Origin of the sequence: Novosphingobium profundi, from assembly GCF_020524485.1 — a bacterium.
Lineage (GTDB): Bacteria > Pseudomonadota > Alphaproteobacteria > Sphingomonadales > Sphingomonadaceae > Novosphingobium > Novosphingobium profundi_A.
Genome location: NZ_JAIVLF010000001.1, coordinates 1 through 115343, shown reverse-complemented (window position 1 = coordinate 115343; position 115343 = coordinate 1). Strand labels below are relative to the sequence as shown.

The following is a 115343-nucleotide window of genomic DNA, read 5'->3' as shown; positions in this document are numbered from 1 at the left end:
GCTGGCGATATCCTGTTCGAGGCGCGAGCCGACGTAGATCAGGCTTTGCCCGGCAAAGCTGGCCTGCCCCTGCCAGTTGAAGATTTCATACTTTTCCGTGCTGTGGCGCGAGTCCTCGGCCACGGCGTTGCGATCCCCCGGGGTCACGAGGACCGGACTGTCGCCCAGCACGTCGCTGACCAGACTGAAGGATTCGGCCTGATCGTAATTGCGGCGCTTGCGGTCGACACGCTGGTAGCCGCCCTCGAAGCGCAGCCAGTCGGTCGGCTGGACGACGGCGGTGATGCGCCCCCCCTTGGTGCGCGCAAAGGGATCGCGGCCATCGAAGGTCGGGTTGATGGTGGTGACGCGGTCGACCTCGTCCTCGGCAAAGATGCCTGCAACACGGATGCCCGCCACCCCTTCGATCACCGGGATTCCCAGCGCCCCGTTGACGTTGATGGTGCCGATGTCGTTGGCCGTGCTCGCAACGTAGCCGCCGATCTCGTAAAGGTCGGGCTTGTGGGTGGTCACGATCATCGAGCCCGAGGGCGAGGCGCGGCCACGCAGCGCGCCCTGGGGCCCGCGCAGGACTTCGACCTGGGCAATGTCGAAAGTCTGCTGCAGCACGACCTGCGGCAGGATCGGCGCGTCGTTCTGGTAGAACTCGATGGTGTTGTTGAAGCCGCTGGCGTTGACGTCCATATTGACGCCGCGGATCTGGGCATTGGCACCGAACGAATTGGCGTTGGTGCCCAACTGCAGGCCCGGGACAAGCTGCTGCACATCGGTGAAGTCACGGATGTTGAGTTCGGCGAATTCCTCGGCGGTGACGGTGTTCACCACGAGAGGCACGTCCTGCACGTCCTCGGCGCGGCGGCGCGCGGTCACGACAATGGCATCGAGCACGAGGTCATCGCGCATGCGGATCCCTGAGTCCTGCGCGTCCCCCGAACCCGTCTCCTGCGCCTGCACCGCGGCCGGCTGCACCAGGGCGCAGACTGCAGAAGCGGCAAGAAGCTTCGCCAGATAACCCATCTCCATCTCCCGTTTTCGCCAGACGGGGACACTTCGCTCCACGTCTGTTGCTGTTATCGTTGTATCTCGGGCCGATCTTCCCCCGTGGGCAGGTGCGCCCCGCGCATCCGGACGGACGCATCGGAGTATCGTCGCCGGCATTACTGGTACGAGAGGCACTGGATCGTTGGAATGGCGATGCGGACTTTATCGCAGCGGCGTTATGCCTGAGAAAACCGCCGATTTCCGCCCCAGTCAACTGTCCCGTACCGCAGAATCAATTCTCCAGAACAAGGGCTTGCATGAAGGGAGCGTGCGGGCGATCAGCCACGATAACCGCGCAGGCGATTTCCCGCATCAACCGGCAGCACGAGGTTATTGAGGAAGCTACCCTCGCGCGAGGCAAGATAGAGGCAGGCCTGAGCGATATCGGACGGGCTGCCGGGCCGCGAAGGTGCGAGCTGCATGCCGGTGAGGCGCGCCATCGCCTCGTCGCCAAGGGCATCGGTGCTGGCCTCGGTCTCCATCATGCCCGGCGCAATCGCGACGCAGCGCACCCCCTCGCCCGCAAGCTGGCTCGCCAGAGCGAACGTCACCGCGTTGAGCGCCGCTTTGGTCACCCCGTACGCGGTTCCCGGCACGTTGCTCGCCATTGAGGACTGGTTGATGATGAGCCCGCCCGCACGCGCCAGCGGGGTGCGCAGGTGTTCGGCCAGGAGCAGCGGGGCCAGCGTGTTCACGGCCAGATAGTGCTGCCACTTGACCAGCCCCAGCCCGAAAAAGCCACTGGCAATCTCGCCATAGGCAAGCCCGGCGTTGTTGACGAGGACATCGAGGCTCGCGTGCGCGGTACAGACCTCGTCGGCCAGGGCCCGAATCGAATCTTCGTCGGACAGATCGGCAACCAACGAAGAGCAGGATGCACCTGCCGCGCACAGTTCCTCGAGGCTTTGGGCCAGACGCTGCGCGTCGCGATCAACCAGCACGGCATGTGCGCCCTCATCTGCGAACGCACGTGCAATGGCAAAGCCCAGCCCGCCTGCAGCGCCTGTCACAAGGACGGTCTTTCCCTCCATCCGGGCCATCAGTGCGCCCCTCGCGCGGCCGGAGGATCAAGCGTGATCGCAACGTGGGGGATCTCGCCCGCGAACGCGTCCTTGCCGCCCGGATAGGCGGTGACATCGACGCCGGTGTCGCGGCCCAGATCCAGCGTCTCACCCAGTCCGGCGGGCATCAGGAAGGTCGAACGCACCGAACCGCTGGCCAGCGTGTCCTCGCCCGACCGCAGGGATATGGTCGCGCCCTGGCGCGGGCCCGGCGTCTCAAGGCGCAGGACCAGTGGCTTGCCCGGATCCACGCGGCCCTTGGCGCGGATCGTCACCGTATCGTCCGGGTGGGTCGACGCGGCGTAGGTGAACACCGGGCGGCCCTTGTCGAGATAGAGGCTCCAGCCCGCAAAGCGGCTGCCATAGGCCACGACAACGCCCGAGGCATCGTCCGATGCCGGGGCGATCTCGGCGCTGAGGGTAAACGAGCGCCCGGCGAACATCGGCCCGCTCTGGGCCGGAACACTGACGCCCTTGGCCCAGTAATCGAACTGGTTACGCCCCGACGGACGGTGCCCCGCCGCGCGCAGGAAGCCGAAGCGGTGGTCGAGCGGATAGACATGGTTCGCCTCGGCCTCGCGCTCCCACAAGGCGACCATCTCGGCTACCTTTGCCGGGTTCGCCGCGGCGACATCGCGGCTCTGCGAATAGTCCTCGCGCAAGTTGTAGAGTTGCCAGTCGCGCGGAGCATCGGCGGGCGGCGCCAGCATCCAGGGTGTGCGGCCATCGTCCTGGGCAAGGAACCAGCCATCGTGCCACAGCCCGATCTTGCCCCCCATTTCGAAATACTGGGTGCGGGTATGGTCCGGCGTGCAGGCATCAAGCGTGGAGAGCAGGCTTCTCCCGTCCATGGGGCGCTGCGCCACCCCGTTCACGCGCGCGGGCACGGGCAATTGGGCGGCCTCCAGGATCGTGGGCGCGATATCGACAAGATGCCCGAAGCGCGCGCAGACCGAACCGGGCGCCGCGGCGCGCTCGTTCCAGCGCAGGATCAGGCCGTTGCGAATGCCCCCCAGCATCGAGGCGTACTGCTTGGTCCAGCGCAGCGGCGTATTCATCGCCCAGGCCCAGCCCGCAGGGTAGGCCTGATAGGTCATCGGACCACCCATGCGATCGAGGTTCGCCGTCAGCCAGGCTTCATCCTCGGTCAGCCCGTTGATCTTGCCCAGTTCGTTGAGCGTTCCTTCGTTGCCGCTTTCCGCGCTGGCGCCATTGTCGCCAATGACGAGGATGGTGAGAAGGTTACGTCCCTCGCCGCTACGCTCCAGTTCGTCGAGCACGCGGCCCAGCTGCGCGTCCTGATAGGCCAGCATCGCGGCGGCCACTTCCATGCTGCGCGCAGCAAAGCGCTGGCGTGCGGGCGACAGACTGTCCCAGGCCACGATTTCCGCGGGACGCGCGGTCAGCTGAGCACTTTCGGGAATGACGCCTTGCGCCTTCATGCGCGCAAAGCTCTCGTCGCGCATGGCGTCCCAGCCGCCATCGAAACGACCCGAGAAACGCGCGATCCAGTCCGCCGGGGCCTGGTGCGGGGCATGGGTGGAGCCCGGCGCGTAATAGAGGAAGAAGGGTTTGTCAGGCGCGGCCGCCTGCTGGTTGTGCACCCAGTCGATGGCCTCGCTCGCCATGCGCGCCTCCATCATCGGTGCGTCCTCGGCCACATCGGGCAGGCGCGTGGTACCGCGGTAGATGGCGGGCTGGTACTGGTCGCTGTCGCCCCCGACGATGCCCCAGAAGTATTCAAAGCCCTGCCCCGTCGGCCACTGGTCGAAAGGCCCGGCTACGCTTGCATCGGCGTGGCGCACATTGTGGGTCTTGCCGAACATCGCGGTGTTGTAGCCGTTCAGTTTCAGGATCTCGGCGAGCGGCGCGGTCTCGCGCGGGATCTGCGCGGTATAGCCCGGATATCCTGCGGGCAGGTCGGCCAGATGGCCAAACCCCACGTTGTGGTGGTTGCGCCCGGTCAGGAGCGCGGCACGGCTGGGCGAACAGATGCCGGTCGTATGGAACTGGTTGAAGCGCACACCGGCCTGCGCGATGCGATCAAGGTTGGGCGTGGGCACCGGCCCGCCGAAGGTGCTTGCCATGGCAAGCCCGACATCGTCGCTCATGAACAGGAAGACATTGGGCGCATTCGCGGGGGCCGTCACCCGAAAGGGCGATGCAGGCCGCGCGTCGCTCACGTCCTGCGCAATGGAGCCATCGAAGGCCGGCGCCGGGATCGGCAACACGCTGCGCGAAGGCGCCGAGCCCGTCTGCGCGCAAACCTGCGCGCTTGCGGCCAGAGCCAGCGCCGCCGCGCCCACACGCGCGATCCTCTTCCCGTACATCGTATCCCTCTCCCCTTCGTTCGCCTCTTATTCGGTGCGGTCGAACACAACCCGGCGTATTCTCCAGACGCCATCTGTGCGCCGGAATTCATCGTGGTAACGGCCAAAGACGAAGTCGACCTGGCCGCTGCCCCGCCGTTTCATCCGCACGTTCACGGTCCAGTCCGCGCTGGCCGTGTCGCCCTCTACCGCGATGCATGGCGAATGCAGGTTGTGGACCATCCATTCGCTGCCTCCGCCGATCTTGTCGGTGAGCAGCGTGCAGATGCCAAGCGCCTCGTCCATTTCGCCAAAGCCGTAGTCGGCGGTGACGTCCGGGGTAAACAGCGCCATCAGCCGCGCGATGGCGGCCTCGCGATCCTGCGTCGAGGAATCGGCGGCCTGGCAGTAGCGGGCCTTGAGATTCTGGATCTCCTCGAAGTCGGTCATGCCAGCTCTCCCTCCAGCCGCCGCGCGGCCATTTCGCGCAGGTCCGCCGTCTTGATCTTGGCAGAGCCCGTGGTCTTGAGATCCTCTTCGGCAAAGAACAGCACGCGGCGCGGCACCTTGTAGCTGGCGAGCGTACGCTTCGCGAAGGCGCGCACGTCGTCCTCGTCCAGCGCCGCGCCGTCCTGCGGGACGACGGCGGTGACGACAATCTCACCCAGCAGATCATGCGGCACGCCCACTGTCTGGTTGAGCCGGACGCCGGGGCACTGGCGGATCACCGCGTCGATCTCCAGCGGCGAGACATTGGCCCCGCCGGTCTTGATGATGTCGTTGAGCCGCCCTTCCCAGAACAGCCGCCCGGCCGCATCGACACGCCCGCCATCGCCGGTGCAGAAAAAGCCTTCATCATCGAGCGTCTCGTCAAGCGGGATGCCCAGATACCCCATCATCAGCGTCGGCCCCTTGACCGCGATCTCGCCGCGTTCGCCCACGGGCACGGTCTTGCCGCTCAGCGGATCGACGATCTTGAAGGTCATGCCCGGCTGGGGGACGCCGCTTGAACCCGCCTTTTCGGCCTCGGGCGTGCCCGAAGGGTAGATCGCGCTGATCGTGAAGGTCTCGGTATTGCCATAGGCCGCCATCGGCTCGTCCCAGTTGGCCGTGATCGTGGGATGCTGGCCAAAGGCGTGGCGGGCCGAGACGTATTTCATCGCCGAAAGATCGACCTCGGCGAAATTGGGCGCGGCGGCAAGCTGCGCCCACTGGTGAGGCCAGGCAATCGCCATGCTCGCGCCTTCGCGCGCCATCAGATCGAGCGCCTCTTCAGCCTGGAAGGTCGCTTGCAGGACCAGCGCGCCGCCCGCCGACAGCGTGCCGCCAATGGCCATCCCGAAATTGCCCGAGAAGAAGAAGCCGTTGGCCGACCAGGTGCGCGCGTCGGCCTTCGTCTGGTAGAAGCGTCGCCAGCGCCACAGCTGCAGCGCAACCGCACGGTGCGAGGAGAGAATGCCCTTGGGCATCGCGGTCGAGCCCGAGGAAAAGAACAGGACGCCCGGATCGGCCGGTGTGACCGTGACCGCGCTTGCCTCGACCAGCGCGGGGGAAATGGCCTCTCCACGCGCAAGGAAGGTCTCCCAATCCTCGATACCGTCGGGTCGGTCGGGCGCAGCGCCCACCGCCGCGACATGGCGCAGGAAGGGCAGGCCTGGCGCATGGATCGCCGCGCCGCGCGCCTCGGCCACGGCCGGTTCGATTCCCCCCAGCATCGCGGCAAAGTCCTTCTTCAGGACCTGTCGCTCCATCAGCAGCACCGAGACGCCCGAGACCTTGAGGAGATGCGCCAGTTCAGCCTGCGTCGAGAAGGTGTTGAGCGTGGTTGCAACACCGCCGGCCAGCGCGGTGCCCCAGACGGCCGCGAGAAACTCGGGCCGGTTGGTCATCAGGACACCGACCCGCGTGCCCTTGCCGGTCCCACAGGCGAGCAGCGCGCGCGCTACCTTGTGTGCCTGTTCCAAAAGATCGGCGTAAGTCCAGGCGACGCGCACGCCGCCTTCATGGAAGACCAGCGCCTCGTTCGTCCCGCCCGCCTCGCAGACTTCGCGGAGCCAGCCCGGCAGGGTCAGGGCGCCCAGCCCCTCCTCCTCGGCGAGAGGGGGGCCGTGGATGACAGAGAGCGGCGTTGCCATGGCGCGCCCCCGCTCAGGCGTTGACGTCGACGATGTAGCGGCCCTTCACCTCGCCCGACATGAACCGCGCCGCCGCATCGATGGCCTCGTCAAGGCCGATCTCCTGCCCGATGGCCTCCAGCTTGGCCGGGTCGAGATCGTGCGCGAGCCGCTGCCAGGCCTTGAGGCGCTTGGCCTTGGGCGCCATCACGCTGTCCACGCCGAGCAGGCGCACACCGCGCAGGATGAAGGGCATGACGGTTGCGGGCAGATCGAACCCTTGCGCCAGACCGCAAGCCGCGACCGCGCCGCCGTACTTGGTCTGCGCGCAGGCGTTGGCGAGCGTGAAGCTGCCCGCCGTATCGACGACGCCCGCCCACAGCTCCTTCTGGAGCGGCTTGCCCTTCTCGCTCATCGTCGCGCGCTCAATCACCTCGTCGGCGCCCAGGCCCTTGAGGTAGTCGGCCTCGGCCATCTTGCCGGTGAGCGCGTGGACGGTGAAGCCCGCGGCCTTGAGGAGAGCGATGGCAACCGACCCCACCCCGCCGGTCGCGCCGGTGACGAGCACCGGACCCTGCTCAGGGGTGACGCCCGCCTCGACAAGCGCCTCGACGCACAGCGCTGCGGTATAGCCCGCCGTGCCGATGGCCATGGCCTGCTTCTCGCTGAAGGCCTCGGGCAGTGGCACCAGCCAGTCGCCCTTGAGCTTGGCCACCTGGGAAAGGCCGCCCCAATGCGTTTCGCCCACACCCCAGCCGTTGAGGACGACCTTGTCGCCTGCCGCATAGTCGGGGTGCGAACTTTCGCGCACGGTTCCGGCCAGATCGATCCCCGGCACGATCGGCCAGATGCGCACCACCGGGCTCGAGCCGGTGATCGCGAGGCCGTCCTTGAAGTTGAGAGTCGAATAGGCAACGTCGATGGTGACATCGCCATCGGGCAGCGCGCTTTCCTCCAGCTGGGTCAGCGAGACCTTCTGTCCCTCGTCGGTCTTCTCGATCTGGATGGCCTTGAACATGGACGCTCTTCCTCAATCCGCTGTGCGTGAACCGGCCCGCCCGGGCCGCTATGTGTGGGAAGCACTCTTGCAAAGGCGCGCGGCAATTTCAGCAGCGAAACCCGCGTGCAGGCGATTCATCGCCCGCCCGCTATATCGATCTCGTCGTCGGGGCTGATCGGGGTGCGCAGGCGCGCGACGACCTCGGGAAACATCTCGGGCTTCATCGAGCCGAACATCGAGAGGCGCAGGATTTCCCGGCTCATGCGCAAGGCGAGCTTGGCGCGGTCGCCCTCGTCGGCGGCGTGCGCGCGCACCCAGACCGGCCACAGGAAAATGCCCGAAAGGACCAGCACCGACATCGCCTCGGCGTCGACATGCTCCTGCGCCAGTTCGGTCTGCGTGAAGCGTTCGAGCGAGCCCTGGAATTCGCGCCAGAAGGGGTCGGCAGTCGGGTTGGGCGAGGCCAGGATCTGGAGCAGCCAGCTGCGGCAGATGTCCGCGTTCTCGGTCGCAAAGCGCACGAGGCGGTACATCGTGTCGGGAATGTCGACATCTTCGACCTGGCGTTCGACCACCTCCTCGGGCGCGCCGAAGACCGCGCGCATCAGCCGGTCCGACACCCATTCCATGGCTGCGGCCACCAGTTCGTCGCGCGACTGGAAGTGCTGGTAGGCGGTCCCGCGGTTGACCTTGGCCAGATGCGCCACCGCCGACACGCTGACCGCATCGCCGCCCTGCTGGGCAATCAGCCGGGTCGCGGCCTCGAGGATCGTGCGCCGCGTCTCGGCAGGGTTGCGCACGCGCTTGGTGCGCGCGGGGGCCGGCGGGGGGACAGGCTCGCTCATCCCTCGCGCGCTACGTCATAGCGCGCCAGATAGCGACCGAATTCTGGCCTGAGGCTGGCTTCGTCGAGGCCAAACTGCGCCAGCTTGTATTCGTGGCGGCCAAACTTGTCCTGCGGGTTTGCGGCCAGCCAGCGGGTCATGCCGTCTTCCGCCTCAGGGGTCCATTCATCGCCCAAGGCAGCGTAGAGCGTCTTCATCTGGCCCAGCGGATCGTCCTTCAGCGCGGCGTAGTGCACATCGACAATGCTCTCCTCGCCGTGGCGTTCGCGGTAGTCCATGATACGCCTTGCATGTTCCACCGCCTGGAAGGTGCAGTTCTGCGCGATCCATTCGCTGTCGACCCGCCCGGCATAGCCCTTGTGCGCCAGGCTGATGATCGAGCAGAAACTGCCCATCGCGGTCAGCGGATCACGGTGCGTCCAGACCAGCCGTGCGTCGGGATAGACCGTCTTCAAGGTGTCGAGCCAGAGCGCGTGGCTGGGCATCTTGAGGTTCCAGATCCCGCCCTGGTGGTGCTGGAGGGCCTGCAGGAACTGCTTGTGGTAGGTGTAGGCGCTGGTCATGTCGCACTGGAAATACCAGTCCCGGTAATTGGGCAGCTTGCCGCGCGATTCCAGGCTGAGGGCCTTGAAATCGTGCGCCATGAAGAAGATGCACTCGTTAGGGTAGGTCGCCGAGTTGCGGTAGTACTTGCCCATCTCGGGCATGGCTTCCAGCAGCATCTTCTCCTGCTCGAGCTTCTTCACCGCGCGCATGTCGCGGGTGAGCGCCCCTTCGGCCACCGGCGGGAACGGGTCCTCGATCTCCCAGGTCAGCGCCGAGCGGCGCGCCGGATCGGCGTTGAGGAGATTGGAGAGGAGCGTGGTGCCCGTGCGCGGTATGCCGAAGACGAAGACCGGCTTCTCGATGGCCCGCTCCCGGATTTCGGGATGAGCCTTGTGGTAGTCGATCGTCTTGAGACGCAGCGCCAGATTCTGGACAAGATCGCCCCGGAAACGCTCGACCAGGGGCGCTGGCCGGTCATCGGCGTTGATGTCGGCGACCAGGATCTCCAGTCCTTCGCGAAAGCTGTCGCTGCCGAAGTCCTCGCGCCCGGTGCGAAAGCAGGCCGTCTCGATCAGCTGGTCGACGTTGAGCCCTGACATGGAATCCCTCTCCCTCGTGTTTGCCGCAGGATTGACCCTGCAGGCAGGGCGCGGACAAGGACGGCGCGGGCCATATCGCTTGCACGATTGTCACCCTGCGTCGCTGGACCGCCCCTTCGCCGCGTGATGATCTGCGCCCAACGCGCCGGAGCACGGCGGCAACACGAGGGAGAGCGTGGATGGGTTCCGGCCTGTTTGACTGCAAGGGCAAGGTAACGCTGGTGACCGGCGGCAACAGCGGCATTGGCCTCGGCTTTGCGCGGGGCGTGGCGCAAATGGGCGGCGATCTCGTGCTGTGGGGGCGCAATCGCGAGCGCAACGAAGCCGCGCAACGCGAACTTCTGGATCTGGGCGCCGGGCGCGTCTCGTGCCAGCAGGTCGACGTGACCGACGAGGCCGCGATCATCGCGGGCTACGGCGAACTCCTGGAGCACATGGGCCGGGTCGACTGCGTCTTTGCCAATTCGGGCATGTCGGCTGCCTCGCGCAGCCTGCTCGACATGAGCACCGAGGAATACCGCGCGATCATGAACCTCAACCTCGACGGGGCCTTCTTCACCCTGCGCGAGGGCGCGCGCGCGATGGTGCGCCGGGCCGAGAACGGCGAGCCGGGCGGCAGCCTGGTGGCCTGCGGCAGCCTTTCTATGTTCATGGGGCTGGCCGGAAAGCAGAGCTACGCAGGCTCGAAGGCGGCGCTGGGCGCCATGATCCGCGGCATGGCCGTGGAATTCGGCAAGTACGGCATTCGCGCCAACGCGATTGCGCCCGGCTACGTCGTCACCGGCATGATGGACAACCCGCAAGCCAAGATGGTGACCAAGATGTTCGCCGAGCGCACGCCCATCCCGCGTGAGGGCTACCCGGCCGACTTTGAGGGCATCGGCGCCTACCTCGCCTCCGATGCCTCGCGCTGGCACAGCGGCGACACCATCGTCATCGACGGCGCCTACCTCGTACGGCCGATGTGAGGAGAGAGACCATGGGAAAACTCCTGCGAATCCATAACGTCGACGATGTCCGCCTCGACGAGTACCAGCGCCCCAGTGCCGGGGCCTCGGACGTCGTTATCCGCATGAAGGCGGTCGGCATCTGCGGCAGCGACCTCTCCTACATCAAGCACGGCGGCATCCCCGCTCCCGGCACGCTCACTGCGCTCGGCCACGAGGGCGCGGGCGAGGTGATCGAAGTGGGCGACGATGTCGCGGGCGTGGAGCCCGGCCAACGCGTCATCGTCAACCCGATGATGACGCCCAGCTACATCGGCAGCGGCGGGCCCGAAGGCGCTTTCACCGAGGAACTGCTGGTGCGCGACGGGGTCGCGGGCGTGAACATCCTGCCGATCCCCGAAGGCGTCTCCTACGAAGTCGCGGCGATGTGCGAGCCACTTGCCGTTGCCCTCCACGGCGTCAACCGGGCACAGGCGAAGGCGGGCGAGAGGATCGCGATCTTCGGCTGCGGCCCCATCGGTCTTGGCATGGTGCTCTGGGCCATCGATCGGGGCTGCCGCGACGTGATCGCGCTCGACCTCTCCGACGACCGGCTCGAACGCGCAAAGGCGCTGGGCGCCCACACCATCAACCCCGCGCGCGAGGACGTGCAGGCGCGCATCAAGGAAATCCACGGGACCGAGAGCGTGTTCGGAAAGGAGAAGGCGGGCACCGACGCCTTCATCGACGCGGCGGGCGGCCCCACCATCCTTTCGGACGTCGTCGCGCTCGCCAAGAGCCATGCGCGCCACGTCATCACCGCCGCGTACCTCAAGCCCATCGAGCTTCCAGCGGGCCCCATGCTGACCACCGAAATGACCATCACCACGGCGGTCGGCTATCCCACCGAAATGCCCGAAGTGGTGGCTGCGCTGCCCCGCCTCCAGGATGCCATCGCGCCGATGATCAGCCACACGCTGCCCTTCGCGCACGTGCTCGAGGGCCTCAAGATCGCCGCCAGCCCGCAATCAGGGAAGGTGATGATCGCCTTCGAGGACGCCTGATGGCCGACGCCCAGGAAAAGGCGCCCGCCCTCGCCGCGCTTGTCCGGCAGGGCGATGCACAGAAGGAGGCCGATGGAATCGCTCCCGGTATCTACGGCGTACGCGACATCTCGAACGCCTACCTCGTCACCACGGGCGACGGCGACGTGATGATCAACACCGGCTTCATGGACAACGCCGCGCGCAACCGGGACCTTCTTGCCCCACACCGCGCCGGGCCCTTGCGCGCCGTGGTCCTGACGCAAAGCCACGCCGACCATTTCGGGGGGATTGATACCTTTCGGGAGGGCGAAACCGAGATCCTCGCAGGGCCCGGTTTTGCGCGCAACTGGCAGGACATGAAGCGCCTCCAGCCCTTCTTCGCCCCGCGCTCGCGCAAGCTCTGGGGCGCCACGCTCAAGCGCGGCACACGGCCCGCCCCGCCGCCCGAAGTCACCCCGCAGGAGATCGCGGACGGACACACTTTTACCTTGGGCGAACGCCGTTTCGAACTGCTCCACACGCCCGAGGGTGAGACCACCGATGCGCTGAGTGTCTGGCTGCCCGAAGAGCGCATCGCCTTCACCGGCAACCTGTTCGGACCGGTCTGGCTCTCGATGCCCAACTTCAACACGCTTCGGGGCGACCGGCCGCGCTCGGTGCGCACCTTCCTCGCCTCGCTGGAACGGGTGCGGGCCCTGGGGGCGGACATTCTCGTGACCGGGCACGGCGATCCCATTTTCGGCGCCCAGCGCATCCGCGCCGATCTCGACCGCGTCGAGGCCGCCGTCTCCCATGTCCTCCACGCCACGCTGGAGGGCATGAACGCCGGAAAATCGCTGCACGAGCTGATGCGCACGGTCGAGGTTCCTGAAGACATCGCCATCGCACAGATGCACGGCAAGACCAGCTGGACCGTCAAGGCCATCTGGCACGAGCACGCCGGGTGGTTCCGCTACGAGAGCACAACCGAGCTTTACGGCGTGCCGCAGACTTCCATCCACGCCGATCTCGTCGAGCTGGCGGGAGCCGATGCCCTCGCTTCGCGCGCCCAGGACCATGCCGCGAAGGGCGAGCCGCTCGAGGCGATCCATCTGTGCGACATTGTCCTGCACGTTTACCCGGATAATACCGAAGCGCTTGGTGCCAAGCACGCAGCACTCGGCCTTCTGCTCACCGCATCCGGCAACGCGAATCTGTCCGAGACGATGTGGTTGAAGTCGGAAATGGCCGCGTGCGAGGAGAAGCTGGCAGGCGCGTAGAAGAACAAGGAGGATTTCCGAGGGCCATCGCCCTCGGGCTCCCCATACTGTCGAGCTCACTTGGCGCGCGCCATGTCGGGTATGGAAGGTGAGGTTCCCTGACCTCGCGTTACGCGGCCGACATGGCTGGACAACCCTGAGGTAGAAAATTCCGGGAGCCCGAGGGCGATGGCCCTCGGATTTATCCATTTATATGGCTGTTTTTATTAGTAAATTTTATCATTCCTAAACACAGAGGCCCTCGTAATCCCCTTGGGATCACGAGGGCCCATGAACCATGTCCTCAGCCCTTGCTCGGCAGCTGCGCGATGGCGGTCCCGATCGCGCTCATCTCGCCGCGGTGGGTTTCGGCGCGTTGCTGCACTTCGACGAACTTCTTGCCGTCCTGCTCGAATTTGCGGACGACTTCGCCGGTGATGAAGAGCACGTCGCCGTCGGGATTATGGCGGCGGATCTGGCAGGTGTGGCGGGTCAGGAAGCCGTCGTCGCCAATCCAGTTGGTCATGTGGTGGGTCAGCCAGCTGCAGCGCTCCGGCCCGTAGTCGTAGGCACCGGGCGTTCCGACCTCGCGCGCGAAGTCATCGTCCCAGTGGACGCGTTCGGGCACGTCCTTGATCCCGAACTTGTTGGGAATGCCCAGCCCCGGATGCGCGTCGATCAGCTGGAAGTGCAACTTGTTGGTGCGGATATAGAGCCCGCCCCAGCCTTGCGCGTACCCGATGAAGCCGGTCACCGTCATCGGGCCCTTCATCATCTTGGGGAGCGTGTCGCCCACGGCGACGTCCTCCCAATAGCGCGGTGCGGCCCCGCGCACTTCCTCGTTGCGGTAGAGGTCGAACCATTCCTCCAGCTGGGCTGGGTCGATGGTCTCCACCTTACCTTTCACGCTGTCGTACTTGCTGCCGCGCTCGCGCGCTTCGTCGCGGTCGGTGCGGAAGACATAGCTGTCGCACTCGGCCACGTGATCGCCGTGCTGGTTGTAGAAATCGACGTGGTAGATCTGCTGATAGGCGCGCCCGGCGAAGCGGGTCTGGTGCTCGATCAGGTCCTTGAGGTGCGCCTCGGTACGGATCGTGTCGCCGCGCAGGACAGGCTTGTGCCAGGTCCAGTCCGCGCCCGCCCACATCGCATGGATACCGGGCAGGCCACCGCAATAGCCCGAGACGATGCGGCTGGTGGTGAAGAGGAAGCTGGGCAGCGCGACAATGCTGCCATAGCTGGATTTCTCCGCGTAGGCCGGATCGCACCACAGCGGGTTATCATCGCCGATGCCGTGGGCGTAGTGGCGAATGCTGTCGCGCGTTGCCTCGTAGTTCCACGGCTCGACCGTGTTCTCGATTGCTACGCCGATGCGCGCGCGCAGATCCTCGAGGCCTTCCTCGGTGATCTTGGGAAACTTCTTTTCCTGGGCCTGGGTTGCCATGGGTCCTCTCCTTGAAATTGCTGTTGTCGGGTGTCAGGCGTGGGTAGCCGCCGCCGCTTCACGGTCGCGCAGGACCTTGCGGTTGACCTTGCCCGCCGGGGTCTTGGGCAGTTCGTCGACGAACTCGACGATGCGCGGGAATTCATGTTGGGCGAGCCGCGTGCGGGTGAAATCCTGGAGCTCCTTCACGAAGCTCTCGCCAGGTAGGCGCGGCGAGATCACGAAGGCTTTCACCACCTGCCCGCGCTTCTCGTCGGGCGCGCCGATGACCGCGCATTCGCGCACGTCCTCGTGCTTGAGCAGGGTGTTCTCGATCTCCACCGCACTCATCGTCCAGCCCGCCGAGATGATGACGTCGTCGGCACGGCCGCAGTGGTAGAAGTACCCGTCCGCATCGATCTTCGCGCGGTCCTTGGTCGAGAGCCAGCCCGACTTGCGGCGCAGCATGAGCTCCCCCACTTCGCCCGGCTCCACCGGGGTTCCATCGGGTCTTTGCACCTGCAGCTCGAGCCCCGGCACCGGCTTGCCCAGCGATCCCGGCTTGACCGTGAAGTCCTTGGCGCCCGGGTAGTTCACCAGGACCACCCCGATCTCTGTCGTGCCGTACATTGAGCAGGCATCGACGCCGAACGTCGCGTCGATCCAGTCCAGCGTCGCCGGATCGATCGGTTCGCCGGTGTAGGACAGCTTGCGGATCGCAAACCTGAAATCGCCCGAGCGGCCGGTGTTCTTCATCATCCGGTAGTGGGTCGCGGCGGCCGACATGTTGGTGATCCCGAACTCCTGCAGCGCCTCCATCAGGCGCACCGCATCGAACTTGCCACGCCCCATCGTCCCTGTGGTGATGCCCAGCCCGAGCGGGGCCAGCGTACCGTGCCACAAGCCGTGTCCCCAAGCGGGCGAGGAGGGGCAGAAGAACTCATCGCCGGGGCGAATGCCGGTGCCGTAGAGCGCGGCGAACATCAGCGTGACGAGCGAGCGGTGCGTGTGGCGCACGGCTTCGGGCAGCTCGCGCGTGGTCCCGCTGGTGTACTGGAAGCAGGCGAGGTCCTCGCCCGAGGTCTGCGGCGTGTAGACATCGGGATACCCCGCAAGTGTTTCCAGCAGCGCCTCGTCCGCCACAACCACGCGCGGCCCCGCGATGGTGCGGGCCATCGGCGCCTTCTCGGCGTTGGTGAGGAGAATGGCCGGAGTACAGTCTTCCACCCGCAGGCGCAGCGCGTCGGGCCCGAACAGTGTGAACAGCGGCACCGAGATCGCGCCGTGCAGCATCGCGCCGAACAGGCAGACGTAGAAGGGCAGCGAAGGTTCGAGCATGAAGGCGATGCGCTCCCCCTTCGTGACGCCGTTGGCATCGAGCCAGTGCGCAAAACGCGCCGCGCCGCTGGCCAGTGCATCGAAGCTCAGGATCTCGTTCGTGCCATCGGCGTGGGCGACGCGCACCGCCGCCCGGCTCGAGCCATCGGCGTGGCGCAGGATCGCCTCGTTCGCGATGTTGAAATGTTCGCGCGTTCCCTCGAACAGGTCCCACAACCGCGCGGATGTGGCGTGCTGCTGCGCGTCGGCAAAGCTGGTGAAGTCGCTCAACAAGGCCATGGCCATTCCTCTTCCGGGCGAGTCCCGCCCTGTCGTCTGCCCCCCCCTTCTACGCAAGAACAGGCTTGCTGTTTCAAATATTGAATGCCATTCACTATATCGAATGAAAGATCGCTCTCTCGATACCGCTGTGAAGGACAGCAAGGCCCCGGCCATCGCCCGGGCAGCCGCAATCCTTCGCCTGCTCGGACACAGCGAAGTGCCGATGGGCCTGCAACCCATCGCGCGCGAGCTCGGCCTCGTCCCCAGCACCTGCCTCTACGTGTTGCGCGCGCTGGTGGAGGAGGAACTGGTCAGCCTTGATCCGGCGACGAAGCGTTATTCGTTGGGGTCTGGTGTCCTCTCGCTCGCGCGCCACCGGCTGCAACGCGATCCCTTTGCCAGCCTTGCCCAGCCGGTCTTGGCTGACCTTGCCTCACGCTTCGCGGTAACCTGCATCGGGGTCGAAATTTCCGGACTGGAGCGCATCACCGCCGTGGCCGTGGCCGAGGGCCCCGGCAACTTCCGCCTCTCGACCGAAGTCGGCAGCCGCTTTCCTGCACTGCTGAGCGCCACGGGCCGCTGCATCGCGGCCTTCGGCGACCACGCTCTGGAACGTCTGCGCCCCCGCTTCGAGAAGCTGCGCTGGGACAATCCGCCTGACTTTGCGCTGTGGAGCGAGCAGGTCCTAGAGACCCGCGCGCAAGGCTACGCAGCCGATGTGGGGCACTACATCGCCGGGGTCACGGTGATGGCTGCGCCCGTCTACCGCACGTCTGAAAGTCCCTCGCACGCGCTCGTCGCACTGGCGCTGTCGCGCACCCTTGATGAGGAAGCTCGACTTCGGCTCGGCAAGGCTCTCGTCGAAGGCGCGCAGACAGTGACGCGGCAGTTGGGAAACATGTGAAGACGATATCCGAGGGCCATCGCCCTCGGGCTCCCCGAACGAGCAACCTCACGTCCCGCGCGCCACGCTGGCTCAGAAAGGTGAGGTCGCCCGTTTGGGGGTCAAGGGGCGATGGCCCCTTGAATCATCTTCTTCCTTCTGAAGTCAGCCTCAGCACGCTGCCCTCCGCGTCGCCCGACACGTACACCGTGTTCGCATCGCCCGCAGCCAGTCCGCAGAAAGGGACCATCGGGCCGGACATGTCCCCCACGCCGCCCAGGAGCTTGGGGACCACGCCCGGAGGCGCCTTCACCGGAAGGCCGCTCGCAAGCGTTTCGCGCCGGCCCGTGGCAAGGTCGCACGCGACCACTTCCTTGCGGTCCACATCGACCACGAACAACGTCTCATCGACAACCGCGATGCCCTGAGGCTCGCCAAGTCCATCGAGCACGGTTTCCTTGCGACCGCCCTCACAGCGCACCACCCGGCCACCGGCGCTTTCGCTGGCCAGGACATCGCCCCGTGCGGTGATGGCAACGCCCATGGGCCGCGCCAGATCGCGCGCCAGTTCCTCGAGGCCTCCTGGCCCCGCAAGCAGCACGCGCCCTGCCCCGCCATCGGCGAAGACGACTGTTTCGCTATCGCGCATGGCGAGGCCGTAGAGGATCTCATGGCCCTTGCTGAGCGGGGTACTCGTGCCCTCGGCCATGTTCCAGCGCATGACCGCACCCATCGAATTGGTCGTTACCCAGGAGCCCTCTCCGGCCGGAGCCACGCCGCGCACAAAGCCGGGGAAGCCGAGCGAAAACAGGCAGCCGGCAAGTTGCGGCTTTCCGCCCGGTGCAAGGGTGTAGGTAAAACCGCCGTCGGCGACAAACAGGCTGCCGTCCTCGGCAAGCGCCAGTCCCATCGGCCATTGCAGCCCGCGCTCCACCAATGGACGAACGGAGCCATCGGCGCGGATTTCGGTCACCTCGCCGGGGATCGAGGAGACGAACAGGCGCTCGCCCACGAACGTGCAGTTGTCGAGCCCGGGCAGGAGTTGGGCCAGCACCTCGCGCGCGCCTGTCTGCGGGTCGATGCGCAGCACCTGCCCGCTCGCCACCTGGGTCGAGATGATCCGGCCCTTGCTGTCGAACTTGACCGAGTCCGGCACGCCAAGGCCCCCCACGACAACTTCAGGCGCGCCGCCGGCGGGATCGACCCGCCAGATTTCGTTGGTCGCCATGATCGGCATGTAGAGAAGACCGTCCGGCCCGATGGAAAAGGCGTTGGGCATAGGCACATCAGCCAGGATCTGGCGATGTGATCCGCCCACAGGATCGAGTTCGAACACGCGCCCGCCCATGCGGCATTCGCCTGCAAAGAGGCGGTCCTGGTGAACCGTGATCGGGTTCGCCACGGGCATGTCGCCGTGGATCACGCGGTAGCTTCCGTCCGGCGCCAGCATCGAGACGCGCCCCAGCGTGATTTCGGTGGCATAGAGATTGCCCGCGCTGTCAAAGGCGATGTCGTCGGGCGCGGTGATCGGCCCGTCAATCGCGCTGACAGGGCTGGCCTCTCCGGTATCGGGATCGAGCGCGGTCACCGCACTGCCTGCGACCTGGGCTACATAGATCCGCCCGTCCGCTCCGGTACGCAAACCATTGGCGCCGAACAGGCGGCTGGGCCGCGTGATCCGCTCCAGCGTCCAGTCTGGTGCGGCGCACGCCCCGTCCGGCCCAGCGTAGCGACTGGACAGGGGCATCAGCCGTGCCCCAGGATCGACTTGGTCTCCAGGTACTCGGCAAAGCCGTGCGCGCCCCATTCGCGGCCATTTCCGCTGCGCTTGTAGCCGCCAAAGGGCGCGGCGAAGTCGAACCCGCCATTGAGATAGATCGCGCCGGCTCGAATGCGCCGCGCGATGGCCCTGCAGGCCGCGATGTCCTCGCCATCGACATAGGCGGCGAGGCCGAAATCCGTGTCGTTGGCAATGGCGATGGCGTCCTCGATCCCCTCGTAAGGGATCATCACCAGGACCGGCCCGAAGATCTCCTCGCGCGCAATTGCCGTGGAATTGTCGCTGACGAACACGGTCGGCTTCACGTAAAAGCCCACCTCCAGTCCCTCGGGGCGCCCCGGTCCTCCGGCGATCAGTTCGGCCCCTTCCGCGATGCCTTGGGCAATATAGCTCTGAACGGTGTCGAACTGTTCCTTCGAGACCACTGGCCCCATCGCGACATTGCCCGAAGGATCCCCCACCGCGACCGCCTCGGCGGTCTTGGCGGCAAGCGCCTTCGCTTCCTCGAAACGGGCGGCGGGAACAAGGAGACGCGAGCCTGCGCTGCAGGTCTGGCCCGAGTTCATCATCATCGAGGAGACCGCGCTCGCCACGCGCTCCATCGTCGAGGCATCGTCGAGCACGATGTACGGGCTCTTGCCGCCCAGTTCGAGGCACACGCGCTTGACCGTATCGGCCGCGTCCTTCTGGATCTGGACGCCCACGCTCTCGGACCCTGTAAAGCTGATCATGTCGACGTCGGGATGGGTCGAAAGCGCGGTGCCGATGACCGAGCCCTTGCCCTGCACCATGTTGAAGACACCCGCCGGAACGCCAGCCGCATCGAGGATCTCGGCCAGGATCTGCGCGGAATAAGCGGCGAGCTGCGGCGGTTTCAGAACAACGGTGCAGCCCGTGGCAAGGGCAGGAAAGACCTTCACCGTGACCTGGTTGATCGGCCAGTTCCACGGCGTGATGAGGCCGCACACGCCGATGGGCTCCTGCACCACCAGCGTATCGCCCAGCTTCTCCTCGAATGTGTAGGATTCCAGAGCCGTAATCGCGGCATCAAGATGCCCAAGGCCCAGGAACGTGTGGAAGCCGCCGGCCAAACTTGCAGGTGCGCCCATCTCCTCGGTGATCGCGGCGGCAAGATCGCCCTGCCGCGCTTCGAACTCGGCCTTGATCCGGCGCAGCAGCGCAAGGCGCTCCTCGCGCGTCGAACGCGACCAGGCCGGAAAGGCGCGCCGCGCGGCGGCCACGGCCTTGTCGACATCGCCCGCACTGCCCAGCGCAATCCGGCCCGAGATCTTCTCATTGGCCGGATTGACGAGATCCTGCGTCTCGGTGCCTTCGGGTTCGACCCAGGCACCATCGATATAGAACATGCGGTAGTCGCGCATCTGCCTCTCCCCGGCCTTGCCTTTTCGCGATCCTTACTGCGACCCTTCGGCGTACCAGGTCCGGAACTTCTCGTACTTGGGCATCTCTTCGGAATTCGCCTTGGGATCGATGCGGACGTGGATCACCGCGCACTTGCCGCTGGCGTAGGCGCGTTCGATGGCAGGCTTGAGATCGGCGATGTCCTCCACGAACTCGCCATGGCAGCCAAACCCTTGCGCCATCTTGTCGAGCCGAACCTCGGTGCTCCAGTGCGTGCCGATCTCGCTCGTGCCCTGGCCGAAGGTGCGTTTGTAGACGCCAACCTCAAGGCCCCACTGGAAATCGACCCCGACCACGCAGACGAGCGGAAGCTTGCAGCGCACCGCGGTTTCCAGTTCGGCGACGTGGAACAGGAACGAGCTGTCCGAGGTGAGCAGCATGCCCGGGCGGCTCTTGCCGGTCGCGGCGCGGTCGGCGAGCATCGCGCCGGTCGCATAGGGCAGCCCGGTGCCGATGTGGCCGTAGTTCTGGTTCCAGATCACGTCGTGGGGTTTGCACTGCGAATAGGTCCACTGGTAGATCACCGTGGCGCCGCCATCGCGGATCAGGATACCGTCCTTGGGGAAGGCCTTGGTCGCTTCCACCACCATGCGCGAGGTGTGAATGCCGACCTCGCCGCCGCCAGATTTGCTTTCGGTTTCCCTGGCCAGCGCGTCGAGCTCGGCCTTGCCGTCCTTCATGAACGCCGCAAGCCCCGGGGCGGGATCACGCGGCGCGGCCTCAAGTTCGCGCACGAGCTGGGGCACGACACCGCGCAGGTCACCCACAAGCGGCACGTCGATCGGACGGTTGACACCGATCGCGGTCGGGTCCTGTTCAACGTAGATCCATTTGCGCGTGGCGTTGTTCTTGGCCCACCAGCGCGTGGTGCCATAGTGCAGCGGTTCGCCAATTTCGGTGCCGAGCGCCAGGACGAGATCGCTCGCCTCGACCGCTTCGAGCGAGGCATCGGAGAAGACGTACTGGAAGGTGCGGTCTTCGAGCCCCTCGATGTAGGACGTGCCGCCCGAGGTCTGGACGACCGGACAGTTCATCAGCATGGCCAGATCCTTCACCGCCGCGCCCATGCGGGTGGTGTGGACGGCGTGGCCCAGAAGCAGGATCGGGTTCTTCGCCTCGCCGATGAGCTTTGCGGCCTCGCGCACCTTGTCGATGTCCGCGCCCTGGTTGACGAGACGGTAGCTGGCGGGCGGCGCGACCTCGGGCAGGTCGAGCTCTTCCAGGATGACGTGGGCCGGGTACTCGATGTAGGACGGACCCGGACGGCCCGAGAGCGCCTGGCGGATCGCCTCGCGCACGATTTCGTCGGTCTGGTCGGCGTACTCGATCGATCCGGAATACTTCACCGAATCCTCGATCATCGGCTCCTGCCGGACGAACTGGATGCGCCCGCGCCGCACGCGCCGCTCGGTCACGCGCGCGCGCTGACCGCCCAGGAAGATGACGGGCGAGTTTTCGACCCGCGCACACTGGACCGCGGGCATCATGTTCGCCATGCCCGGCCCCAGCGTGCCGATGCACAGGCCGGGCTTCCCGGTCATCCGGCTCGCCGCCTCGGCCATGAACCCGGCGGCGGCCTCATGGTGCGGGGCCACGACCGTCCAGCCGCGCTTTTCCGCTTCGAGGAAGAGATGCACGAAATTGGGGTCGGGGATGCCAAAGAGCGTGTTGACGCCCTCGGCCTCGAACAGGTCCAGAATGCGCTTGTAGACCGGCGTTCCCATTGTCGATTCCCTCTTTCCCGAATGTCTTTGCTCTTGCCCGAGTGGGCGAGAGCCCTTGCCTCGACAAGCAGCGGCGGGGCAAAACCGCAGCGACGATGATGCCCTCCGCGCGGGCGAATTGCGGCCCGCCACGGCGATCCCCCGTGCCTCAGTCCTCGAGGAGTCGCGGCGCCCCGCGCCCTATGAAGCTGGCCAGATTGCGGTGCAGGTTGATGACCTTCTGCTCCTGGTGCGGGTTGGGCAAAGGCCCGCGAAAGCCGCTGGACTTCATGCCCTTGTGAACGAACTCCATGTTGGCGAAATCCTGCGCCAGCACCGCGCCCCAGTTCTCCCCGGTAGGCTCGGCATAGACCCACTCGGTCTCGGGCTCCTCGCCCTCCGGGAAGCGTTCGAGCGCGTAACTCTCGAAGATGCACTTGTCCGGATCATCGCCATAGGGGCGCACCCGGTAGCACAGCGCGAAGGTCACCCCGTGGAGGATGTTCTGATTGGGAAAGAGCCCCCAGGCGAGCCCGGCCTCGGCCATGATCTCGCTGGGAATTTCGGGCCAGGTGACGCCGCGCGCGGCATCGTCGGCTTTGGCCGATTTCATCCAGTGCGCGATCACCTCCTGAGGCGTCGCAGTCTCGGGCAGTTCGTCCTTGAGACGGCTTGCCGCCTTGACCAGTGTCTCGGTCGAGGCCGAGTAGTTCACCGTTTCGTAGTTCTCGCGGATGAGCTCGTAGGTCGAGACACGCGGGTCCAGCCCCGCCTTGCCCGAACGCGTCGTGCCCGAGCTCTCGCTCATCCGGTAATCGGCCTCGCGCGTGTCGTAGCCCGAGACCGAGTGCAGCCCGAACTGCTTCGAATAGGCGTAATAGTCGCCATAGCGCAGCAGCTGCGTATGGGTCCCCGCCACATGGTAGGGTTCGAGGAAGGCCTCGATCGCAACCTTCCAGTTGCAGTCGTAGATCGCCCACTGGCGCCACTTGTAGCGCATCTTCGCAAGTTCGAAGTGGTCGAGGATCTCGCCCGCGCGGCCCATCCACTCCTTCAGGGGCACGCAGTCGGGGTCCATGTTGATGTAGATGTAGCCGCCCCAGGTGTCGACGCGGACCTCGGAAAGGCAGGTCATCTCGGGCGTCAGTTCATTGTGCCAGTCCTGGGGATCGAGAATGAAGGTGTTGGCGCCATCGGTATCGAAGCTCCAGCCGTGAAAGCCGCAGGTGAAGCTGCGCCGGTCCGATCCGCGCACGTCATGAACCTTGCCCGGCAGCATGTCGGACACCGAGACAAGCTGGCGCCCCCGGTGGGGACAGACGTTGTGGAAGGCCTTGAGTGACCCGTCGCCCTTGCGCAGCACGATCACGGATTCGTCGGCGACGTTGTAGGTCAGCCAGTCACCGGGGTTGGGAAGGTCGCTTTCGCGCTCGACCATCTGCCAGACTTTGGGCCAGAGGTGCTTCTTCTCGTCCTCGAGATAGCTGCGCGAGAAGAACGCCTCGGTCGGGTAGGTTACCCGGCGCTCCGCATCCATGTCCTCTGCCGTGATGTTGCCGGTCGCAAAGCGCTCGGCTGCGCTGTCCTGGCTCATGTCCCTGCCCTTCCTGCGTTCCTATTGCGCCTCTTGTGAAATGCGCAGGTCCAGCCCCTCCATGTCGCCCGCCTCGCGCCAATCGCCAAGGAAGCGCAGGAAGTCGTCCCAGCCCGCGCCCCACGGGCGGAACAGGCCCCACTTGTGCTCCTTGGCGCCTTCGTTGTTGAAGTAGCTGGGCGGGCAGGAATTGAGGAAATCGGACTGGTCGATGGTGGTCGCCTCGAAGTGGGCGACATAGTCCTCCATGGCCTCTTTCGTCGGCTCGACCCGCTCGGCACCGCGCCGCAGCGCCTCGCCGATGATCCAGGCGATGTGTTCGCCCTGGCGCCCGAACTGCTCGGTAACCGAGGCGTTGAGACCGCCCTGAATGTAGCCGATGTAGAACTGGTTGGGGAAGCCGTGGGTCATCGTACCGTGGAGGGTCAGCGGTCCCTCGCGCCAGTGATCGTAGAGCGAGCGCCCTTCGGTGCCCTCGATCCTGTCGATGCCCCAGCGCCGCTCCAGATCGCTGGTCACCTCGAAGCCGCTGGCAAAGATCACGCAGTCGCAGGGGTACTCCGTGCCGTTGGCGACGAAGCCGTTCTCGGTCAGCTTCTGGATGCCGCGTGTTTCCGAGACATCGACCAGCTCCACGTTGGATCGGTTGAAGGCGGGGTAGTAGGTATCGCTTGATAGCGGCCGCTTGCACATGAAGTAGTAGTAGGGTTTGAGCGCCTCGCCGATGGTGCCGTCCTCGACCAGGGCATCGACGCGGCGGCGGAAGCGCTCCATGACACGGTGGTCCATCTCGGCGCGGCGGGCGAGATACTCTTCACTGCCGATTTCGGGCCAGCCCTCCTCGGCGAGTTCGGCGGCGATATTGCGGCTGATCTCGGTCCAGAAGTCGCTGACGAGGTCCTCGTCCCCGGGGCCGAAGCTTTCCATCGCGCCGCGCTGGAAATTGGCCTGGCGCGCGGCTTGCCAGCCGGGAGGCTGGCTCTCGAACCAGGTGCGGTCGGTGGGGGGATTGGGGCGTGCATCCACCGTCGCAGGCGTGCGTTGGATAACGTAGAGCTTCTTTGCGTACTGGGCGAGGATCGGCACGGCCTGAATCGCGGTGGCCCCGGTGCCGACGATGGCGACGGTCTTGTCGGCCAGGCGGTCCAGCTCGGGCCGTCCCGGCTCTCCGCCGGTATAGCCGTAATCCCAGCGCGCGGTGTGGAAGAGCTTGCCCTTGAAGGCATCGATCCCCTCGAGCGCGGGCAGTTTGGGCATGTTGAGCACCCCGTTTGCCATGATCACGAAGCGGGCCTCGATCCGGTCACCCCGGTTGGTGCCCACCTGCCAGCGCGCGGCGCCCTCATCCCAGACCAGCGAGGTCACCTGGGTCTGGAATACGGCCTTGTCGGCAAAGCCGAACTGCTCGGCGATCTGGCGAATATAGCCCTGAATCTCCCAGCCATCGGCGAACTTCTTGGACGGGACGAAGCCGGTCTCCTCCAGCAGAGGGAGGTAGCAATAAGCGTCGTTATCGCACTGGATGCCGGGGTAACGGTTCCAGTACCACACGCCGCCGAAGTCTCCGGCGGTGTCGAGCATCAGGAAGTCGGACACGCCCTGCCGGGCCAGCTGCACACCGGCCAGTGTGCCCCCGAACCCGCAGCCCAGCACCACGACATCGGTGCGCCCGGTGATCGGCGGGCGCGGGACGATCTCGACATCGGGATCCTTCGCCACGTCGGGAAACGCGCCTTTGGGCGGGACATAGTCCGCCTGACCGCCCTTGCGTAGCCGCCTCTCGCGCTCCTTCGCGTAGCGCGCGTTCATCGCGGCGACATCGATGTCCGCAATCGGCGGTACGTTGCTCTTGGTCAGTGCCATACGGATTTCCCTTGGCGGCCCCAGGCGGCATGCCGTGAGTGCTTCGCGTCCTGTTGCCTTCTACCGCTCCTGCAGGCCCAAGTGCGCGATGCCTTGCCCACGAAGGGCTTTATCGCATGGGCGATAGGCGACCTGTCCGCTCAGGCCTTGCGCACATAGGTTTCCTCATCCGGTCCCGGCGCGCCCGGAAAGGCGCCATAATCGGGCGTGTCGATGAGTGGAGCGGACAGGTCGATGGGACCGCGGTACTTGAAGCTCCAGAACCGCTCGGCAAAGCGCCAGGCGCCGTCTTCCTCGACGTAGCGGTCATGATATTGCCCGAAGGTGATGAACTGCGTGCCATCGGGCATCCAGGCAAACTCGGTCATCCCCAGACGCCCGCGCACACCCGCGCCCTCCTCGATCAGGATCGGCTGCCCGGTGACAAGGTGGATGCGCGTGCAGCGCCCCAGCAGCTGGCCGCAGCCGGTCTGGATGGCCTCGCGCCCCTGCATGTCGAGCCCTGCGATCTTCCAGGTACCTGCGCGGCTCCAGCAGGCCGCGAAGACATCAGCGTCCTGGCGCCAGACCGCATCGGCAAAGCGGGCGTGCAGCTGGCGAATGCCGAAATCGGCGGCGATCATGTCGAGAGCCATGGTGTCCCTTCCTCGCGCTCAGGCCGCAGGTTCGACCACGGCGCCCTGCGGCGCGCGAGCGGCGGTCATGGTGTCCAGCCCCGCAGCATGGCGCGCGGCGATGAAGCCGAACGTGAGCGAGGGGCCAATGCTCGCGCCCGCCCCTGCATAGACGTTGCCCATGACCGACGCGGTGGAGGTCCCCGTTGCATAGAGCCCCTCGATCACCGAGCCATCGGCCCGCAGCACGCGGGCGTATTCGTCGGTAACCGCGCCCCCGTAGGTGCTGACATCGCCCGGGACGACCGGCACCGCATAGAACGGTGCCTTGGCAATCGTCCCGCGCGAAGGCTCCTCGGAATAGGGATCGCCCACGAAGTGGCAGCCATCGTAGGCCCTCTCGCCGCGTGCGAAGTCCTCGTCCCGGCCCTGCCGCACAAAGCCGTTCCAGCGGTCGACCGTGGCCGAAAGCGCCCCGGCATAAACGCCGATGCTGGTGGCGAGCTCGGCAATGGTGTCGGCCTTGTGAAGGTAGCCCGTCTCCAGCCAGCCGGGCGGGATCTTGCGATCAATGAACGTGTCGGCGACCTTGTACTTCGCCGTGAACTGGGCATCGAAGATGGCCCAGCTGGGCACCGCAGGAACGTCGCGGTTCCGGCGCAGCATGGTCTCGCAGTAAAGCTCGTAGGAGCCCCCCTCGTTCATGTAGCGCTGGCCGGTCTGGTCGACGAGGATGGCGTGGGGCTTGCCGGTCAGGCTCTGCGCACCGGGCAGGACATAGGCGTTCTCGGTGCCTGGCGGGATCGTCGCCTGGAAGCCGACCATCTGGTCCATCTGCGCCAGCTGCGCGCCCACCGCCTCCATCGCGCGGTGCATGTCCCCGGTGTCGCCCTCGGGCACGAGGCTCCATTCCGCGCGCGTGCCGGGCATGTAGCGCTCGCGCATCTCCTGGTTCTTGCCAAAGCCACCGGCGTTCACCAGCACGCCCAGGCGCGCGCCGATGCGGCGGGGCGCGGGATCACCGGCCACCTCGACACCGCACACGCGGCCCTCTTCGCAGACGAGCCCCGTCACCGCGCTGTCGAAACGGATTTCCACCCCCGCCTCCAGCCCGGCCTTGAACAGGCGCCCCTGCAAGGCCGCGCCTGCGGTGGTGTAAGCGCGCCCGAGCAGCTTGTCGCGCACGGTACGCAGCGCAATGCGCGCCAGCATCTTCTTCGCATCGGGGTTGGTGCGCGCGTGGCCGACCTTGGCCGCATCGGCCAGGAGCACGTTGAATTCGGCAAAGCCCTTGCGCAGACGCCGCCGCATGGGCCCCAGCTGCTTGGTGTCGAAGGGTTCGGCGACCACGGTGCGGCTCGTCTTGCAGCCGCCGGGAAGCTCGTCGTAATAGTCGGGCCAGAACTGCGCCCCGCGCCGCAGCCGCACGCCCTTGCTTAGCAGGAAGTCGATGGCCCGCGGGCCATTTTCCAGATAGGCCCGGCGCTTCCCCCGCGAGGTTCCGGGCGCCACCCCGCCATCAAGGTTCTGCAGCGCGTCGAGATAGGTCTCGGCCTGCTCGATCGTGTCTGTCTCACCCTCGGCCAGCATGAAGGGGTTGGCCGGGATCCACATGACCCCGCCCGACTTGGCCGTGGTCCCCCCGGCATAGGCGGTCTTTTCCAGGACCAGGACCGAGTGCCCTGCCGCGCACATCACCAGCCCCGAGACGAAAGCCCCCGCCCCGCTACCCACCACAACCCAGTCGTAGGTCTCGTCGAAATCGGGCGCGCTCATTGCGCAGGGCCGCCCGGCCTTGCCGGCAGCGCGATCTCGGCACTGCCGGTCGCCATGACCGTGCCGAGCTGATTTTCCATGCGGTGCTTCACATGAACAAGGTGCATGCCGTCCCCCGTGACCGATGTCTCGGTCACTTCGGCGGTCTGGATCGTGATGTCGCCGGTCAGCGCGGGGCCACGGTAGTTGGCGATGGAATGGACGACGCGGCCATGCTCGCCCGCCCAGCCCGCAAGGTAGTCGGTGATCCACGAGCCCATCGAGGCGCCATAGCCATAGCCGCGCGGCATGCCGATCTTGCGCGCCCACTCGGGATTGAGGTGGCCGCGCGAGGGGCCGATATAGGCCCCGTCGGTCAGCTCGGGATTGACGAGGACCATGTCGGGATCGTTCTCGTAGCCCGCCATCTCGCGGGTGAAGCCCATGGCTTCCAGGTCCTGCTTGCGGAACTTGAAAGCGCCCCAGATCGACATGTAGAAGGCGCGCCATTCGGTGGCGAAGCTTGCCAGCGAATGCGGGCCGAAGACGCGCTCGGGCAGGACATCGCCCACTTTCACCTCGTCCCAGTACCTCGGCTTGTGGCCCAGATCGTGGAGGCCCTGGATCCAGGTGAACTTGCGTTCTTCCAGCGCCTCCAGCTCGGCCGGGGTCCATAGCGGGTCCTGCGCATTGCCCGTATCCGTGCTCGCCCCGCCGGCGGCCGCGCTGTAGCGGATTGCAGTCGAGCGCTGCTTGGCAATCTCCTCGCCGTGCTGGTTGGTGTAGATGTTGTCGCCGCGCTGAAAGCAGGTCGGCCCGGCAAAGCCGGTGTCCTTGACGGTGTAGTCGTAAGGCACGCGCAGCACCGAGATGCGATCGCCCGGGCGGATCTGCACGTCATGGAAGAACCATTCATCGCCCCCGAACAGGAGGTGCGACTCCGGGATACGCCCAACGCAGGCCGGGGCCGCGCCGTGACCATCGTCGCAGGCAATGGCAAAGCTCTGCGGCGCGATCAGCCCGCCCCAGCGCCCCTCCCCTGCAAAGTCGGGATCGTAGTGCAGGCGGTTGGGGTAGTGCATCGCATGTACCCAGCGGCGGATGTCGTTCGCCGCGATCGGCTCGCGCAGCTGCGAACTCTCGATCGGTTGCCCGAGGTACTGGTCGATATCGCTGGTGTCGAACGTCTGCGTAGCCAAGCGCCTGCTCCCATCTCTTTGGCCGGGATGGTCGCGATCGGAGGCGCAAGGGCAAGGGCGCCTTCCCCCTTATCGGTCCGGCGATACCGCGCCGCCCTCCAGAATCGCGCGCACCGCGCCCCGGTCGGTCTTGAACGAGACCGTGCGCGGAAGTGCGTCTGCGAAACGCCAGCGCGCGGGCACATGCGTTGCCGGAAGATGCCCGCGCACGTGGGCTTCCAGCGCCCGGACTTCGGGAGGACAGCCCGGATCGCGCGGCACGACAAGCGCACCGGGCACTTCATGGAGGCGCGGCTCGGGCACGCCGACCACGGCAACCACGGCAACCTCGGGATGGGCAAGAAGCACCTGCTCAACCCGCTCGGGCACGATCTTGAAGCCGCCACGCTGGATCGCCCCATCGGCGCGCCCGAAAAGGGTGAGGAAGCCGTCCGCGTCCAGCGAACCCAGATCCGAGGTCACGATCCACTCCGCTCCCATGCGCGGGGAAATGACTTCGACCCGGCCCACTTCGCCCGCAGCGGCCAGAGCGCCATCCTCCTCGCGCCGGATACGGATTTCGGCCCCGCCGAAGGGCCGCCCCACGCTGGCCGCCTTGTCTGTGCCATAAGTGCGCAGGAGGTCGAGCGAGAGCGCCGTCACCGGGCCGCCGAACTCGGTCGCGCCATACGTCTGCAGCACCGGGATGCCGTAAGTCGCCTCGAAGCGTGCGCGCACATCGGGATCGACAGGTGCGGCGCCGGTCGAAAAGCTGGTGAGCGAGGCCAGATCCTCGCGCGGGATCTGCGCCTCCAGGATCATCGCCAGCGCGGCCGGAGGTCCTCCGCCTGCCGGGGGCCGGAACTCGACCACGTAGTCGCGCCAGGCCGCGACCGAAAAGCGTTCGAGCAGGATCACACGCTCGCCGCGCAGGAACGACATGGCGAGCGAATAGAGCCCCGAGATGTTGCTGAGCGGAAAGCACAGGAGCGGGGGCGCAGGCGGCCCGGTACGTGCGCGGGCCAGCGCCTCGGCCTGGCGGACGTAGCCCAGCACGACATCGTAGCCAATGGCGAAGGGCTTGGGCGGTCCAGTCGTGCCGCTGGTCAGGATTTCGAGCGCAGGCAGGCCGGGCGCGCGCGGCACAGGGGCCCGTGCCTCAGTCCTCGTTCCCACAGCCGCCGCCCCGCCCGGATCGAGCGCAATTCCCACGATACCCGCCGCCGCGAGCGCGCGCAGCACGGCGGGTGCAAAGTCGCCCCGCTCCATCACCAGCGCGGCCACCTCGCACGCGGCAATCTGCGCCGCCAAGGCCTCGGGCGACTGGAACGGATAGAGCATGCGCACGCGCCGTTGCTGCGCGAGAAGCGGGAGGAACGCGGCCAGCGAGCTTAGCGAATTGCGCGGCGCGAAGGCGACCGGAGCCTCGGGCGGCACACCTGCCGCATCCAGCGCGGCCTCCACCCCCGAGGCGACGGAACGGATCTGCGCCCAACCGGTCCAGTGCCCCTCGAAGCGCACGGCCGGGCCGTCCTGTGCAAGCGTCTGGCGGCACAGCGCGGCGAGGTCTTCGGCGTAGGTGGCGGTGCGGGCCAGAGTCATGGTACAAGGATGGGCCCGGAACCCTGCTCTTGGAAAGTCGCAGGCCCCTTCCCAGCCCAAGCATCGCCACGGCGTTTCGTCTCCCGCCCCGTCGCCGTCAGGATCGCCCACACGACACGCGGGGAGTCCACATGCGCCCGCGGCGAACCGGGAGACGATCACGATGGCCCCCCTCAAGGTGGTGCAATGGACCACCGGCAAAGTCGGCACCTGCGCCCTGCGCGCAATCCTCGACGATCCACGCCTTCAACTCGTCGGGCTCTACGCCCATTCGCCCGGCAAGGTCGGCGAGGATGCAGGCACGCTGTGCCAGCGCCCGCCTTGCGGGATCGCGGCGACAGACGATGTCGCAGCGCTCATCGCACTTGCCCCCGATGCGGTCGTCTACACGCCCTTCCTGGCCGATCTCGATCACCTGGAGCGCCTGCTGCGCGCCGGGATCGATGTCGTGAGCACCAACCTGCTCCTCAACTGCGGCGGGTTGACCGGCGCGGTGGAGGAGCGGCTGGAGGCCGCCTGCCGCGAGGGGGAAAGCTCGCTTCTCATCAGCGGGGTCAATCCGGGCTGGATCAACCAGGTCGCCGCCGGGCTCACCGCCGTGTGCCGCCGCGTCGAAAGCGTCACCATCTCGGAATCGACCGATGTCTCGAACTATGCCTCGAAGGAGACCTGGGATGCGCTGGGCATCGGCCGCGCCGAGGCCGATGCCGCGGTTCTGCAGGCCGCGCGAGGGGCCATGGTGTCCTTTCGCGATGCGGCCACGCGTTTGGCAGGCGCGCTCGGCCTCACGCTCGATGCATTGGAATTCGAGATCGCGCACGCCCGCGCCGCGCGGGACGTGGACCTGGGCTTCATGCAGATCCCCAAGGGCACCTTTGGCGCGCTGCGTTCCGCCTGGAGCGGGCGGATCGGCGGCGCGGAAGCGGTACGTATCGAGGTCGCCTGGTATCTGACCGAGGGTTTGGAGGAAGCCTGGACCTTCGATGCCGACCACTACCACGTCGCGGTGCGCGGCGAGCCCGATGTCGAGATGCGCGTGCGCTTCGTCGCGCCAGACTGGCAGGGGAGCGACTGGAGCGTGCTGACCGCGCTGCCCGCCGTCAACGCGCTGCCCCACCTTGTCGCCGCGCGCCCGGGCATCCTGGGCCTTGAGGACGTGGGCCTCGTGACCGCGCCGGTGGGGGCGTGGCGCCAGAGAACTGCGCCCGAATGACCTCATCCCGGCACTTCTGGCCCGCCGGAGAGGTCGAGGACGTACCCGAATGCGGCACGCGGCTCGTTCGGATCGGCGAACCGGCGCACCCCGTCCTCTTGTGCCGTTCGGGCGGGCAGATCCACGCGATCTCGCCCTGGTGCAGCCACGCCGAACAGGAACTTGCCTGCGGCCTCGTGCGCGAAGGGTGGATCGCCTGCCCCGCGCACGGCGCGCGCTTCGATCTTGCCAGCGGCGAACCACTCAATCCCCCGGCCAGCGTCCCGCTCGCCACCTACCCGGTGCAGGTGGAGGACGGCACGGTCTTCGTCGCGCTCTAGCTCTGGCTAGATCCGGATAAAGGGCTCGTCGCGGCGGTTGAGCGGCTCGCAGCCGTCCTCGGTGATAAGCCAGAGGTCTTCGAGGTGGACATTGCCCGTCGCATCAAGATGCAGCACCGGGCAATCGACGCTGAGCACCATGTTCGCCTCGATCAGGTGGTCGTCCTTGCGAAAGTGCAGGCTGTCGTCGGCATAGGCCTCGTCGGTGTGGAACAGGCCCACGCTGTGCGCCGCGCAGGGAATCGCGATCTCGTAGCCCGCGCGCGCGACCGCCTCCTGGCCGATCCGGCGTACATCGGAATAGCGAAGACCCGGCTTCAGAGCACCGGCAATGGCCTCGTTGGCGCACTGGGCGGCCTCTACCATGTGCATCACCACAGGGTCAGGCTCCCCCACGAAAACGGTGCGGCCATAATCGCCATGGTAGCCCGCGTAGTGGCTGACCGCGTCGATCTGGAAGCTGCGCCCCTCGCGCAGCACGCCGTCGCGCTTGCGCATGGTCATGCTGTCGGTCGAGATGAACAACGGGATCCCGCCACGCTTGCCGGTCTCGGCAAAGAAGGCAAGGCGCATGTCCTCATAGGTGCTGCCCGCCCCCATCTGCTGGATCGCCGTGCGCGCCGCATCGGCGTTGTTCTGCGCGGCATGGCGCATGAGTTCGATCTCACGCGGGGACTTGATCATGCGGATGCGGCGCAGGAAGGGCGCGGCAGGACGGTACGACAGGCGCTCGCCCAGGATCGCATCGATCATCGGGGAATCGGTGGCGATGGTTCCGCGCGTTCCGGCCAGCACATCGCGCAGCGCGCTCGCCGCGTCGGGATAGGGACGGTGGCGCTGCAAGGTCGCGCGCGTGGTCTCCTGGCTCAGCGCATCGAGCGTGTCGGGGCTGCCGCCCGGAGGCGCGGAGAGGAAGATCGGCGGGGCGGCATCGCCTTCCAGCCCATCGGGCGCGGTGAACAGGCGAATGTCGAGCGCGCCTCCCTCCACCGGCGCCTCCACGTCGTGGAGGTAGTGGATGAACTGGCTGGTGATGAGGGTAACGCAGGCCCCCTTGTCGGCGGGCACGATGGCAAAGGCCGCGCCCGCCTGCCCCATCGCCACGGTCTGGGGCCAGAAGCCGGTGGCCTGGTAGATGTTGGTCGGATCGCTCAGCACCAGTGCAGAGACTTCGGCGGCCTCCAGGCAGCCTTGCGCGACGTCGCGGTTGAGGAGGGGCTGTAGTGTCATGGCGGCGGCTTTTCCCGAAATATCTGTTCTGGCGTTCAGCACGCACAGGAGCATGGCGCGTGGCATCTGCGCCAATCAGGAATCCTTGGTGGCGATAAGGGCTTCTGATTTCAGCCGTTCCCGGCGCGGTGTTACCAGTCGCGGCAACGGGTGGACACCAGGTGACGGCAACCCGCCACGAGGGAAGACAACAAGAATACAGAAACGGGCCGTCATCGCCGAATAACAGGGATCGTGCCGGAGCGGCCGCCCGCCCATGAGGCAGGCGCCAACGAACCGGCACGGCGAAAATGGGGAATCAAGCATGACCAGCATTCTGGGGGCCCGCCGGGCACTCCTTCTGTCTTCTGTGCCTTTCGTCGCTCTCGCGCTCGCCTCGGGCACGGCCCAGGCCCAGAGCGCCGACAGCGCAGCCAGTGCGCCCAGCGATGAGATCCTGGTGACGGCCCGCAAGCGCGGCGAGGACATCCTCAAGACCCCGATCTCGGTCACCGCGCTCACCTCCGAGGCAATCGAGGCGCGCGGCATCCAGTCGATCAACGACCTCTCCGATTACACCCCCAGCCTCAAGATCGTGACCAGCTCGTCGGGACGTAACGACCGCTCGTTCCAGCAGATCATCGTGCGCGGCTTCACCCCGTCCAGCTCGCTGATCCAGACCACCTCGATGTTCATCGACGGCGTACCGATCTCCAGCTCGACGGGCCTGCAGACCATCGCCAGCCCCGAGCGCATCGAAGTCCTCAAGGGTCCCCAGAGCGCCTACTTCGGCCGCCAGACCTTTGCCGGCGCCGTCAACGTCGTCACCAAGACCGCGCCCGATTACCTCGAAGCCAGCGTCACCGGCATGATCGGCACGCGCGACAACCACGAACTCAAGGCCTCCATCGGCGGCCCGCTGATCGAGGGCCTCGTCGGCTTCCGCGCGAGCGTCCAGGAAACCGCGCGCGGCGGCTCGTGGGAGAACCAGGGCGTTCCGGGCCAGATGCTGGGTGACCAGCGCACCCGCGCAGGCACGCTTGCGGTCGAGTTCACGCCCGCCCCCAACTTCACCGCCAAGGTCTTCGGCCTCATCTCCGAGAACGACGATGGCCCCAACGCCACCGGCTTCCTCTCGGCCTACGAGCTGCGCGATCCCAGCGGCGCGGTGATCGTACCCGACAGCTCGAACTGCACCTTCGGCTCCAACCCGTATTTCTGCGGTACCTTGCCCGGCCTTCCCGCTGGCACGCCCTCGACCAACACCGTCGACTCGCCCTACATCCAGGACTTCCTGGCCAACCCGCAGGGCCGCGTGATCGATCCCAAGAACGGCCCGGACGGCTACGGCCTCCTTGCGCGCTTCTACCACCTGCACATGGCGCTGGACTGGGACGTGGGCAGCGGCATCACGCTTTCTTCGCTGACGGGCTACAACAACGAGCGCCGCAGCCAGCTCTCGGACCTCGACCTCTACTACAACACCACGATCCCCAATTCGTCGAACGATCCGGGCGCGCGGGACTTCTACGACTACCCCTACCTCGTCGAGGCCGTGCTCAAGGACTTCTCGCAGGAAGTGCGCGCGAGCTACGACGACGGTGGGCCGTTCACCGCCACGGTCGGCGGCAGCTACCTCAACGCAACCTACCACGGCGCGGGCGGCGGCAGCCCGGGCGGGCTTGGCACCACGCGTTTCTCGATCGTGAGCGGCAAGACCCGCAACCGCACCTTCGGCGCCTTCTTCGGCCTGGGCTACGAGATCACGCCCGAACTCTCGATCAACTTCGACGGGCGCTACCAGATCGACACGATGTACGCTTACGCCCAGCCGACCGGGATCACCATTGCCTCGGACGCCTTTGCGCCTGAGGGCTACTACGAGGGCGGTTCGCTGCTCGCCAAGGAGACCTACCGCAACTTCACCCCGCGCGTGATCGTCAACTACGACGTCACGCCCGAGATGATGGTCTATGCCTCCTATTCGCGCGGCGTGAACCCGGCGGCCTTCAACACCGTGTTCCTCTCGAACCTCAGCGCGCAGGCGCAGCAGCTTGCCGCCGATGCGGGCCTGCGCGTGGCGGTCGAGCCCGAAACGCTCGACAACTTCGAGATCGGCGCCAAGGGCCGCCTGTTCGGCAACCGCCTGCGCTATTCGCTCGCGGCCTGGTATGGCATCTGGGACAACCAGCTCAACGCCAACGTCATCAACCTGATCGACCCTGCCGACAATCAGGTCTACAACCTGCAGGCCCAGCTCAACACCGGCAAGGTCGACATGTACGGGCTTGAGGCTGAACTCTCGTTCGCCCTTGATGAGCACCTGACGCTGGGCGCCAACGGCTCGTACAACGACAGCGACATCCAGGAGCTGAGCGCGCCGACGGTGACCGGCCTCACCGGCATCACCGACTTCAGCGGCAAGCACAACCCGCTCGCCTCGCGCTACTCGGCTTCGGCCTCGGTGGACTACCGCAGGCCCGTCGGCAAGGACGTGGAAGCCTTCGCGCGCGCCGACTTTACCTACAAGTCGGGGGTCTACACCAACGCCTCGAACCTGACCAAGACGCCTAACATGACCCAGGTCAACGTGCGTCTGGGCTTTGGCAACGACAACTTCCGTCTCGAAGGTTTCGTGACCAACCTGTTCAACAACAAGGCCTATCCCAACGCGATCGACTTCTCGCTGCTCGACAGCACGTTCCAGTACCTGTCGGCCAACGCCGGGGTCGCGGTCGCGCTTCGCGAACTGCGTACCTTCGGCCTGCGCAGCACGGTCAACTTCTGACCCCTCACGTGGCGGGTGCTCCGATGGGAGCGCCCGCCACGGCTTTTTATCAGTTTCAAGCGGTTTGCCCCCGGCCGCGTGACCGTTCCCCGGATAACCGGACCGCGCCCGAAGGCCCCGCGACCCGCCCGCCTATACTCGCGCCCCAGGGGGAAATCGTCATGCACATGCCCGACCGGGAGGGACCTGCGCCCACCGGCCCGCTTCTGGCCTGGATCACCGTTGCCACGCTGTTCCTGGCCCAGGTCATCTCGACCATCGACCGCGGCATGCTCGCGCTTGTCGTCGACCCCGTCCGCGCCGATCTCGCCATTTCCGAAATGCAGATCGCGCTGCTCCAGGGCTTTGCCTTTGCGATCTTCTATGTGACCGTGGGCCTGCCGCTCGGCGCCGTTGCCGACAGGGTCAATCGCCGCAAGCTGCTGATCGCCGGGATCGTCGTATGGAGCCTCGCCACCATCGCCGGCGGGCTTGCCGAAGGCTTCGGCGCAATGTTCGCCTCGCGCCTGTTCATCGGCGTGGGCGAGGCGGTCCTTGGCCCTTGTGCGGTCACCATGATCAGCGATCTCTTCCCCCCTGAGCGCCGCGGGCGCCCGATGGCGCTCTACGTCTTTGGCAGCATGATCGCCTATGGCCTGGGCTCGCTCATCAGCGGGCTCATCCTTGATGCCGCGCCGCGCGGCGTCTTTGCAGGCCTGCCCTTCATCGGCGGGCTTGCCCCCTGGCGTCTCACCTTCATCCTCGTCGGGGCGAGCGGCGCTGTCATCCTGCTTCTGCTCCTCGCCCTGCGCGAGCCGCCCCGGCGCATCGACGCGCCCACAGGCCAGCCCCAAGCGGGCACGCTGTCCTTTGGTGAGGGTCTTCGCGCCATGGCGGCCCGCGCGCGCATTTTCGGGTGCTACTATGGCGCCCTCGCCCTCTTCGCGGTGGGCGGATCGGTGGCGACGATGTGGGGCGCGGTGTTCCTCACCCGCCAGTATGGCCTCGACATCGGCACGGCGGGACAGAGCCTTGGCACCGGACAGATCGTCTGGGCGGTCCTCGGCGCTGGGCTTGCGGGCATCGTGGTCGACAAGGTGGGCGCACGGGGCGGTGCCGCGCTGCGCATGCGCCTTGCCGCAACGCTGACGCTGCTCGCCATCCCCTCGGCACTGCCCGTCCTTGCCGGAAGTGCCACGCTGGCCACGCTGCTGCTGGGCGCGATCATGGGCGTCATGGCTCTCTACGGCACGGCCATGCTCGCCATCCTCTCCGAGATCGCTCCGCCCTCGCTGCGCGGCTTCGCGGTCGCGCTCTATGCCTTCGTGATGACGCTGATCGGCGCCTCGCTCGGCCCCATTGCCGTGGCCGGGCTGACTGAGAACGTCTTTGCCGATCCGGCGCAGGTGGGCTGGTCAATGGCGATCGTCGGCACCTGTGCCCTCAGCCTCTCGGCACTCCTCGCCTTCACGGCGGCCTCCGCCATTGCCCGCGAACAGGAGCCCCACGCATGAGTACGATCACGCGCGGCTACGCGCCCGGTCCCTATGGCCAGCTGCACTACCGCATCGCACCCTTCTCCGGCGCTGCGGGCGAAGAATGCGGCCCGCCGCTCCTGTGCCTGCACCAGACCCCCTCGCACTCGGCCGACTGGCTGCCGATCATGGAGCTGCTGGCAAAGGGTCGCACCGTCATCGCGCTCGACACGCCCGGCTACGGCATGAGCGACGGGCCCGATGCCCCCACCACGATCGAGGACTACGCGGCCACCGCCGATGCCTTCATGGCCCGGCTGGCCGAGGACGGCGTGCTGCCCGCCGATACGCACACCTATGACGTCATGGGCTTTCACACCGGATCGCTCGTCGCCACCGAACTTGCCCAGAGCCGGCCCGAACGTGTGCGCCGGGTGGTCGTCTTCGGCCTCGCCGCCTACCCTGAGGATATCCGCCAGACCAAGCTCGCGAACCTGCGCAGCGCCTTTCCCGAGCCTGGCGCGGACCTTGCCCATGTCGAGAAGCTCTGGGCGATCATCGGCACGCTTTCCGACCCACGCATTACCTGGGAGGAGCGCCACGTCAGCATGGCCGAATGCCTGCGCCTGGGCTCGCGCATGCCCTGGGGCTACATCGCGGTCTACCGCTACGATTTCCTCGGCGCGATGGCCAAGGTCACACAGCCCGTCCTGGTGATGAATCCCGAGGACGACCTGTGGGAGGTCACCCGGCGCACGTCGCATCTCTTCGCGAACGGCCAGCGCGTCGACATGCCCGGCGTCGCCCACGGCGTGCTCAAGCTGGAAACCGCGCGCGTCGTGGAGACGATCACCGGCTTCCTCGATCCCTGATGCACACCTGACCGAAAGGGCCCCGAACGCGTGAACCTGATCCAGCTCAAGCGCATGATCGCGATCTACGAAAGCGGCAGCCTGCGCAAGGCGTCCAAGGAGATCGGGATCACGCAGCCCGCCCTCACCCTCTCGATCAAGCAGCTTGAAGAGGAGTTCAACACCACCCTCTTCGAGCGCGGCCCCTCAGGCGTGCGCCCCACCGAAATGTGCGAGAAGCTGGTGCGCCGCGCGCGCCTGATGCTGGCCGAGGAACGCCGCATCGTCGCCGAACTGACCGAGGCCGACCGCCATCCCCGCATTGCGATGGGCCTGCACCCGATCCTCGTTTCGGAATGGCTGACGCAGACGCTGCGCGCCTTTATCGAACAGAGCGTGCCGGTCGATCTGCGTGTGCGTGATGGCTACACCACGCAGCTCCTCGAAAGGCTGTCCTCGGGTGATCTCGATTTCGCCTTCTGCGGCCTGCCCCCCGACTTCGAGGACAAGGCCTTTGATTTCGAACCGTTGTTTCGCCGCGACTACGCCATCGTCGCGCGCGCCGACCATCCCGTCTTCGACGAGGCCAGCGGCGTCGATCCGCGCAGCTTCGTGTGGTCGCAATTGAGCGCCTACGACACGCTCGACCCCTTCGAGACCAGCGAATTTGCCGAGGCCATGGCCCGCTTCGGCTACCACCCGGATTGCCGCACCGTGCGCGTCTCCTCCGCCGCGCTGCACCGCTCGCTGATCCTCGATGGCGGGATGCTGGGCATGATCGGCTGCGATGCGGTGGACGGCGAACTGGAAGACGGGACGCTGCGCCGCGTGGGCGGATCGGCCATCCCTGCCCCCGCCTTCGGCTTCGTGACCCTGAAGGACCGCTACGAGACCCGCATGGTGCGCCAACTCAAGGCGGTGATCCGCCGGTCCTGCGAGGGTTAGGAAAAGAAAAGATATATCCGAGGGCCATCGCCCTCGGGCTCCCCAAACTGGCGACCTCACCAGTCTCGGCCACGCTGGCGCGAGAGCCCTGAGGTTGCCCGTTTTTGGGGTCAAGGGGCGATGGCCCCTTGAAATATCCCTTCTTCTTACTGGAACCTGGACAGGAACCCCTCCAGCACCCGCGCCGTCCCTTCCGGGTTGTCCTGCATGACGAAGGCGCCGGCCTGCTCGACCACCTCGGTCCGCCCGTCCTGCAGCGCGGCCTCGGCCGTCGCGCGAAACTTGATGTAGGCCTTGTCGAATTCGCCATAGACCATGAGCGTGGGCACCGGGATACGCGGCATGGTGCCGACGATGTCGGTGATCGCAACGCCGCGTTCGCTGGGCTGGATCCAATGCCCGGCGGCCTTGCGGCTGAGGATGCCTTCCTGGTTGACGGGCCCGGTGTTCACGATCCCGAAGATCTGCTCCAGCAGCTCGGGCGGGGTCGGCACCGGGTCGCCGTTGGCATCGAACAGGTCCTTCTGGCCTTCATCGACGATGGCGTGGATCTGCTCGAGCGAGCGCTTGCCACCCAGCGCGCAGGAGACCAGCGAGAGCGAGCGCACCCGCTCGGGCCAGAACGCGGCAAGCGGCACGGCGAGGCACCCGCCCAGCGACGTGCCGATAAGGTCGACCTTATCAAAACCCATCTCGTCGAACGCCCCGACAAGCAGCGCGGCGGTTTCACCCAGCGTCTGGATATAGGGCGGCGCGCCGTCCCAGCGCGAGCCGCCGTGGCCCGGAAGGTCGAAGGCGATGACCTGCCGCCCCTTGGCCAGGAGCGGCGCGACATGGCGCCAGTCCGACAGCCAGCCGCCGAGCTTGTGCAGCAGCACCACCGGCGGGACACCGGGCATGGCCTCGCCCACCACCGCATAGTGCAGGACGCCGCCAGCGCGGCGCAAGGTACCCGTACGCGTCCACTCCCCCGGGAACGGCAGGTCCGATGTTGCACTGGCGGCGGCGCCCGTCGCGGCGGAGACGGCGCGCGTTCCGGCAAGCGCGGATGCGGCGGCCAGAAGGCCCGCGCCCCGGCCCAGGTTTCGACGGCTGATCATGGCTGCTTCACTCCCCTTTGAATTGCATCGTGCGAGGGCCCCCTCAGGCCCACATGCGCGGCTCACGGCCCAGCGTCGGATCGACCACGAAGGCGTTGTCCGGCACCGGCAGCCCCAGGTTCTCGCGCAAGGTCGCGCCTTCGTACTCGGTACGGAACAGCCCCCGGCGCTGGAGGATCGGGATGACCTCGTCGACGAAGTCCTCCAGGCCCCCCGGCAGGTAGTTGGGCGAAAGCGAAAAGCCGTCCGCGCCCCCCTTGCTAAACCAGTCCTCGCACAGGTCCGCCACCTGCTCGGGCGTCCCCGCGAACGAGAAGCTCGCGCGCGAGACCACCACGCGGCGTGCCAGCACGCCGATCGGCAGGTCCTCCTCGCGAGCCATGCGCACGATCGATTCCTGCACCCACTTGCCCCCGTTTGTCTCCGGGATCTCGGGCAGGCGATCATCAGGCGAGAGATGCGAGAGGTCGACGCCCAGCTGGAGCGAGAGCGTGCGCAGCGCCAGCGCCTCGGGCACGAGGTCGAGCAATTCGGCCTCCGCACGGCGCGCCTCTTCCTCGGTGGAGCGCACGAGGAACTGGACGGACGGGATCACCTTCATGTGATCGGGGTTGCGCCCGAAGAGCGCGGCCCGCCGCTTCATGTCGGTGTAGAATTCGCGCGCCACCTCGAGCGAACGCGCGGCGGTGAAGATGAGATCGGCGGTGCGTGCGGCGAGCGCACGGCCCGCCTCCGACCCACCTGCCTGGACGATGATGGGGTGCCCCTGAGGCGGACGCGCGACGTTGAGCGGCCCGGCTACCTTGAAGAACTCGCCCTCGTGCGCAAGTTCGTGGACCTTGTCGGGATCGAAGTAGCGCGCGTTCTCCCGGTCGCGCAGCAACGCGCCGTCCTCCCAGCTGTCCCACAGGGTCTTCACGACGTCGACGAATTCCTCCGCGCGCGCATAGCGCCCGGCATGGTCCATGTTCGCATCGCGCCCGAAGTTGCGCGCCTCGCCATCGCTCGCCGAGGTCACCACGTTCCAGCCCGCACGTCCCTTCGAAAGATGGTCAAGCGAGGCGTAGCGGCGCGCGATGTTGTAGGGCTCGTTGTAGGTGGTCGAGGCCGTGGCGATGAGGCCGATGTTCTGCGTCACCACCGCGAGCGCGCCCAGCAGCGTGGTCGGCTCCAGCTTGCCCGCATAGTCGGTCGCGGCGAAGGCATCCTTGCCCGAGATCGAGGGAAAACCGACACTGTCGCCCGAGAAGTAGCAGTGCATCTTGCCGCGCTCGGCGGTCTGAGCGAGGTGCGCGTAATGCGCAAAGTCGTGCTGGTCGACCGCAGGCGCGCCCGGCCAGCGCCAGCCGCCCGGATGCGCGCCGCTGTTGTGAATGAAGGTTGCCAGGATCATCTGGCGCTGTGTTTCGGACATGAACAGGATCTCCGGATCGGTCAGGCGTGGCTGGCGCGGATGACGCGCGCCAGTTCGCTGTCGGGTTCGGCCCGGGCGTAGGCGCGCCAGGCAAGGAGGAAGCACAGGCTCGCCAATGCGAGTGCGGGCAGGACGACAATGACAAAGGAGGCCGCGATGCGCGCTTCATCGCCCAGGACGCTCTGCGAGACGAAGGCGATGAGGAACGGCCCGCCCGCCCCTGCCGGAAGCGCGGCGACGACACTGAGCAGGGCATAGGAAAACCCGCGCATGTCGTTGGGCGCGATCTCCTGCACGGTGGCGTTCATCGCGACATTGAGCATGGGCGTCGCCAGGCTGATCGCGGCGAGGCACACGATGGCCGGAACAAGCCCCGGCGCCAGTCCGGCAAGGCCTGCAGGCAGAGCCAGCACCGGGAGCACGGCCATGACCAGAATACGTCCGCCCTTGCCTGCACCGAGCCGCGAATCCGCGACCATCCCGCCCAGAAAATAGCCGCCCAGCCCGGCGATGAGCATGCCCAGGCCCAGAAGATTGGCGATCTCGGGCAGGGTGAGCGCGAAGGTGCGCATGAGGAGTGGAGCGGTCCACGCGCTCACGCCCACGAAGGCCACATAGTAGAGGCAGAAGCCCGAGAAGAGCGGCACGACGACGCGGCGCTGGCGCCACAGATAGGCCAGCTTCTCGGCCGCACGCGAAGGCTCGGCCGAGACGGCGCCGTGGCCCCGGCGGGCAGGCTCCCGCACGGCAAAGAAAAGGAGGCCGACCACCGGACCGACAAGGCCACACAACAGGAAAGCCGTGCGCCAGGGCACCAGTTCGCCAAACCCCGGCACGGACAGGTGCAGATCGGCGGCAACGATGTAGCCGGGAATGACCGAGGAGAGCGCCGTGCCGATGGTCGCGCCGATGAGGTAGGCGCTGATCGCGCGCCCCCGCCGCGCTGGCGGAAACATGTCCGCGATGAGCGAAAGCGCAGCGGGCGCCACCGCCGCTTCGCCCAGGCCCACCAGCGCGCGCAGGACGAAGAACACTTCGAAGTTGGGGGCAAGGCCGCCAAGCGCGGTGGAGACACTCCACACGATGATCGCCCAGCCCAGCACGTTCTTGCGCACCCTGGCGTCGATCAGCGAGCCCAGCCACAGGCCGCAGATCCCGCTCAAAAGCGAATAGGCCAGCCCCATGAGGAGGCCCATCTGGATATCGTCGATGCCAAGGTCCGCCTTGATCGGCTCGGCCAGCACGCCGACGATGGCCTTGTCGATGCTGTAGAAGTTGGCGGCCAGAAACAGGAGCAACATCGGGAAGAGGCTGCGCCGCAGCGGCGGATAGGCGCCTTCGGGCGCGGTGGGAGCGGCCTCAGTCGACACGCACGGTCCGCCCGTCGATGCAGGCCAGCAGGCGCCCGTCCGCATCGTTCAGGATCTCGACCCTGTCCCCATCGAGGTAGATGATGTCCTCGAAGTGGAACTTGCCGATGCCCGGCCCGATCCAGGGCAGATCGCAGCTCAGCACCATGTTGTCGACCAGTTCAAAGGCGTGCATGCCCCCGCCCGGGTGCGGGTGGTCGGTGTGCTCGAGCCCCACCGAATGGAGCCCGGCGGCCTTGAAATCGGGATTGCCGTGGTCCTTGATGCATTCGACGACCGCCTTCTCGACGTCGGTTGAAAGCGCGCCAGGGCGAAAGTGGGGCAGCGAGGCGCGCCAGCCCAGCCGCGTCGCGTTGTAGCGCGTGAGCTGCTCGGGATTGGGTTCGCCGATCACCGCCGTGCGCCCGATGTCGCTGGTGTAATGGTCGAACTCGGCGGTCGCATCGAACGTCACCATGTCGCCCGGCAGCAAGGGCGCGTTCTTGGGCAGGCGCCCGAAGGCGGGGCGATAGGGGGTGATGAGAAGGAACACCGGCCGCCCTCCGGCAAGCGCGGCGGCCGACCAGAACACGCGCTCGGCCTCCGCGCACGAGGCGCCCGCCGCCACCGCTTCGGCGGCGACTTCGAGCGCGAGTTCGGTCTTGCGCGCGGCCGCGCGCATGCGCGCCATCTCGGCCGGGGTCTTGACCATGCGCATGTCGCGCAGGAGATCGCGCGCCGGGCAAACCTCGATCGTACCGCCCAGCAGCGCCTGGACGTCGAGGCCAAGGCCCCGGTCCTCGAAGGCAACGCGCGCGCGCTCGAGCCCCATCTCGCGCAAGTACTGCGCGACCGCCTCCTGGTGGTTCTGGGGCAGGCCTTCGGCGGTCAGCACCCCCTGCTCGCCGCCCGCGCCGATGCCGGGCTTGCGGGCATAGCCGCGCACCGCCATCCAGGTGCCCTGGCCCTGCTGGGGCTGGCCCATGTCGACCTCGACCGTGAGCACGGCCGCATCGCGGGCATGGTCGCGCGGCAGGATCGCCAGCGCCAGATCGCCAAAGCCCCAGCTGGCGTCGGTCGCCCAGCTCGAAAGATAGAAGGTGTTGATGGGAGTGGACGCCACGACCACATCGATGCCGTCACGGTCCATCAGCGTATCGGCGCGGGGGCGGTTTATCAGCATCGTCAGGTCGGGCTCCACAAGACGCGAAAATCGAGAGCCAAGGGGTACCAAGCCCCCGTCATTGATCGAAATCAAATAGGCTTATCGCCTCCATGGATTCCTGATTGGCATCGTTTGCGTGTCCGTGCTTGTTGGAATGCCGACGCAGGCCCTGCCGCCGGTTCGACCGGCCCTTTCGCGCAGCGCCCTTCATTTCCGGCCACTTTCGCGATTTGGGATTCTCGACCATGAAACTGCTCGCCTTCCTGATGCAGACCGGCGGACATATCGCTGGCTGGCGCCATCCCCGTGCGGCCGAGCGGGCGCTGTGCGACATCGACTATTTCCGTGAGCTGGGACAGACCGCCGAGCGCGGCCTGTTCGACGGCGTCTTCCTCGCCGATTACGTGGGCTATCACCCGGTCAAGAGCGCGGAGATCTTCGCAGGGACAGAGAGCCCCAAACTCGATCCGCTTGCCGTCCTCTCGACCATTGCGGCGGCGACGGACACGATCGGCCTTATCGGCACGGCCTCGACCACCTACAGCCAGCCCTACGACCTGGCCCGCCGTTTCGCCTCGCTCGACCACCTGTCCAAGGGGCGCGCAGGCTGGAACATCGTCACTTCCACCATGGAGAACGAGGCGCACAACTACGGTCGCGAAGCGCACATGGGCCATTCCGAACGCTATGCGCGGGCCGAGGAATTCGTCGCGGTGGCCCGCCGGCTATGGGACAGCTGGGAGGAAGGCGCCTATCTTGCCGACAAGGATAGCGGGCGCTGCACCGACCCGGGCCGCATCTCGGCGGTGAACCACGCAGGCGAACACTTCCGCGTGGCGGGTCCGCTGACCGTGCCCCGCAGCCCCCAGGGCCATCCCGTGCTGGTCCAGGCCGGAGCCTCGGCGACCGGACAGCGCTTTGCCGCCGGACATGCCGAAGTGATCTTCACCTCGCACCCCACCATCGCCACCGCCAAGGCTTTCCGCAGCGCCATGCACGCCCAGTTGGCCGAGTTCGGACGCCGTCCCGAAAGCCTCAAGGTCATGCCCGCGATCACCCCGATCCTGGGCGCCAGCCGCGCCGAGGCGCAGGACCTCCAGCGCGAGCTCGACGCGCTGATCCCGACGCAGGTGGCGCTTTCCAAGCTGGAGGCGCTGCTCGGCAACATCGATCTTTCCGGCCACGATCCCGATGGCCCACTTCCCACCTTGCCCGAAGCCGCGCTTGCCGGGCAGAATTCCACCCGCGACCGCGTCCTCGAGCTCGCCGCGCGCGAGACGCTCTCCTTGCGCGAACTGGCCCGCCGCGTGGCCGGGGGGCGCACCAGCCACAGCGTCGTGGGCACCGCATCCGACATTGCCGAGACCCTGATTGCCTGGGAGCGCGAAGGCGCGGCCGACGGCTTCGTCATTTCGCCCCCGGTTCTTCCTGCCGGGCTCAGCGATTTCGTCGACGAAGTCGTGCCCATCCTCCAGGAGCGCGGGCACTTTCGCCAAGCCTATGAAGGATCGAGCTTGCGCGCGAACCTGGGGCTGGCAGTACCGGAGAACGCCTTCACCCGCGATCCGCACAGCCGCATGGCGCCGGAGATCTTCTAGAAGGCGAAACTCCGCGCCTCCTGCGTGCAGTTAGCGCTAAAGATAATGCAGATTATTCACCTGTCCAACAGGGAACTTTTTCGCCTTCTGCGCAGCTACGAACCTTGAGAGGGTGCCGCGACTCGCCCGCAGGCGTGGCCTGTGTCGCCAATGCCACACATAAGCCCGAAAATGCGGCGCGAACTTCACGACGAATCCGCGACGTTCCCGTGTCCAGTTCGTGACATCCATTCGCGCGCCGGTCACACAAGTGACCCGAAACGGTCATCACCCCTGCCTAGCTCACCGCTCCGACGCTACCTCCTGAAATAGCACGGAAAAGTTGATAATGCAGAGAATGACCTGTTTGCGCGCCACGCTCTCGCTGGGCACCCTGGCCGTAGCCCTGATCGCGGGCGCGGCCCCGGCCCTCGCCGAGACCGCCGAGGACGACGCTACCGGCAACGCAGCAGGCCTGACGGCCGCCGCGGCGGCGGCGGACGCCGCCGACGAGGCTGGTGGTAACGCGATCATCGTGACCGCCGCCAAGACCACGCGTTCGGCCACCGAACTGGACGGGGTCGAGATCCAGAAGATCCTTCCCGGCGTCTCGCCGCTGCGCGCGGTCCAGGCCATGCCCGGCGTCATGTACCAGACCGCCGATCCGTGGGGTAACAACGAACAGAACATGTCGCTGTTCATCCACGGCTTTGCCATCAACCAGCTGGGCTACAGCCTCGACGGCATGCCGCTCGGCGACCTGAGCTACGGCAACATTGCCGGCATCACCCCCCAGCGCGCGATGGTGTCCGAAACGATGGGCAACGTGGTCGTATCGACCGGCGCGGGCGACCTCGCCATGCCCTCCAACATCAACCTGGGCGGCGGCATCGAGATGACGACCTCCGATCCCAGGGCCAAGGCGTCGGCCGAAGTACGCCAGACGGTGGGCTCCTACGGCACCTCGCGCACCTTCGTGCGCCTCGACACGGGTGAATTCGACGCCGACGGCACCAACGCGGGCTACGTCTCGGTCGTGCGCCACCGCGCCCGGGCCTGGGACTTCGACGGCCGCCAGGGCGGCTGGCAGGCCAACGGCAAGTTCGTTCATGAGAACGACGCGGGCAAGCTGACCCTCTACGCCGCCTTCTCGGACAAGCAGGAGCCCAACGAGGACGGCACGACGACCTTCGTCAACCCGGCCAACGCCGCGCAGGCCTACATGCCCTACGTGCGCCCGTTCATGTATCCCGACTTCCAGACCGCGCTCGACTATGTCGATGAAAATGGCGACACCCCGCCCGAGGACGGCAGCAACTACCTCAACTACTTCTCGGCCGCGCTGCGCACCGACTACATCGGCTACCTCAAGTACGACGCGAACCTGGGGTCCAACACCACCTGGACCAACCAGGTCTACTACCACCACAACGATGGCCAGGGCGTCGTTGCGGGCCCGCTCGGCCAGTCGATCTCGGTCGTGGCCGCCTACTATCCCGAACTGGACCGCGCAGGCCAGGTCGAGGTCACCGGCGAGAGCGGCTACGTGACCCGCGTCACCGAGTACCGCATCGACCGTGCCGGCGCGCTCTCGACGCTGCGCATGAACCTTGGCAACCACAACCTCCAGGCTGGCGCCTGGTTCGAGCACAACTCGGGCACGACCTGGCGCAAGTGGTACGCGCTTGACGTGAATGCGCCGACCGATCCCTACCACTGGCAGAAGGACGAGCTGTTCACGCAGTATTCGCTCGAATACCGCGTGAACACGCTGCAGCTGCACCTGCAGGACGAATGGAACGCCACCGACCGCCTGACGGTCCTGGGCGGCTTCAAGTCGAGCCTCGTCTTCTCCGAAGGCTGGTACCCGATCCAGCCGGTCGCCGGGTCCTACTCGGGCATGGACGGCGGCCTGCCCTCGGGCTCGATCAGCACCAAGCGCTGGTTCCTGCCCGCCATCGGCGCGCGCTACGATTTCAACGGCACCGAGGAAATCTACTTCAACATCCAGAAGAACATGCGCAACTACGGCACCGCGCCGTGGGGCCAGGGCAGCCAGGCCGCGTTCGACTACTTCAAGGATGTGGGCCGTCCCGAAACGTCCTGGACCTACGAGGCGGGCCTGCGCAGCCACCACGTGTTCCCAGGCTCGTTCCTCAGCTCGCTCGACGCGCAGATCAACTACTACCACGTCGACTTCTCCAACCGCCTGCTCTCGATCAGCACGACGGTGGGCGGCCTTGGCGGCGGCTCGATCACGGGCGGCACCAGCACGCTGTTCAACGTGGGCGGCGTGAAAACCGACGGCGTCGATGCCTCGATCACGCTGGGCCTGGGCTCGATCTTCTCGATCTACAACGCGCTCTCGTTCAACAGCTCGCGCTATGGTAGCGACTACACCGACGGCACGACCGTCTACGCAACCGACGGCAAGCAGGTCCCGGGCAGCCCGAAGTGGATGAACAAGACTATGATCTCGGCCAACTTCGGCCCGATCGACGCGCAGATCGAGGGCCAGTACATCGGCAAGCGCTACGCCACCTACACCAACGACGGCGTGGTCGACTCCTACTACATGGCCAACGCCCGGATCGCCTTCGACCTTGCCGGGTACATCCCGCTGGAAAAGGCCTCGGTCTCGCTCAACGTCACCAACCTGTTCGACGAGAAGGGTGCCTCCACCATCAGCACCGGCCGTCCGAGCGCGGTCTACGCCACCTTCCCGCTGGCTCCGCGTCAGTGGTTCCTGACCTTTACCGCAGGTATCTGAGAATGAACGACACCACACTGTCGCGCAGGACCCTCCTGCGCGCCGGTGCCGGCGCGGCCCTTGCAGGGGCCGCGCCTGGTGCGTTGGAGGCCCGGGCGCAGACGAGCGCCCCGGCCCCGCGCACGGCCCCGGCCAAGCCCCTCCTCATCAGCCATCGCGGTGCCTCCGCGCTGCGCCCCGAACACACTCTGGCCTCTTATGCCAGGGCGATCGAGGACGGCGCCGACTTCGTCGAGCCCGACCTTGTCGCGACGAAGGACGGTGTCCTCATCGCGCGCCACGAAAACAACATCGCCGACACCACCGATATCGCCACACGCCCCGAGTTCGCAGGCCGCAAGGCCACGCGTACCATTGATGGCAAGGACGTCACCGGCTGGTTCACCGAGGACTTCACCCTCGCCGAGATCAAGTCGCTGCGCGCGGTGGAGCGCCTGCCGGTCGAAATGCGCGGGGAAAGCCACCGCTACGACGGCCAGTTCCAGCTCCTGACGCTTGCCGAGATTGCCGACTTCGTGGGCGCCGAGGCCGCCGCGCGCGGGCGCACTATCGGTCTTATTCCCGAACTCAAGCACTCGACCTACTTTCGCGGCATCGGCCTGCCGCTGGAGGAACGCTTCCTCGCAGCGGTGGCGGACAGCGCCATTCTCCAGAACGCGCCCGTCATCGTGCAGAGCTTCGAGGTATCGAACCTGCGATGGCTGCGCCCGCGCATCGCCGGGCAGAGCAACATCGAACTGCTCCAGCTGACCGTGCCGATGGACCTGCGCCCGGTGGACCTCGCCCAGAGCGGCGAGGGCATGACCTACGCGCAGATGCATAGCCCCGAGGGCCTGGCGCGCCTGCGCGACTACGCCGACTGGGTCTCCCCCATCCTGCAGTCGATCATTCCCTTTGGCACGATGGACGGCAAGCCCGGCCCGCTCGGCACGCCCACCGCGCTCGTGCGCGACGCGCACGGTGCCGGGCTCAAGGTCTCGACCTGGACGTTTCGGCCGGAGAATGTCTTCCTGCCCACCGACTACCGCGGCGAAGGCGGCGAGGCCGCGCGCCACGACGAAGGTTCGGTGCGCATGATGCAGGCCTATATCGCGACCGGCATCGACAGCTTCTTCACCGACGATCCCGCGCTCGGCCGCCGCGCCATCGACACGATGCCCAAAGCATAAAGGCAGGATTCAAGGGGCCATCGCCCCTTGACCCCAGAATCGGCGACCTCACCTTCCTCGGCAACGGCAGCGCGCGCGAGGTGAGGTCGACCGTTCGGGGAGCCCGAGGCCGATGGCCCTCGGATCTATTTTTCTATCGGGTACCGTACCCTTCGGGCAGCGGCTGCACGACCGGCTCCGAAACATAACGGATCGTCGGCTCCACGGGCGCTGCGATGACCGCGGGCGCGGCAGGCTCGGGCGCCTCGGGGGTCTCGATCAGTTCGGGGGTGTCCTGGGGCTCGCTGCCTGCCGTCGGCATCATGCGCCCGTAGACCGGCACGACATCGGGCGTGATCCGCCCGTGCAACGCCTCGATCTCGGCCTCGCGCTGGCGCAGGTAGAGCTCGCGATAGGTCGCGTAGGGGTTGTCGGTGTCGCGGATCCGATTGATCTCGTCGTCGAAGGCTGCGCGTTCGCCCAATTGCGCCAGCGTGATCATCGGGATTGCGACCTCGGGCTTGGTGAAGGGCTTGCCCAGCATGGCGGGCGAGGCCAGGCGGTCGATCGAATCGCCGATGAGGTCGCGCACCGTCGTCGGGCCGATGATCGGCAGGTACATGTAAGGGCCCGGCCCGACGCCGTAATAGCCCAGCACATTGGCAAGGCCATTGGGCCGGTAGGGCAGGTTGAAGGGCTTGCGCTTGGCCACATCGATGATGCCTGCCAGGCCCAGCGTCGAATTGATGAGAAAGCGCCCCGCCGTCTCCAGCGCCTTGCCCGGCTTCAATTCCAGCATGTAGGCGGCAAAGACCACCGGCTCCTGGAGGTTGGAGAAGACATTGCGCAGGCCTTCGCGCACCGGATGCGGGATGCCCTTGTTGTAGGCCTTGGCGACCGGCTCGACGACCGCCTTGTCAACCGACTGGACGACCTGGAACGAGGTTTCGTTGATCGCCTCGAGCGGATCGCCCGGAGGCGCACCGGGGCGGCGGGTCACGATGATTTCCGAACCCTGAAAGTCCGGATCGGCCGCCTCGCCATCGTCTGGGGCCGTTTGGGCTTCTGCCGTTTCGGGCACAGCGAGAGGCGCCTGTTCGGCTTGCGGCTCGGCCTCCTGCGCGGCCGGGACGGGGATGTCCTCAGGACCCTGCGCAACCGCCTGGGGGATGGCGGAGCCGATCATCAACGCGGCGGCAGCTGCCGTCAGGCTCATGGGTATCGTCCTTGTCTGGCGGCACATGCCCGCGTTCGCAAAGCGGTGGGCCGGATAGTCGGGCTACGGCTTCGGGGGGGAAGCGTAGCACACATGGGGGAAGTGCCTACCCGGCTATGCGCGAAGCCCCCGTTCGTCAATTGCCCGGGTCAAGTGAGACGGCGTTCCTGGCACGGCCTGTCGATTTCCCGCAACACACGCCAAAGCCCCGGTGAGATGCGCGCGGCAAGCCTGCAACGTGCGCCGCCCGTTTTGCGCCTCGCCGCGCGCAATCTTTTCAAGTCCACACGCAGTTAAGGGGCAGCATCGATTGCAGATTGATGCCATAAGACCAGTTCCTGATACGAAATACACCTATAGGAGAGCAGGTGCTTTCGGCCAGATATCTTGTCCGCTCCGGACTTCGCCCAGACTTCGTTTTCCTTCAGGCCCTGCGCACGGCTAGCCTTGCAGCCCTGCTTCTGCTCGCTGTCGCCGCGGCCCTTGGCACCCCGCCCGCCCGGGCCGCTGCACAGGACGAGGGCGAGGCCGCCGTCGCCGCGCTCATGGAGGATCTTGCCGGACACACCCGCGACGCCCAGGCCCTTCTCCAGCGCGCGCCCGACACCGATCAGACCGCGCAGCTGCGCGCCCTGCGCGCCGATCTTGCCGCCGACCGCGACCGGGCGGTGGCGCTCACCAACGACGGATCGCTCGATCTGCGCATCCTAGAAGCGCAGATCGAGGGGCTGGGCGAGCCGCCCGCCGAAGGCGAGAACGAACCGGAAAGCGTGACCGAGGAACGGGCCCGGCTGGAAGCCACCCTCAGCAAGCTGATGCGCCCCACGCTGCGCCTACAGAGCGCACAGGCCCGCGCCGCCGTGCTGGTCTCCGAGATCGACGCCCGCCTCGCCTCGCTGACCAAGCAGCGCCTCTTCTCCCACGACGTGTCCCCTCTGGATCCACGCCAGTGGATTCGTGCGGGCGGCGAACTCATGGAAGCCTTCGCCACCGCGCAGGCCCGCACCCGCGAGTTCCGCCGGGAACAGGGCGAAGTCTCCATCGCAGGGATGATCGCGGGCAGCCTCGTCGTGATCGTGGGCGTGCCCATGCTCGGCCTGCTGGGCTGGAAGTGGCTGTCGGCCCTTGTCGACCGGCGCCGGGCACGGGCCACCTCGATCGCGAGCAAGCTTGCCTGGACCCTCGCGCTCGATGCCAGCGCCACCGTCGTCTTCGCGATCATTCTGGCCATCTGCGTCACCACCGCGCTCCTGATCCTCCTGCCGCTCATGCCCAAGGATATTGTCGTGGGCATCGTGCCCTCGCTTATCGGGGCGGGCGGCCTTATCGCGGTGGGACGCTGGCTGGGCCGAGGGGCGGTCCTCTCCCCCTTTCCCCAGCTGCGCCTGATCTCCCTGCCGGAAGAAGATGGTGAGAGCGCCAACCGCACGATCCAGCGCCTCACGATCCTGCTCGCGCTGATCTCGGTGCTCAGCAGCCTGGAAAACCACGGCGCGGTAGGAGCCAACGTCTCCCACGTCCTGTCCGCGATCCTCGCCGTGATCGGCGCGTGGCTGCTATGGCACCTCTCCAGCGCCTTCCAGAAGGCGCGGATCGAGGCCGATGCGCAGAGCGTGGCGTCCCACGAGGCCATCGACTTCGCCACCCCCATCTCGCGCCTGATGCGCCTGTTCGGCGCGGCCTCGGTGCTCGCCGCGCTGGTGGGCTATGCCATGCTCGCGCGCTTCCTCTTCGCCTCGACGCTGATCAGCCTCGCGGTCATCGGCATCGCGATCTACTTCCACCGCTCGATCGCGCTGGTGACGGGCCTCCTCGCCACCGGAAAGCTGCACGCCTACCGCCGCGCGCTCCACTTCGTGCCGCTGGCGGCCGGTTTCCTCCTGACGCTGCTGGTGCTCCCGATCATCGCCATGATCTGGGGTTTCAGCGGCGCGGAGATTTCCGACGGCATCCTGCTCCTGCGCAATGGCGTGGACCTTGGCGAGGTGCGCCTCTCGATCGGGGATGTCGCGACTTTCGCGGCGGTCTTCTTCCTGGGCTTCTTCATTACCCGCTGGCTGCAGCGCTTCCTCAAGGTGACGGTGCTTCCCGAGTTCGCGATGGACGCGGGCGCCGAGGCCGCGCTCCTCACCTTCCTGGGGTATCTGGGCATCACGCTGGCCGCGCTGATCGCCATCGCGACGACCGGGCTCGACCTCTCCAACCTTGCTTTCGTGGCGGGCGCGCTTTCGGTGGGGCTGGGCTTTGGCCTGCAGTCGGTGGTGGAGAACTTCACCAGCGGCATCCTCCTTCTCATCGAGCGCCCGGTGAAGGTCGGCGACTGGATCGAGGTGGGCGATAATTCGGGCATCGTGCGCAAGATCGCGGTGCGCTCGACCCATATCGAGACCTTCGACCGCCACCAGATCATTGTCCCCAATTCGCAGCTGATCGCGGGCGTGGTGAAGAATCGCAGCTTCTCGTCCGGCCCTTCGCGCGTGGTCGTACCGATTGGCGTGGCCTACGGCACGGACCTTGAACGCGTGCGCGAGGTCCTGCTCGACATCGCTGCAAAGGATGAAGGCGTGCTGGCCTATCCCGAGCCGGTGGTGATCATGACCGGCTTTGGCGACAGCTCGCTTGACCTCAGGCTCCAGGCCTTCGCTTCCGATGCCATCGAGGCCTTCCTCGCCGGCTCGCGCATGAACTTCACGATTGCGCGCCGCTTTACAGACGAGGACATCGAGATCCCCTTCCCGCAGCGCGACCTGCATCTGCGCACGGTGCCCGAAGCCATGGTGCCTCCGGGCGCGAGCCTGCCCGCCAGCTGACGCGGCCTAAAGCCAGAGCGCATGGTCGCGCATGCGCGCGATGAGATCGGTATTCTGCCGCTCCATCCGGCAGGTGTCGTCGAACACCATGGTCGCGGCATCCTGCGGTGAGGACAGCGGCGCCCACGTCCCGATCCCTGCATGCGAGGGATTTCCGCTACGGGCAAAGGCGATCCAGGCATCGGCCGCGTTCGCGGCCATGGCCTTCGCGCGTGGCCCCGTGCCCGCCGCCTCGGGCGCGATGTCGAGGCTGTCGAAGACCAGCGGCAGCTCGCTGCAGTGGTAGGCGCGCGGCGCGCCGTCGAACTGCGGGGTGATCCAGTCGAAGCGGTAGAGGAAAGCGGGCGCCCCGCCTGCGGCCGACTGCCCTCGCGCCTGTTCCAGCGCGTTGTGGCGGTTGAAGCTGTCCGCCGACATCATCGCCTGAAGGCCGACCGGCTTTTCCTCCGGATGGGCCGCGCGGTAGGCCGCGATCAGCGGAGCGGGATCGCGGAACGCCGCCCCGATCCCCTCGCGCAGATCCGCCCAGGTGCGCTTCTCCGCCTCCAGCGTGAACATCGTCAGGCAGAATTCGTGGCGCACGGTCCCCACCATGAGCGGGATATCGGCGCTGAGCGCCCGGCCTTGCGCGCTATAGGGATCGGCGGGAATGATCGCGCCGTCGCGCACCGGGGCCCAGCCGACAAGATGCCAGATCTCGCCCGGCTTCGCCTTGGCGAACCACTGCCCTTGCGCGGCCTGCGCGGCGGCCTGCACTTGCGCGAGCGGGAGCGACTGGAGTTGCCGCAGGTTGTCCACCTGTACGTCCAGCTGGGAGAGGAGCCCGCGCGCCAGGGGCTCGGTCATCTCGCGGCCGAACAGCTGGCGGATCGAACCGCTCTGCGCGATGGCCTTGTGAAACAGGCCCCTGGCCGCAGGCATCGCGCAGAGCGTCGTCACCTTGAGCCCGCCGCCCGACTGGCCGAAGATCGTGACGTTGCCCGGATCCCCGCCAAACTGCGCAATATTGTCCCGCACCCATTCAAGCGCCAGGACAAGATCCAGCATCCCCGCATTGCCCGAAGCGGCAAAATCCGGATCGGTGCCCAGCGCGCCCAGATCCAGATAGCCCAACGCGTTGAGACGGTGGTTGACCGAGACCACCACCACGTCGCCGCGCCGGGCCAGCGCCTCACCATCGGTCGCGCGGATGGCAAGGCTCGATCCGGTCGAATAGTTGCCCCCGTGGATCCACACCATGACCGGGCGCTTTCCCGTGCCCGCGCCCGTGCCGGGCGTCCAGACATTGAGGTTGAGGCAGTCCTCGCTCTCGACCGAAGGCGTGCCGGGATTGAGGAAGGCCATCGGGCTGGCCGAGGGCCCCTCGCCGGCCTGCGGGCAGATCGCGCCGGGCACCAGGCACAGGCGCGTGCCGGGCCAGGGATCGACCTTGCGCGGGGGCAGAAAGCGCCCCTCGCCCCCGGTGTCGGCCCCATAAGGGATGCCCTTGAAGGTCGCGATGCCACGGCGCTCGTAGCCGCGCACGCGCCCGCCCGTGGTCTCGACCACGAGCCCTGCGGGCGTCGTCAGCGTGGAGGCGGTGCCCGGACCGGCTCCCGTACCGGAGCGCACGCCGGAAGACGCCGCTGCTGCCCCGGCGGACGGGGCCAGCGCCAGCCCTCCGGACAGGAGAAGACCGGCGCTAAGGGCATCGCGGCGAGAGGGCATGGGCAGGCTCCTGGAATGGCCGAAAGGGGCGCCCGCCCAAAGGCAAGGCGCTGTGACACATCCCTTTCTTCCGCCTCCCCCGGGCCAGGTCACGGGGCTGGGGGCGCCATGTTCATCCCTTGAACACGCCTCGAACTTGCAGTTCGGGTGAGGCCCATCCTCCCCTTACCCATGAAACACGCGGCGCATCCGGCAACGGCGGGCACCGCGCAAATGGGGTTCACAAGAAACAGGGGGTAGTGGGCATGGCCCGTCATCACATCGTGCGTACGAGCGCGCTTCTTTCAAGCATCTGCACCGCCGCGCTGCTGGCCAGCGCCCCGGGCACCGCGAGCGCACAGAGCGCCGAAAGCGTGCGGAGCGCACCGGCTTCGGGCGACATCATCGTCACCGCGCGCCGCACCGAGGAGCGCCTGCAGGACGTGCCGCTTTCGATCGCCGCGATCTCCTCGAAGGACATGGCCGAAAAGGGCGTGACCGACCTCCAGGACATTGCGAACTACACGCCGGGCCTGCGCTTCACCGACTTCCTCTCCAAGTTCAATGGCAACGCGGTCATCCGCGGCCTCTCGCAGACCAACGTGCAGAACGCGGTGGGCAACACCGGCGTGTTCATCGACGGGATCTACCTGCAGCGCGGCTACATGGTCGATTCGCAGCTGGGCGACGTCCAGCGCATCGAGGTCGTGAAGGGCCCGCAGAGCGCGCTCTACGGCCAGAACACGTTCTCGGGCGCGATCAACTACGTGCTCAATGAACCCACCGACGAACTGCACGCCAGCGGCCGCGCCTCGGTCGGCAACGGGGGCTATACGGACGTGCGCGCCGCTGTCGGCGGGCCGATCGTTCCGGGCATCCTCTCGGGCCGGATCTACTACGCCACGGCCGACTTCGACGGCGTGTGGAAGAACAATTTTCCGGGCGCGGGCTCGAGCGGCATGGCCGACTTCGGAGGCTACAAGCGCCGCAACTTCTCCGCCTCGCTCAAGCTGACGCCGACCGATGGCATGGCGATCACCGGCACTTACTACCGCCTGACCCGCAACGAGAAGATCCGCGCCTTCTACACCATCGATGGGAACTTGCGCGAGGACCAGCTCAACTGCGGCGCGGTCGGCTCGAACGGCAGCCCCTACTTGTGGTGCGGCAACCTGCCGAGCAGCCCGGCGGGCAAGCGCTCGGGCGAGAACGCGGACCACTATCCCGACGGCCTCTTCGCCGCGCCCCAGCCGGGCATGCGCGCCAAGACCGAGATGTACCACGTCGCGGCCGAGTACGCCTTCTCGCCCGACTGGACCTTCAACTACGACTTCGGGCGCGTGCGCGGCGAGGGCATCGAGCAGTCGAGCTTTGCAAGCAACTCGTACTACCTCGATGAAAGCTCCTTCCGCCTGCCGGGCCAGTCGCCGACGTTCTCGATGCAGCGCGAGGCGGGGCTGATGAAGTACACCAGCCACGACGCGCGCCTTGCCTTCGACAACGGCGGTCCCTTCACCTTCGACTTCGGCTACTTCCGCTCCAAGACCTCGGACGCCTTCCTCTTCGGCCTGCGCCTGGGCATGCAGCCGGGTGGTCCGGTCCTCAGCGACAACTGGGACCCGCTCGACGATGGCGGGGTGATCCTGTTCAACAACCGGCGCACCAACTACAAGATCGACTCCGGATATGGCCGCGTCGGCCTCAAGCTCCTCGACGACCAGCTCACGCTCGGTGCCGAGGCGCGCTACACCCACACCGAGCTTTCCACCATCGACATGCAGACCCCCGATCTGCCCGCGCTGGAGGCCGACTACAACAACCTCACCCCGCGCTTTTCGATCCGCTACGAGCCGAGCATGGACATGATGTTCTACGCGAGCGCGGCCAAGGGCGTGAAGGCGGGCGGCTTCAACGGCTACGTCACCGGCTCGGTCGAACTGCTGCCCGAGGAGCGCGCCTACGGCGAGGAAGTGAACTGGACCTACGAGGTCGGCACCAAGGGCTCGCTGTTCAACAACCGCTTCAACTACTCGCTGGCGGCCTTCTACATCGACTGGCAGAAGCGCCAGATCAGCGCGCCGCCCGCAAACTACGTGCCCCCTGTCGATTCGACGCAAGGCGGCGGTGCGGTGCCCGGCGCCTACATCAGCGGTGGCTCGGCCGAATCCTACGGTGTGGAGCTGACCGCCAACTACCGCGTCTCGACCCCGCTCACGCTCAACGGCTCCTTTGCCTGGCAGCACGCGACGGCCAAGGACGGCGCGGTCGCGCCCACCGCCAGCAGCACCTGCGATGACATCGTGTGCCGCACAGATGGCAATGTCGCGGGCAACTACCTCGGCAACGTGCCGCAGTTCCAGGGCACCTTCGGTTTCGACTACCGCACGCCTGTCAACGATAGCCTCGACTTCTTCATGGGCGCCGACGAGATCTACCGCGGCAAGATGTACGTGGACGAGACCAATACCGCCTCGACCGCGGCCTACTTCCTCACCAACGCCCGCGTCGGTGTCAGTGCGGATCGCTGGAAGGGCTTCTTCTGGGTGAAGAACCTGCTTGACGAGAAGTACGCCGAGGCCTCGTTCGTGGTGCCCTCGATCTTCCAGTACAACGTCAACCTGGGCGATCGCCGCACCTTCGGCGTGACCCTGACCTTCGACTACTGATCCCCCACGCAAGGGACCCGCGCCCGCTACCCAAGGAGGCCCCAAGCCTTCCCGGTGGCGGGCCGGGAGCCTTGCCTCTCCCCCACATCCCCTCCCCGACACAGGAGAGCGCGTGAAACTCCGCCGCTTGACCCGACTGGCCCTGTCCGGCCTCCTTCTGGCCGGCCTTGCCGCACCGCACCTGGCCGCAGCCCAGCCCCCTTCCGATGCCGCCTGGCAGGCCGCGAAGGAGGCAATCTGGGAACGCGAACTGGCGATCTACAACGGCCGGGCAAAGGGCGATCTTTCGATCTACCTTGCCAGCACGGCGCAGGGCTACAAGGCCTGGCCGCCCTATTCGCCCCTTCCCAAGGGCAACGAGGGGCTTGAGGAGACCGGCCAGCGCATGGCGGGCAAGACGCTTGAAGCGCTCGAGATGACCTTCCTCGACCTAGCTCTCCATGGCGAATTCGCGGTCATCTACTACCACACCCACCGCACCCGGCTGGCCGATGGCACGCCTGTCGACGAGCGCTTCGAGGTCACCCACAGCTGGGTGCGCGAGAAGGGCGAGTGGAAGGTTCTGGGCGGCATGGCCCGCGCCCGGCCCGAGCGGCCCGAACACTCATGAGACATTCCCCCATCCCCTGCCCTGTGGAGGCTAGCCGATGACATTCCTAACCCGCCTTGACGATGGCTCCCTCAAGGAAGGTGCCGCCCCGACTTTCGCGCTCTCGCAGCGCGGACGCGCCGGGCTGGAGATCCTGGGCGCGATCCAGACCTTCTCCTCGGGCACGCTGCGCCCGATGGCCGCCGCCAACTTCGAGGAGAACCCGCAAGGGCGCATGCTGGGCGAGGACCACGCCTCCGCCACCCCCGCCTTTTCCGAGCGCGAGCGTATCGCCAAGGCCCGCACCGTGTGCGAGGGCGATGCGATCTACCGCCTCGAACGCTTCTTCCAGCGCTACGTCGCCGAGGAGAACTTCAACCGCGGCATCCCCGCCATCGAGGAACGGCGCGCCGAGTTCCTGGCCTATGACGCGGCGATGGCGCAAGGCTCGGATGCGGCCCCGGAAGCAGGATCGCTGACTCTGGCCGAAGACCTTGCCATCCCCGCCTGGTTCGCCCCCATCGAGTGGCACCTGGAGCCAGGTGGCTGGGATGGCTATGACCTTTACGGCGCGCTCTTTGCCTTTGGCGTGGGCCCTTACGTCTTCAGCAAGGGCGGCTACGCGGCGGTCGGCATCGGCGATGACATCGTCGGCCAGCGCCTCAAGACCATCCGCCAGTTCCCCAAGGACAGCTACGCGCGCATCTACGAGCCGGGCTGCGGCGGGGTCTCGACGCTCAAGGCCGTCCACAGCGTCTTTCCCGAGGCCGAACTGCACGGCGCCGACCTTTCCCCCCTGCTGCTGAAGAACGGCGCGCGCATGGCCGCCCGCTTCGGCTTTCCGGTCCACCTCAAGCAGGCCGACTGCGCGACCGATACCGGGGAGGCCGACGCCAGCTTCGACGGGGTCATCACCTATGCCCTGCACCATGAACTGCCACCCAAGGCCAACCGCGCGCTCTTTGCCGAGCTGTTCCGCATCATGAAGCCGGGCGCGGACATCGTGATTTCCGACCCGCCTCCGTTCCGCGCGGTCTCGATGTTCCACGCCGTCATCCTCGACTGGGACACGCTCCACCGCGAGGAACCCTTCTTCTCGCCCGTGCTGCACGAGAGCCTCGATGCGATGCTGGAGGAGGCCGGCTTCGAAGCCGTGGAATCCTACGCCATCGGGCAGGACCAGTACCCCTGGATCACCCGCGCCCGCAAACCCGAGAGCACCGCTGTGGAGGCCCAGGCATGAACACCCCCAAGACCGACACCGGCCCCGACTATCTGGGCCCCGAAAGCGTCACCGACGTCGCGCGCATGGTCATGGCCCTGATGAGCGAGGTGTGGATCCAGCGCGACCGCCAGATCGTCACCGAATACCTGCTCGAGACGCAAGGGGCAGTCACGCGCCAGGAAATCGACGACTTCGTGCCCACAGGCGACCTTGCCGAGCGCATCGCCGCCGAGCGCCAGCGCTTTGCCAACCTCGTCGCCGGGGCGCCCATCGCGGCCACCCAGCGCAGTGTCTCCCAGATCCTCGAGCGTGCCGGGATGGACGTGCCCACCGCCCGCGCGACCGGGACCTGAGGAGCGGGACGGCGGACCACAACTTGTGACCCCACGCGGTGGAGACGCCGCTCACACTGGTCCGCCGTCCTGAAGCCTTCGGCGCGCTTCGCCTTGCGCCGCCCTGGCCCCGTCCCCATAGGAAGGGGCAATGACCCAGGCCAAGATCTCCCCCGGAACAGGGGCTTACCGCCGCCTGTGCGCGGCCATGCTGTTTGCCGGGCTGTCCACTTTCGCGCTGCTCTACTGCACCCAGCCGCTGCTCCCGCAGTTCAGCGCCGACTATGGCCTCAACGCCGAGGAGGCGAGCCTGGCGGTCTCGCTCGCAACGGGCCCGATGGCCTTCGTGCTGCTGGTGGCGGGCATGATCTCGGAGCGCATCGGGCGGCGGGGCATGATGATAGGCTCCCTGCTGGGCGCCGCCGTCCTGACGGCCCCGCTCGGGCTCCTGCCCGGATGGCACAGCCTTCTGGCGCTGCGCCTCGTGTGCGGGATCGCGCTGGCAGGCGTCCCGGCCGTCGCCATGGCCTATATCAGCGAGGAAGTGGAGGACGCCGCTGTCGGGCGCGCGATGGGGCTTTATATCGCAGGGTCTGCCGTGGGCGGAATGAGCGGGCGCCTGCTCGTCAGCCTGCTCGCCGAATGGTGGGGCTGGCGCACGGCGCTGGGCGCGACGGGCCTTGCCGCACTGGTCCTTGCACTCGTCTTCTGGCGCATCCTCCCCCACTCGCGCCAGTTCACGCCGCGCCGCCAGTCGCTGACGGGCTATGCCAAGGGCTTCGCCGGGCTCTTTGCCGACACCGCGCTGCCCTGGCTGTTCCTTGTCGCCTTCCTGCTGATGGGCGCCTTCATCTCGGTCTACAACTACGCGGGCTACCGCCTGCTGGCCGCGCCCTATGCGCTCTCGCAGGGTGAGGTCGGCCTCATCTTCCTCCTCTACCTGCTCGGCTCGGCAAGTTCCGCGATGGCAGGCCATGTCTCGGGAAAGCTTGGCCCGCGCCGCGCGCTGTGGCCCCCGCTCGTCCTCTTCCTCTTCGGGATCGCGCTGACGTGCGCTCAGGCCCTTCCCCTCGTGATCGCAGGGATCGGGGTCGTCACCGTGGCCTTCTTCGCCGCCCACGCGGTCGCCTCCTCGTGGGTTGGACGCCGCGCGCGCGAGGCCCGCGCGCAAGGTACCGCGAGCTACCTTTTCGGCTATTACATGGGATCGAGCGTCCTGGGATCGGCGGGCGGGTATGCCTGGACCCACGCGGGCTGGGGTGGGGTCGCCCTGTTTGCAGGAAGCCTGATCGCTCTGGCCCTTACCATTGCCGTACGGCTTGCCTTCGTGCAGCCGCTCGCTCCCGCCGTCTCCGGCGTACCCAAGCCGCCGATCAACGCGGAATAAAGCGCATCGCCGCCCCGTTCATGCAATAGCGCTTGCCAGTCGGCCGCGGCCCGTCGTTGAAGACATGGCCCAGGTGCCCGCCGCAGCGCGCGCAGTGAACCTCGGTGCGCGGATAGCCGATCTTGTGGTCGGTGGAGGTGCCGATAGCGCCGGGCAGCGGGCGCCAGAAACTGGGCCAGCCGGTGCGGCTGTCGTACTTGGTGGCCGAATCGAAGAGGTGGTGGTCGCACCCCGCACAGGCGAAGATGCCGCGCCGCTTTTCCGTGTCGAGCGGGGACGAGCCCGCCCGTTCAGTCGCCCCTTCACGCAGGATGCGGTACTCGAGCGGGGTCAACCGTGCCTTCCACTGCGCCTTGGTGAGCTGCACCGGGTAGGTCTTGGCATCGGCTTCCTGCGCCCCGCAGGCCGCCAGCACACCGCTTGCCAGCGCGCTGCCCAGAAAGCCAAGCATACGCCTGCGGCCAGCATCGAAGCCACCCGAAGGCCGCCTTTCGGAACGGATCTGCGCCATGGTCTCTCCCCAATCGCGCGGACGCGGCCACGCCGCTCCCGCCTGTGATTCGCGAGTGGGAAGACTACACCTTCGCGCCTGCCTTGCGCCTGAACAGCGAGCGACGCGCCTTCTTTACCCGCGCAGGGCCCGACTTCATCACCCGCTTGCGGAACAGCGCCGAGCCCAGCCGTACGAGCAGCAGCACCCAGGCGCACTGCGCCAGGACCGCGGGAACATGGGGCAGAAGCGCCGGGTCCTGCGCCGCGCGGGCGAGCATCGCAAAGGGCGCGCTGAAGGGGAAGACAAGCGCAACGTACTCGATGGCCGTGCCCGGCTGCGTCATCGCGTAGCTGGCGAGGAAGAAGACCAGCAGCTGCACCATCGTCACCGGCATCGAGAGCGTCTGCACCTCGCGCACGGTCGTCGCCAGCGAACCTACGGCCAGAAACACCGAGCCCAGCAGCAGGTAGGCCGTGGCGAAGTAGACCACGCCCAGGATGACGAGCATCGGCCAGCCGACCGCCGGCGTGGTGAGCGTGGGCAGCACCGAACTGCCCGCCAGCAGCACCGCGCCCACACTCGCGCCCCAGGTCGCGATACCGACCAGCGAAACGCCAAGCATGGCAAACAACTTGCCCATGAAGACCGCCTCCATGGGAATGGCGGCGGCCAGCACCTCGATGATCTTGTTGCCCTTTTCCTCGACAAGGTTGGAGAGAACCATGCCCGCCAGCATCATCGTCAGAAGGAACAGCAGCGTCTGTGCGCCTTGCGCGGTGGTGAGGCGCCCGCGCCGCTCGGTCGCGCTGCTCGACGTGGTGGTTTCGAGCCGAACCTCGGGCCAGGGCGCAAGTTCACCTGCCTGCGCCTGCGCGGCGACCATCGCGACCGGGCCGCGCCAGCTCTCGATCCGCGTGCGCGGGCCGGTCAGTTGCGGCGCCTCGGCGGTCCCGGAGAGGATCGCGGCAATATTGGCCGCGCGGCCTTCCAACGCGCTGCGCGGTTCATAGTCCTCCCCCTCGGCCAAGGCGTGCACCAGGGTCATGCGCGGAACCGCATCGCCCAGCCGCGCGGCCAGAACCTCGCGCGCGGCGAGGAGGCGGCGCGCCTCGGTCTCGGCCATGACGAGGCCGATCTCGGGGCTCTGCGCGGTCTGCTGGACGCGCTGGCCGACCGAGCCCGCCAGGATCCCGACGAGAACCGGGAACAGTGGCCCCAGGAGGAAGAAGAAGAAGGCGCGGCTGAACAGGATCGCCACGAAATCGCGCCGGGCGATCACCCAGGCCGCCGACAGCGTGGACAGGCGGCCCGAGTGGCCCATTTCCGGCATATCGCTCACGTATCGTTCTCCGAGGCCGCATCCTGCCCCATCGCGCGCGCCGCCGCCTCGCCGGCGATGGCAACGAAGGCATCGTGCAGCCCCGCCCGCTCGATCGAGAGCGAGAGGATGCCCGCCTCGCCTTCGATCAGCGCGCGCAGCAGGGGTTCAATGCCGCTTTCGGGCAGCGGGAAATACCAGAAACGCCCCTCGCGCCGGGCGTCTTGGGGAAGCGCGGCGCGCCAGGCGCCCTCGCGCGCCCGTGTCTCCAGGCGGACCTGCGCCGGGATACGGTCGCGCGCGACGTCGACCGAGCCCGCGAAGGGCACCTTGCCCCCGGCAATGATCGCAACCTCATCGCACAGACGCTCGGCATGGGCGATGACGTGGGTAGAGAAGATGACGGTCGTCCCTTCCGCGGCAAGATCGCGCATCATCGCCTCGAGCCGCCCCTGGTTGAGCGCGTCGAGACCGGAGAAGGGCTCATCGAAAATGACCAGGCGGGGGCGATGGACAAGCGTGCCCAGGATCTGAACCTGCTGCGCCATGCCCTTGGAAAGCTGGCGGATCTGGCGGTCGGCCGCGTGCCCAAGACCATGACGTTCAAGCAGTTCGCGCCCGCGCCGGCGCCCCTCCTTGAGCGGCAAGCCGCGCAGCGCGCCCAGGAAGGCGATGGCCTCCACCGCCTTCATCGCGGGGTAGAGCCCGCGCTCTTCGGGCAGATAGCCGATGGCGTGCGCCACCTCGTGCGGCCGGTCGTGGCCCAGAATCCGGCGCACGCCCGCGTCGGGATCGATAATGCCCAGCACCATGCGCAAGGTCGTGGTCTTGCCCGCGCCGTTGGGCCCGAGAATGCCGTAGACCGCGCCTTCGGGCACGGAAAGGTCGACCCCGTCGACCGCGCGCGTGCCATCGAAGCTCTTGATCAGCCCGCGCGCCTCGATCGCCAGAGGACGCGCACCGTCCGTGGAGGCGGGCCCCTCAGCCGCACTCTCCCGCAATGGCGCATTGCCCGTCATGGGCCTATCTCCTAGTGCACACTCCATATCGACCCCGTTATCTTCGTGCGCGCGCTGCGGCGTGTGAACCCCGTCCATGGAGCCGTCTTGGTTAAGACCGTCCTAAGTGCCCTTCGAGAAGACCTTGAAAAGGAAGCGCGTTCGCTGGGCTTTTGCGCCTTCGGCATTGCCGATGCCGAGGAAGACCCCGAACGCGCCGCGCGGCTCGAAGCCTGGCTGGAGGCCGACATGCACGGCACGATGGGCTGGATGGCCGAGCGCGCGCATCACCGCCGCTCGCCACAGGGCCTCTGGAACGAGGCGCAACGCGTCATTGCCCTTGGCATGAGCTACGCCCCCGCGCACGACCCGCTGGCGCTGGCGGACGACCCCGAGCGCGCGCGCATCTCGGTCTATGCGCAAGGCGCGGACTACCATGACACGGTCAAGAAGGCGCTCAAGCACCTGGCCCGCTGGCTTGTCGCCGAAGCGGACACGCGCGGCCTTGGCGAAGCGGGCGTCAAGGTCTTCACCGACACCGCGCCCGTCATGGAAAAGCCCTTGGGCGCGGCCGCCGGACTTGGCTGGCAGGGCAAGCACACCAACCTCGTCAGCCGTGAGCACGGCTCCTGGCTGTTCCTGGGCGAGATCTACACCACGCTTGCGCTTCCGCTTTCAAGGCCCGCGCGCGATGCCTGCGGCTCGTGCCGCGCCTGCCAGGACGCCTGCCCGACCGACGCCTTCCCCGCGCCCTACCAGCTCGATGCGCGGCGCTGCATCAGTTACCTCACCATCGAGCACAAGGGCCCGGTGCCCGAGGATCTGCGCGCAGGGCTGGGCAACCGCATCTATGGCTGCGACGATTGCCTGGCGGTGTGCCCCTGGAACAAGTTTGCCCAGACAGCCCAAACGATGAAGCCCTTCCTGCCGCGCGCGGAGCTGACCGCGCCCGACCTTGCCGATCTGCTCACGCTCGACGATGCGGGCTTTCGCAAGCTGTTCTCAGGCTCCCCGATCAAGCGCGTGGGGCGCAACCGGTTCGTGCGCAACTGCCTCTATGCGGCGGGCAACAGCGGCTGGAGTGCCCTGCTCCCACAGGTCGAAGCGCTGCGCTCGGACGCCGATGAGGTGGTGGCCGAAGCCGCCGACTGGGCATTCCACCGCCTCACCGCGTGACCGCTGCGCTCAGGCTTCGGGCGCGGCGACCTCGCCGCGATCACCGCTCCTGCCTTCGGCCGCGACGTACCAGCCGTCCCACTGCGAAAACTGGCGAAACACGCGCATGTAGCCCTGGGCCGCAAGCAGCGCGTCGATCGCCGCCTCGTTCTTCGGATTGGTCTCCACCGAGATCAACCGGAAACGGTGGCGAAAGCTGTAGGCGGAAAGGATATCGAGCTCGCTGCCCTCGGTGTCGACCGACATGTAGTCGATGACAGGCGGCGCCTCATAGGTCTCGAGCAGGTCGTCGAGCGAGAGCGTCTCCACTTCGATCTGCGCGGCCCTGCGGCGCCGATCCGCAAAGTGATCGCCATCGGAGAAAGCAGCAATGCCGCTCAATTCGGGATCGTCTTCGTCGGTGGTGAGGAAGGCGACCCTCTCGCCCGAGCGCGAGGACACGCAGCGGTGCTCGATTCGGGCGGCGCGATTGGCGGCAAGATCCCCCTGCCAGATGGGATTGGGCTCGGCGAGAATGCCCGACCAGCCCAGCTCATGTTCCAGCAGCCAGGTGTTCGAGTTCTTCAACCCGTTGGTCGCCCCGAACTCGACGAAGAAGCCCTCCCGCTTCTCGCCCAGTTCATAGCAGACCCACAGGTCCTGCATGATCTGCGATTTCGAGCGTTCACGCCGCGCCATGCAATAGGCCAGGAACTGCAGGTCCGCACTGGCCACCAGGTCGCGCACTTCCGGGCGATGCAGGCGGATCGCGTTGAAGGCCATTCTCTGCAGCGCCTCGCGTGATCCGAGCGTACGGACCACCGACGCGGCTTTCGAAAGTAGAATTCGCCTCACAACACCTTCCCCCTAAAAACACAACATCCTCAGGGAAAGTATATCTACTCAAATATTCACCACATGGAATAATAAAATCGCCTCAAATCCGAAACGATAAAATTATAATACAATGCTCAACATGTACACAATTCTAAACCGTAAAGTCTCTCTCCGTATTGCGCGAGAGGCTGAGCAGTCCAACCAGTGTGAGTACAGCCGCGCCGGAGATATAGAGGCCGACAAAGACCAGTCCGCCCTGGTCGACCAGCCCCTGCGCCACGGCCGGGGCAAAACCGCCGCCGAGGATCCCGCCGACATTAAAGGCGATCGAGGAGCCGGTGTAGCGCACCCGCGCCGGGAACAGCTGCGGCAGAAGCGCGGCCAGCGGTCCATAGACAAGGCCCATGGTGAACAGGCCCATCGCCAGAAACAGCGCGATCACGGCAAGCGAGCCTGCGCCCAGCATCGGACCCATCACGATCCCGACGCCAATCGCGCAGAGCGAACCTGCCAGAAGTACAGAGCGCGAGGACCAGCGATCCGCGGCGTAGCCAGCGACCACGATGCCCAGCGCCATGAACAGGATCGCGAAGAGCTGGACGCCCAGGAAATCCTGCCGGTCATAGCCCAGTTCGCCCGTGCCATAGCCCAGCGCAAAGGCGGTGGTGAGGTAGTAGATGGCAAAGCAGGCGACGACCGCGAAGGTGCCCGCAACTGTCTGGCGCAGGTGGCCCTTGAACAGCTCGAACAGGGGAATGGCCTTGGGCGGCGCAATGTGCCCCGTGGCGTCGAGCGCGTGGCTGTCGGAAAGCTTGAAGCGAATCCACAGGCCCAGCCCGACAAGGACCGAGCTCAAGAGGAACGGCAGGCGCCAGCCCCAGGCCACGAACTGCGCTTCGCTCAGCAGGCCGGACAGGATCAGGAAGAGGCCGTTCGCCGCAAGGAACCCCAGCGGCGCCCCCAGCTGCGGGAACATGCCAAAGCGCGCGCGCCAGCCCGGCGGCGCGCTCTCCACTGCAAGCAGCGCCGCGCCGCCCCATTCGCCGCCCAGCCCCAGCCCCTGCCCGAAGCGCAGGACGCACAGCAGGAGCGGCGCGTACCAGCCGATGCTCTCGTAAGTGGGTAGGAAGCCGATCGCGACCGTCGCGCCGCCCATCAGCATGAGCGAGGCAACCAGCGTGGACTTGCGCCCCACGCGGTCACCAAAATGGCCGAAGAAGGTGGCGCCGATGGGCCGGGCCAGGAACGCGATGGCAAAGCTGGCATAGGCCGCTAGCTGCTGCGCGGAGGCCGAATCGGCGGGAAAGAACAGCGGCCCGAAGACGAGCGCGGTGGCCGTGGCGTAGATGTAGAAGTCGTAGAACTCGACCGCGGTGCCAACGAGGCTCGCGCCCAGCACCCGTGCGTTGCGCCGATAAGGCTCGAGCCCGCGCACCTGCCTGCTTTCCGCGTCCGTCCGCGCGTTCATACCGCTTCACCCCTTGCACGGGTGCGTGCGCGCGTCGACGCCCGCCCCTTCGAAAATTACGAAAGGGCGGGCCTTAACGACATTTTTGCACAGGTCCAGTCCGCAGGTGCGATACAGGACCTATCGCTTCACAGCAGCGACTTCAAAGGAACCTCCGGGTCGGCGAGCTGCTCGACATCGACCTTCGCGCCCGCTTCGACCAGCTTGCGTCCCTGGACGTAGTCCTTGACCATGTTGACGCTGTCGATCGCGGCGACGCGCCCACCGCGCAGATATACGACCGAGAACTTGCGCCCATCCGGATCTCCGCGCACCACGGTGGTGTCGAAGTCCTTGTTGATGCCCGCGGTCTGGAGCTTCAGGTCATACTGGTTCGACCAGAACCACGGGAAGGCCTTGTAGGGCTGCTTGTCACCGCACAGCGCCTTGGCGACGCAGGTCGCCATGTCGTTGGCGTTCTGCACCGATTCCACGCGCATGACATCGCCGCCGGCAAACCCGCAGGCAAAGGCCGCGCAATCGCCAATGGCGTAGATGTCGGGGAGCGAAGTGCGGCAGTATTCATCCACATCGACGCCATTGGCCCCCGCGGCGCCCGCCGCGATCAGCGGGCCCACGGCGGGCACGATACCGATGCCCACGATCACGGCCTCGGCGGGCAGGACCGAACCATCGGCGAGCTTGACGCCGGTGACCTTCTTGCCGTCGCCTTCAAGGCATTCGACCGCAACGCCCGTGCGCAGGTCCACCCCGTGATCGCGGTGCTCTTTCTCATAGAAGGCCGAAAGCTCTTCGCCCGCCACGCGCGCAAGGACGCGCGGCAATGCTTCGAGGAGCGTGACCTCCAGGCCCAGCTTGGCCAGCACGGCGGCGGCTTCCAGGCCGATGTAGCCCCCGCCGATCACCACCACCTTGCGGATGCCCGCATCGACCTCGGCCATCAGCGTGTCGCAGTCGGCGCGCGTGCGCACCGCATGGACGCCCGCCAGCTCCGCGCCCGAGCACGACAGGCGGCGCGGATCGCCGCCGGTGGCCCAGACCAGCTTGCCATATTCGAAGGTCTCGCCGTCCGAGAGCTTCAAGGTATGCGCCTTGGGATCAACCTTGATGACCTCGCACCCGAGGCGGAAGGTCACGTCCTTTTCGGCCCAGAACGTGGGCGGACGGATATAGAGCCGGTCGAAGGTCTTCTCGCGCGCGAAGTACTCCTTGGAGAGCGGCGGACGCTCGTAGGGGTACTCCGGCTCGCGCCCGATCACCGTGATCGAGCCTTCGAAACCGTTCTGGCGCAAGGCCAGCGCACATTGGGCGCCGCCGTGTCCGGCGCCCACGATAACAACATCAGACTGGTTCATGTCCCCTCCTGGACGGGCATGTCTGGCCGCTTGCGGCGGCGCTGGCAATACCCCTGCGCGCACATGGTCTTGTACCGGCCCCGCCCTCGCGGCTCAGTCGAGCGCCCCGGCGATCAGTTCGAGCGAGCGGATCTGCGCAGCGGGATCGAAGGTCGAGGCGCTCAGGATCAGCTCGTCGGCCTGCGTGCGTGCGACGAAGGCCTCCAGCCCCGCACGCACCTGGTCGGGCGTGCCCACGGCGGCGACCCCGCGCATTTGCTCCAGCATCGCGCGCGCAGGCCCTGGCAGCCCTTCGCGGTAGTTGGGGAGCGGCGGCTGCAGCTTGCCGGGATTGCCCGTGCGCAGCGCCACGAAGCTCTGGTCGGTGGAGGAGGAGAGGTACCAGGCCTCCTCCTCGGTCTCGGCGGCCATCGTGTTGATCGCGGCCATGAAATAGGGCTTCTCGCAAAATTCGGAGGGCTCGAAGCGCTCGCGGTAGATGCGCGCGGCTTCGTCCAGATGCGTGAGCGCGAAGTGCGAGGCGAAGGCATAGGGGAGACCCAGCATGGCGGCCAGCTGCGCGCCGAAGAGGCTGGAGCCCAGGATCCACATTTCCGCGTCCGCCCCGCTCGCCTGCGGAGATTCCACCCCGCCCACGGCCTGTCCGGCAAAGCGCGCGCGCAGTTCGACGACGTCCTGGGGAAAGCGTTCCGACGCGCTCACGATGTCCTTGCGCAAGGCGTTCGCCAGCCGTCCGTCCGCGCCCGCCGCACGGCCCAGCCCCAGGTCCACGCGGCCCGGGAACATCGCCGAAAGCGTGCCGAACTGCTCGGCGATGACATAGGGCGTGTGATTGGGCAGCATGATCCCGCCCGCGCCGATACGGATCGTGCTGGTCGCGTTGCCGATGTGCGCGAGCACGACCGAAGTCGCGCCGCCCGCGATCCCCGCCATGCCGTGGTGCTCGGCCACCCAGTAGCGCTTGAAGCCGTTGGCCTCGGCGGCCTTGGCGGTGTCGACGGTAATGTCGAGCGAGCGGGCCACGCTGTCGCCTTCGCGAACGGTGACGAGGTCGAGAACCGAAAGGGGTACCATGGGCATCGTTATCCGTGAATCTGGGGTCTCAGGGGCGCTCTGGCCCGTCATCGGGGGCCGTCTGCGCAAGATAGGTCTTGGCGGTCTGGGCTTCCGGGCTCTGCGGGGCGACCTCCAGCACCGACTGCCAGCTGCGCCGCGCGGCATCCGCATCGCCCGAAAGCATCGCGATCACGCCCGCCTCCAGACCAACCGCGGGGTCGCGCGGCGCCAGTTTGGCCGCCGTCTCGATCTGGCCCGAGGCGACGATCAGCTGGTCCTGGCGCCGCGCGAGCGTCGCCGAAAGAAGCCAGGCCTGGGCGTTCTCCGGATCGGCAACGCGCGCGGCGGCGAGGGCATCGGCTGCCTGCTCGGCCTGATCGACGGCGACAAGCCCGCGCGCCCGGTCGATCTGGACTTCGGCGAGCACGCGGTCATCGCCGCTCGCCTTGGCCTCGGTGAGTGCGGGGCCCAGCAGCAGCAGCGCCTTGGCGCCATTGCCCTGTGCCAGTTCGGCATTCGCCGCCATGTCGCCCAGCCGCGCGCGGCTGACGTGGTCCTCGGCCTCGGTCGCATCGCGCGCGGTGACGAAAGCCTCGCGCGCCTCGTCGAAGCGTTCCAGCACGGTGAGCGCCGCGCCCAGGCACAGCCCGGCGCGCACGCGTTCGCGCCCCATCGCCTCATACAGGGCCTCCTGCGCCAGATTGGCCGAGCCTTGCGGATCGGACTGGACAAGGTCCATGCAGCCCTTGCGGCTGACCGGCGCGGCGGGCCCGGCATAGGCCCGCTCCTGCGCCTGTTTGCGCGCCTCGTCGTTCTTCTTCTCGATGATCTCAAGCGGAAGCGAAGAGGCATAGGGCGAGCCGATGGTCCCCGCCGCCTGGGCGAGAAGGGGCATCAGAAGCAGCGAAATCGACATCGAGGGTTACGTCTCCGGTCGGCCGTGCGGACGATCAGCTTTCCGGGTCACGGGCCAGAAGCAGGTCGGCCACGGTGCGCATGAGAACCGCGATATCGGTCTCGCGCGAAAGGCGGTGGTCGCCGTCCTTGATGAAAGTCACCTGCACATCGTCTGAACGCAGCATTTCGCACAGGCGCAAGGAGAGGTCGAAAGGCACGTCCTCGTCGCGCTGGCCGTGGAGAAGGCGCACCGGACCGTAGAACTCGATCGGTGCCTCAAGCTGGAGGTTCGCCTGCCCGTCGGCCCAGAAGGCAGGGTGGGTCGGCGTGGGTTCAGGGCCGTAAGGGTTGTCTTCGTAGATGGTTTCACCATCGGCGAGCAGGCCCTTGTCCATCTGCGCAATGCCCCAGTCGGTAAAGTCGGGCGCGGCGGCAATGCCGATCATCGAGTGGACCTTGTCGGGCAGGGCATCGGCCACCATCAGCATGAGCCAGCCGCCCATCGAGGAGCCGATCAGCACCACCTTGTCGAGCGCGGCGGCCTCGATCACGGCCACCACCTCGTCGCGCCAGCGGCTGAGCGTGCCCTCGGCGAAATCGCCGTCACTCGCCCCGCAGCCCGAATAGTCGACGAGCAGGCAGGCGCGGCCGGTGTGGACAGCCATTTCGAACAACGCGGTCGCCTTACTGCCCGACATGTCGGACATGTAGCCCGGCAGGAAGACGAGCGTGGGGCCCTGTCCGGACGCGAAGCGGTGGGCGATGCGGCGGCCATCGGCCATTTCGTGGAAGCGGATCTCGGTCATGGCGCGCAAGGTGGGGGCTGGGACCGAGAAGGGCAAGGAGAGATCCGAGGGCCATTGCCCTCGGGCTCCCCAAACCGTCCAGCTCGCCTCGCGCGCGCTTGATTGGCCGAGAAAGGTGAGGTCGCCCATTCCGGGGTCAAGGGGCAATAACCCCTTGAATCCTATCTTCCTTCTTCACGCCCCCTTGCCCGCCTCCCCCGCCGCATCTACGAAAATCCGCCATGAGCGCCCAAATCATCCGCTTCCCCACACAGCCCACGCGCACCGCGCGGCGGCTGGAATGGTTCGCGCAGCAGCGCTCGGTCCTGCTCGCGATCTGGGCGCTCTATTTCGGAGTGCGGGTCGCAGCGCTGTTCCTCGATATGGCGGTCCCGCCCGCGGCGCAGTGGCATCACGAGAAGGCCCTCGCGCTGGCAGTTGGCGGAGGCTATTTCGCCGCCCCCGGCGATCCGGCCATCTTCACGCCGATCGGTTGGCCCATGGCGCTCTCGCTGGTCTATGCCCGGTTCGGGGCGAGTGCAGTCACGCTGGGGCTGCTCAACCTTGCCAGTGCGCTCGCTATCGGCGCGTTGACGCTGGCGCTGGGGCGGCGCCTGTTCGCCAGTGAGGCCGCCGCGCGCATCGGCCTTCTGCTGCTGGCAATCTCGCCGCTGGCCGTAACGTCGGTTCCGCTGGCGGGCCCCGGGCTCTTCCTCACGGCGCTTGTCCTGAGCGGGTGCTGGCTGGTGGTGGTGCGCACGAGCCGCTGGCACCTTGGGAGCGCGGGCCTCGTCTTCGCGCTCGCTGCACTGACCGAGCCGGCAAGCCTTCTCGTGCCCGCGCTGCTCTTCGTCCTCGACGCGCTGCGCGCGCCCTTCACGTGGCGGCGCTTTGGCGGTGTGCTGGGGGAAGGTGCCCTCATGCTCGGCATCGCTCTGCTCGCCACGGCACCCTGGACCTGGCCCTACCTTAGCCACCCGGAGGCCTTCCTCGCCCGCGTGCCCGGTCCTGCAAATCTGGGCGAGGTTCTCGCCCAGTTGGGCCCGGCCCAGCTCGCCTGGAGTGCGCTGATCCTGGCCGCTACGGCGAGCGCCCTGGTGGTCGCACTCCTGCAACGCCGCGGCCCGGGCTGGTGGATACTGCCCTATGCCGTCCTCCTCGGCGCGGCACTCGCCCCTGCACCCAACCTGCTCGCGGCAGCCTTCTCCCTTTTGTGCCTGCCCGCAGGCGGGTTCGCGACCTGGTGCTGGCAACGGATTGCCGAGCGGCACCCCAAGCCGCTTCAATAGAGGATCGGGCTGACCACCTCGACAAGGATGTGGTTGCCCGTCTGCGTGATCGCGTAGATCGGCGCGCCCGTGATGTCCGATGCGACGCTTTCGGCGCCCAAACGCTCAAATGCGAGCACGCCCAGCCCTGCGAACAGGGCCAGCGAAGCGGCCAGCATGAGCAGTCGTGTGCGAACGGGACGGGATGCGCGCGGCATCGTTACTCTCCTCTCAGGAATATCTCTTCTATCGCAAGTTCGAATACTTCGGCAATACGAAAGGCCAGCGGCAGCGAGGGATCGTAGCGCCCCGTTTCGATGGCGTTAACGCTCTGGCGCGAGACATCGAGCTTTCCGGCCAGGTCCTGCTGGCTCCAGCCGCGTTCGGCGCGCAGGACTTTCAGGCGGTTCTTCACGCGCAGCCTCCATCACCGAGCGTGAAGCGGTTGACCAGAGTGCCGACACCCAACCCGAAGCACCAGATCGGGAAGACCCAGAACACCGGGAGAGCCGGAACCGAGGTCAGCATCTCCAAGAGCCCCCACACGCTTGCCCCCGCCAGCGTCAGGCCGGTCGCGAACATCGCCTTGCGCACTTCGAGAAGGCGCAAGTATTCGTCTTCAAGCTCGGCGTAGAAGCGCCCGATGGCCCAAATCATGCCGACCACGGCCAAGCCCGGCACCAGCGCGACGGCAATGGAGAGCCCGCTTGGCGGCGCGTTATCCTCAAGCAGGCGCGTCGCGGCGAACAGCGAAACCAGATAGACACCCGCCGCGCTGGACAGCCGCACGAAATAACGCCGCCGGGCGCTGCCCTTGCGCCCGATACTCACGCGCAGCGTCCCTTGCGGATACGCAGGGCCACCATCGCGGGCATGGTCAGGATCGCGGCAATCGTGGTCCAGTCGGGCAGGACCTCGGCGATGTTGAGAAGGGCCACGCCCATCACGGCCGCGCCCCAGAGCAGCGAGGTATTACGAGACATAAGACAAGCTCCCTTGCTTTTGTGTAAAGCCTTCTTGTCATGCCTGATCGATTCGTGTCAAGTACCATTGACATAGTGACAGGCAGGCTTGTCGCGCCCGCCCCCCATGCCCTGCGGCGTGACTCGCGCGTGCTTTCCTGCTAGGAGCGCCCGCGATGACCAAGCGTGTAACTACGACCACGACCACCACCCGGCGCGCCCGGGCACGGCAGGTCGTGGGCTGAGACCACGCAGCGCCGTTGCCCGGGCTCGGGCGATGTGGCGTCAATCTCCCGATCCCAAGCCAAAATAGCCGACGCCGGACCTTCCGCGAGGCGTGCGCTTGTGCCAAAGGCGCAAGGCACCGCCCGCGCGGCCCAGGAGCGAAAGACGAGTTCGATGTCCGAGATGTTCAAGATCAGCCTTCCCGACGGTTCCGTGCGCGAGATGCCCGAAGGTGCGACGCCGCTCGATGTGGCCGCGGCCATCGGTCCGGGCCTCGCCAAGGCGGCGCTCGCTGCCCGTGTCGACGGGGAACTGGTTGACCTCACCCGCCCCTTCCAGGGCGATGCGCAGCTGGCGCTGGTGACGGCCAAGGACGAGGCCGAGGCGCTCGATCTCGCCCGCCACGACTACGCCCACGTGCTGGCCGAGGCGGTGCAGGCGCTCTGGCCCGGCACGCAGATCACCTTCGGCCCCTCGACCGACGATGGCTTCTACTACGACGTGATGGCACCCGAAGGCCGCGCGCCCTTCTCGATGGACGATCTTCCCGCCATCGAGGAGAAGATGCGCGAGATCATCAAGGCCGACAAGCCGCTGCGCCGCGAGGTCTGGAGCCGCGAACAGCTGATCGCGAAGTGGACCGCCGAGGGCGAGACCTTCAAGGCGGAATGGGCCGCCGAGCTGCCGGGCGATGAGGACCTTACCGTCTACTGGTCGGGCGATGACTGGCTCGACATGTGCCGCGGCCCCCACCTGCCCTCCACCGGCAAGCTCGATCCGCAGGCTTTCAAGCTGATGCGCGTGGCTGGCGCCTACTGGCGCGGTGACCAGAAGAACGCCCAGCTGACCCGCATCTACGGCACCGGCTGGCTCAACAAGAAGCAGCTCAACGCCCACCTCACGCGCCTCGAAGAGGCCGCCAAGCGCGACCACCGCAAGCTGGGCGGCGAGATGGACCTGTTCCACCTCCAGCAGGAAGCCCACGGTTCGGTGTTCTGGCACCCCAACGGCTTTACCATCTACCGCGCGCTGGAAGACTACATGCGCCGCGCCATCCACGGCGCGGGCTACCAGGAGGTCAAGACCCCGCAGGTGATGGACGCGCGCCAGTGGGAGCAGTCCGGCCACTGGGGCAAGTACCGCGAGAACATGTTCGTCATCCCCGACGAGACCCCCAACACCGAGGACGAAGGCCCGATCGTTTCCGACGATGCGGACTGGATGGCGCTGAAGCCGATGAACTGCCCCGCGCACGTTCTCATCTTCCGCCAAGGCATCACCTCGTACCGTGAACTGCCGATCCGCCTCTACGAGAACGGCTGCTGCCACCGCAACGAGCCGCACGGCGCGCTGCACGGGCTGATGCGCGTGCGCCAGTTCACGCAGGACGATGCGCACATCTTCTGCCGCGAGGACCAGATCGTCGCCGAAGTGCGCGCCTTCTGCGAGCTGGCCGACAAGATCTACAAGGACTTCGGCTTCACCTACTCGATCAAGCTGGCGCTGCGCCCGGAAAAGCGCTTCGGCACCGAGGAGATGTGGGACAAGGCCGAGGACGAACTGCGCAACGCGGTCATCGAAGCGGGCCTTGCCACCGAAGAGTACGGCTGGGAGGAACTGCCCGGTGAAGGTGCCTTCTACGCGCCCAAGCTGGAATGGCACCTCACCGACGCGATCGGGCGCACCTGGCAGGTCGGCACGATCCAGTCCGACCGTGTCCTGCCCGAGCGCCTCGATGCCGCCTACATCGGCGAGGACGGCGCCAAGCACCGCCCGGTCATGCTGCACCGCGCGATCTTCGGCTCCTACGAGCGCTTCATCGGCATCCTGATCGAGCACTTCGCAGGCCGCCTTCCGGTCTGGCTCGCCCCCGTGCAGGCGGTTGTCGCGACGATCATCTCGGACGCGGACGACTACGCCAAGGAGGCCGTCGCCAAGCTCAAGGCCGCAGGCATCCGCGTCGAAAGCGATCTGCGCAACGAGAAGATCAACTACAAGGTGCGCGAGCACAGCCTGGCCAAGGTCCCGCACCTGCTCGTCGTGGGCGCGCGCGAGGCCGAGGAAGGCACCGTCGCGATCCGCACGCTGGGCGAAAAGGATCAGAAGGTCATGCCGCTCGACGAGGCGATCGCAATGCTGCGCGAGGCCGCCACGGCCCCGGACCTGCGGTGATCCTCCGGCCGGGCGAACCCCGCGACGTTTCCCGCGCGCTGGATATCTGGCGCGCGGCCGTCGTGGCCACGCACGGCTTTCTGACACCACACGAACGCGCGCAGATCGAGGTCCAGGTCGCGGCCATGCTCCCCGAGGTGCCCCTCTGGGTCGCCGAGGACGCAGATGGCGAAGTCCAGGGCTTCCTGATTTTCGCAGGCGACATGATCGAAGCGCTCTTCGTCCACCCGGGCGTCCACGGACAGGGTTTCGGATCGGCGCTTGTCGGCAAGGCGCTCGAGCTGCATCCCGCCCCACGCGTCGATGCCAACGAGCAGGCCGACAACGCCCTGCCCTTTTATCTTGCGCGCGGCTTCGTGCGCACCGGCCGCTCCCCGACCGACGCCGAAGGGCGTCCCTTTCCCATCGTCCACCTATGCTATGAAGGCTGAACCATGATCCAGCGCGAACTCCTCGATACGGCATGGGTGCCGGACGGCGAAAAGCTCGAACTCTACCGCCACGACAAGGACTTCATGATCGTCCTTGGCCACAACGAGCTCATGTCCACCCGCAAGTGGGGCTCCGAAGAGGCGCTGGCAACGATGAGCTTCGAGCGCATCAAGCACGCCAGACGCCCCCACATGCTGATCGGCGGCTATGGCATGGGCTTCACCCTGCGCGCTGCCCTGCGGGTCCTGCCCGAAAACAGCAAGGCCACGGTGGTCGAGATCGTGCCCGAGATCATCGAGTGGGCGAAGGGGCCGATGAAGGAACTGGAAGCGGGTTGCCTCGATGATCCGCGCGTCAACCTGATCCTGTCTGACGTGGCCCCCTTCATCGCGGGCGCCGAAGGCGATTACGATGCGATCCTGCTCGATGTCGACAACGGTCCCGATGGCCTCGTGCGCGAGGACAACAACGTCCTCTATTCCAAGTCCGGCCTGCGCGCGGCCAAGCGCGCGCTGACGCCCGACGGTGTCCTGGCGATCTGGTCCGCCGGGCCCGATCCCGACTTCACCCGCCGCCTCGAACGCGCCGGGTTCGCGGTCGAGGAGCGCAAGGTCGCCTCGCGCTCGAACGGCAAGGGGCCCAAGCACGTGATCTGGTTCGCCACGATCCGCGAATAACCCTGCATGTCGCCATCTTCGGGGCGATGATGTTGCACCGATAGAAAGACTTGCACACGCGGAATGCAACATCGCTGGCAAATCGGCGCAGGCGCATTAGGTTGCCCGGCATGACGCTCAGCGACCTCACCATCCGCGCCATGACCCGCCGCGAAGCCGACCGCCTTGTCGAATGGGCGGCGAACGAAGGCTGGAACCCGGGCCTGCACGACGCCGACCTGTTCTGGGAGGCCGAGCCCAACGCCTTCATCGCCGCCGAGATGGACGGCGAACTGATCGGCGGGGGCACCATCGCCTCCTATGGGGGCGAGTTCGGCTTCATGGGCTTCTTCATCGTGCGCCCCGACTGGCGCGGGCAGGGCCTGGGCGACCGCCTGTGGCAGAACCGGCGCGAGATGCTGCTCTCGCGCCTGAAGCCGGGCCGTCCCATCGGCATGGACGGCGTCTTCACGATGCAGGACTACTATGCCAAGGGCGGCTTCGTCTTCGCGCACCGCGACCTGCGCTTCCAGTTCACGATCCCCACCGACTGGCCGACAACCGAGGCCGCGATGCGCGCCGACAGCGCGCTGGTCCCGCTGTCCGAGGTGCCCTTCGCCGAGATCGCGGCCTACGACCGCACCTGCTTTCCCGCCCCGCGCGAGCCGTTCCTCGAACGCTGGATCGCGCAGGAGGGCGCCCTTTCGCTGGGCTACGTGAAGGACGGAAAGCTGGCCGGCTTCGGCACGATCCGCCCCTGCCGCGAGGGCACCAAGATCGGCCCTCTCTTCGCAGATGACGACGAGGCCGCCGAAGCGCTGTTCTGCGCGCTGGCCGCACATGGCAAGGACGGCCTCGTCACCCTCGACGTGCCCGAGACGCACCCGGGCGCGATGGCGCTGGTGAAACGCCACGGCCTGCGTGAGGTCTTTGGCTGCGCGCGCATGTACCTGGGGCAAGCCCCCGAGCTCGACGAGAAGCGGATCTACGGGATCACGACGTTCGAGTTGGGGTAGAGCAAGACAAAGAAGAAGTATGATTCAAGGGGCCATCGCCCCTTGACCCCGGAATGGGCGACCTCACCTCTTTCAGCCACCGAGGCGCGCGCAAGGTGAGCCAGACAGGTTGGGGAGCCCGAGGGCGATGGCCCTCGGATCTACCTTACTGATCCTGTTCCAGCCGCGCGAGCCAGGCCTGCGCCTGCTTGGGCTCGCCCACCGCGTGGGAGTTCACCGGCCCGCGCGCGGCGAGGAACTCGGCATGGAGCGCAAAGGGCTCGAGGTCGAGCCGCTCGCGCAGGTCCGCGATCTCGTCGGCCAGGTCCTCCAGTTCGGCAAGCAGCGGCTTGGCCTTGGCCACGTGGGTCTTGTCGCGGGTGTGCCCGAAGAGCCCCCACTGCCCGGCGGCGGTCACCTTGAGCGCGCCAATCAGCGCGACGGTGTATTCCTCTTCGGCCTCCTCGCGGCGGCGGTCCATGCGTTCAAGACGATCTGCTCGTGCCATGGACCAGCCTATGCGCCGAGGTCCCGCGCAGGGCAAGCGCTTACCAGAGCACGCCGTCCTTGCCGGGCTTGAGCGGTTCGGGTGCCTCTTCGCCAATGCACTGCAGGAGGTCGATCTCGATCGTGCGGCACATCTGGTTGAGCGGAAGGTCGTGGACGTCGTTGGCAAAGGGATCGACCAGTTCATCGCCAATGGTGAGAACGGCGAGGAACATCGCACCCGCCAGTGTGGAGCCGAGCGGCGTTGCGAACTGCAGCGTCTCGACCAGCCCGATGGGAAGAAGCACGCAGAACATATGCGTGAAGACCGTGGGCAGCCAGCGGTACTGGTGGGGCAGCGGCGTGTTCTTGAGGCGCTCCATGCCCCCTTGCGAATTGGCGATGTCGACCAGAACGGCCTCCATCTGGGCCTGCTGGATGGTGTCGATCCAGCCCTTGCGGCGCGCCTCGTCGATGCGCCGCCCCGTGCCATCGAGAATGCCGTTGGCGACGTTGGAGCGTTGGAGTGCGAGGTCTGCCTCGTGCCGGGGAAGGAGGCGAATGACCTCTTCGTCGGGCTTCTGGCGCCTCAGCTGGCAGCGCAGCGCGTGGACATAGGCAATCTGGCGCAGGACGATGCGCCGCTTATAATCCTCCCCTTCCGGGTCGGGCAGGAAATTACGGGCCGCGCGCGCGATGTTGCGGCTCGCGTTGATCATCAGGCCCCACAGCTGGCGGCCTTCCCACCAGCGGTTGTAGGCCGAGTTGCTGCGAAAGCCCAGGAACAGCGCAAGCGCAGAGCCGAACAGCGTCACCGGCAGCTCGGGCGCGTCGAAGGGCAGGACATAGTACGTGAACGTGACGATCACGTCCCACACGAACAGAACGGCCAGCGGCTTCCAGACTTCGCGGATGATGCGGGCCGGACGGGGGGCCGAAGTAACGATCATGGGTTTCGGACGTCTCCTTCGCGCGGCTCGGCGCGTTCGATCAGGGGCACAGGTGCGGGCTTGGCGCTGGCCTGCGCCATCGCAGCTGAACTTGCGCTGGCCGGACGGATGCGCAGCCAGTCGACGCGGTCCACCGTGACGAAGAAGGCCAGCACCCCGCACCCGAACAGGAACAGGAGAAAGTTGCCGACGAGCGCTTCGCGTCCTGCGGCGCTTTCGGCTTCACTGAATTGGCGCATGTTTACACTCCCAGATGTGGTGTCGAGGAGAGAACGTGGGAAGTGCGGGTTACCGACGCATCAGCCGATTGCGACGAAATCTTGCTGCGCTGCGATAGAGAGGTTGTGCAGTGCATCAGACGCGGCCAACAGCCAACCGGAAGGGGCTGGACAAAGCCCGTCCACGCCAATTCGATGAAATGTCTGCAAAATGCCGAGGGCTCAGAGCCCGAGGTCGACCCCGGCGAGAATCAGCGCGAGCGCACAGCCCGCCACGACCAAGCCTCGCGCCACATCCTGCGCCACCGGCAGGGCCGGGCGCCGCGTGGGCGGGAAGGCAAGGGCAAGGACTCGGGCCATGACGCTGCTATGCGCCCGAGCCCTTGCAAAAGCGTTAATCACCGCTGGGAAGCGAGGGCATCTGCTGGCTGGAACAGTGGAACGAGCCGCCCCCTGCCAGCACCGCATCAGCCATCACGCCCACCGTATCACGGTCGGGGAACAGTTCGGCGATGGCCGTGACGCCTTCCTCGTCGTACTTCGTGCCATAGATCGGCACGACCACCAGGTTCGAGGTGATCGCAAAGTTCATGTAGCTGGCAGGCTCGATCCGCCCGTCCGTCTCGACCCGGCCGGGCGAGGGAACTTCGGCCACGCGCACGCCCATCGCCTCGGCGCGGGCCTTGGCGTCGGCGTAGATCGCCGCGTTGGGATCGTCCACGCTGGTCGCACGCGGCAGGGCGAGGACGCCCGGCGCCACGAAGCGCGCGAGGTTGTCGACATGCCCGTCGGTGTGGTCGTTGATGAGGCCATCGCCCAGCCACAGCACCTTGTCATAGCCCAGATCGCGCTCCAGGCGCATTTCCAGATCCTGGCGGGTGAGGTGCGGGTTGCGGTTGGGGTTGAGCAGGCACTGCTCGGTCGTGGCGACAAGGCCGGTGCCATCGCCGTCGAGCGCGCCGCCTTCCAGGACCCAATCCGCCGTCTCAATGGAAAGTCCGGCATCGCGGGCCAGCTCGGCGCCGATTTCCTGGTCGCCGTCCATCAGGTACTTGCCGCCCCAGCCGTTGAAGCCGAAGCGCATCGCCTTGCGCGCGCCCTGCCCGTCCATCGTGACGAGCGGCCCTGTATCGCGCAGCCAGACATCGCCGTAGCGGCGCACCTCCAGCGTGACCTTGTCCGAGACGAGCGAAGCCGCGCGGGCGCGGTTGGCCTCGTCCCGCACGATCAGGCGCACTTCCTGGCCCGCTTCGGCGACGACGCTGGCAAACTGCGCCATCTGCTCCTGCGCGGCCTCCAGGAAGCCGGGCCATTCGACCGGATCGTGCGGGAAACCGATCCAGATCCAATCCTGCGGGTGCCACTCGGGGGGAAGGGCGAAAGACAACTCAACAGCCTCCTTGGGATGCCGCGCATGCCTTGTCGCGCACGGCCCTAAATTCATCGTCCTCGTGCCAGTTCGGCCAGCTGTCCGAATCGGCGAGATCGCGGCCGAGCCGATAGAAGAGCGACACCTCCTGGACAATGCCATCCCAGTTCCAGTCCGCCGAATATTCATCGGACGGGGCGTGGTAGCGGTTGGTGACATAGTCTTCGCTCAAGGCATCGCCCACTTCGCGCCCGCCTTCGACAAGGTCGGTGCTGCGCTCGAAATTGAACATCGGCACGCCCCGCTTGGCGAAGGAGAAGTGGTCCGAGCGGTAGTAACTGCCCCGCTCCGAATGCTCCTCAGGCACTTCGGCAAGGCCCTTTTCGGCCAGCGCTGCGCGGAACAGCGCGGTGAGGTCCGATTTGTCGCCCCCCACCATCGCAAAACTGCGCGCACGGGGCCCGGGCAGCAGCGCGTCCATGTTCACCCCGCCGACCGTGTGATCGAGCGGGAAGACCGGGTTGGCCGCATAGTATTCCGAGCCCAGCAGCCCCGATTCCTCCAGCGTCACGGCCAGGAACACCTGGCTGCGCGCGGTGGCCCCGGCCTCGACGTTGGCATTCGCCAGCGCGGTCAGCGCGCCGATCCCGGTCGCGTTGTCGACCGCGCCGTTGCAGATGTCGTCCCCGCTCGCGTCGGGAGTGCAGTGGCCCAGATGATCCCAGTGCCCGGTGTAGAGCACGTATTCGTCCGGGCGCTCGGTGCCGGGCAGAATACCGACCACGTTGTTGGAGACCGACTTGCGCACCTGGTTGGCGAACCCGAAGCTGGCCAGGAGCCCCAGAGGCACCGGCTTGAATCCGGGCTTCCGGGCCGCCTCGCTCAGCGTGGTGAGGTCTTGGCCCGCCGTGTGCAGCATGGTTTCGGCGACCGCCTTGCGGATCCAGCCGTTGGCCCTTGTTGCGCTCGCCCCGTCATCCGGGGTCTGCACGTAGTACTGCGCGCCGGTCCAGCTGGAGTTGACGACATTCCAGCCATAGGCAGCCGGGAAGGTGTCATGCACGATCAGCGCGGCATCGGCGCCCTGCCGGGCCGCTTCCTCGAACTTGTAGGTCCAGCGCCCGTAGTAGGTCATGCGCCGTCCCTTGAAGGGCCCCTCCTCGCTCTCCTCCGCATAGTCGGGATCGTTGACGAGGATGACCGCGGTCTTCCCCTTCATGTCGATCCCGGCGTAGTCGTTCCAGCCCAGCTCCGGCGCGTTGATGCCATAGCCCACGAAGACCAGTTCGCTGTCCTCGATGCGCGTTTCGGGCACCACGCGGTAGCTCGCCGCGACATACCCATCGCCATAGCCGAAGGTCTGCGAAATTCCGTGCCCCTCCACCGCCATCGGGGTGGGATCGGTCGCGGTGATCTCCACCGTGGGCACTTCCTGCAGCCATTCGCCATGATTGCCCGGCTGCAATCCGGCGGCCTTGAAACGGGTGATGATCGCATCGAGCACCTTGGGCTCGATCGCGGTGCTGGGCCCGCGGCCCTCCAGGGCATCGGAGGAAAGCGTGGCGGTCACCTCGGCCATGATCGCCTTGGCCTTGCTCGGCAGCGCGTCCGCCGTCTTCTCTTCGATCGGGCGATCGGGCGGGGGAAGCGCGGTGCCCTTGGGCATATCGGGCCCGGAGTAGGTCGTGGAAGAGCACGCCGAGAGGCCCAGCGCGGCAAGGAGGAGAAGGCGGTTCTTCACGGGAAGTCCCCTGAATTGGCAATACGGCACCCCAGCGGCGCCCCGGACCGAGAGGTGCCAGAGGACGCCAGCACGGACAAGGCCGTGAACAAGGCGCTTGCCCGGCCTTGCCCAAGGCGGCAGGACAGGTGCCATGACGACGACGACCGGAGAGGACTGGACCGGCGCGCTCACCCGCGCCCGCGCCCACGCACCGTTTCTTGCAACGCTGCTCGAACGCCGCCCCGAACTGGCCGAGGTGCTGGCCTCAGGCGACGGCGAGGCCGCGCTAGCGATGGCGCGCACGGCCGGGGACGGCGCGCCCTCGGTAGGCGCGGCGCTGCGGCGCGAGCGACAGGCCCTCGCGCTGACGCTGGCCATCGGCGATCTTGCCGGCGCTTTCCCGCTCCTGAAAGTGACAGGCGAGCTGTCCGCCTTTGCCGACCGCGCGCTTGACGCCGCCATCGCCGATGGCATCCGCCGCCGCGCGCCTGACGCCGAGCCCGGCGGGTTCCTTGCCCTGGCGCTGGGCAAGCACGGCGCGGGCGAGTTGAACTACAGCTCGGACATCGACCCGATCCTGCTGTTCGATCCCGAGGCCCTGCCCCGGCGTGAGCGCGACGATCCGGGCGAGGCCGCCCAGCGCGTCGCGCGCCATGTCGTCCAGACGCTCTCGAATGTCGATGGCGAGGGCTATGTCTTCCGCGTTGACCTGCGCCTGCGCCCCGCATCCGAAGTCAGCCCGCTGGCCATCTCGATCGACGCGGCGCTGACCCATTACGAAAGCTCCGCCCTCGCTTGGGAGCGCGCCGCCTTCATCCGTGCGCGCGCCTGTGCGGGCGACATCGTGGCGGGCGAGCAGTTCCTCGCCGCGATCCGCCCCTTCGTGTGGCGCAAGAGCCTCGACTTCGGGGCCATTGCCGAGATCGGCCGCCTCACCCGCCAGATCCGCGCGAGCGCGCGCGGGGCGCAAAGCGTGGGTCCCGGTTTCGACCTCAAGAAAGGGCGCGGTGGCATTCGCGAGATCGAGTTCTACGCCCAGACCCACCAGCTGATCCATGGCGGCCGCCAGCCCGCTCTGCGCCTTCGCGGCACGCGCGCGACGCTCGATGCGCTGGCCGAGGCCGGCCTCGTCCCGCCCGAGGACGCGCGCCTCCTGGGCGATAGCTACGACCGCCTGCGCACCATCGAGCATCGCCTGCAGATGCTGCGCGACCATCAGACCCATTCGCTGCCCACCGACCCCGAGGCGCTCGACGCCGCCGCCCAGCTCGATGGCCTCGCCGATGGCGCCGCGCTGATAGAGGAAGTCGCCGCGATCACGCAGCAGGTGGGCGCGCGCTATGACGCGCTGGTCATGGCTAACACCCCGCTCCAGAGCGATGCGGCCGTCGCCATGCCCGCCCAGGCGAGCCTTCGCGACGAACTCGAAGACCTGGGCTTCGCCGATCCCGCCGCGCTGGCCGAACGGATCGAGAGCTGGCTGTCCGGCCGGGTGCGCGCGCTGCGCTCGGACGCCGCGCGCGCTGCCTTCGAGGCGATGCGCCCCGAACTCATGGCCGCGTTGGCGCAGGCCCCCGAGCCCGAACGCGCGGTGCTGCGCTGGGAGCAGCTGCTCGGCAACCTGCCCAGCGCGATCAACCTCTTTCGCCTGCTGGAAGCGCGCCCCGCGCTGCTGGGCGTCCTTGTCAACATTCTCAGCCTCGCCCCGCCACTGGCCGATGCCCTTGCCCGCCGGGCAGACCTCCTCGATCCGCTGATCGACGCCAGCGCCTTCGAACTTCCAGGCGACGTCGACAGCCTCGTCGCCAATTTCGCGCGCCTTGAGCCGGGCAGCGATTACGAGCGCATTCTCGACACGGTGCGCCGCCGGGTCAGCGAGGCGCGCTTCCGGCTTGGCGTCCAGCTGATCGAAGGCGTCAACGATCCCATCGCCATCGGCCAGGGCCTCGCGCGCATCGCCGAGGCCGCCAGCATCGTCCTCACCCGCGCGGCGAGCGAGGAATTTGCCCAACGCCACGGGACGATTGCCGGGAGTGAAATGGTCGTGCTGGGCCTCGGACGCTTTGGCGGGGGTATCCTGACCCACGCCTCGGACCTCGACCTCATCTACCTCTTCACCGGCGATTTCCAGGCCGAGAGCGATGGCGAGCGCCCACTCGGCGCGACGCTCTACTACAACCGCCTGTCCAAGCGCGCGATTGCCGCGCTGTCGGTGCCCACCGCCGAGGGCGCGCTCTACGAAGTCGACACGCGCCTGCGCCCCTCGGGCGAACAGGGGCCGCCCGCCGCTTCGCTGGAAAGCTTTCGCCAGTACCAGGGCGAAGACGCCTGGACCTGGGAGCACATGGCGCTGTGCCGCGCGCGCGTCCTCATCGGCTCGCCCGAGGCGCGCCTTGCCGTCGAGCACGAGATCGCCCGCGTCCTCACCCGCCCGCGCGATCCCGAAACACTGCGCGGCGAAGTGCTGGAGATGCGCACGCGCATGGCCGGACACAAACCCGCCAAGGGCCCGCTTGATGTAAAGCTGGCGCGCGGAGGGCTCGTCGACCTCGAATTCCTCGTCCACCACGCCCAACTTGCCAGCGGGCGCGGGCTTGTCCCCGATCTCGGGGAGGCCATCGCCGCACTCGCGACGCACGGCCTGTTACCGCAGGACCTGGGCCCCGCGCACGACACGCTCACCCGCTTCCTCGTCGCCGCGCGCCTGCTCGCGCCGGATTCGCAGCTCCCCCTGCCCGCCGCACGGCTGGCCCTCGTGCGCGCATGTGGTTATGGGGACTGGAGCGAACTCGAAACCGCGCTGGCGGGCGCACGCAACTGTGTGGCCCAGGCCTGGCGCGACGCCTTTGGCGAAGAACTGGAGATTGAGACACCATGACCGAACGCCCCGGCCCCGGCGACGCCTTCCCCGACATTGCCATGGAGACGCCCGAAGGTGGCAGCGTGAAGGCCTCGGACTTTGCAGGCCAGAAGCTTGTCGTGTTCTTCTATCCCAAGGACAACACCCCCGGCTGCACGACCGAGAACATCGACTTTTCCGCACTCAAGCCCGAGTTTGATGCCGCGGGCGTCGCGCTCCTCGGTGTCAGCAAGGATTCGGCCAAGAAGCACCAGAACTTCATCGCCAAGCATGACCTGAAGGCCCCGCTCGCCACCGATGCGGAGGAAAATGGCCTCTCCGATGCGCTGGGTATCTGGACCGAGAAGAAGAACTACGGCCGCACCTACATGGGCATGGTGCGCACCACCTACCTGATCGACGCCGAAGGCAAGATCGCCCAGGTCTGGGACAAGGTGAAGGTGAAAGAGCACGCACAGGCCGTGCTGGAGGCCGCCAAGGCCCTCTAAGCGCCATGACTTGTGACACGTCGAACCCGCCGCCAACGCTCGCGCGCGCGATCCGGGCGGCCCTGCTCGAAGCCCACCCGCGCACCAAGGTCATGACGACCCGCAAGCTGGTGCGCGAGTGGCGCCAGGGCCGCCTTGCGCCGGTCTTCGACGTGGCCATGCCCGATACCCCGGGCCGCCCGGCCCATCCCGAACTTCTCCCCCCGCGCGACATGCCCAAGCGCCGCAAGGCGGGCTCGGAGCGCGGGCGCATTGCCCTGTGGCATTCGCTCGCGCACATCGAATTCGTGGCGATCGACCTTGCCCTCGACATGGCCGGGCGCTTCGGGGGTGAGATGAACCGGGAGTTCGTCGACGATTTCCTCAGCGTCGCGGCCGACGAGGCGCTGCACTTCGCGCTGATCGAGCGGCACCTCGCGACCATGGGCAGCCACTACGGCGCGCTTCCCGCCCACGGCGGGCTGTGGGACGCGGCGAACGAGACCCGCCACGATGTCGCCGCGCGCCTTGCCGTGGTGCCGATGGTGCTCGAAGCGCGCGGGCTCGACGTGACGCCGGGCACCCGCGATAGGGTTAAAGCCCTAGGCGATGCGCGGGGGGCCGTTATCCTCCAACGAATCCTTGACGATGAAATCCGGCACGTCCGGTACGGCGCAACTCATTTCGACGCGGAGGCAAAGCGCCGAAATGCGGCGCCTGCGATTCTCTGGAAAACCTTGGTTTCCCGCCATTTCCATGGGGTCGTTAAGCCACCGTTCAACGACTCGGCGCGCTCGGCTGCCGGTTTATCGCGCGAATTCTACGCCGCCCTTGTTTGATTAACATTCCCGGTCATAACTGAAACTCGAGAGACGGCGGGGGGTTCCGACCATCTCCGAAATCAAGGCTCGACACGGTTCGCATCCCAGGACCGCGGTCGAAGGGTTCAAGCGCCTTGCCCCAAGGGGTTCGGCGGATAACAAGGTATTGCGAGTGGTCGTAACGAAAGTCTTCGCCAAAATCCGCGCAGTGGCCGGTGCCGCCGTGATCGCGGGCAGCGCTATCGCCGCCCATCCGGCCATGGCCAACTCCAGCGCGGCGTCTGCCGACATCGCCGCCCCGCTGCGCGCGGCACAGTCGGCTGGCCAGTCGGCCTCGGGCAACGAAGACGCCCAGTTCCGCACCCTGTTCAGCTCCTGGCAGAACTTCGAGGAAACCGGCCTCGCCGCCGCCAAGCCCGCAGCCAAGGTCGGCGCCATCGCCCCGGTTTCGATCCCCTCGCGCAACCCCCTCGAACACTCGGTCACGACCAGCGGCTACGGCATGCGCAACCACCCGATCCTCGGGCGCCGCGCCGGGCACAAGGGCATCGACCTCGCCGCGCCGACCGGCACCCCGGTCTACGCGCCCGCCGACGGTATCGTCAGCCGCGCCTCGATGTTCAGCTCGTATGGCCTCTACATCTCGCTGGAGCACGGCGGCGAACTGCAGACCCGCTACGGCCACCTCTCACGCCTGAACGTTGCCGAAGGCCAGACCGTCCACAAGGGCGATCTCATCGGCTTCGTGGGCTCGACCGGCCGCTCGACGGGCCCGCACCTGCACTACGAAGTGCGCGTGGACGGTGCCGCAGTGAACCCGGTTCCCTACATGCAGTCGGGCCTCGCCGCGAACGAGAGCGACGCCAAGGGCGGCTGATACAGATTTTCACGACACGCAGCGCCGATTGGCGCTGTTTTCGTATCCCGGTTCGGAGAGGGAAAGGGCGGCCTTAGAGCCGCCTTTTCTATGCCCGCAGCTTCAGTCCGCGGGCCGCTGCACGAGGCCCGTGCGGTCAGTCCAGCTTGGCGAAGACCGCAGCCCCGCCGCGCCGCCGCAGGGCCGCCGTGTCGCTGCCGTCCGGCGCATTGGCCGGTATAGGCTGCACCGAAGTGACCGCACCGCCGGTCAGCTTGGCCACGATCCGCCCCTGGAACTCGGCCGGGCAAATCGCCTGGAATGCCGAACAGACCTGTTCGAGCGCCTCGGCCTCGACCGCGTAGAACACCAGCTTGGCCTCGCGCCGCGCCGAGACGAGCCCAGCGTTGCGCAGCACCGAGAGCTGCTGCGAGAGCGTGGGCTGGCCGATCCCCGTGGCCGCTTCGATCTCACCCACGTTGCGCTCTCCGCGCGCAACGCAGGACAGGATCTCATAGCGCAGGGGATGCGCGATCGCCTTGATGAGCTCGATCGGGGCGCCTTCCCCTCCGGGCGACGAGGGCGGGGTGGATGCACTGGCCATCATTCGCACTCCTTCAGAAACCAGCCGACCGGGTTGTCGGCCGACAGCACGCTGTCCATCGTCGGCTCGGGATGGGCAAAGAGCGGCTTGCCCGGCTCCCAGCCTTCCGGCGGCAGCCCCTTGCCGGCATCGGCGACCTGCAACGCCGCGACAATGCGCAGCACTTCCTCCACCGAACGCCCGATCTCGACCGGGTAGGTCACAATGGCGCGCACGACCTGCGCAGGATCGATGACAAAGACGGTGCGCACGGTTCCGGCATCGTGGGCGTCGTTCGCCACCATACCATAGGCGCGCCCGATCACCAGCGTGGGATCCTCGACAACCGGGAAGGTCACTTCGACTTCGTAATGGTCACGGATCGCGCGCAGCCAGGCGAAATGCGCGTAGAGACTGTCGACCGAAAGCGCCATCAGCGCGCAGTCCAGTTCGGCAAAGCGGTCGGCCGCGCGCGCGAAGGCGACGAATTCGGAGGTGCACACCGGCGTGAAATCGGCCGGGTGCGAGAAGAACGCCAGCCAGCGCCCCTCAAAATCCTTCATCGCCACAGGGCCTTGCGTGCTGCGTGCGGTGAACGCGGGCACGGCATCGCCGATGCGCAAGGGGCAACAGTGTTTGCGGGTCTCGTCTTCCATGGAAAAGTTCTAGCGCAAGTTGCTTCTTGACGCAATACAGTTACATAATTACATTAAGTCAAAATTTGGAGAACGACATGCCTGACGCACCAGCCCCCCACACGGCCCTGAGCCAGGCCGCCGCCCAGATCGAAACGGCGCGCGGCGACAGCGCAAAGCGGCCGGAAATCGCAGCTTTCTTCGATGAAACGACCTTCACTGTGTCGTATGTGGTCCACGACCCGGCCAGCAGCGAAGCGGCGATCATCGACTCGGTCCTCGATTACGAAGCCTCTTCGGGTCGCACCTCGAGCGGATCGGCGGACCGGGTCCTTGCCTACGTGACTTCGAAAAATCTGAAAGTCGCCTGGCACATCGAGACGCACGCCCACGCCGACCACCTTTCCGCAGCGCCCTATCTCCAGGAAAAGCTGGGCGGCAAGCTCGCCATCGGACGCGAGATCGTGCGCGTGCAGGAGGTCTTCGGCAAGATCTTCAACGCGGGCACGCGCTTTGCCCGCGACGGCTCGCAGTTCGACCACCTCTTTGCCGATGGCGAGACCTTCACGCTCGGCACGCTGACCGGCACCGCGCTCCACGTTCCCGGGCACACCCCGGCCGACATGGCCTACGTGATCGGCGATGCGGCCTTCGTGGGCGACACGCTGTTCATGCCCGACTACGGCACCGCGCGCGCGGACTTTCCGGGCGGCGATGCCCGCCAGCTCTACCGCTCGATCCGCCGCCTGCTGACGCTCCCGCCCGAAACCCGGCTGTTCCTGTGCCACGATTACAAGGCACCGGGCCGCGAGGAGTTCGTCTGGGAGACCACCGTGGCCGAGCAGCGCGCGACCAATGTCCACGTCCACGACGGCGTGAGCGAGGACGATTTCGTCGACATGCGCACCCGCCGCGACGCAACGCTCTCGATGCCCAACCTCATCCTGCCCTCGGTCCAGGTCAACATGCGCGGCGGACACTTGCCCGAGCCCGAGGACAACGGCGTGCGCTACCTCAAGATTCCCGTCAACGCGCTCTGAAGCAGCCCTCTTTCCAGACAGACAGAAAGCCCCCCATGTTCGACTGGTTCATGCAAACGTTTCCAGATTCCCAGCCGCTCCACGGGCTGGCCGGCGGCGTCCTCATCGGCCTTGCGGGCGCCGTCATGCTCCTGGGCCCCGGCCGCATCGCCGGGATCAGCGGGATGACCGCGCGCGTCGCGGGCCTCTCGGGCGGCGCGCCCTGGCCGCTCGCGGCCCTGTTCCTCGCCGGACTTCCGGCAGGTGCGCTGGCCGTGGCGGCCCTGATCGGCGGCATCCCGGCGCAGTTTCCGCCCTCGCTCGTCCTTCTCGCCATCGCGGGCCTGGTGACGGGCGTCGGCACGCGGCTGGGCAGTGGCTGCACCAGCGGCCACGGCGTGTGCGGCCTCTCGCGCCTCTCGCCCCGCTCGATCGTCGCCACGCTCACCTTCATCGCCACCGGCATGGTGACCGTCGCGCTGGTCAACGCTCTGGGAGGAGGTATCTGACATGCGCAATCTCATGGCTCTTCTCTCCGGCCTGCTGTTCGGTGCCGGGCTCGCCCTTTCCGGCATGATGAACCCGGCGCGCGTGCGCGGCTTCCTCGACATCGCGGGTGACTGGGACCCCACGCTCGCCTTCGTGATGGGCGGCGCGGTCCTCGTCATGGCGTTCGCCTGGGCGCTCCAGCGCCGCATGCACCGCCCGCTCGCCTGCGAAGACTTCGCCCTGCCCGGTACGCGCCTCATCGACGCACGCCTCATCGGCGGCGCCGCGCTGTTCGGTGTGGGCTGGGGCCTTGGCGGCCTGTGCCCGGGCCCCGCAATCGCCTCGCTCGTGTTCCACCCCCTCTCCGCCGGCGTCTTCGTCGTCGCCATGCTGGCAGGCATGCTCGCCTTCCGCCTGGTCGACACGCGCCGCGGCTGATTCCCCCCCCCACCTCAGAAGTACGCAAATTCCAGGAGAAGCGCGCATGCAGACGCGGCATATCGAAGGTCAGCTCCACGTTTCCGGGCAGGTTCGCCCGCAGGACATCGACGGTCTCGTATCCGCCGGCATCACGACGCTGATCTGCAACCGCCCCGACAACGAAGAGCCCGGCCAGCCGAGCTTCGAAGAGCTTGCGCAGGCCGCGCGGGCCAGGGGCATCACCCCCTTCTACCTGCCCGTCGGCGGCCGGATCGCGCCCGAGGACCAGGCCGAGGCCTTCGCGAAGATCCTTGCGGAGAATCCCGGACCGACTCTCGCCTTCTGCCGCACCGGCAACCGCTCCGAGAAGGTCGCCTGCGCCGCGCGCAGCCGGTCCGCAGCCAACGGGGCCGCCCAGACCCACGCACCGCACCACAAGGTGGTGATCGTGGGCGGCGGCTCGGCGGGGATCGCGGCGGCAGCCTCGCTTCTGAAGCGCAGCCCCGCGCTCGATGTCGCCATCGTCGAGCCCAGCGAAGAGCACTTCTACCAGCCCGGCTTCACTATGGTCGGCGGCGGCGTGTTCAAGCAGCCCGACACCGTGCGCAAGACCCGCGAGGTCCTGCCCAAGGGCGCAAGCTGGATCCGCGCGGCGGTCACCGGCTTCGCGCCCGACACCAACACCGTAGAGCTCGAAGGTGGCGCAGCCGTCACCTACGACGTGCTCGTTGTCGCGCTGGGCAACCGTCTCGCCTGGGACAAGATCGAAGGGCTGGAGGCCGCGCTCGGCCAGAACGGGGTGACCTCCAACTACCGCTACGATCTTGCCCCCTACACCTGGCAGATGGTCCAGAAGCTGGCCCGCACGCCTGGCCCGCGCCGCGCGCTGTTCAGCCAGCCGCCAATGCCGATCAAGTGCGCGGGCGCGCCGCAGAAGGCCATGTACCTCTCGTGCAGCGAGTGGGAGGAGCGCGGCGTCCTGGGCGACATCGAGGTCGAGTTCCACAACGCAGGCGGCGTCCTGTTCGGCGTGCCCGACTACGTGCCCGCGCTCATGGAGACGGTCGAGCGCTATGGCATCGGCCTGAAGTTCGGCTCCACCCTCGTCGCGGTCGACGGCCCCGCGCGCGAAGCGACGTTCCGCACCGAGGACGGGGAGATCACCCGCGGCTTCGACATGCTCCACGCGGTCCCCCCGCAGGAGGGCAACCCGATCATCGCGAACAGCCCGCTTGCCGATGCGGCCGGCTATGCCGAGGTTGACCAGGTGACGCTCCAGTCGCTCAGCTGGCCCAATGTCTTTGCACTGGGCGATGGCTGCAGCACCCCCAACGCCAAGACCGCCGCCGCCGCGCGCAAGCAGGCGCCCGTGGTTGCCGTCAACGTGCTCGCAGCCCTCGATGGCAAGGACCCGGTCGCGGCCTACGATGGCTATGGCTCGTGCCCGCTGACGGTCGATCGCGGCCACATCGTCCTTGCCGAGTTCACCTATGGCGGCAAGCTCGCCCCCTCGCTGCCCAAGTGGCTGATCGACGGGACGAAACCCTCGCGCATGGCCTGGCACCTCAAGGCCGACGCCCTGCCCCCGATCTACTGGCACGGCATGCTCAAGGGTCGCGAGTGGCTGGTGCCGCCCGCCCCGCTGCTCTGAACGCCTGATCCCTCCCCCAGCTGAACCGGTCCCCTGCCATGCTCGACGCCTCCCACATCGACCTCGCCTACCTGCTACTCGGCGCCTTTTCGGGCGTTCTCGTGGGCTTTACCCTTGGCCTTGTCGGTGGGGGCGGCTCGATCCTGGCCGTGCCGCTGATGGTCTACCTCGTCGGCGTGCCCAGCCCCCACGTCGCCATCGGGACGAGCGCCTTTGCCGTGGCGATCAACGCGGCGACGGGGCTTATCCAGCACGCGCGCTCGGGCAACGTGAAGTGGCGCTGCGGGGGGATGTACGCCTTCGCCGGGATCTTCGGCGCCTTCCTCGGCTCGACCCTGGGCAAGGCCATCGACGGGCAGAACCTGCTCTTCCTCTTCGCACTCGTGATGATGGTGGTCGGCGGCCTGATGCTCCGGGGTCGAGGCAACATGGGCATACCCGGTGCGCAGTGCAATCGCGAGAACGCCCCCAAGGTGCTGGGCTTCGGGCTTGGCACCGGGGCCTTTTCCGGCTTCTTCGGGATCGGGGGAGGCTTCCTCATCGTGCCCGGCCTGATCGCCTCGACCTCGATGCCGATGATCAACGCGGTGGGCACCAGCCTCGTCGCGGTGACCGCCTTTGGCCTGACCACGGCGGCCAACTACGCGATCTCGGGCCTCGTCGACTGGTTGCTGGCCGCCGTCCTCATCGCAGGCGGCGTGCTCGGTGGCTTCGGCGGCACCTGGACCGCCCGGCGCCTCTCCGGCCAGGGCCTGCTCACCACGGTCTTTGCCGTCCTCATCTTCGTCGTCGCCATCTACATGCTGCTGAAGTCGGGCGGCGTCCTGTGACCGCGATCCCCGACAAGGAGGCCAGGTGCCAGGCAATCCTTGCCCTCATCGCGCAGGGCAAGGGCGTGGTCGAAAGCTGCCGCGAGATCGGCGGCATCTCGGAAAAGACCTTCCAGAGGTGGCGCAAGTCGCGGGCGGAAACAGCCGCAGCCAATCAACCCTGAGAGCACATGATCCCGGCCTCGGCCGGGATTTTTGTATCCGCCTGTCTGGCAAACAGGTCAGAAAGGCTCAGGAATGATTCCGAGGGCCATTGCCCTCGGGCTCCCCATACCGTCTACCTCACCTCCCGCGCGCCGCCGTGGCCGAGAAAGGTGAGGTCGCCCGTTATGGGGGCAAGGGGCGATGGCCCCTTGGAAAAAGACTTCCTTCCCCCACACCAAAACGCCGCCTGCATCCCCAGGGACACAGGCGGCGTTTTCGTCAGGCCGACCGGCGCTCAGTCGAGGACGGTACGGTCCTCGGACGGGTCGGAGTGGAACTCGTGCCACACGCCGTTGATGACGCCGAAGCTGACGGCAAGGCCCACGCCCAGGATCCAGGCAAAATACCACATGGGTCGAACTCCTCAGTAGAAATCGGGGTTGAGACGGACTTCCTCATCGGTCACGCGGCCGAACATCACCTTGTAGGCCCAGGCGGTGTAGAGAAGCACGATCGGCAGGAAGATGAGCGTGACGAGCAGCATGATGAACAGCGTGCCCTGGCTCGAAGAGGCGTTCCACAAGGTCAGGCTCGAGGCCGGATCGATGGAACTGGGCAGGATGAAGGGGAACATCGAAAGCCCCACGGTCGCGATGATGCCCACGTTCGCCAGCGTCGAACCGGCAAAGACCAGCACGTGCTTGCGGCCCGAAATGCCAAGGAACGCAAGGACCGGGCCAAGGAGGCCCAGCACCGGGGCAAGCAGCATCCAGGGGTGCGCGGCGTAGTTGTCGAGCCAGGCGCCGGTTGCGGCCACAGCGCCCGTCAGGTGCGGGTTGGACGGGCCTGCCGGATCGGCCTCGGCGGCAAGGCGGTAGCCCATGTCGCCATAGGCCACGAAGACGCCGCCCAGCACGAACAGCACGAGCGAGGCAAGCGCGGCGATCTTGCCGAACTTCAGGGCGCGGTCGAGCACCGGGCCCTCTTCCAGCTTCAGGCTGAGCCAGCCAGCGCCATGCAGCACCAGCATCGTCACCGACAGCAGGCCCGTGAGCAGCGAGAAGGGCGTAAACAGACCCAGCAGCGAACCTTCGTAGAAGGTGCGAAGGTCGCTATCGAGCCGGAAGGGCGCACCCAGCAGCACGTTGCCGACCGCCACGCCAAAGACCAGCGCAGGCACGAAGCCGCCCACGAACAGCGCCCAGTCCCAGCGCGAACGCCAGGCCGGATCAGCCTTCTTGGAGCGGTACTTGAAGCCCACCGGACGCAGGATCAGCGCGGCCAGCACGAGGAACATCGCAAGATAGAACCCCGAGAAGCTCACCGCATAGACAAACGGCCAGGCGGCGAAAATCGCGCCGCCCGCGAGGATGAACCAGACCTGGTTCCCCTCCCAGGTGGCGCCGATGGTGTTGATCACCTGGCGCCGCTCGACATCGTTCCTGCCGACAAACGGCAGGAGGGCGGCCACGCCAAGGTCAAAGCCATCGGCGATCGCAAAGCCGATCAGGAGCACGCCCAGGAGCAGCCACCAGATAAGGCGCAGGGTTTCGTAATCGATAGGTACGAAAGGCATTTCATCTGTCCTTTCAGATCATTCCGCGGGGACGGCGGTGTAGGCCGTCGCGACTTCGGCGGGCTCTTCACGGCCCGGGCGCCAGGGGCGGTATTCCTCCGGCCCCTTGCGGATCGAGGCGAGCATGAGGCGCACCTCGATCACCGCCAGCGCGCCATAAAGGAGCGTGAAACCGGCAATCGTGGTCCACAGCTGCGGCACGGTCAGGCTGGAGTTGGCGAGGAACGTGGGCAGCACGCCATCGACCGCCCAGGGCTGACGCCCGACTTCGGCGACGATCCAGCCCAGTTCCACCGCCAGCCAGGGCAGCGGCATGACGAAGAGAGCCGCGCGCAGGAACCAGCGCTTGTCGAAGCGGCGCATCGTGGAGAACGCGAAGGCCGTGGCGAAAAAGGCAACGAGGAGGAAGCCGATGCCCGCCATGGCGCGGAAGCCCCAGAACAGGACGGGCACTTCGGGCACGGTGTCCCAGGCCGCCTTGTCGATGGTGACCGCATCGGCCGTGCGCGGATCGGCGACGTAGCGCTTGAGCAGCATCGCGTAACCAAGGTCGTTCTTGGCGGTCTCCCACTGCGCGCGCGCAGCGGTGTTCGTGGGATCGAGCTTCAGCTTCTCGACCGCGTCATAGGCGACAAGGCCGTTCTCGATGCGGCCGCGAGCCTCGGCGACGAGGGGATAGATGCCCTCGACCTGGCCGGTCAGCGAACGCGTGGCAATCAGGCCCAGCACGTAGGGCACCTTGACCTCGAACAGCGTCTCGCGCTTTTCCTGCGAGGGCAAGGCGATGACCGAGAGGCCCGCCGGGCTGGCCTCGGTGTGCCACATGCCTTCCATCGCGGCGAGCTTCATCTGCTGGTTATCGCCCAGCGCATAGCCGCTTTCATCGCCCAGCACGACGACCGAGAGCGAAGAGGCCAGACCAAAGGCGGCGGCAACGGTGAAGCTGCGCTTGGCAAGCTCCAGGAAACGGCCGCGCAGGAGGTAATACGAAGAGACGCCCAGGACGAAGACGCTGGCGGTCACGTAGCCCGCACTGACGGTGTGGACGAACTTGGCCTGCGCCACCGGGTTGAAGACGACGTCGAAGAAGCTCGTCACCTCCATGCGCATGGTATCGGGGTTGAAGCTCGAACCGGTCGGATGCTGCATCCAGCCGTTGGCGATGAGGATCCACAGCGCCGAAAGGTTGGAGCCCAGCGCCACCATGATCGTGGTCAGCAAGTGCCCGCGCCTGGAGAGGCGGTCCCAGCCGAAGAACATGAGGCCCACAAAGGTCGCTTCGAGGAAGAAGGCCATCAGGCCCTCGATCGCGAGCGGCGCGCCGAAGATGTCGCCCACGTAGTGCGAGTAATAGGACCAGTTGGTCCCGAACTCGAACTCCATGGTGAGGCCGGTGGCGACACCCAGGACGAAGTTGATGCCGAACAGCTTGGACCAGAAGCGCGTGATATCGCGCCAGATCGGCCGTCCGGTGATGACATAGACGCTCTCCATGATGACCAGCATGAAGGAGAGGCCAAGGGTGAGCGGTACGAAGAGGAAGTGGTAGAGTGCCGTAAGGGCGAACTGAAGGCGTGACAATTCGACGACAGCGAAGTCGATCATGGGGGGTCACCTTTGCATTTTTGGTGCGATCCGTGCGTAGCCCCTTGGAGTGCATAGGCATTCCGGGCATTGATCGCAGTCAATCCCAAGTAGCGGCGTGCCCGCACGCGGCACTTGCGTCACGCGCTTGCACTCAATAGCCCCCGCCTAGGCCTCGCCAGGTCTCGAGTCAATATCACTTACACAGTTGCCGATTTATGAAACCCAAAAGAGCCGGGCAGTTCTGGGCCCTCGACATTCTCGGTGCGGCCCTGTTTTCCTGGGGAATTTCCGGCGGCGTGGAAGCACTTGTGGCGGGCACGGCCCTTTCGGCATGGCTCGCCTGCCTCGCGGGAGGGGCGCTCCTGCGCGCCAGCAGCGTTCTCCTCGTGCACCATTTCGCAATGCCCGGTGCGCAAATCGGTGCAAACCTTTGGCGCCGCGCCGCGATGTCGCGCCTGCTCGGGGGGCGCCTGCCCGCCCCTGTCAGCGCGGGAACCAGCGCGGCGCTGGCCATCGATCACGTCCAGGCCATCGAGGAGCACGGCGCCCGCTTCCAGCCGGCCCGCGTCTCGGCGGTGGTGGGCCCGCTCCTTGCCATCGGCCTCATTGCCCTCGCGAGCTGGTTTTCCGCGCTGATCCTGCTCGCCACGCTCCTGCCCTTCGTGGTCGGCATGATCTTTGCCGGAACCGCCGCAAGGCGTGCCTCGGAGCGTCAGCTCGACGCGCTGGCCGCGCTCTCCGGGCTCTTCGTCGACCGGGTCCGGCATCTCCCTCTCATCCGCCACTTCGGCGCGCAGGCGCGCATCGCCCGCCAGGTCGAAGACGCCACCCACGGCGTGGCGACCCGCACCGTCGCGGTGCTGCGCGCGGCCTTCCTGTCGAGCGCGGTGCTCGAATTCTTCGCGGCCATCGCGGTTGCGCTCGTCGCGATCTACTGCGGCTTCGCGCTGCTGGGCCTCTTGCCCTTCCCCCCGCCCGAGCCCTTGACGCTGGGCCGCGCCTTCTTTGCGCTTGCCATGGCGCCCGAGGTCTACCTGCCCATGCGCCGCCTTGCCGCCGCCTACCACGAGAAGCAGATGGGCGAGGCTGCTGAAAGCGCGCTGGCCGACTTTGCGCCCGGGCAGGACGAAGCCGAGGAAGCGTCCAGCACGACCAGCGCAGCGCCCTCTCCCTTCGACGGGCTCGTTGTCGATGGGCTGATCCTGACCTGGCCGCCGGTCTGCATCGGGCCTGTCGACCTGCGCCTCCCGCGCACCGGCATCGTGGCCCTGAGCGGCCCTTCGGGCAGCGGCAAGACCAGCACACTGGCCGCCATCGCCGGGCAGATCGAGGTCCCCTCGGGCCGGATCACGACCTTTGCCGGACATCCGCTCGATCCCGCCGACGTGGCCTGGGCCGCGCAGCGCCCGCTGCTGCTGCCCGGCACGCTGCGCCGCAATCTTGCGCTTGCCGCGCCCGAGGCCTGCGATGCCGCCGTACTGGTCGCCGCGCGCCGGGTCGGCCTTGGTCCGCTGCTGGAGAAGCGCGGCGGGCTCGACCTTGTCGTCGACCACAAGGGCTCGGGCCTCTCGGGCGGCGAGCGACGCCGTATCGGGCTGGCCCGCGCGCTGCTCTCGGGCCGGCCGCTGCTCCTGTGCGACGAGCCCACCGCCGACCTCGATGCCGCCAGCGCCGCGCAGATCGTGGCCGTGCTCCAGGAACTTGCCCGCGAGCGTGCGCTCCTTGTCGCCACCCACGATGAAACCGTCCGGGCCATCGCCCAGCAGGAGATCGCCCTGTGAGCCGCGCCGCCCCCTCGCATCCGGTCGAACTGGCCCGCCCGGCAGCCCCTGTCCGCCGCGTGCTGCGTCTGGGCACACTCTCGGCTGTGGTCGCGGCGCTGAGCGGCTTGCTGCTGCTTGGTGTATCGGGCTGGTTCCTGACCGGTGCGGCCATCGCGGGCGCCTCCGGGCTCCTCGCCGTACAGGCCTTCAACTACCTGATCCCCAGCGCCGCGATCCGCCTCCTCGCGATCCTGCGCACGGTCAGCCGCTACGGCGAGCGCATGCTCTCGCACAAGGCCGCCTTGACCGCGATGGCCGACCTGCGCAGCCGCCTCTTCCGCCTCCTCGCCGCGCAGGACACCCGCCATGCCCCCGATGTCTCGGCAGGCGAGGCGAGCGCGCGGTTGATCGGCGACATCGAATCGCTCGAAGACCTCATCGTGCGCCAGCCCACGCGCCCCGGCAGCTTGGCCGCAGCGCTCGCGGGCGTAGCCCTTGCCGCCCTTTCGGGCTGGTTCCCTGCGCTGCTGCTGGCGGGGCTGCTCGTGGTCTTTCCCTTCGCCGTGACCGCGCTATCGCGCCGCCTCACCGCCGCCCCTGCACGCGACGCCGCCGAGGCCCTGGGCGAGTTGCGCGCCCGCTATGTCGACATGGCCCAGGCCCGCGCCGAGATCGCGGCCTACGGCCTTGTCGAGACGGTCCTCGACGAACTGGCCGAGCCCATCGCGCGCCTCGATGCCGCACGCCAGGCGCTGTTCCGGGCCGAAGCTGGTGTTGCGGCCTTCCAGCTCCTCTACGGCGCGCTGGCGGCCATCGCCGTCCTTGCTACCGCGTCGGGCGGCCCCGCGCTTGCCGCGCTTGGCCTGCTTGCCGCCACGGCGGCCATCGAAGCGCTTGCGGCGATCTCGCGCACCGCGCTGCGCCAAGCCCGCGTCGAGGAAGGCCTGCGCCGCCTGGAAAGCCTGCTGGACCTTGCCGAGCAGCCTTTGCCGGCAGCGCCAAGCGAGCCCCCCCTCGCCGCCCCCTTGCGGCTGGGTGCCCACGACGTTGCCCCCGGCAGCCACATCGCCCTGCTGGGAACGTCCGGCTCGGGCAAGACCCTTGCGCTCGAGGCACTGGCCGGGCTTCGCGCCAGCAAGGCCCCGATCTGGGTCGACGATGCCCCGCTTGCCGAATGCGCCGAGGAGACCTTCCGCGGCCAGTTTGCCCTCAGCCCGCAGGACGCGCCTTTGCTCGCCGGATCGATCGCCGATAACCTGCGCCTCGCCCGCCCCGGGATCACCGAGGACGCGATGCACGCCGCGCTCGCCGTTACTTGCCTCGACGAGAGGATCGCGCGCCTTCCCGCAGGCCTCCACACCATGCTGGGCGAAGACGGCGCACCGCTTTCGGGCGGGGAACGCAAGCGCCTCTCGCTGGCCCGCGCGCTGCTGGCCGAGCGCCCCTGGCTGCTGCTCGACGAACCCACCGAAGGGCTCGACGGTGCAACCGAACGCGAACTGGTACGGCGCCTTGGCGACTGGCTGAAAAGCACGGGTACGGGCCTGGTGCTGGTCTCCCACCGTCCGCACCCGCTTTCGCTGGCGCAGCACAGCCTGCCCATCGACGCCCTGACGCGCGCCTGAAAACAGGCGCCGCGCAGACAAAAAAACAGGCGGCCCGTCACGAGGTAGGGCCGCCCGAAGGTGGGGAGAAGCGGTTCGCACCGGGGCCAGAGACAGCCAGCGGTGCGCGACCGGCAACTCTCTTCTCGCAGACGCGGCAGGAACCGGCTTTGATCATGGTCAAATCGCAGTTGCGTTAATCACAATTCTTGCCGCGTCACGCTCACGCGTGGAGGTGCAGCAGAACATCTCTGCCAAGTTCTTCACCGAGCCCTTAATGCGCGCTCCGGTGCGCCGTTCTGGTCTTGGATGGGACATGACCGCTTCCGACCGACACCGACCCCGCGCGAACGACGCCTGCGCCAGTGCGCGCGCTTTGCGCTCACCGATGCCTGTGGCCTGCCGATCGAGGTGATGGTGCGCGACATATCCTCGCGCGGGCTGAGCGCGGCCGCACTCGGCACGCCGCCGCCCGCCGAGAGCGTCGTGCGCGCCCGGCTGGAGGACGGTCAGGAACTGTGGGGCCTGGTGCGCTGGCGCGAGGGCAACCTCTTTGGGGTCGAGTTCGACACCCGCGAGGGTGCGCTCAAACCGCGGAGCTGAAACGCCGCAGCGAATCCTTGCGATAGGGATCGAAACGCGCCGCGATCGAGCGCGCGTAAGGCACGCCGCCCGGTCGGATGACAAGATCCTCGCCATCGATCTCGCACAGGTCCGCATCGAGATAGGGGCGCAGCATCGGCAGCGCTTCGGCGCGCAGGGTCTCGTCGATCCGTGCACGGCCCCGGCACAGCAGCGACTCGATCACCGCGCCGCGGTGCTGGTCCTGCGCCGTTCGCGCGATGCCCCGGTTCACCGGCAGCCGGTCCTGCGAAAGCATCATGCGGTAGCGCCCGGTGTTCTTCTCGTTCTGGGCAAGAAGGCCCGGGAAACCGCTGATCGCCGAAGCGCCAAGCCCCAGCAGCACGTCCGACGGGTCCTCGGTGAAGCCCTGGAAGTTGCGGCGCAGGGTTCCGTTCCGCATGGCCTGCGCCAGGCTGTCGCCGGGCAGGGCGAAGTGGTCGAAGCCGACCGGCACGTAGCCTGCATCGAGCAGGAAGGAATAGCCGTGTGCGGCCATCGCGAAGCGCGCCTTGGCATCGGGCAGGTCGCTTGCATCGATCTTGCGCTGGCGCGGGATCATGTGCGGGACATGCGCATAGCCGAACAAGGCGATGCGGTCCGCGCCCAGCGCCACGGTCTGTTCAAGCGAATCGTCGAGATCCGCCATGGTCTGGCCGGGCAGCCCGTACATCAGGTCGAAATTCAGCGAGGTGATCCCCGCCGCGCGCAGCATCGCGGTCGAATTCTCGATCATGCGGGTCGGCTGGACGCGGCCGATGGCCTCCTGGAGATGCGGCGCGAAGGTCTGCACGCCAAGGCTCGCGCGGTCGATGCCGATGGCCCCGATCACCGAGGCCCATTCCGAGCCCAGCGTGCGCGGGTCCAGCTCGATCGACATGACCGGGTTCGTCACCCCGAAATGCACGATCAGCGTGTCAACGATGCGCACGAAATCGATAGGCGAAATACCGTTGGGGCTGCCCCCGCCAAAAGCGATGCGCGAGACCTTTGCCCCCTTGGGTACCCGCTCGGCGACAAGGCCGATCTCGTGGTTGAGGGCATCGAGGTAACTGGCCACGCGCTCGGCCTTGTTGGCCGCGCTCGTGTTGCACCCGCAGTACCAGCAGATCTTCTCGCAGAACGGAATGTGCACGTAGAGCGATATGTCCCCGCGCACGTCGGCGAGAGCCTGGACGAAGTCGCCTTCGCCCACCTCGTCGCCGAATTCGGCCGCGGTCGGGAAGCTCGTGTAGCGCGGTACCGGGACCGCCAGCAGATCGGGGTGATATGTCCACATGCAGGGGACCTTGGGCGATCCCACCGAGCGCTTCATTGCGATCGATCAAGCCGCGCCGACAAGATCGCACAGGGGATGCCTGACGGGGGGCAAATGGGCCTTTCCCTCATCCCCTCGCGTCGTCGTCGCTGTCCTCCTCCTCCTCCTCGATGAGGATGCGGTTGGCGGCCCCGTCGAGGTCCTCGAACTGGCCGCTCTTCATCGCCCAGAAAAAGCCGACCAGGCCGACGAGCCCCATGATGAGGGCGAGTGGAATCAGAAACCCGAGTATCGTCATGGTCCGCGCGCTTACGCTTGCTCGCTTGCCCGGCCCGCCGCGCGGGCAAGACGCAAGGAATTGCCCACGACGACGAGCGAGCTGCCCGACATCGCAATCGCGGCGACGAGCGGGGTCACGTGCCCCAGGATCGCAAGCGGCACCGCAAAGACGTTGTAGATCGCGGCCATGGCGAAGTTCTGGCGCACGATGGCCATGGTCCGGCGCGCCACGCGCAGCGCCAGTGCGACCGGCATCAGGCGTTCACCCACAAAGACCGCGTCAGCCGCCTGCTGGCTGACATCGCTGGCCCCGCCCGGCGCAATGGAGACATGCGCTCCGGCAAGGGCAGGCCCGTCGTTGAGGCCATCGCCGACCATCAGCGGAAAGTGCCCTGCGCCCTTCAGCCGCTCGAGCAGCGCGAGCTTTCCGGCTGGCTTCATCGAGTGGGTGGCAAAGAGGCCCAGATCCTTGGCAACAGCGCCGACGGACGCCTCGCGGTCGCCCGAAACGATGGCCGCCGTGACGCCCTGCCCGGAAAGCTCTGCCAGCGTTGCGCGCACATCGGGGCGCAGCGGGTCGGAGAAGGCAAGGCGCGTGCGCGTGCCATCTATGAGCAGGTCGACGGCAAGCCCGCCCACCTCGAATTCGGGGCGCAGCAGCGCGACCTCGCGGCCCTGGTAGCGCGCCTGCATGCCCTGCCCGGCTTCCTCGCTAACGCTGTCGAGCGCGGCAGGTTCGGTGCCCGCGGCGCGCAGCGCCTTGGCCAACCCGCGGCTCAGCGGATGGCGGCTCGCCTGCGCGAGCGCAAGCGCAACGCTGCGGCCTTGCGGGTCGAGTACGTTCAGGTCCACCGGGCGCGGCTCACCCAGTGTCAGCGTGCCGGTCTTGTCGAACAGCACCTGATCCACCTCGGCCAGGCGTTCGAGCGCGGAACCGTCCTTGATGAGCAGCCCCCGGCGCATGAGCGCGCCCGAGGCGACGACCTGCGCGGCAGGCACGGCGAGGCCCAGCGCGCAGGGGCAGGTGATGATGAGCACCGAGACGGCGATGAGAAGCGCCTTGTAGACCCCTGCCCCTGCCAGCCACCAGCCCAGAAAGCTGAGCGCGGCGAGGCTGTGCACGGCGGGCGCGTAAAGCCGCGAGGCGCGGTCGGCGATGCGCACGTAGCGCGAGCGCGACTGTCCGGCCTCGTCCATCAGGCGCGCGATGTCGGCAATCGCGGTGTCCTGCGCGGCCGCCGTCACCTTGACCCGGACCGGGTCGCCCAGGTTGATCATGCCGGCGTGGATGGTCTCACCCTCCAGCACGGGGCGCGGCTCGCTCTCGCCCGTCAGCATCGAGGAATCGACGCGGGTGCGCCCTTCCACGATCACGCCATCGGCGGCGAGCGATTCGCCCGCGGCGACCAGCATGACCATGTTCGGCGCCAGCCCCTCGGCCGCGATGTAGCGGGTCGAGCCGTCCGGGTTCAGCACTTGTGCGCCCTTGCCCATCCGGCCCAGCAGCGCGGCAATTCCCGAGCGCGCGCGGCTGCGCATCATCGCATCGAGAACACGGCCTGCAAGGAGGAAGAAAAGCAGCATCACCGCGCCGTCGAAATAGGCATGCGGTCCGCCGGTCAGCGTCTCGTAGAGGCTCATGCCGGTCGCAAGCAGCACACCGATGCTGATCGGCACGTCCATGTTGGTGCGGCGATAGCGCAGCGCCATCGCCGCCGAGGCGAAGAAGGGACGCCCGGCATAGGCGATCACCGGCACCGCGATAAGCGCGCTGATCCAGTGGAACATGTCGCGCGTGATCGCGTCCGCCCCCGACCAGACCGAGACCGAGAGCAGCATGATGTTCATCATGCCAAAGCCCGCGACGGCGAGCGCACGGGCCAGTCGGCGCTGTTCGCCATCATCGCGCGCAAGCGGATTTTCGGCGGCGCGCTCGGCCTCGAAGCCGAGCTTGCGCAGCGCGTCGATCAGATCGTCGTCGGTGATGGCGGAGGCGTGATGGACGGCCACGCGCTTGGCCGAGAAGTTGACGCGCGCAGCCTCGACACCCGCGATAGCACCCAGACCGCGCTCGACCTTGGCGATGCAGCCCGCACAGCGCATGCCCGGAACCGTGAAGCGGCTGTCGACGAAATCGGACTCGGGGGACGTGGCCGTGTCCGAGGACGGCGCCACGAGATCGGTGACAGGCGCGTTCACAGCACGGCCCGCTCTGTCCGCCAGATCGCGCCCTCAGGCGTCTCTACCCGCAGGCGCAGCGTCCAGCGCCCCTCGGGCAGGACGGCGTCGCTGGCCCAGGTCCCGTCCGCCCCACGCGCGAAAGTCAGCGCCTGGTCGGGCTTGTGCCCGAGCGGGTGGCGTGCCTCGGCAAGGACCTGCGCGTCCTCGGGCGCGCCGGTCAACTCGAGCTGGAGGCGGCCATCGCCGCGCCGGGCAACCGCGACCTGCCAGCCCAGCGCCTCCTCGCGGCGGGCCTCGTCGAGCCAGGTGTTGAACTTCTGGCTGGCAACGTAGGAGTTCTCGACGACGATGCCGCCAAAGGTACGGCTCGCCAGCGTGGCCATGAACACGTTAACCCCCACAATGACCGTGAAACCGGCCACCAGGATCAGGGTCATGTGCTTGCCGGTAAAGGGCTTGCGCGTGGGGCGTTTCGCCATGTTCGTGTCACCTGCCATCATTCGTCTCCAGGCGCATCGAACTGCGCCTTGGCGGTATCGCTTTCACGCTCTTCCCCCTGCGCTTCCAGGGTGAAGGCGAAATCCTGGTCGCGGGTGTCCGCCGGGGCCACGACGTAGACCCGCACGACCTGCGTCGCATCGGGCGCGACGGTGCGCGTCAGGCTCCGCGACGCGGCCTCGCGGGCCATGTCCTCGGTCCACATCACCGCGCCGGGCAGGCCTTCGATGCCAAGGACCATGTCGCGCGGGCGGTTCTGCATGTTGTGCAGGCGCAGGGTATAGCCGTTGCGCACCGATCCATCGCTCATCAGGATATAGGGCGGGTTGCGGTCCTTGGCGACCGAGACATCGGTGTGGACGCGCGTGCCCAGCATGAACAGCAGACCCAGGCCAATGCCCGCCCAGACCGCGAAGTAGACGAGCGTGCGCGGGCGCCAGATAAGCTTGGCGTGCCGGGTGGGCGGATTGCCCTTCTTCTCGTTCTCCGCGTCCTCAAGCGTTGCGTAGTCGATGAGGCCGCGCGGGCGGCCGGTTTCGGCCATGACGCGGTCGCAGGCATCGATGCACAGCGCGCAGGTGATGCAGCCGATCTGCGGCCCCTCGCGGATGTCGATGCCGGTCGGGCAGACCGCCACGCACTGGTTGCAGTCGATGCAGTCGCCGTATTCGTCGGGGTTCTTCTGCGCCTTCTTGAGGCTGCCGCGCTTCTCGCCGCGCCACTCCTTGTAGGTGACGATGAGGCTCTTCTCATCGAGCATCGCAGTCTGGATGCGCGGCCAGGGGCACATGTAGATGCACACCTGCTCGCGCATGAAACCGCCCAGCGCAAATGTGGTGAGCGTGAGGACAAGCACCGTGCCATAGGCGACGGGCGCGGCCGTGCCGCTCCAGAATTCCTGGTGGAGCGTGGGAGCATCGGCGAAGTAGAAGATCCATGCGCCGCCCGTGGCAAAGGAGATCACGAGATAGATCGACCATTTGAGCAGGCGCCGCGCGATCTTGGCCGGGCCCCAAGGGGCCTTGTAGAGGCGAAATCGCGCGTTGCGGTCCCCGTCGATGAGGCGGTCGACGTGCTGGAACAAATCGGTCCAGACCGTCTGCGGGCAGGCATAGCCGCACCACGCGCGCCCCACCGCGCTTGTCACCAGGAACAGGCCGATGCCTGCCATGATGAGGAGACCCGCCACGAAATAGAATTCCTGGGGCCAGATCTCGATGCCGAACATGTAGAAACGGCGGTGTTCAAGATCGATCAGCACCGCCTGGTCGGGCGCGTAGGGACCACGGTCCCAGCGCAGCCAGGGCGTCACCCAGTAGATCGCCAGGCACGCCGCCATGATCGCCCACTTGATACGGCGGAACTTGCCATCGATGCGCCGGTTGAAGACCGGCTCGTGCTTGGCATAGAGCGAGGCCGGAGCCTCGGCGCTGGGGGTGATCGGTTCTGGCTTGTTCATGTCCGTTGTCCGCCCGTCATCGAAATGGGGGGCTGAGCGGCCCGGAAGGTGTGGTCCGGCTTTCGCGATGGGTGCGAAAGACCGGGTTACGCCTGGAGGGTCAGGCCGGGGTCCTTGCCACCCCGGCCCGTGTCAGTCCTGTGTTACTCGCGTGTCTCGGCCGTGTCTTCGGCCATATCCTCGCCTTCGGGCGCCGCTTCGGCCACCGGAGCAGCGAACTCCTCACCGCCGCCCAGCGAGTGGACATAGGCGGCCAGCATCTTGATCGTGACCGGATCGAGGCGCTCGCCCCAGGCCGGCATCACACCGTGATGCGGGTGGTGGATCTGCGCTTCGACTTCGGCCTTGCTGCCCCCGTCGAGCCAGATCGCGTCCGAGAGGTTGGGGGCACCCAGATCGCGGTTGCCCTTCGCGTTCTCGCCGTGGCAGACCGCGCAGTTGTCGGCAAAGACCTGCGCGCCGCGCTGGGTCGCCGCGCTCTTCTGCGCCTTGCCCGAGAGGCTGAGGACGTAGCCCGCCACATCGCTGATCTGCCCCGCATCGAGCAGACCGTCGCTGCCGAAGTTGGGCATCATCGACTGGCGCGTCATGTCCTCGCCCGGCTGGCGAATGCCGTAGATGAGCGTGGTCTCGATGGTCTGGAGATCACCGCCCCAGAGCCAGTCGTCGTCGTTGAGGTTGGGATAGCCCTTGGAACCCGCCGCGCCCGCGCCATGGCACTGCACGCAGTTGACCTTGAAGGCCGCCGAGCCGCCCGCAACCGCCGCACGCATCAGTTCGGGATGCTGGGGCAGTTCCGCGATCGGCATGTCGGCCAGCGAGGCGACGGTCTTGGCGCGCGCCGCAGCGGCTTCATCCATCTCTTCGGCGAGCTGCCCGCGGCTGGTCCAGCCCAGGACGCCCTGCGTGGCCGAGCTGATCCCCGGCCAGGCCGGGTAGGCCACGGTGTAGCCGATCGCAAAGACGATGCAGGCGTAGAAGGTCCAGAGCCACCAGCGCGGCAGCGGCGTGTTCAGTTCCTCGATCCCGTCCCATTCGTGGCCGACGGTCTCGGTCTGCGTGGCTTCGTCAAAACGCTTGTCAGCCATCGTTCTCGTCCTTGAAGATCATGGTGGCAGCTTCCTCGTTCTTGGCCCGGTGGCCCGGCCGGAAGGGCCAGGCGACGAGCACGAGGAAGACCAACACCATGGCGAGGAGCCCCCAGCTGTCGGCGATGTGCCGCAGCGTCTCGTAAGTGGAGTGCGCGTTCATCGCCCCTTCTCCGAAGCGAGTTCCTCCTGGGCCGCAGCGTCATTCACGTCGACGAGGGTGCCCAGCATCTGCAGGTAGGCGACCAGCGCATCCATTTCGGTCAGGCGCGAAGGGTCGCCGTCGAAGTCACGGATCTGCGACTTGGGGTAGCGCTCCTCAAGGTCGCCTGCGTCGGCCATCGGGTCGGCCTGGGCCGACAGGTCGGCCATGGCCATCTCGATGTCCTTGTCGGTGTAGGGCACCCCGACGTGGCGCAGCGCGGTGAGGTTGGCCGCGATGTCGGGGACATCGAGGTCGTTCTCCGCGAGGAACCCGTACTTGGGCATCACGCTTTCGGGCACCACCGACTGCGGGTCGGTGAGGTGCTGGACGTGCCAGCTGTCCGAGTAGCGCAGGCCCACGCGCGCCAGGTCCGGCCCGGTGCGCTTGGAGCCCCACTGGAACGGGTGGTCGTACATCGATTCGGCCGCCAGGCTGTAGTGGCCATAGCGCTCGACCTCGTCGCGGAAGGGGCGGATCATCTGGCTGTGGCACACATAGCAGCCCTCGCGCACGTAGATGTCGCGGCCGGCCTGTTCGAGAGGGGTGTAGGGGCGCATCCCCTCCACCTTCTCGATGGTGTTGTCGATCCAGAACAGCGGGGCGATCTCGACGATGCCGCCCACGATCACCGCACCGAAGGCGCAGACGCCGAGCAGGGTGATGTTCTTTTCGAGCTTCTTGTGGCGCTCGGTCATGGAAGTCATTTTACCTGTTCCCTTTCCAAGCGCTTCAGTTGGCCTGCGCGGCGCGGGCGCCGGGCAGCGGCTTGTCGGCCTCGGGATCGTAGGAGGCGTTGTGCATCGGCGCTTCCTCGCGCAGTTGCCCCGCGATGGTCTTCCACACGTTGAGCACCATGATCGCACCGCCCGCGAGGTAGAGCAGGCCGCCAAAGGCGCGCATCGCGTACATCGGGTACATCCGGGCGACGGTGTCGGCGAAGGTGTTCACGAGGTACCCGTCCGCGCCGTATTCACGCCACATGAGGCCCTGCATAATGCCTGCGACCCACATGCTCGCGGCGTAGAAGACGATGCCGATGGTCGCGAGCCAGAAGTGCCAGTTGACCATGCGCACCGAGTAGAGCCGTTCGCGGTTCCACAGGCGCGGCACCAGGTAGTAGATCGCACCGAAGGTGATCATGCCGTTCCAGCCCAGCGCGCCCGAGTGGACGTGACCGATGGTCCAGTCGGTGTAGTGCGAGAGCGAGTTGACGAACTTGATCGACATCATCGGGCCCTCGAAGGTGCTCATGCCGTAGAAGGCGAGCGCCATCACCATCATGCGGATGATCGGGTCGGTGCGGACCTTGTCCCAGGCGCCGTTCAGCGTCATCAGGCCGTTGATCATGCCGCCCCAGCTGGGCATCCACAGCATGATCGAGAAGACCATGCCCAGCGTCTGCGCCCAGTCGGGCAGCGCGGTGTAGTGCAGGTGGTGCGGCCCGGCCCAGATGTAGATGAAGATCAGCGACCAGAAGTGGATGATCGAGAGGCGGTAGGAATAGACCGGACGTTCGGCCTGCTTGGGCACGAAGTAGTACATCATCGCCAGGAAGCCGGCGGTCAGGAAGAAGCCGACCGCGTTGTGGCCGTACCACCACTGCACCAGCGCGCCCTGCACGCCCGCGAATACGGGGTAGCTCTTCGAGCCGACGAAGCTCACCGGCCAGTCGAGGTTGTTGACCACGTGGAGCATGGCCACGGTGATGATGAACGAGAGGTAGAACCAGTTCGCAACGTAGATGTGCGGCTCGGAGCGCTTGATGATCGTGCTTACGAAGACCGCCAGGTAGCAGACCCACACGATCGTCAGCCACCAGTCGACGTACCATTCGGGTTCGGCGTATTCCTTGGACTGGCTGATGCCCAGCACGTAGCCGGTGGCCGCGAGCACGATGAACAGCTGGTAACCCCAGAACACGAACCGCGCGAGGCCCGGGAAGGCCAGGCGCGCCCGGCAGGTGCGCTGCACGACGTAGTAGCTCGTGGCGATCAGCGCGTTCCCCCCGAACGCAAAGATCACCGCCGAGGTGTGCAGCGGACGCAGGCGGCTGAAGTTGAGGTAGGGCTCGAGGTTGAGCCAGGGCCAGGTGAGCTGGGCGGCGATGAACACGCCGGCCGCAAAGCCCACCACGCCCCAGAACACCGTTGCGATGACCCCCCAGCGGACCGGGTCGTCATCGTAGCGGCCCTCGTCGGGCATCTTGAGGATACCGCGCGCGATCGCGCCGTAATCCGCGCTGCGCACCGTGAACCACACGGCAATCAGCGCGGCCAGCGCGACGATGCTCATGTGAATGGCGAAACCCCCATCAGCCGCGAGCGCGACCCCGATGACGGCAAGGAAGAGCACGGCGAGCCAGAGGCCCGCCCGCGCGAGAACCGTTACCATATCATTTCTCTTTCGAGACTGTTGCTGAACCTGACGAACGCCTTGGAGAGTAACATCACTTGCAGCATTGATAATGATCAAATTGCCTCGGCAATGAAATTAAACGCCGATTTCCGTTGTTTTGCGCGTGATCAAATCAACTTGATCGCAATTGCCGCAAAGGCATTTCCGCAGCCGCTCAAGAGGGGGGACACGCATGGTGCGGCCCCGGCGGCAATGGAAGAAATGACTATGCGCAAGATGACGATGTTCGTCGCCCTGGCCGCGGCCACTGCCCTTTCCACGCCCGCCATGGCCGGCAGTCCGGACGGCAAGTTCCAGGTCAAGGTGCTCGGCACGGCCGTCCTGCCCAACGGCGAGATCGACAAGATCAAGCACCTCGATGCGGGTCTGGGCGACACGCTCGCCGACATGGGCGTGAGCGACGTCGACGCCAAGGCGAACGACAACGTGGTCCCGACCCTCGCGGTCGAATACTTCTTCAACCAGAACTTCTCGCTCGAGACGATCTGCTGCTTCACCCAGCACCACGTCAACGGCGCCGCCGACCTCGCGGGCACCGAGCTGGTCGACCACGTGCTGATCCTGCCCGCCACGGTGACGCTCAAGGCCCACCTGCCCACCGGCACGCCCTTCAAGCCCTACATCGGCGCGGGCCCCTCGGTCTTCTTCGTGTTTGACGAAAAGCCGGGCGCGACCGCCCAGGCGCTCGGCGTGGACCGCGTGAAGATGTCGAACTCGTTCGGTGTGGCGCTGCAGGGCGGTGTCGACATTGCGCTCGGCGACAGCGGCTTTGGCGTCTCGCTCGACGCCAAGAAGTACTTCATGAAGCCGACCGCCAAGTTCTACGTCGAGGACACCAAGGTGCTCGAGACCAAGCACAACCTCGATCCCTGGGTTCTCAGCGCGGGCGTCACCTACCGCTTCTGAGACCAGGTGAGGCCCAGCGCCTCCACGTCAAGGGACACACGCTGCATGCGAGGAAAGGGGGAGCACACCGCTCCCCCTTTTTTCATGCCAGTCGCAGGCCCGCCTACAGCTTCCTGAAATTGACCGTCGCGTTGAACAGGAACACCGCGGTCCCCGCCACCAGCGAGGCCGCGATGCGCGCGACCAGATAGGGCATGCCCAGAACATCGCTCAGCAACGTGAAGGCGCCCAGAAGCAGCCCCAGCCCCACCAGCGCGTTGCCGACGAAAAGAACATAGCCGGACGCCATCCCGCGCGCACTGCCCCGGAAGATCCAGACCCGCGCCAGAACGTAGTGGAGCGCATTGGCCAAGAGGAAGCCCAGTGCGACCGCCAGCAACCGACCGGTCCCGGCCTTCTCCACCAGGACCCAGATGAAGACGAGATCGAGAAGAAATGTCGCAACGCTCGCGAGGGCATTGCGCAGATAGAGGTCGAGCCCTTTGCGAGTCAGGACGCGGCGCAGGAACCCTTGCCCGCCACCCCCGGGATCAGCGTCTTCGGGGGGCACGCTGGAGGTCGCCTCGGGCGCAATATCGTACGTATTCGAACGCGGTGGCATGCCTTGCCCAACTCGCTACCATGCGCTCGGTTTCCATTCCGGCCATGCGGTCTGTGCACGCGCGCATGCATCGCATGCGGCGCTCAGACGAGCAGCATCGTCCAGGTCTGGTGCGAATCAGCCCGCTTCGGCCGCCAGCGCATCCATGTCACGAATGATGACATCGCGGCGCGAAGGCAGGTCGATGATGCCTTCGTTGCGCAGGCGCGTGAACTGGCGGCTCACCGTCTCGATCGTCAGGCCCAGCACGTCGGCGATCTGCTGGCGCGAGAACGGCAGCGTGAGGTGGCGCTCCTGCGGAGCATCAAGCGGGATCTTGCAGCCGCTGCCGCCCAGGCGTTCGGTCATCTCGACCAAGAAGCTCGCCATCTTCTCGGCCGCCGACTTGCGGCCCAGCAGCAGCATCCAGCGGCGCGTGCGGTCCAGTTCGCCCAGCGTACGCTCGAGCAGCTTGTGCTCCAGCGAGGGGTGCTCACGGGCAAAGGCATCGAAATCGCGGCGCGAGAACACGCAGACCTTGGCTTCGGTAAGTGCGGTCACACCGTGCCCACTGGTGCCGCCAAAGGGCCGCCCGATGAAGTCGGAGGGGTAAACCACACCCACGATCTGCTCGCGGCCATCCTCGGTGTTGGTCGACAGCTTGAGGACACCCTCGATCACGTTGGCCACAAGGACCGAATCCTCGCCTTCCCAGATCAGCGATTCGCCCGGCGTGATCTTGCGCGTGCGCCCGATCGCGTTGAGGGCCTCGAGTTCGCTGGCGTTGAGAGACGCACAAATCGCCCGGTTCCGGACAACACAAAGGTCACAAGTCGACATGATGTTCCGTTATCAGGGCCTGCAGCTGCACACAAGTTTCGGCAGATACCTCAATCGACTGCACATGAAAAGTAACTAGCATTTGCAAAAGCCGTCAGGTGAACGGCAAGGGCCAGTCCGGACTCAGGCCTGGTAACGGACCTCGACAGGAGGCAGGCCCGCCACTTCGCCGCGCAGACGCTGCCCCGGACGTACAGGACCGACCCCGGCAGGGGTTCCGGTAAAGACGAGATCCCCCGGTGCCAGGGGCACGTAGCGCGAGAGATGTGCAAGGATCTCGGGCACCGACCAGATCATCTGCGCGATGTCGCCCTGCTGGCGCACCACACCGTCGAGCTCGCAATGGATCGCGGCATCGCGCGGCGGCAGCCCTGGCACGATAGGCCCCAGCGGCGCCGAGGCATCAAAGCCCTTGGCCATGTCCCAGGGACGGCCCTTCGCCTTGGCCTCGGCTTGGAGATCCCGGCGCGTCATGTCGAACCCGACGGCCGCACCGAAGACAAGCGCTTCAGCATCTTCGGGAGCCAGGTCATGCCCACCGCCCCCAAGCGCGACGACCAGTTCCACTTCGTGATGGAGGTTCTCGGTCCGGGAGGGGAAGGCAAGCACACTTCCCGAGGGCACCAACGCATCGGCTGGCTTGCTGAAGAAGAAAGGGGAGGGACGATCGGGATCGCTTCCCATCTCCCGCGCGTGCTCGGCATAGTTTTGGCCCACACAGTAGATCCGCCGCACCGGAAAAACCGCCCCCTTTCCCTGCACCTCGGCCAGGACTGGTGCGTATTGAGGCAAAGGCAGAGGGCTTGCGGGCATGATGCTTTCCTTTCCACATAGACGCCTGGCTGGACTCATAAAGTCCTCCGGGCCGGAAGTGACATCCTTTGCCCTAAAGACTTGCACCTCAAAGCGAAAGCGCACGAGTTCTGAAGGGAGAAGTGGCTCGGTTTGTCTGAACAGCCTTTGACGTTTGATAAGTGGATCGTCTACGGTTTGGTTGTTCAAGCTGGCGCCCCGCAAGTCGCGGCCAATTCACGCTGCCACGGCCTGTGGCAGATTGTCAAAGTAGGTTTGATCGGGCGTACGTCCGCCGAGGCTCGAGTGAGGTCTCCGGGCGTTGTAGAAGCCCAGGTATCGGCCGATCGAACTGCGCGCTTCGCTGACGCATGCGTCGGCGTGCAGGTAGACTTCCTCGTACTTCACCGAGCGCCACAGCCGCTCGACTACGACATTGTCGCGCCAGGCGCCGCGGCCGTCCATGCTGATGGCGATACCCTCGCGCCGCAGCATGCCGGTGAAGGCCTGGCTGGTGAATTGACTGCCCTGATCCGTATTGAAGATCTCCGGCTTGCCGTAGCGCGCCAGGGCTTCCTCGAGCGCTTCCACGCAGAAGTCGGCGTCCAGCGTAATCGAAATCCGGTGGCTGAGGACCTTGCGGCTGAACCAGTCAACGATAGCGACGAGATAGACGAAGCCACGGGCCATAGGAATGTAGCTGATGTCTGTCGCCCAGACCTGATTGGGCTTCACGATCGGAAGTTTGCGCAGAAGATAGGGGTATACCTTGTGCCCTGGCGCCGGCTTGGAAGTGCTGGGACGGCGATAGACGGCCTCGATCGCCATCTTCTTCATCAGGCTCGCGACATGGCAGCGGCCGATCGTGATGCCCTCCTGACGAAGAAAGTCGCGCATCATCCGGCTGCCTGCGAACGGAAACTCCAGATGCAGCGCGTCGATGCGACGCATGATCGCAAGATCGCAAGATCGCAAGATCGTCGGACGAAACCGGCCGCGGCAAATAATAGACACTGCCCCGGCTGATCCCCAGTTCCTTCGCCTGCCGCTTCACGGGCAAGCTATGCGAGCGGTCGATCATCGCTTTGCGCTCGGCAACAGACCTGCCTTGCCGAGCGCGCCTTCCAAAAATCATTCGCCAACGTCAGCTCGCCGATCTTGGCATGAAGTGTCTTCACGTCGACGGCCGGTTCGTCCGACGCCTTCTCCGAGCCGAACACGCCCGCCGCCCCTTCGAGCAACTGCGTGCGCCACGTCGTGATCTGGTTGGGATGCGGATCATAGTCGTGCGCCAGCTCTGCCAGCGTCTTCTCACCCTTGATCGCGGCAAGCGCCACCTTCGCCTTGAATGCCGGGCTGTGGTTGCGCCGGGGTCGTCTGCTCATTCTCCGCTCCTGCCTCGCAGCCTTCCTGGCTGCTCCGACGCAGAAAATCCAATTATCTCAGTGTGCAGATCCTCCAGGCCACCTCTGGGATCGGGGAAGGAAGAGGATTTCCGAGGGCTATTGCCCTCGGGCTGCCCGAACTGTCGAGGTTGGTGCGTTCGGCGCCTGCTGGTTGTGATTTGCCAGGGCCTTGAACGCCAAAAGCCCGCCGTGCTGGCGGGCTTTGGAGAGTGTTGGTCTTGGTGTTGGTTGCGGGGGTAGGATTTGAACCTACGACCTTCAGGTTATGAGCCTGACGAGCTACCGGGCTGCTCCACCCCGCGTCACCGATGTTGAGCGTCTTGTAGAGACGCAAAAA

At 66.9% G+C, this 115343-nt stretch carries 102 protein-coding genes, 1 tRNA gene and 1 pseudogene (1 of these 104 running past the window's edge); 39 read left to right on the top strand and 65 right to left on the bottom strand.

Annotated elements, in window-relative coordinates; all coding sequences use genetic code 11:
• From LC060_RS00520 to LC060_RS00485, 8 genes are all read right to left on the bottom strand, one after another.
• Positions 1-1017: the start of a TonB-dependent receptor gene (locus LC060_RS00520; RefSeq protein ID WP_226631869.1), read on the bottom strand. It extends 1506 nt beyond the left edge of the window; only the first 1017 of its 2523 coding nucleotides appear in the window; it begins with the start codon at positions 1015-1017; its stop codon lies beyond the left edge, outside the window.
• Between the two features lie 302 nt (positions 1018-1319).
• The gene (locus LC060_RS00515) at positions 1320-2081 is read right to left on the bottom strand and encodes an SDR family NAD(P)-dependent oxidoreductase (RefSeq protein ID WP_226631868.1); all 762 of its coding nucleotides are present in this window, start codon (positions 2079-2081) and stop codon (positions 1320-1322) included.
• A complete protein-coding gene (locus LC060_RS00510; protein WP_226631867.1) occupies positions 2081-4432 on the bottom strand; it encodes an arylsulfatase in 2352 nt (783 codons plus the stop codon). The genes LC060_RS00515 and LC060_RS00510 overlap by 1 nt, the downstream gene beginning before the upstream one ends.
• Before the next feature lie 27 nt (positions 4433-4459).
• Complete coding sequence (locus LC060_RS00505) at positions 4460-4861, bottom strand: nuclear transport factor 2 family protein (protein WP_226631866.1); 402 nt, start codon at positions 4859-4861, stop codon at positions 4460-4462.
• Positions 4858-6546, bottom strand: coding sequence for a class I adenylate-forming enzyme family protein (locus LC060_RS00500; RefSeq protein ID WP_226631865.1), 1689 nt, complete (start codon positions 6544-6546; stop codon positions 4858-4860). Before LC060_RS00500 ends, LC060_RS00505 begins: the two co-directional genes overlap by 4 nt.
• 13 nt (positions 6547-6559) lie before the next feature.
• On the bottom strand, positions 6560-7543 hold the full coding sequence (locus tag LC060_RS00495; protein WP_226631864.1) for an MDR family oxidoreductase: 984 nt from the start codon (positions 7541-7543) through the stop codon (positions 6560-6562).
• Between the two features lie 116 nt (positions 7544-7659).
• Entirely contained in the window at positions 7660-8370 is a 711-nt protein-coding gene (locus LC060_RS00490) for a TetR/AcrR family transcriptional regulator (RefSeq protein ID WP_039389563.1), read from the bottom strand.
• A complete protein-coding gene (locus tag LC060_RS00485) occupies positions 8367-9515 on the bottom strand; it encodes a sulfotransferase family protein (protein ID WP_226631863.1) in 1149 nt (382 codons plus the stop codon). Before LC060_RS00485 ends, LC060_RS00490 begins: the two co-directional genes overlap by 4 nt.
• A gap of 179 nt (positions 9516-9694) precedes the next feature.
• Here LC060_RS00485 and LC060_RS00480 point away from each other — a divergent pair, with 179 nt between their 5' ends.
• From LC060_RS00480 to LC060_RS00470, 3 genes are read left to right on the top strand one after another with little or no spacing between them, the layout of a single operon-like run.
• Positions 9695-10483, top strand: coding sequence for an SDR family NAD(P)-dependent oxidoreductase (locus LC060_RS00480; protein ID WP_226631862.1), 789 nt, complete (start codon positions 9695-9697; stop codon positions 10481-10483).
• An 11-nt stretch (positions 10484-10494) separates the two neighbouring features.
• Positions 10495-11505 carry a zinc-dependent alcohol dehydrogenase gene (locus LC060_RS00475; RefSeq protein WP_226631861.1) on the top strand — a complete coding sequence of 337 codons (1011 nt, stop codon included), beginning with the start codon at positions 10495-10497 and terminating at the stop codon, positions 11503-11505.
• The gene (locus LC060_RS00470; protein ID WP_226631860.1) at positions 11505-12746 is read left to right on the top strand and encodes an MBL fold metallo-hydrolase; all 1242 of its coding nucleotides are present in this window, start codon (positions 11505-11507) and stop codon (positions 12744-12746) included. Before LC060_RS00475 ends, LC060_RS00470 begins: the two co-directional genes overlap by 1 nt.
• A 283-nt stretch (positions 12747-13029) precedes the next feature.
• On the opposite strand, the gene LC060_RS00465 is transcribed toward LC060_RS00470, so the two are convergent.
• Positions 13030-14169, bottom strand: coding sequence for a MaoC family dehydratase N-terminal domain-containing protein (locus LC060_RS00465; RefSeq protein ID WP_226631859.1), 1140 nt, complete (start codon positions 14167-14169; stop codon positions 13030-13032).
• A gap of 33 nt (positions 14170-14202) precedes the next feature.
• Positions 14203-15765, bottom strand: coding sequence for an acyl-CoA synthetase (locus LC060_RS00460; RefSeq protein WP_226631858.1), 1563 nt, complete (start codon positions 15763-15765; stop codon positions 14203-14205).
• Positions 15766-15868: 103 nt separating this feature from the next.
• Here LC060_RS00460 and LC060_RS00455 point away from each other — a divergent pair, with 103 nt between their 5' ends.
• Entirely contained in the window at positions 15869-16651 is a 783-nt protein-coding gene (locus LC060_RS00455; protein WP_226631857.1) for an IclR family transcriptional regulator, read from the top strand.
• 124 nt (positions 16652-16775) lie between these two features.
• On the opposite strand, the gene LC060_RS00450 is transcribed toward LC060_RS00455, so the two are convergent.
• The 9 genes from LC060_RS00450 to LC060_RS00410 form a co-directional block, all read right to left on the bottom strand.
• Positions 16776-18377, bottom strand: coding sequence for an SMP-30/gluconolactonase/LRE family protein (locus LC060_RS00450; RefSeq protein ID WP_226631856.1), 1602 nt, complete (start codon positions 18375-18377; stop codon positions 16776-16778).
• Entirely contained in the window at positions 18377-19792 is a 1416-nt protein-coding gene (locus LC060_RS00445; RefSeq protein ID WP_226631855.1) for an aldehyde dehydrogenase family protein, read from the bottom strand. Before LC060_RS00445 ends, LC060_RS00450 begins: the two co-directional genes overlap by 1 nt.
• A gap of 33 nt (positions 19793-19825) precedes the next feature.
• Positions 19826-21556, bottom strand: coding sequence for a thiamine pyrophosphate-binding protein (locus LC060_RS00440; RefSeq protein WP_226631854.1), 1731 nt, complete (start codon positions 21554-21556; stop codon positions 19826-19828).
• 148 nt (positions 21557-21704) lie between these two features.
• A complete protein-coding gene (locus LC060_RS00435) occupies positions 21705-23129 on the bottom strand; it encodes an aromatic ring-hydroxylating oxygenase subunit alpha (RefSeq protein ID WP_226631853.1) in 1425 nt (474 codons plus the stop codon).
• A 21-nt stretch (positions 23130-23150) separates the two neighbouring features.
• The gene (locus tag LC060_RS00430) at positions 23151-24992 is read right to left on the bottom strand and encodes a flavin-containing monooxygenase (RefSeq protein ID WP_226631852.1); all 1842 of its coding nucleotides are present in this window, start codon (positions 24990-24992) and stop codon (positions 23151-23153) included.
• 140 nt (positions 24993-25132) lie between these two features.
• Positions 25133-25627 (bottom strand): nuclear transport factor 2 family protein, encoded by a 495-nt coding sequence (locus LC060_RS00425; RefSeq protein ID WP_226631851.1) that lies wholly within the window; start codon positions 25625-25627, stop codon positions 25133-25135.
• Positions 25628-25645: 18 nt separating this feature from the next.
• On the bottom strand, positions 25646-27382 hold the full coding sequence (locus LC060_RS00420; RefSeq protein ID WP_226631850.1) for an FAD-binding protein: 1737 nt from the start codon (positions 27380-27382) through the stop codon (positions 25646-25648).
• Positions 27379-28560, bottom strand: a complete 1182-nt coding sequence (locus tag LC060_RS00415; RefSeq protein ID WP_226631849.1) for a MaoC family dehydratase N-terminal domain-containing protein — start codon at positions 28558-28560, stop codon at positions 27379-27381. Before LC060_RS00415 ends, LC060_RS00420 begins: the two co-directional genes overlap by 4 nt.
• A 69-nt stretch (positions 28561-28629) precedes the next feature.
• Positions 28630-30141, bottom strand: a complete 1512-nt coding sequence (locus LC060_RS00410; RefSeq protein WP_226631848.1) for a class I adenylate-forming enzyme family protein — start codon at positions 30139-30141, stop codon at positions 28630-28632.
• A 163-nt stretch (positions 30142-30304) separates the two neighbouring features.
• Here LC060_RS00410 and LC060_RS00405 point away from each other — a divergent pair, with 163 nt between their 5' ends.
• Positions 30305-31354, top strand: a complete 1050-nt coding sequence (locus tag LC060_RS00405; protein ID WP_226631847.1) for a hypothetical protein — start codon at positions 30305-30307, stop codon at positions 31352-31354.
• Positions 31351-31674 carry a Rieske (2Fe-2S) protein gene (locus LC060_RS00400; protein ID WP_226631846.1) on the top strand — a complete coding sequence of 108 codons (324 nt, stop codon included), beginning with the start codon at positions 31351-31353 and terminating at the stop codon, positions 31672-31674. The genes LC060_RS00405 and LC060_RS00400 overlap by 4 nt, the downstream gene beginning before the upstream one ends.
• Before the next feature lie 6 nt (positions 31675-31680).
• On the opposite strand, the gene LC060_RS00395 is transcribed toward LC060_RS00400, so the two are convergent.
• Positions 31681-32904 (bottom strand): M24 family metallopeptidase, encoded by a 1224-nt coding sequence (locus tag LC060_RS00395; protein WP_226631845.1) that lies wholly within the window; start codon positions 32902-32904, stop codon positions 31681-31683.
• Positions 32905-33208: 304 nt separating this feature from the next.
• Between LC060_RS00395 and LC060_RS00390 the strand changes: the two genes are divergently transcribed.
• The 4 genes from LC060_RS00390 (at position 33209) to LC060_RS00375 (ending at position 38921) form a co-directional block, all read left to right on the top strand.
• On the top strand, positions 33209-35671 hold the full coding sequence (locus LC060_RS00390; protein ID WP_226631844.1) for a TonB-dependent receptor: 2463 nt from the start codon (positions 33209-33211) through the stop codon (positions 35669-35671).
• Between the two features lie 161 nt (positions 35672-35832).
• Positions 35833-37164: an MFS transporter gene (locus LC060_RS00385; protein ID WP_226631843.1), complete on the top strand. Its 1332-nt coding sequence runs from the start codon at positions 35833-35835 to the stop codon at positions 37162-37164.
• Positions 37161-37997 carry an alpha/beta fold hydrolase gene (locus tag LC060_RS00380; RefSeq protein ID WP_226631842.1) on the top strand — a complete coding sequence of 279 codons (837 nt, stop codon included), beginning with the start codon at positions 37161-37163 and terminating at the stop codon, positions 37995-37997. The genes LC060_RS00385 and LC060_RS00380 overlap by 4 nt, the downstream gene beginning before the upstream one ends.
• 30 nt (positions 37998-38027) lie before the next feature.
• A complete protein-coding gene (locus LC060_RS00375) occupies positions 38028-38921 on the top strand; it encodes a LysR family transcriptional regulator (protein WP_226631841.1) in 894 nt (297 codons plus the stop codon).
• 146 nt (positions 38922-39067) lie between these two features.
• Here the strand turns inward: LC060_RS00375 and LC060_RS00370 are convergent, their stop codons facing one another.
• Genes LC060_RS00370 through LC060_RS00350 form a run of 5 tightly spaced genes read right to left on the bottom strand, consistent with a single transcriptional unit; the run spans position 39068 to position 44196 of the window.
• Entirely contained in the window at positions 39068-40021 is a 954-nt protein-coding gene (locus LC060_RS00370) for an alpha/beta fold hydrolase (protein ID WP_226631840.1), read from the bottom strand.
• 43 nt (positions 40022-40064) lie between these two features.
• The gene (locus LC060_RS00365) at positions 40065-41435 is read right to left on the bottom strand and encodes an LLM class flavin-dependent oxidoreductase (protein WP_226631839.1); all 1371 of its coding nucleotides are present in this window, start codon (positions 41433-41435) and stop codon (positions 40065-40067) included.
• A 20-nt stretch (positions 41436-41455) separates the two neighbouring features.
• Positions 41456-42805 (bottom strand): MFS transporter, encoded by a 1350-nt coding sequence (locus LC060_RS00360; RefSeq protein ID WP_226631838.1) that lies wholly within the window; start codon positions 42803-42805, stop codon positions 41456-41458.
• Entirely contained in the window at positions 42795-43967 is a 1173-nt protein-coding gene (locus LC060_RS00355) for a M24 family metallopeptidase (RefSeq protein WP_226631837.1), read from the bottom strand. The genes LC060_RS00360 and LC060_RS00355 overlap by 11 nt, the downstream gene beginning before the upstream one ends.
• A gap of 58 nt (positions 43968-44025) precedes the next feature.
• Positions 44026-44196 (bottom strand): hypothetical protein, encoded by a 171-nt coding sequence (locus LC060_RS00350; protein ID WP_226631836.1) that lies wholly within the window; start codon positions 44194-44196, stop codon positions 44026-44028.
• Between LC060_RS00350 and LC060_RS00345 the strand changes: the two genes are divergently transcribed.
• The 3 genes from LC060_RS00345 (at position 44195) to LC060_RS00335 (ending at position 49465) form a co-directional block, all read left to right on the top strand.
• Positions 44195-45547, top strand: coding sequence for an LLM class flavin-dependent oxidoreductase (locus tag LC060_RS00345; protein ID WP_226631835.1), 1353 nt, complete (start codon positions 44195-44197; stop codon positions 45545-45547). The two genes, LC060_RS00350 and LC060_RS00345, sit on opposite strands and share 2 nt — an antisense overlap.
• A 328-nt stretch (positions 45548-45875) precedes the next feature.
• The gene (locus LC060_RS00340; protein ID WP_226631834.1) at positions 45876-48296 is read left to right on the top strand and encodes a TonB-dependent receptor; all 2421 of its coding nucleotides are present in this window, start codon (positions 45876-45878) and stop codon (positions 48294-48296) included.
• Positions 48297-48298: 2 nt separating this feature from the next.
• Positions 48299-49465 carry a glycerophosphodiester phosphodiesterase family protein gene (locus tag LC060_RS00335; protein ID WP_226631833.1) on the top strand — a complete coding sequence of 389 codons (1167 nt, stop codon included), beginning with the start codon at positions 48299-48301 and terminating at the stop codon, positions 49463-49465.
• Positions 49466-49598: 133 nt separating this feature from the next.
• On the opposite strand, the gene LC060_RS00330 is transcribed toward LC060_RS00335, so the two are convergent.
• Positions 49599-50660: a VacJ family lipoprotein gene (locus LC060_RS00330; RefSeq protein WP_226631832.1), complete on the bottom strand. Its 1062-nt coding sequence runs from the start codon at positions 50658-50660 to the stop codon at positions 49599-49601.
• Positions 50661-51028: 368 nt separating this feature from the next.
• Between LC060_RS00330 and LC060_RS21000 the strand changes: the two genes are divergently transcribed.
• Entirely contained in the window at positions 51029-53470 is a 2442-nt protein-coding gene (locus tag LC060_RS21000; protein ID WP_226631831.1) for a mechanosensitive ion channel family protein, read from the top strand.
• A 6-nt stretch (positions 53471-53476) separates the two neighbouring features.
• Here LC060_RS21000 and LC060_RS00320 read toward each other — a convergent pair whose 3' ends face one another.
• Positions 53477-55177, bottom strand: a complete 1701-nt coding sequence (locus LC060_RS00320; RefSeq protein ID WP_226631830.1) for a carboxylesterase/lipase family protein — start codon at positions 55175-55177, stop codon at positions 53477-53479.
• A 245-nt stretch (positions 55178-55422) separates the two neighbouring features.
• Between LC060_RS00320 and LC060_RS00315 the strand changes: the two genes are divergently transcribed.
• The 5 genes from LC060_RS00315 (at position 55423) to LC060_RS00295 (ending at position 61355) form a co-directional block, all read left to right on the top strand.
• Positions 55423-57822, top strand: coding sequence for a TonB-dependent receptor (locus tag LC060_RS00315; protein WP_226631829.1), 2400 nt, complete (start codon positions 55423-55425; stop codon positions 57820-57822).
• Positions 57823-57934: 112 nt separating this feature from the next.
• Positions 57935-58432: a hypothetical protein gene (locus tag LC060_RS00310; protein WP_226631828.1), complete on the top strand. Its 498-nt coding sequence runs from the start codon at positions 57935-57937 to the stop codon at positions 58430-58432.
• A gap of 37 nt (positions 58433-58469) precedes the next feature.
• The gene (locus LC060_RS00305; RefSeq protein ID WP_226631827.1) at positions 58470-59654 is read left to right on the top strand and encodes a class I SAM-dependent methyltransferase; all 1185 of its coding nucleotides are present in this window, start codon (positions 58470-58472) and stop codon (positions 59652-59654) included.
• The gene (locus LC060_RS00300) at positions 59651-59989 is read left to right on the top strand and encodes a hypothetical protein (protein ID WP_226631826.1); all 339 of its coding nucleotides are present in this window, start codon (positions 59651-59653) and stop codon (positions 59987-59989) included. Before LC060_RS00305 ends, LC060_RS00300 begins: the two co-directional genes overlap by 4 nt.
• A gap of 130 nt (positions 59990-60119) precedes the next feature.
• Complete coding sequence (locus LC060_RS00295; RefSeq protein ID WP_226631825.1) at positions 60120-61355, top strand: MFS transporter; 1236 nt, start codon at positions 60120-60122, stop codon at positions 61353-61355.
• On the opposite strand, the gene msrB is transcribed toward LC060_RS00295, so the two are convergent.
• The 3 genes from msrB to LC060_RS00280 form a co-directional block, all read right to left on the bottom strand.
• Positions 61342-61866: a peptide-methionine (R)-S-oxide reductase MsrB gene (msrB, locus tag LC060_RS00290; RefSeq protein ID WP_226631824.1), complete on the bottom strand. Its 525-nt coding sequence runs from the start codon at positions 61864-61866 to the stop codon at positions 61342-61344. The two genes, LC060_RS00295 and msrB, sit on opposite strands and share 14 nt — an antisense overlap.
• Before the next feature lie 64 nt (positions 61867-61930).
• A complete protein-coding gene (locus tag LC060_RS00285; protein WP_226633560.1) occupies positions 61931-63178 on the bottom strand; it encodes an ABC transporter permease in 1248 nt (415 codons plus the stop codon).
• A 5-nt stretch (positions 63179-63183) separates the two neighbouring features.
• Positions 63184-64185, bottom strand: a complete 1002-nt coding sequence (locus LC060_RS00280; protein WP_226631823.1) for an ABC transporter ATP-binding protein — start codon at positions 64183-64185, stop codon at positions 63184-63186.
• An 87-nt stretch (positions 64186-64272) separates the two neighbouring features.
• On the opposite strand from LC060_RS00280, the gene queG reads away from it, so the two are divergent.
• On the top strand, positions 64273-65340 hold the full coding sequence (queG, locus tag LC060_RS00275) for a tRNA epoxyqueuosine(34) reductase QueG (protein WP_226631822.1): 1068 nt from the start codon (positions 64273-64275) through the stop codon (positions 65338-65340).
• 9 nt (positions 65341-65349) lie between these two features.
• On the opposite strand, the gene LC060_RS00270 is transcribed toward queG, so the two are convergent.
• From LC060_RS00270 to LC060_RS00245, 6 genes are all read right to left on the bottom strand, one after another.
• On the bottom strand, positions 65350-66141 hold the full coding sequence (locus LC060_RS00270; protein ID WP_226631821.1) for an FkbM family methyltransferase: 792 nt from the start codon (positions 66139-66141) through the stop codon (positions 65350-65352).
• Between the two features lie 166 nt (positions 66142-66307).
• Positions 66308-67624 carry an MFS transporter gene (locus LC060_RS00265; RefSeq protein WP_226631820.1) on the bottom strand — a complete coding sequence of 439 codons (1317 nt, stop codon included), beginning with the start codon at positions 67622-67624 and terminating at the stop codon, positions 66308-66310.
• A gap of 128 nt (positions 67625-67752) precedes the next feature.
• The gene (locus tag LC060_RS00260; RefSeq protein WP_226631819.1) at positions 67753-68979 is read right to left on the bottom strand and encodes an NAD(P)/FAD-dependent oxidoreductase; all 1227 of its coding nucleotides are present in this window, start codon (positions 68977-68979) and stop codon (positions 67753-67755) included.
• A 93-nt stretch (positions 68980-69072) separates the two neighbouring features.
• Positions 69073-70053, bottom strand: coding sequence for an LLM class flavin-dependent oxidoreductase (locus LC060_RS00255; protein ID WP_226633558.1), 981 nt, complete (start codon positions 70051-70053; stop codon positions 69073-69075).
• Positions 70054-70081: 28 nt separating this feature from the next.
• Positions 70082-70951, bottom strand: coding sequence for a hypothetical protein (locus LC060_RS00250; RefSeq protein ID WP_226631818.1), 870 nt, complete (start codon positions 70949-70951; stop codon positions 70082-70084).
• A 34-nt stretch (positions 70952-70985) separates the two neighbouring features.
• Positions 70986-71738, bottom strand: a complete 753-nt coding sequence (locus LC060_RS00245; protein WP_226633557.1) for an alpha/beta fold hydrolase — start codon at positions 71736-71738, stop codon at positions 70986-70988.
• Between the two features lie 221 nt (positions 71739-71959).
• Between LC060_RS00245 and LC060_RS00240 the strand changes: the two genes are divergently transcribed.
• Positions 71960-73006: a hypothetical protein gene (locus LC060_RS00240; RefSeq protein WP_226631817.1), complete on the top strand. Its 1047-nt coding sequence runs from the start codon at positions 71960-71962 to the stop codon at positions 73004-73006.
• Here LC060_RS00240 and LC060_RS00235 read toward each other — a convergent pair.
• From LC060_RS00235 to LC060_RS00220, 4 genes are read right to left on the bottom strand one after another with little or no spacing between them, the layout of a single operon-like run.
• The gene (locus LC060_RS00235) at positions 73000-73203 is read right to left on the bottom strand and encodes a hypothetical protein (protein ID WP_226631816.1); all 204 of its coding nucleotides are present in this window, start codon (positions 73201-73203) and stop codon (positions 73000-73002) included. The genes LC060_RS00240 and LC060_RS00235 overlap by 7 nt on opposite strands.
• A gap of 2 nt (positions 73204-73205) precedes the next feature.
• Positions 73206-73400, bottom strand: coding sequence for a helix-turn-helix transcriptional regulator (locus LC060_RS00230; RefSeq protein ID WP_039389637.1), 195 nt, complete (start codon positions 73398-73400; stop codon positions 73206-73208).
• Positions 73397-73816 carry a hypothetical protein gene (locus LC060_RS00225; RefSeq protein ID WP_226631815.1) on the bottom strand — a complete coding sequence of 140 codons (420 nt, stop codon included), beginning with the start codon at positions 73814-73816 and terminating at the stop codon, positions 73397-73399. Before LC060_RS00225 ends, LC060_RS00230 begins: the two co-directional genes overlap by 4 nt.
• Positions 73813-73968, bottom strand: a complete 156-nt coding sequence (locus LC060_RS00220; protein WP_226631814.1) for a hypothetical protein — start codon at positions 73966-73968, stop codon at positions 73813-73815. Before LC060_RS00220 ends, LC060_RS00225 begins: the two co-directional genes overlap by 4 nt.
• A gap of 378 nt (positions 73969-74346) precedes the next feature.
• On the opposite strand from LC060_RS00220, the gene thrS reads away from it, so the two are divergent.
• From thrS to LC060_RS00200, 4 genes are all read left to right on the top strand, one after another.
• Positions 74347-76344, top strand: coding sequence for a threonine--tRNA ligase (gene thrS / locus LC060_RS00215; protein ID WP_226631813.1), 1998 nt, complete (start codon positions 74347-74349; stop codon positions 76342-76344).
• The gene (locus tag LC060_RS00210; RefSeq protein ID WP_226631812.1) at positions 76341-76775 is read left to right on the top strand and encodes an acetyltransferase; all 435 of its coding nucleotides are present in this window, start codon (positions 76341-76343) and stop codon (positions 76773-76775) included. The genes thrS and LC060_RS00210 overlap by 4 nt, the downstream gene beginning before the upstream one ends.
• A 3-nt stretch (positions 76776-76778) precedes the next feature.
• Positions 76779-77453, top strand: a complete 675-nt coding sequence (locus LC060_RS00205) for a spermidine synthase (protein ID WP_226631811.1) — start codon at positions 76779-76781, stop codon at positions 77451-77453.
• 110 nt (positions 77454-77563) lie between these two features.
• Positions 77564-78448, top strand: coding sequence for a GNAT family N-acetyltransferase (locus LC060_RS00200; protein WP_226631810.1), 885 nt, complete (start codon positions 77564-77566; stop codon positions 78446-78448).
• Between the two features lie 145 nt (positions 78449-78593).
• Here LC060_RS00200 and LC060_RS00195 read toward each other — a convergent pair whose 3' ends face one another.
• The 6 genes from LC060_RS00195 to LC060_RS00170 form a co-directional block, all read right to left on the bottom strand.
• A complete protein-coding gene (locus tag LC060_RS00195; RefSeq protein ID WP_226631809.1) occupies positions 78594-78935 on the bottom strand; it encodes a hypothetical protein in 342 nt (113 codons plus the stop codon).
• Between the two features lie 40 nt (positions 78936-78975).
• Positions 78976-79863 (bottom strand): bestrophin family protein, encoded by an 888-nt coding sequence (locus tag LC060_RS00190; protein WP_226631808.1) that lies wholly within the window; start codon positions 79861-79863, stop codon positions 78976-78978.
• Positions 79860-80102, bottom strand: a complete 243-nt coding sequence (locus LC060_RS00185) for a hypothetical protein (protein ID WP_226631807.1) — start codon at positions 80100-80102, stop codon at positions 79860-79862. Before LC060_RS00185 ends, LC060_RS00190 begins: the two co-directional genes overlap by 4 nt.
• 201 nt (positions 80103-80303) lie before the next feature.
• Positions 80304-80441, bottom strand: a complete 138-nt coding sequence (locus LC060_RS00180) for a hypothetical protein (protein ID WP_226631806.1) — start codon at positions 80439-80441, stop codon at positions 80304-80306.
• Positions 80442-80475: 34 nt separating this feature from the next.
• On the bottom strand, positions 80476-81468 hold the full coding sequence (locus tag LC060_RS00175; RefSeq protein ID WP_226631805.1) for an agmatine deiminase family protein: 993 nt from the start codon (positions 81466-81468) through the stop codon (positions 80476-80478).
• Between the two features lies 1 nt (position 81469).
• Complete coding sequence (locus LC060_RS00170) at positions 81470-83191, bottom strand: M28 family metallopeptidase (RefSeq protein ID WP_226631804.1); 1722 nt, start codon at positions 83189-83191, stop codon at positions 81470-81472.
• 133 nt (positions 83192-83324) lie between these two features.
• On the opposite strand from LC060_RS00170, the gene LC060_RS00165 reads away from it, so the two are divergent.
• The 4 genes from LC060_RS00165 (at position 83325) to LC060_RS00150 (ending at position 88198) form a co-directional block, all read left to right on the top strand.
• Positions 83325-86051 (top strand): bifunctional [glutamine synthetase] adenylyltransferase/[glutamine synthetase]-adenylyl-L-tyrosine phosphorylase, encoded by a 2727-nt coding sequence (locus LC060_RS00165; RefSeq protein WP_226631803.1) that lies wholly within the window; start codon positions 83325-83327, stop codon positions 86049-86051.
• Complete coding sequence (locus tag LC060_RS00160) at positions 86048-86521, top strand: peroxiredoxin (RefSeq protein WP_226631802.1); 474 nt, start codon at positions 86048-86050, stop codon at positions 86519-86521. Before LC060_RS00165 ends, LC060_RS00160 begins: the two co-directional genes overlap by 4 nt.
• A gap of 5 nt (positions 86522-86526) precedes the next feature.
• Positions 86527-87339 carry a ferritin-like domain-containing protein gene (locus LC060_RS00155; RefSeq protein WP_226631801.1) on the top strand — a complete coding sequence of 271 codons (813 nt, stop codon included), beginning with the start codon at positions 86527-86529 and terminating at the stop codon, positions 87337-87339.
• A gap of 154 nt (positions 87340-87493) precedes the next feature.
• A complete protein-coding gene (locus LC060_RS00150; protein ID WP_226631800.1) occupies positions 87494-88198 on the top strand; it encodes a M23 family metallopeptidase in 705 nt (234 codons plus the stop codon).
• Positions 88199-88334: 136 nt separating this feature from the next.
• Here the strand turns inward: LC060_RS00150 and LC060_RS00145 are convergent, their stop codons facing one another.
• Positions 88335-88784 carry a metalloregulator ArsR/SmtB family transcription factor gene (locus tag LC060_RS00145; RefSeq protein ID WP_319005392.1) on the bottom strand — a complete coding sequence of 150 codons (450 nt, stop codon included), beginning with the start codon at positions 88782-88784 and terminating at the stop codon, positions 88335-88337.
• The gene (locus LC060_RS00140; RefSeq protein WP_226631799.1) at positions 88781-89416 is read right to left on the bottom strand and encodes a peroxiredoxin; all 636 of its coding nucleotides are present in this window, start codon (positions 89414-89416) and stop codon (positions 88781-88783) included. The genes LC060_RS00145 and LC060_RS00140 overlap by 4 nt, the downstream gene beginning before the upstream one ends.
• A 77-nt stretch (positions 89417-89493) precedes the next feature.
• Between LC060_RS00140 and LC060_RS00135 the strand changes: the two genes are divergently transcribed.
• The 6 genes from LC060_RS00135 to LC060_RS00110 are packed head-to-tail and all read left to right on the top strand — an operon-like array spanning position 89494 to position 93968.
• Positions 89494-90435, top strand: a complete 942-nt coding sequence (locus LC060_RS00135) for an MBL fold metallo-hydrolase (RefSeq protein ID WP_226631798.1) — start codon at positions 89494-89496, stop codon at positions 90433-90435.
• Positions 90436-90485: 50 nt separating this feature from the next.
• A complete protein-coding gene (locus tag LC060_RS00130; protein ID WP_413465080.1) occupies positions 90486-90923 on the top strand; it encodes a YeeE/YedE family protein in 438 nt (145 codons plus the stop codon).
• A 1-nt stretch (position 90924) separates the two neighbouring features.
• On the top strand, positions 90925-91341 hold the full coding sequence (locus LC060_RS00125) for a DUF6691 family protein (RefSeq protein ID WP_226631797.1): 417 nt from the start codon (positions 90925-90927) through the stop codon (positions 91339-91341).
• A gap of 46 nt (positions 91342-91387) precedes the next feature.
• The gene (locus LC060_RS00120; protein WP_226631796.1) at positions 91388-92974 is read left to right on the top strand and encodes a bifunctional protein tyrosine phosphatase family protein/NAD(P)/FAD-dependent oxidoreductase; all 1587 of its coding nucleotides are present in this window, start codon (positions 91388-91390) and stop codon (positions 92972-92974) included.
• 38 nt (positions 92975-93012) lie between these two features.
• The gene (locus tag LC060_RS00115; protein ID WP_226631795.1) at positions 93013-93804 is read left to right on the top strand and encodes a sulfite exporter TauE/SafE family protein; all 792 of its coding nucleotides are present in this window, start codon (positions 93013-93015) and stop codon (positions 93802-93804) included.
• Positions 93801-93968: a hypothetical protein gene (locus tag LC060_RS00110; RefSeq protein WP_226631794.1), complete on the top strand. Its 168-nt coding sequence runs from the start codon at positions 93801-93803 to the stop codon at positions 93966-93968. The genes LC060_RS00115 and LC060_RS00110 overlap by 4 nt, the downstream gene beginning before the upstream one ends.
• Positions 93969-94243: 275 nt before the next feature.
• Here LC060_RS00110 and cydX read toward each other — a convergent pair whose 3' ends face one another.
• From cydX to LC060_RS00095, 3 genes are read right to left on the bottom strand one after another with little or no spacing between them, the layout of a single operon-like run.
• The gene (cydX, locus tag LC060_RS00105; RefSeq protein ID WP_039389664.1) at positions 94244-94360 is read right to left on the bottom strand and encodes a cytochrome bd-I oxidase subunit CydX; all 117 of its coding nucleotides are present in this window, start codon (positions 94358-94360) and stop codon (positions 94244-94246) included.
• A 12-nt stretch (positions 94361-94372) separates the two neighbouring features.
• Positions 94373-95524, bottom strand: coding sequence for a cytochrome d ubiquinol oxidase subunit II (cydB, locus tag LC060_RS00100; protein ID WP_226631793.1), 1152 nt, complete (start codon positions 95522-95524; stop codon positions 94373-94375).
• Between the two features lie 18 nt (positions 95525-95542).
• Positions 95543-97126 carry a cytochrome ubiquinol oxidase subunit I gene (locus tag LC060_RS00095; protein ID WP_226633551.1) on the bottom strand — a complete coding sequence of 528 codons (1584 nt, stop codon included), beginning with the start codon at positions 97124-97126 and terminating at the stop codon, positions 95543-95545.
• A 200-nt stretch (positions 97127-97326) separates the two neighbouring features.
• On the opposite strand from LC060_RS00095, the gene LC060_RS00090 reads away from it, so the two are divergent.
• The 3 genes from LC060_RS00090 (at position 97327) to LC060_RS00080 (ending at position 101081) form a co-directional block, all read left to right on the top strand.
• A complete protein-coding gene (locus LC060_RS00090) occupies positions 97327-98892 on the top strand; it encodes an ATP-binding cassette domain-containing protein (RefSeq protein ID WP_226631792.1) in 1566 nt (521 codons plus the stop codon).
• Positions 98889-100499: an amino acid ABC transporter ATP-binding/permease protein gene (locus LC060_RS00085; protein ID WP_226631791.1), complete on the top strand. Its 1611-nt coding sequence runs from the start codon at positions 98889-98891 to the stop codon at positions 100497-100499. The genes LC060_RS00090 and LC060_RS00085 overlap by 4 nt, the downstream gene beginning before the upstream one ends.
• 288 nt (positions 100500-100787) lie before the next feature.
• Positions 100788-101081 carry a histidine kinase gene (locus LC060_RS00080; protein ID WP_226631790.1) on the top strand — a complete coding sequence of 98 codons (294 nt, stop codon included), beginning with the start codon at positions 100788-100790 and terminating at the stop codon, positions 101079-101081.
• Here the strand turns inward: LC060_RS00080 and hemN are convergent.
• The 9 genes from hemN to ccoN form a co-directional block, all read right to left on the bottom strand.
• On the bottom strand, positions 101065-102378 hold the full coding sequence (gene hemN / locus LC060_RS00075; RefSeq protein WP_226631789.1) for an oxygen-independent coproporphyrinogen III oxidase: 1314 nt from the start codon (positions 102376-102378) through the stop codon (positions 101065-101067). The genes LC060_RS00080 and hemN overlap by 17 nt on opposite strands.
• Positions 102379-102484: 106 nt before the next feature.
• Positions 102485-102655: a cbb3-type cytochrome oxidase assembly protein CcoS gene (gene ccoS, locus LC060_RS00070; RefSeq protein WP_226631788.1), complete on the bottom strand. Its 171-nt coding sequence runs from the start codon at positions 102653-102655 to the stop codon at positions 102485-102487.
• A gap of 11 nt (positions 102656-102666) precedes the next feature.
• A complete protein-coding gene (locus LC060_RS00065) occupies positions 102667-104835 on the bottom strand; it encodes a heavy metal translocating P-type ATPase (RefSeq protein ID WP_413465079.1) in 2169 nt (722 codons plus the stop codon).
• On the bottom strand, positions 104832-105296 hold the full coding sequence (locus tag LC060_RS00060) for a FixH family protein (protein ID WP_226631787.1): 465 nt from the start codon (positions 105294-105296) through the stop codon (positions 104832-104834). Before LC060_RS00060 ends, LC060_RS00065 begins: the two co-directional genes overlap by 4 nt.
• A 17-nt stretch (positions 105297-105313) precedes the next feature.
• Positions 105314-106774, bottom strand: a complete 1461-nt coding sequence (gene ccoG, locus LC060_RS00055) for a cytochrome c oxidase accessory protein CcoG (RefSeq protein WP_226631786.1) — start codon at positions 106772-106774, stop codon at positions 105314-105316.
• 143 nt (positions 106775-106917) lie between these two features.
• Positions 106918-107862, bottom strand: coding sequence for a cytochrome-c oxidase, cbb3-type subunit III (ccoP, locus tag LC060_RS00050; RefSeq protein WP_226631785.1), 945 nt, complete (start codon positions 107860-107862; stop codon positions 106918-106920).
• A complete protein-coding gene (locus LC060_RS00045; RefSeq protein WP_226631784.1) occupies positions 107855-108025 on the bottom strand; it encodes a cbb3-type cytochrome c oxidase subunit 3 in 171 nt (56 codons plus the stop codon). Before LC060_RS00045 ends, ccoP begins: the two co-directional genes overlap by 8 nt.
• Positions 108022-108771, bottom strand: a complete 750-nt coding sequence (gene ccoO, locus LC060_RS00040) for a cytochrome-c oxidase, cbb3-type subunit II (RefSeq protein WP_039389679.1) — start codon at positions 108769-108771, stop codon at positions 108022-108024. The genes LC060_RS00045 and ccoO overlap by 4 nt, the downstream gene beginning before the upstream one ends.
• 25 nt (positions 108772-108796) lie before the next feature.
• A complete protein-coding gene (gene ccoN / locus LC060_RS00035) occupies positions 108797-110458 on the bottom strand; it encodes a cytochrome-c oxidase, cbb3-type subunit I (RefSeq protein WP_226631783.1) in 1662 nt (553 codons plus the stop codon).
• A 231-nt stretch (positions 110459-110689) separates the two neighbouring features.
• Here ccoN and LC060_RS00030 point away from each other — a divergent pair, with 231 nt between their 5' ends.
• Entirely contained in the window at positions 110690-111388 is a 699-nt protein-coding gene (locus LC060_RS00030) for an OmpW/AlkL family protein (protein WP_226631782.1), read from the top strand.
• A gap of 103 nt (positions 111389-111491) precedes the next feature.
• Here LC060_RS00030 and LC060_RS00025 read toward each other — a convergent pair whose 3' ends face one another.
• The 5 genes and pseudogenes from LC060_RS00025 to LC060_RS00005 all read right to left on the bottom strand — a co-directional run bounded on the left by LC060_RS00025 (position 111492) and on the right by LC060_RS00005 (position 115308).
• Complete coding sequence (locus LC060_RS00025; protein ID WP_226631781.1) at positions 111492-111989, bottom strand: GtrA family protein; 498 nt, start codon at positions 111987-111989, stop codon at positions 111492-111494.
• Between the two features lie 117 nt (positions 111990-112106).
• On the bottom strand, positions 112107-112808 hold the full coding sequence (locus LC060_RS00020) for a Crp/Fnr family transcriptional regulator (protein WP_148627152.1): 702 nt from the start codon (positions 112806-112808) through the stop codon (positions 112107-112109).
• 123 nt (positions 112809-112931) lie between these two features.
• Entirely contained in the window at positions 112932-113621 is a 690-nt protein-coding gene (locus tag LC060_RS00015) for a fumarylacetoacetate hydrolase family protein (protein ID WP_226631780.1), read from the bottom strand.
• A 216-nt stretch (positions 113622-113837) separates the two neighbouring features.
• Positions 113838-114985, bottom strand: a pseudogene (locus LC060_RS00010) (IS3 family transposase).
• A 246-nt stretch (positions 114986-115231) separates the two neighbouring features.
• Positions 115232-115308 (bottom strand) — tRNA-Met (locus tag LC060_RS00005).
• Positions 115309-115343 lie beyond the last annotated feature (35 nt).

Bases quoted from the DNA above. Each gene is read 5' to 3' on its own strand.
- LC060_RS00355 (WP_226631837.1), bottom strand. From the start codon at position 43,967: ATGCTGATAAACCGCCCCCGCGCCGATACGCTGATGGACCGTGACGGC.
- LC060_RS00480 (WP_226631862.1), top strand. From the start codon at position 9,695: ATGGGTTCCGGCCTGTTTGACTGCAAGGGCAAGGTAACGCTGGTGACC.
- LC060_RS00300 (WP_226631826.1), top strand. From the start codon at position 59,651: ATGAACACCCCCAAGACCGACACCGGCCCCGACTATCTGGGCCCCGAA.
- cydB (WP_226631793.1), bottom strand. From the start codon at position 95,524: ATGCCTTTCGTACCTATCGATTACGAAACCCTGCGCCTTATCTGGTGG.
- LC060_RS00380 (WP_226631842.1), top strand. From the start codon at position 37,161: ATGAGTACGATCACGCGCGGCTACGCGCCCGGTCCCTATGGCCAGCTG.
- LC060_RS00495 (WP_226631864.1), bottom strand. From the start codon at position 7,543: ATGTTCAAGGCCATCCAGATCGAGAAGACCGACGAGGGACAGAAGGTC.
- LC060_RS00155 (WP_226631801.1), top strand. From the start codon at position 86,527: ATGACTTGTGACACGTCGAACCCGCCGCCAACGCTCGCGCGCGCGATC.
- LC060_RS00465 (WP_226631859.1), bottom strand. From the start codon at position 14,169: ATGGCAACCCAGGCCCAGGAAAAGAAGTTTCCCAAGATCACCGAGGAA.
- LC060_RS00340 (WP_226631834.1), top strand. From the start codon at position 45,876: ATGCAGAGAATGACCTGTTTGCGCGCCACGCTCTCGCTGGGCACCCTG.
- LC060_RS00470 (WP_226631860.1), top strand. From the start codon at position 11,505: ATGGCCGACGCCCAGGAAAAGGCGCCCGCCCTCGCCGCGCTTGTCCGG.
- ccoS (WP_226631788.1), bottom strand. From the start codon at position 102,655: ATGACGATACTCGGGTTTCTGATTCCACTCGCCCTCATCATGGGGCTC.
- LC060_RS00240 (WP_226631817.1), top strand. From the start codon at position 71,960: ATGAGCGCCCAAATCATCCGCTTCCCCACACAGCCCACGCGCACCGCG.
- LC060_RS00120 (WP_226631796.1), top strand. From the start codon at position 91,388: ATGCAGACGCGGCATATCGAAGGTCAGCTCCACGTTTCCGGGCAGGTT.
- LC060_RS00130 (WP_413465080.1), top strand. From the start codon at position 90,486: ATGCAAACGTTTCCAGATTCCCAGCCGCTCCACGGGCTGGCCGGCGGC.
- LC060_RS00390 (WP_226631844.1), top strand. From the start codon at position 33,209: ATGACCAGCATTCTGGGGGCCCGCCGGGCACTCCTTCTGTCTTCTGTG.
- ccoN (WP_226631783.1), bottom strand. From the start codon at position 110,458: ATGGTAACGGTTCTCGCGCGGGCGGGCCTCTGGCTCGCCGTGCTCTTC.
- LC060_RS00485 (WP_226631863.1), bottom strand. From the start codon at position 9,515: ATGTCAGGGCTCAACGTCGACCAGCTGATCGAGACGGCCTGCTTTCGC.
- LC060_RS00245 (WP_226633557.1), bottom strand. From the start codon at position 71,738: ATGACCGAGATCCGCTTCCACGAAATGGCCGATGGCCGCCGCATCGCC.
- LC060_RS00505 (WP_226631866.1), bottom strand. From the start codon at position 4,861: ATGACCGACTTCGAGGAGATCCAGAATCTCAAGGCCCGCTACTGCCAG.
- LC060_RS00200 (WP_226631810.1), top strand. From the start codon at position 77,564: ATGACGCTCAGCGACCTCACCATCCGCGCCATGACCCGCCGCGAAGCC.
- LC060_RS00345 (WP_226631835.1), top strand. From the start codon at position 44,195: ATGAAACTGCTCGCCTTCCTGATGCAGACCGGCGGACATATCGCTGGC.
- LC060_RS00410 (WP_226631848.1), bottom strand. From the start codon at position 30,141: ATGACTCTGGCCCGCACCGCCACCTACGCCGAAGACCTCGCCGCGCTG.
- LC060_RS00190 (WP_226631808.1), bottom strand. From the start codon at position 79,863: ATGATCGTTACTTCGGCCCCCCGTCCGGCCCGCATCATCCGCGAAGTC.
- LC060_RS00475 (WP_226631861.1), top strand. From the start codon at position 10,495: ATGGGAAAACTCCTGCGAATCCATAACGTCGACGATGTCCGCCTCGAC.
- LC060_RS00260 (WP_226631819.1), bottom strand. From the start codon at position 68,979: ATGAACCAGTCTGATGTTGTTATCGTGGGCGCCGGACACGGCGGCGCC.
- LC060_RS00490 (WP_039389563.1), bottom strand. From the start codon at position 8,370: ATGAGCGAGCCTGTCCCCCCGCCGGCCCCCGCGCGCACCAAGCGCGTG.
- LC060_RS00395 (WP_226631845.1), bottom strand. From the start codon at position 32,904: ATGACACTACAGCCCCTCCTCAACCGCGACGTCGCGCAAGGCTGCCTG.
- LC060_RS00140 (WP_226631799.1), bottom strand. From the start codon at position 89,416: ATGGAAGACGAGACCCGCAAACACTGTTGCCCCTTGCGCATCGGCGAT.
- LC060_RS00295 (WP_226631825.1), top strand. From the start codon at position 60,120: ATGACCCAGGCCAAGATCTCCCCCGGAACAGGGGCTTACCGCCGCCTG.
- LC060_RS00205 (WP_226631811.1), top strand. From the start codon at position 76,779: ATGATCCAGCGCGAACTCCTCGATACGGCATGGGTGCCGGACGGCGAA.
- LC060_RS00255 (WP_226633558.1), bottom strand. From the start codon at position 70,053: ATGGTACCCCTTTCGGTTCTCGACCTCGTCACCGTTCGCGAAGGCGAC.
- LC060_RS00145 (WP_319005392.1), bottom strand. From the start codon at position 88,784: ATGATGGCCAGTGCATCCACCCCGCCCTCGTCGCCCGGAGGGGAAGGC.
- LC060_RS00135 (WP_226631798.1), top strand. From the start codon at position 89,494: ATGCCTGACGCACCAGCCCCCCACACGGCCCTGAGCCAGGCCGCCGCC.
- LC060_RS00330 (WP_226631832.1), bottom strand. From the start codon at position 50,660: ATGAGCCTGACGGCAGCTGCCGCCGCGTTGATGATCGGCTCCGCCATC.
- ccoO (WP_039389679.1), bottom strand. From the start codon at position 108,771: ATGACTTCCATGACCGAGCGCCACAAGAAGCTCGAAAAGAACATCACC.
- LC060_RS00440 (WP_226631854.1), bottom strand. From the start codon at position 21,556: ATGGGAACGCCGGTCTACAAGCGCATTCTGGACCTGTTCGAGGCCGAG.
- LC060_RS00450 (WP_226631856.1), bottom strand. From the start codon at position 18,377: ATGCCCCTGTCCAGTCGCTACGCTGGGCCGGACGGGGCGTGCGCCGCA.
- LC060_RS00195 (WP_226631809.1), bottom strand. From the start codon at position 78,935: ATGGCACGAGCAGATCGTCTTGAACGCATGGACCGCCGCCGCGAGGAG.
- LC060_RS00515 (WP_226631868.1), bottom strand. From the start codon at position 2,081: ATGGCCCGGATGGAGGGAAAGACCGTCCTTGTGACAGGCGCTGCAGGC.
- LC060_RS00510 (WP_226631867.1), bottom strand. From the start codon at position 4,432: ATGTACGGGAAGAGGATCGCGCGTGTGGGCGCGGCGGCGCTGGCTCTG.
- LC060_RS00420 (WP_226631850.1), bottom strand. From the start codon at position 27,382: ATGAGCGCGCCCGATTTCGACGAGACCTACGACTGGGTTGTGGTGGGT.
- LC060_RS00250 (WP_226631818.1), bottom strand. From the start codon at position 70,951: ATGTCGATTTCGCTGCTTCTGATGCCCCTTCTCGCCCAGGCGGCGGGG.
- ccoP (WP_226631785.1), bottom strand. From the start codon at position 107,862: ATGGCTGACAAGCGTTTTGACGAAGCCACGCAGACCGAGACCGTCGGC.
- LC060_RS00090 (WP_226631792.1), top strand. From the start codon at position 97,327: ATGAAACCCAAAAGAGCCGGGCAGTTCTGGGCCCTCGACATTCTCGGT.
- LC060_RS00405 (WP_226631847.1), top strand. From the start codon at position 30,305: ATGGCCCCCCTCAAGGTGGTGCAATGGACCACCGGCAAAGTCGGCACC.
- cydX (WP_039389664.1), bottom strand. From the start codon at position 94,360: ATGTGGTATTTTGCCTGGATCCTGGGCGTGGGCCTTGCCGTCAGCTTC.
- LC060_RS00385 (WP_226631843.1), top strand. From the start codon at position 35,833: ATGCACATGCCCGACCGGGAGGGACCTGCGCCCACCGGCCCGCTTCTG.
- LC060_RS00235 (WP_226631816.1), bottom strand. From the start codon at position 73,203: ATGCCGCGCGCATCCCGTCCCGTTCGCACACGACTGCTCATGCTGGCC.
- LC060_RS00045 (WP_226631784.1), bottom strand. From the start codon at position 108,025: ATGAACGCGCACTCCACTTACGAGACGCTGCGGCACATCGCCGACAGC.
- LC060_RS00500 (WP_226631865.1), bottom strand. From the start codon at position 6,546: ATGGCAACGCCGCTCTCTGTCATCCACGGCCCCCCTCTCGCCGAGGAG.
- LC060_RS00185 (WP_226631807.1), bottom strand. From the start codon at position 80,102: ATGCGCCAATTCAGTGAAGCCGAAAGCGCCGCAGGACGCGAAGCGCTC.
- LC060_RS00435 (WP_226631853.1), bottom strand. From the start codon at position 23,129: ATGAGCCAGGACAGCGCAGCCGAGCGCTTTGCGACCGGCAACATCACG.
- LC060_RS00315 (WP_226631829.1), top strand. From the start codon at position 55,423: ATGGCCCGTCATCACATCGTGCGTACGAGCGCGCTTCTTTCAAGCATC.
- LC060_RS00365 (WP_226631839.1), bottom strand. From the start codon at position 41,435: ATGTCCGAAACACAGCGCCAGATGATCCTGGCAACCTTCATTCACAAC.
- LC060_RS00020 (WP_148627152.1), bottom strand. From the start codon at position 112,808: ATGTCGACTTGTGACCTTTGTGTTGTCCGGAACCGGGCGATTTGTGCG.
- LC060_RS00400 (WP_226631846.1), top strand. From the start codon at position 31,351: ATGACCTCATCCCGGCACTTCTGGCCCGCCGGAGAGGTCGAGGACGTA.
- LC060_RS00030 (WP_226631782.1), top strand. From the start codon at position 110,690: ATGCGCAAGATGACGATGTTCGTCGCCCTGGCCGCGGCCACTGCCCTT.
- hemN (WP_226631789.1), bottom strand. From the start codon at position 102,378: ATGTGGACATATCACCCCGATCTGCTGGCGGTCCCGGTACCGCGCTAC.
- LC060_RS00265 (WP_226631820.1), bottom strand. From the start codon at position 67,624: ATGAACGCGCGGACGGACGCGGAAAGCAGGCAGGTGCGCGGGCTCGAG.
- LC060_RS00220 (WP_226631814.1), bottom strand. From the start codon at position 73,968: ATGTCTCGTAATACCTCGCTGCTCTGGGGCGCGGCCGTGATGGGCGTG.
- LC060_RS00425 (WP_226631851.1), bottom strand. From the start codon at position 25,627: ATGGCTCTCGACATGATCGCCGCCGATTTCGGCATTCGCCAGCTGCAC.
- LC060_RS00335 (WP_226631833.1), top strand. From the start codon at position 48,299: ATGAACGACACCACACTGTCGCGCAGGACCCTCCTGCGCGCCGGTGCC.
- thrS (WP_226631813.1), top strand. From the start codon at position 74,347: ATGTCCGAGATGTTCAAGATCAGCCTTCCCGACGGTTCCGTGCGCGAG.
- LC060_RS00115 (WP_226631795.1), top strand. From the start codon at position 93,013: ATGCTCGACGCCTCCCACATCGACCTCGCCTACCTGCTACTCGGCGCC.
- LC060_RS00080 (WP_226631790.1), top strand. From the start codon at position 100,788: ATGGGACATGACCGCTTCCGACCGACACCGACCCCGCGCGAACGACGC.
- LC060_RS00460 (WP_226631858.1), bottom strand. From the start codon at position 15,765: ATGGCCTTGTTGAGCGACTTCACCAGCTTTGCCGACGCGCAGCAGCAC.
- LC060_RS00165 (WP_226631803.1), top strand. From the start codon at position 83,325: ATGACGACGACGACCGGAGAGGACTGGACCGGCGCGCTCACCCGCGCC.
- LC060_RS00160 (WP_226631802.1), top strand. From the start codon at position 86,048: ATGACCGAACGCCCCGGCCCCGGCGACGCCTTCCCCGACATTGCCATG.
- LC060_RS00280 (WP_226631823.1), bottom strand. From the start codon at position 64,185: ATGACGGGCAATGCGCCATTGCGGGAGAGTGCGGCTGAGGGGCCCGCC.
- LC060_RS00180 (WP_226631806.1), bottom strand. From the start codon at position 80,441: ATGGCCCGAGTCCTTGCCCTTGCCTTCCCGCCCACGCGGCGCCCGGCC.
- LC060_RS00455 (WP_226631857.1), top strand. From the start codon at position 15,869: ATGAAAGATCGCTCTCTCGATACCGCTGTGAAGGACAGCAAGGCCCCG.
- LC060_RS00320 (WP_226631830.1), bottom strand. From the start codon at position 55,177: ATGCCCTCTCGCCGCGATGCCCTTAGCGCCGGTCTTCTCCTGTCCGGA.
- LC060_RS00060 (WP_226631787.1), bottom strand. From the start codon at position 105,296: ATGGCGAAACGCCCCACGCGCAAGCCCTTTACCGGCAAGCACATGACC.
- LC060_RS00025 (WP_226631781.1), bottom strand. From the start codon at position 111,989: ATGCCACCGCGTTCGAATACGTACGATATTGCGCCCGAGGCGACCTCC.
- LC060_RS00305 (WP_226631827.1), top strand. From the start codon at position 58,470: ATGACATTCCTAACCCGCCTTGACGATGGCTCCCTCAAGGAAGGTGCC.
- msrB (WP_226631824.1), bottom strand. From the start codon at position 61,866: ATGGCGCAGATCCGTTCCGAAAGGCGGCCTTCGGGTGGCTTCGATGCT.
- LC060_RS00370 (WP_226631840.1), bottom strand. From the start codon at position 40,021: ATGATCAGCCGTCGAAACCTGGGCCGGGGCGCGGGCCTTCTGGCCGCC.
- LC060_RS00125 (WP_226631797.1), top strand. From the start codon at position 90,925: ATGCGCAATCTCATGGCTCTTCTCTCCGGCCTGCTGTTCGGTGCCGGG.
- LC060_RS00015 (WP_226631780.1), bottom strand. From the start codon at position 113,621: ATGCCCGCAAGCCCTCTGCCTTTGCCTCAATACGCACCAGTCCTGGCC.
- LC060_RS00445 (WP_226631855.1), bottom strand. From the start codon at position 19,792: ATGCGCGACTACCGCATGTTCTATATCGATGGTGCCTGGGTCGAACCC.
- LC060_RS00430 (WP_226631852.1), bottom strand. From the start codon at position 24,992: ATGGCACTGACCAAGAGCAACGTACCGCCGATTGCGGACATCGATGTC.
- ccoG (WP_226631786.1), bottom strand. From the start codon at position 106,774: ATGAACAAGCCAGAACCGATCACCCCCAGCGCCGAGGCTCCGGCCTCG.
- LC060_RS00285 (WP_226633560.1), bottom strand. From the start codon at position 63,178: ATGCCGGAAATGGGCCACTCGGGCCGCCTGTCCACGCTGTCGGCGGCC.
- LC060_RS00350 (WP_226631836.1), bottom strand. From the start codon at position 44,196: ATGGTCGAGAATCCCAAATCGCGAAAGTGGCCGGAAATGAAGGGCGCT.